General features: G+C 55.3%; 109 protein-coding genes and 2 tRNA genes (1 of these 111 running past the window's edge). 50 read left to right on the top strand and 61 right to left on the bottom strand.

The annotated features are described in order from the left end of the window. The 12 genes from mtr to IM271_RS12155 form a co-directional block, all read right to left on the bottom strand. A protein-coding gene (gene mtr / locus IM271_RS12210; protein ID WP_193052649.1) for a tryptophan permease crosses the window boundary here: on the bottom strand, positions 1-94 show its beginning. 1,151 nt of this gene lie to the left of the window's left edge; only the first 94 of its 1,245 coding nucleotides appear in the window; its start codon is at positions 92-94; the stop codon falls past the left edge of the window. A gap of 142 nt (positions 95-236) precedes the next feature. Beyond that, positions 237-2,132, bottom strand: a complete 1,896-nt coding sequence (locus IM271_RS12205) for a DEAD/DEAH family ATP-dependent RNA helicase (protein WP_041907893.1) — start codon at positions 2,130-2,132, stop codon at positions 237-239. Then, positions 2,125-2,205, bottom strand: a complete 81-nt coding sequence (yrbN, locus tag IM271_RS20340; RefSeq protein ID WP_100122156.1) for a protein YrbN — start codon at positions 2,203-2,205, stop codon at positions 2,125-2,127. The genes IM271_RS12205 and yrbN overlap by 8 nt, the downstream gene beginning before the upstream one ends. Positions 2,206-2,312: 107 nt before the next feature. Further along, entirely contained in the window at positions 2,313-3,197 is an 885-nt protein-coding gene (nlpI, locus tag IM271_RS12195; RefSeq protein ID WP_028014546.1) for a lipoprotein NlpI, read from the bottom strand. A 108-nt stretch (positions 3,198-3,305) separates the two neighbouring features. Beyond that, positions 3,306-5,444, bottom strand: coding sequence for a polyribonucleotide nucleotidyltransferase (pnp, locus tag IM271_RS12190; RefSeq protein ID WP_028014547.1), 2,139 nt, complete (start codon positions 5,442-5,444; stop codon positions 3,306-3,308). A gap of 242 nt (positions 5,445-5,686) precedes the next feature. Beyond that, the gene (gene rpsO / locus IM271_RS12185; protein WP_003861789.1) at positions 5,687-5,956 is read right to left on the bottom strand and encodes a 30S ribosomal protein S15; all 270 of its coding nucleotides are present in this window, start codon (positions 5,954-5,956) and stop codon (positions 5,687-5,689) included. A gap of 154 nt (positions 5,957-6,110) precedes the next feature. Further along, positions 6,111-7,061, bottom strand: a complete 951-nt coding sequence (truB, locus tag IM271_RS12180; RefSeq protein WP_193052648.1) for a tRNA pseudouridine(55) synthase TruB — start codon at positions 7,059-7,061, stop codon at positions 6,111-6,113. Next, positions 7,061-7,465 (bottom strand): 30S ribosome-binding factor RbfA, encoded by a 405-nt coding sequence (gene rbfA / locus IM271_RS12175; RefSeq protein WP_041907887.1) that lies wholly within the window; start codon positions 7,463-7,465, stop codon positions 7,061-7,063. The genes truB and rbfA overlap by 1 nt, the downstream gene beginning before the upstream one ends. Before the next feature lie 101 nt (positions 7,466-7,566). Continuing rightward, the gene (gene infB, locus IM271_RS12170) at positions 7,567-10,254 is read right to left on the bottom strand and encodes a translation initiation factor IF-2 (protein ID WP_041907885.1); all 2,688 of its coding nucleotides are present in this window, start codon (positions 10,252-10,254) and stop codon (positions 7,567-7,569) included. 24 nt (positions 10,255-10,278) lie between these two features. Then, entirely contained in the window at positions 10,279-11,781 is a 1,503-nt protein-coding gene (gene nusA / locus IM271_RS12165; protein ID WP_014885374.1) for a transcription termination factor NusA, read from the bottom strand. A gap of 28 nt (positions 11,782-11,809) precedes the next feature. After that, a complete protein-coding gene (rimP, locus tag IM271_RS12160) occupies positions 11,810-12,262 on the bottom strand; it encodes a ribosome maturation factor RimP (RefSeq protein WP_014833432.1) in 453 nt (150 codons plus the stop codon). Between the two features lie 207 nt (positions 12,263-12,469). Continuing rightward, positions 12,470-12,546, bottom strand: a tRNA-Met gene (locus tag IM271_RS12155). Between the two features lie 287 nt (positions 12,547-12,833). Between IM271_RS12155 and argG the strand changes: the two genes are divergently transcribed. Next, entirely contained in the window at positions 12,834-14,180 is a 1,347-nt protein-coding gene (argG, locus tag IM271_RS12150; protein WP_193052647.1) for an argininosuccinate synthase, read from the top strand. 179 nt (positions 14,181-14,359) lie between these two features. Here argG and IM271_RS12145 read toward each other — a convergent pair. The 6 genes from IM271_RS12145 to rlmE all read right to left on the bottom strand — a co-directional run bounded on the left by IM271_RS12145 (position 14,360) and on the right by rlmE (position 19,953). Further along, positions 14,360-14,446 (bottom strand) — tRNA-Leu (locus IM271_RS12145). Positions 14,447-14,455: 9 nt separating this feature from the next. Continuing rightward, positions 14,456-14,788, bottom strand: a complete 333-nt coding sequence (gene secG, locus IM271_RS12140; RefSeq protein ID WP_003861803.1) for a preprotein translocase subunit SecG — start codon at positions 14,786-14,788, stop codon at positions 14,456-14,458. Between the two features lie 223 nt (positions 14,789-15,011). Then, positions 15,012-16,349, bottom strand: a complete 1,338-nt coding sequence (gene glmM, locus IM271_RS12135; protein WP_028014552.1) for a phosphoglucosamine mutase — start codon at positions 16,347-16,349, stop codon at positions 15,012-15,014. Further along, positions 16,342-17,190 carry a dihydropteroate synthase gene (gene folP / locus IM271_RS12130; protein ID WP_193052646.1) on the bottom strand — a complete coding sequence of 283 codons (849 nt, stop codon included), beginning with the start codon at positions 17,188-17,190 and terminating at the stop codon, positions 16,342-16,344. The genes glmM and folP overlap by 8 nt, the downstream gene beginning before the upstream one ends. 99 nt (positions 17,191-17,289) lie before the next feature. Further along, entirely contained in the window at positions 17,290-19,224 is a 1,935-nt protein-coding gene (gene ftsH, locus IM271_RS12125) for an ATP-dependent zinc metalloprotease FtsH (protein WP_013098921.1), read from the bottom strand. A gap of 102 nt (positions 19,225-19,326) precedes the next feature. Then, on the bottom strand, positions 19,327-19,953 hold the full coding sequence (gene rlmE, locus IM271_RS12120; RefSeq protein WP_003861812.1) for a 23S rRNA (uridine(2552)-2'-O)-methyltransferase RlmE: 627 nt from the start codon (positions 19,951-19,953) through the stop codon (positions 19,327-19,329). 127 nt (positions 19,954-20,080) lie between these two features. Between rlmE and yhbY the strand changes: the two genes are divergently transcribed. After that, positions 20,081-20,374 carry a ribosome assembly RNA-binding protein YhbY gene (yhbY, locus tag IM271_RS12115; RefSeq protein ID WP_003861814.1) on the top strand — a complete coding sequence of 98 codons (294 nt, stop codon included), beginning with the start codon at positions 20,081-20,083 and terminating at the stop codon, positions 20,372-20,374. 152 nt (positions 20,375-20,526) lie between these two features. On the opposite strand, the gene greA is transcribed toward yhbY, so the two are convergent. Then, complete coding sequence (gene greA / locus IM271_RS12110; protein WP_006812122.1) at positions 20,527-21,003, bottom strand: transcription elongation factor GreA; 477 nt, start codon at positions 21,001-21,003, stop codon at positions 20,527-20,529. A 228-nt stretch (positions 21,004-21,231) separates the two neighbouring features. On the opposite strand from greA, the gene dacB reads away from it, so the two are divergent. From dacB to pmrB, 3 genes are read left to right on the top strand one after another with little or no spacing between them, the layout of a single operon-like run. Further along, positions 21,232-22,665 (top strand): serine-type D-Ala-D-Ala carboxypeptidase, encoded by a 1,434-nt coding sequence (gene dacB, locus IM271_RS12105; RefSeq protein ID WP_028014554.1) that lies wholly within the window; start codon positions 21,232-21,234, stop codon positions 22,663-22,665. Positions 22,666-22,667: 2 nt separating this feature from the next. Next, positions 22,668-23,330: a two-component system response regulator PmrA gene (gene pmrA, locus IM271_RS12100; RefSeq protein WP_028014555.1), complete on the top strand. Its 663-nt coding sequence runs from the start codon at positions 22,668-22,670 to the stop codon at positions 23,328-23,330. Beyond that, positions 23,327-24,370, top strand: a complete 1,044-nt coding sequence (gene pmrB / locus IM271_RS12095) for a two-component system sensor histidine kinase PmrB (RefSeq protein WP_041907874.1) — start codon at positions 23,327-23,329, stop codon at positions 24,368-24,370. Before pmrA ends, pmrB begins: the two co-directional genes overlap by 4 nt. Before the next feature lie 33 nt (positions 24,371-24,403). Here pmrB and cgtA read toward each other — a convergent pair whose 3' ends face one another. The 4 genes from cgtA to rplU form a co-directional block, all read right to left on the bottom strand. After that, positions 24,404-25,576, bottom strand: a complete 1,173-nt coding sequence (gene cgtA, locus IM271_RS12090; RefSeq protein WP_014885381.1) for an Obg family GTPase CgtA — start codon at positions 25,574-25,576, stop codon at positions 24,404-24,406. Positions 25,577-25,591: 15 nt separating this feature from the next. Then, on the bottom strand, positions 25,592-26,557 hold the full coding sequence (locus tag IM271_RS12085) for a DMT family transporter (protein WP_028014557.1): 966 nt from the start codon (positions 26,555-26,557) through the stop codon (positions 25,592-25,594). Positions 26,558-26,652: 95 nt separating this feature from the next. Next, positions 26,653-26,910, bottom strand: a complete 258-nt coding sequence (rpmA, locus tag IM271_RS12080) for a 50S ribosomal protein L27 (RefSeq protein WP_004385076.1) — start codon at positions 26,908-26,910, stop codon at positions 26,653-26,655. 19 nt (positions 26,911-26,929) lie between these two features. Further along, on the bottom strand, positions 26,930-27,241 hold the full coding sequence (rplU, locus tag IM271_RS12075) for a 50S ribosomal protein L21 (protein WP_003025032.1): 312 nt from the start codon (positions 27,239-27,241) through the stop codon (positions 26,930-26,932). 257 nt (positions 27,242-27,498) lie between these two features. Here rplU and ispB point away from each other — a divergent pair, with 257 nt between their 5' ends. After that, positions 27,499-28,470, top strand: coding sequence for an octaprenyl diphosphate synthase (gene ispB / locus IM271_RS12070; protein ID WP_193052645.1), 972 nt, complete (start codon positions 27,499-27,501; stop codon positions 28,468-28,470). A 230-nt stretch (positions 28,471-28,700) separates the two neighbouring features. Then, the gene (gene sfsB / locus IM271_RS12065; protein WP_028014559.1) at positions 28,701-28,988 is read left to right on the top strand and encodes a DNA-binding transcriptional regulator SfsB; all 288 of its coding nucleotides are present in this window, start codon (positions 28,701-28,703) and stop codon (positions 28,986-28,988) included. Between the two features lie 60 nt (positions 28,989-29,048). On the opposite strand, the gene murA is transcribed toward sfsB, so the two are convergent. From murA to mlaF, 7 genes are all read right to left on the bottom strand, one after another. Continuing rightward, the gene (murA, locus tag IM271_RS12060) at positions 29,049-30,308 is read right to left on the bottom strand and encodes a UDP-N-acetylglucosamine 1-carboxyvinyltransferase (protein WP_028014560.1); all 1,260 of its coding nucleotides are present in this window, start codon (positions 30,306-30,308) and stop codon (positions 29,049-29,051) included. Positions 30,309-30,358: 50 nt separating this feature from the next. Next, complete coding sequence (gene ibaG / locus IM271_RS12055) at positions 30,359-30,613, bottom strand: BolA family iron metabolism protein IbaG (RefSeq protein WP_008501458.1); 255 nt, start codon at positions 30,611-30,613, stop codon at positions 30,359-30,361. A 126-nt stretch (positions 30,614-30,739) separates the two neighbouring features. Beyond that, complete coding sequence (gene mlaB, locus IM271_RS12050) at positions 30,740-31,033, bottom strand: lipid asymmetry maintenance protein MlaB (protein WP_028014561.1); 294 nt, start codon at positions 31,031-31,033, stop codon at positions 30,740-30,742. Further along, entirely contained in the window at positions 31,033-31,668 is a 636-nt protein-coding gene (mlaC, locus tag IM271_RS12045; protein WP_028014562.1) for a phospholipid-binding protein MlaC, read from the bottom strand. Before mlaC ends, mlaB begins: the two co-directional genes overlap by 1 nt. 17 nt (positions 31,669-31,685) lie before the next feature. Beyond that, positions 31,686-32,234: an outer membrane lipid asymmetry maintenance protein MlaD gene (gene mlaD / locus IM271_RS12040; RefSeq protein WP_041911946.1), complete on the bottom strand. Its 549-nt coding sequence runs from the start codon at positions 32,232-32,234 to the stop codon at positions 31,686-31,688. A 4-nt stretch (positions 32,235-32,238) separates the two neighbouring features. Beyond that, positions 32,239-33,021 carry a lipid asymmetry maintenance ABC transporter permease subunit MlaE gene (gene mlaE, locus IM271_RS12035; RefSeq protein WP_028014564.1) on the bottom strand — a complete coding sequence of 261 codons (783 nt, stop codon included), beginning with the start codon at positions 33,019-33,021 and terminating at the stop codon, positions 32,239-32,241. Between the two features lie 7 nt (positions 33,022-33,028). Further along, entirely contained in the window at positions 33,029-33,841 is an 813-nt protein-coding gene (gene mlaF, locus IM271_RS12030; RefSeq protein WP_028014565.1) for a phospholipid ABC transporter ATP-binding protein MlaF, read from the bottom strand. A gap of 227 nt (positions 33,842-34,068) precedes the next feature. Between mlaF and IM271_RS12025 the strand changes: the two genes are divergently transcribed. The 11 genes from IM271_RS12025 (at position 34,069) to npr (ending at position 41,988) form a co-directional block, all read left to right on the top strand. Next, positions 34,069-35,046: a calcium/sodium antiporter gene (locus IM271_RS12025; RefSeq protein WP_028014566.1), complete on the top strand. Its 978-nt coding sequence runs from the start codon at positions 34,069-34,071 to the stop codon at positions 35,044-35,046. A gap of 13 nt (positions 35,047-35,059) precedes the next feature. Further along, positions 35,060-36,046 carry an arabinose-5-phosphate isomerase KdsD gene (gene kdsD / locus IM271_RS12020; protein ID WP_028014567.1) on the top strand — a complete coding sequence of 329 codons (987 nt, stop codon included), beginning with the start codon at positions 35,060-35,062 and terminating at the stop codon, positions 36,044-36,046. Positions 36,047-36,060: 14 nt separating this feature from the next. Then, the gene (gene kdsC / locus IM271_RS12015) at positions 36,061-36,627 is read left to right on the top strand and encodes a 3-deoxy-manno-octulosonate-8-phosphatase KdsC (RefSeq protein ID WP_025756695.1); all 567 of its coding nucleotides are present in this window, start codon (positions 36,061-36,063) and stop codon (positions 36,625-36,627) included. After that, a complete protein-coding gene (gene lptC / locus IM271_RS12010; RefSeq protein ID WP_028014568.1) occupies positions 36,624-37,199 on the top strand; it encodes an LPS export ABC transporter periplasmic protein LptC in 576 nt (191 codons plus the stop codon). Before kdsC ends, lptC begins: the two co-directional genes overlap by 4 nt. Continuing rightward, positions 37,168-37,722, top strand: coding sequence for a lipopolysaccharide ABC transporter substrate-binding protein LptA (lptA, locus tag IM271_RS12005; protein ID WP_028014569.1), 555 nt, complete (start codon positions 37,168-37,170; stop codon positions 37,720-37,722). Before lptC ends, lptA begins: the two co-directional genes overlap by 32 nt. Before the next feature lie 6 nt (positions 37,723-37,728). Beyond that, positions 37,729-38,454, top strand: a complete 726-nt coding sequence (gene lptB / locus IM271_RS12000) for an LPS export ABC transporter ATP-binding protein (protein ID WP_028014570.1) — start codon at positions 37,729-37,731, stop codon at positions 38,452-38,454. A 47-nt stretch (positions 38,455-38,501) separates the two neighbouring features. After that, entirely contained in the window at positions 38,502-39,935 is a 1,434-nt protein-coding gene (gene rpoN, locus IM271_RS11995; RefSeq protein WP_028014571.1) for an RNA polymerase factor sigma-54, read from the top strand. Positions 39,936-39,957: 22 nt separating this feature from the next. Then, positions 39,958-40,245: a ribosome hibernation promoting factor gene (gene hpf, locus IM271_RS11990; RefSeq protein WP_014171818.1), complete on the top strand. Its 288-nt coding sequence runs from the start codon at positions 39,958-39,960 to the stop codon at positions 40,243-40,245. A gap of 82 nt (positions 40,246-40,327) precedes the next feature. Continuing rightward, positions 40,328-40,819, top strand: coding sequence for a PTS IIA-like nitrogen regulatory protein PtsN (gene ptsN / locus IM271_RS11985; RefSeq protein WP_008501443.1), 492 nt, complete (start codon positions 40,328-40,330; stop codon positions 40,817-40,819). Between the two features lie 45 nt (positions 40,820-40,864). Beyond that, positions 40,865-41,719, top strand: a complete 855-nt coding sequence (gene rapZ, locus IM271_RS11980) for an RNase adapter RapZ (protein ID WP_014885397.1) — start codon at positions 40,865-40,867, stop codon at positions 41,717-41,719. Beyond that, on the top strand, positions 41,716-41,988 hold the full coding sequence (npr, locus tag IM271_RS11975) for a PTS phosphocarrier protein NPr (RefSeq protein ID WP_025756690.1): 273 nt from the start codon (positions 41,716-41,718) through the stop codon (positions 41,986-41,988). Before rapZ ends, npr begins: the two co-directional genes overlap by 4 nt. A 38-nt stretch (positions 41,989-42,026) precedes the next feature. Here the strand turns inward: npr and mtgA are convergent, their stop codons facing one another. The 6 genes from mtgA to IM271_RS20335 all read right to left on the bottom strand — a co-directional run bounded on the left by mtgA (position 42,027) and on the right by IM271_RS20335 (position 48,409). Continuing rightward, complete coding sequence (gene mtgA, locus IM271_RS11970; RefSeq protein WP_193052644.1) at positions 42,027-42,752, bottom strand: monofunctional biosynthetic peptidoglycan transglycosylase; 726 nt, start codon at positions 42,750-42,752, stop codon at positions 42,027-42,029. Further along, positions 42,749-43,402, bottom strand: coding sequence for an isoprenoid biosynthesis glyoxalase ElbB (elbB, locus tag IM271_RS11965; RefSeq protein ID WP_048960849.1), 654 nt, complete (start codon positions 43,400-43,402; stop codon positions 42,749-42,751). Before elbB ends, mtgA begins: the two co-directional genes overlap by 4 nt. Positions 43,403-43,634: 232 nt before the next feature. After that, on the bottom strand, positions 43,635-45,968 hold the full coding sequence (gene arcB, locus IM271_RS11960) for an aerobic respiration two-component sensor histidine kinase ArcB (RefSeq protein WP_028014574.1): 2,334 nt from the start codon (positions 45,966-45,968) through the stop codon (positions 43,635-43,637). A gap of 135 nt (positions 45,969-46,103) precedes the next feature. Continuing rightward, complete coding sequence (gene lptG / locus IM271_RS11955) at positions 46,104-47,186, bottom strand: LPS export ABC transporter permease LptG (protein WP_028014575.1); 1,083 nt, start codon at positions 47,184-47,186, stop codon at positions 46,104-46,106. Next, positions 47,186-48,286 (bottom strand): LPS export ABC transporter permease LptF, encoded by a 1,101-nt coding sequence (gene lptF, locus IM271_RS11950; protein ID WP_193031346.1) that lies wholly within the window; start codon positions 48,284-48,286, stop codon positions 47,186-47,188. The genes lptG and lptF overlap by 1 nt, the downstream gene beginning before the upstream one ends. 63 nt (positions 48,287-48,349) lie before the next feature. Beyond that, positions 48,350-48,409 (bottom strand): hypothetical protein, encoded by a 60-nt coding sequence (locus tag IM271_RS20335; RefSeq protein ID WP_213743486.1) that lies wholly within the window; start codon positions 48,407-48,409, stop codon positions 48,350-48,352. A gap of 143 nt (positions 48,410-48,552) precedes the next feature. On the opposite strand from IM271_RS20335, the gene pepA reads away from it, so the two are divergent. The 5 genes from pepA to IM271_RS11925 all read left to right on the top strand — a co-directional run bounded on the left by pepA (position 48,553) and on the right by IM271_RS11925 (position 55,210). After that, the gene (pepA, locus tag IM271_RS11945; protein WP_193052643.1) at positions 48,553-50,064 is read left to right on the top strand and encodes a leucyl aminopeptidase; all 1,512 of its coding nucleotides are present in this window, start codon (positions 48,553-48,555) and stop codon (positions 50,062-50,064) included. 117 nt (positions 50,065-50,181) lie between these two features. After that, entirely contained in the window at positions 50,182-50,625 is a 444-nt protein-coding gene (gene holC / locus IM271_RS11940; protein ID WP_045630734.1) for a DNA polymerase III subunit chi, read from the top strand. After that, positions 50,625-53,480: a valine--tRNA ligase gene (locus IM271_RS11935; protein WP_192971983.1), complete on the top strand. Its 2,856-nt coding sequence runs from the start codon at positions 50,625-50,627 to the stop codon at positions 53,478-53,480. Before holC ends, IM271_RS11935 begins: the two co-directional genes overlap by 1 nt. A gap of 123 nt (positions 53,481-53,603) precedes the next feature. Beyond that, positions 53,604-54,107 (top strand): GNAT family N-acetyltransferase, encoded by a 504-nt coding sequence (locus tag IM271_RS11930; RefSeq protein ID WP_192971982.1) that lies wholly within the window; start codon positions 53,604-53,606, stop codon positions 54,105-54,107. A gap of 83 nt (positions 54,108-54,190) precedes the next feature. Further along, positions 54,191-55,210: an NAD(P)-dependent alcohol dehydrogenase gene (locus tag IM271_RS11925; RefSeq protein ID WP_028014580.1), complete on the top strand. Its 1,020-nt coding sequence runs from the start codon at positions 54,191-54,193 to the stop codon at positions 55,208-55,210. Positions 55,211-55,256: 46 nt separating this feature from the next. Here the strand turns inward: IM271_RS11925 and IM271_RS11920 are convergent, their stop codons facing one another. After that, the gene (locus IM271_RS11920; RefSeq protein WP_193052642.1) at positions 55,257-56,894 is read right to left on the bottom strand and encodes a dihydroxyacetone kinase subunit DhaK; all 1,638 of its coding nucleotides are present in this window, start codon (positions 56,892-56,894) and stop codon (positions 55,257-55,259) included. Between the two features lie 137 nt (positions 56,895-57,031). Between IM271_RS11920 and IM271_RS11915 the strand changes: the two genes are divergently transcribed. Beyond that, a complete protein-coding gene (locus IM271_RS11915; RefSeq protein ID WP_193052641.1) occupies positions 57,032-58,534 on the top strand; it encodes a helicase HerA-like C-terminal domain-containing protein in 1,503 nt (500 codons plus the stop codon). Here the strand turns inward: IM271_RS11915 and IM271_RS11910 are convergent. Next, positions 58,514-59,455 carry a TIGR01212 family radical SAM protein gene (locus IM271_RS11910; RefSeq protein WP_193052662.1) on the bottom strand — a complete coding sequence of 314 codons (942 nt, stop codon included), beginning with the start codon at positions 59,453-59,455 and terminating at the stop codon, positions 58,514-58,516. The genes IM271_RS11915 and IM271_RS11910 overlap by 21 nt on opposite strands. 687 nt (positions 59,456-60,142) lie before the next feature. On the opposite strand from IM271_RS11910, the gene gltB reads away from it, so the two are divergent. The 4 genes from gltB (at position 60,143) to IM271_RS11890 (ending at position 68,740) form a co-directional block, all read left to right on the top strand. Next, positions 60,143-64,603: a glutamate synthase large subunit gene (gene gltB / locus IM271_RS11905; protein ID WP_059357189.1), complete on the top strand. Its 4,461-nt coding sequence runs from the start codon at positions 60,143-60,145 to the stop codon at positions 64,601-64,603. Positions 64,604-64,612: 9 nt separating this feature from the next. Then, a complete protein-coding gene (gltD, locus tag IM271_RS11900) occupies positions 64,613-66,031 on the top strand; it encodes a glutamate synthase subunit GltD (RefSeq protein ID WP_041907852.1) in 1,419 nt (472 codons plus the stop codon). A gap of 188 nt (positions 66,032-66,219) precedes the next feature. Continuing rightward, on the top strand, positions 66,220-67,470 hold the full coding sequence (codB, locus tag IM271_RS11895; protein ID WP_193052640.1) for a cytosine permease: 1,251 nt from the start codon (positions 66,220-66,222) through the stop codon (positions 67,468-67,470). Continuing rightward, positions 67,460-68,740, top strand: coding sequence for a cytosine deaminase (locus IM271_RS11890; protein ID WP_193052639.1), 1,281 nt, complete (start codon positions 67,460-67,462; stop codon positions 68,738-68,740). The genes codB and IM271_RS11890 overlap by 11 nt, the downstream gene beginning before the upstream one ends. 90 nt (positions 68,741-68,830) lie before the next feature. Here the strand turns inward: IM271_RS11890 and IM271_RS11885 are convergent, their stop codons facing one another. From IM271_RS11885 to zapE, 8 genes are all read right to left on the bottom strand, one after another. Next, complete coding sequence (locus IM271_RS11885; RefSeq protein ID WP_193052638.1) at positions 68,831-70,321, bottom strand: MFS transporter; 1,491 nt, start codon at positions 70,319-70,321, stop codon at positions 68,831-68,833. A gap of 65 nt (positions 70,322-70,386) precedes the next feature. Further along, on the bottom strand, positions 70,387-71,280 hold the full coding sequence (gene nanA, locus IM271_RS11880) for an N-acetylneuraminate lyase (RefSeq protein WP_193052637.1): 894 nt from the start codon (positions 71,278-71,280) through the stop codon (positions 70,387-70,389). A gap of 122 nt (positions 71,281-71,402) precedes the next feature. Then, positions 71,403-72,185: a transcriptional regulator NanR gene (gene nanR / locus IM271_RS11875; RefSeq protein ID WP_045260455.1), complete on the bottom strand. Its 783-nt coding sequence runs from the start codon at positions 72,183-72,185 to the stop codon at positions 71,403-71,405. Between the two features lie 102 nt (positions 72,186-72,287). Beyond that, on the bottom strand, positions 72,288-72,788 hold the full coding sequence (gene sspB / locus IM271_RS11870; protein ID WP_028014588.1) for a ClpXP protease specificity-enhancing factor: 501 nt from the start codon (positions 72,786-72,788) through the stop codon (positions 72,288-72,290). Positions 72,789-72,793: 5 nt separating this feature from the next. Then, on the bottom strand, positions 72,794-73,432 hold the full coding sequence (sspA, locus tag IM271_RS11865) for a stringent starvation protein SspA (protein ID WP_028014589.1): 639 nt from the start codon (positions 73,430-73,432) through the stop codon (positions 72,794-72,796). Between the two features lie 307 nt (positions 73,433-73,739). Continuing rightward, complete coding sequence (rpsI, locus tag IM271_RS11860) at positions 73,740-74,132, bottom strand: 30S ribosomal protein S9 (protein WP_003860436.1); 393 nt, start codon at positions 74,130-74,132, stop codon at positions 73,740-73,742. A 15-nt stretch (positions 74,133-74,147) separates the two neighbouring features. Further along, positions 74,148-74,576 carry a 50S ribosomal protein L13 gene (rplM, locus tag IM271_RS11855; RefSeq protein ID WP_006178824.1) on the bottom strand — a complete coding sequence of 143 codons (429 nt, stop codon included), beginning with the start codon at positions 74,574-74,576 and terminating at the stop codon, positions 74,148-74,150. Between the two features lie 292 nt (positions 74,577-74,868). Further along, positions 74,869-75,993, bottom strand: coding sequence for a cell division protein ZapE (gene zapE / locus IM271_RS11850; RefSeq protein WP_041907841.1), 1,125 nt, complete (start codon positions 75,991-75,993; stop codon positions 74,869-74,871). 189 nt (positions 75,994-76,182) lie between these two features. Between zapE and zapG the strand changes: the two genes are divergently transcribed. The 3 genes from zapG to degS all read left to right on the top strand — a co-directional run bounded on the left by zapG (position 76,183) and on the right by degS (position 79,279). After that, complete coding sequence (zapG, locus tag IM271_RS11845; protein WP_010436126.1) at positions 76,183-76,581, top strand: Z-ring associated protein ZapG; 399 nt, start codon at positions 76,183-76,185, stop codon at positions 76,579-76,581. Between the two features lie 170 nt (positions 76,582-76,751). Continuing rightward, the gene (gene degQ / locus IM271_RS11840; protein WP_041907839.1) at positions 76,752-78,119 is read left to right on the top strand and encodes a serine endoprotease DegQ; all 1,368 of its coding nucleotides are present in this window, start codon (positions 76,752-76,754) and stop codon (positions 78,117-78,119) included. 92 nt (positions 78,120-78,211) lie between these two features. Then, positions 78,212-79,279: an outer membrane-stress sensor serine endopeptidase DegS gene (degS, locus tag IM271_RS11835; protein WP_028014593.1), complete on the top strand. Its 1,068-nt coding sequence runs from the start codon at positions 78,212-78,214 to the stop codon at positions 79,277-79,279. An 88-nt stretch (positions 79,280-79,367) separates the two neighbouring features. Here degS and mdh read toward each other — a convergent pair whose 3' ends face one another. Further along, the gene (gene mdh, locus IM271_RS11830; RefSeq protein WP_028014594.1) at positions 79,368-80,306 is read right to left on the bottom strand and encodes a malate dehydrogenase; all 939 of its coding nucleotides are present in this window, start codon (positions 80,304-80,306) and stop codon (positions 79,368-79,370) included. A 397-nt stretch (positions 80,307-80,703) separates the two neighbouring features. Here mdh and argR point away from each other — a divergent pair, with 397 nt between their 5' ends. The 3 genes from argR to yhcN (IM271_RS11815) all read left to right on the top strand — a co-directional run bounded on the left by argR (position 80,704) and on the right by yhcN (IM271_RS11815) (position 82,190). Then, positions 80,704-81,174 (top strand): transcriptional regulator ArgR, encoded by a 471-nt coding sequence (argR, locus tag IM271_RS11825; protein WP_008502836.1) that lies wholly within the window; start codon positions 80,704-80,706, stop codon positions 81,172-81,174. A 375-nt stretch (positions 81,175-81,549) separates the two neighbouring features. Further along, positions 81,550-81,813, top strand: coding sequence for a peroxide/acid stress response protein YhcN (gene yhcN, locus IM271_RS11820; protein ID WP_014885423.1), 264 nt, complete (start codon positions 81,550-81,552; stop codon positions 81,811-81,813). A 110-nt stretch (positions 81,814-81,923) separates the two neighbouring features. Beyond that, positions 81,924-82,190, top strand: coding sequence for a peroxide/acid stress response protein YhcN (yhcN, locus tag IM271_RS11815; RefSeq protein ID WP_028014595.1), 267 nt, complete (start codon positions 81,924-81,926; stop codon positions 82,188-82,190). A 61-nt stretch (positions 82,191-82,251) separates the two neighbouring features. Here the strand turns inward: yhcN (IM271_RS11815) and IM271_RS11810 are convergent, their stop codons facing one another. From IM271_RS11810 to aaeX, 5 genes are all read right to left on the bottom strand, one after another. Continuing rightward, the gene (locus IM271_RS11810; RefSeq protein ID WP_028014596.1) at positions 82,252-82,524 is read right to left on the bottom strand and encodes a barstar family protein; all 273 of its coding nucleotides are present in this window, start codon (positions 82,522-82,524) and stop codon (positions 82,252-82,254) included. Between the two features lie 45 nt (positions 82,525-82,569). Then, the gene (locus tag IM271_RS11805; RefSeq protein WP_193052636.1) at positions 82,570-84,024 is read right to left on the bottom strand and encodes an NAD-dependent succinate-semialdehyde dehydrogenase; all 1,455 of its coding nucleotides are present in this window, start codon (positions 84,022-84,024) and stop codon (positions 82,570-82,572) included. An 89-nt stretch (positions 84,025-84,113) separates the two neighbouring features. Continuing rightward, positions 84,114-86,081 (bottom strand): p-hydroxybenzoic acid efflux pump subunit AaeB, encoded by a 1,968-nt coding sequence (gene aaeB, locus IM271_RS11800; RefSeq protein WP_041907837.1) that lies wholly within the window; start codon positions 86,079-86,081, stop codon positions 84,114-84,116. Between the two features lie 5 nt (positions 86,082-86,086). Beyond that, entirely contained in the window at positions 86,087-87,019 is a 933-nt protein-coding gene (gene aaeA / locus IM271_RS11795; protein WP_028014599.1) for a p-hydroxybenzoic acid efflux pump subunit AaeA, read from the bottom strand. Between the two features lie 7 nt (positions 87,020-87,026). Further along, positions 87,027-87,230 carry a p-hydroxybenzoic acid efflux pump operon protein AaeX gene (aaeX, locus tag IM271_RS11790; RefSeq protein WP_003860416.1) on the bottom strand — a complete coding sequence of 68 codons (204 nt, stop codon included), beginning with the start codon at positions 87,228-87,230 and terminating at the stop codon, positions 87,027-87,029. Positions 87,231-87,409: 179 nt separating this feature from the next. On the opposite strand from aaeX, the gene aaeR reads away from it, so the two are divergent. Together aaeR and IM271_RS11780 are read left to right on the top strand one after the other, a co-directional pair. Next, a complete protein-coding gene (gene aaeR / locus IM271_RS11785; protein ID WP_028014600.1) occupies positions 87,410-88,336 on the top strand; it encodes an HTH-type transcriptional activator AaeR in 927 nt (308 codons plus the stop codon). Positions 88,337-88,553: 217 nt separating this feature from the next. Then, the gene (locus IM271_RS11780) at positions 88,554-89,168 is read left to right on the top strand and encodes a YagU family protein (protein ID WP_032644925.1); all 615 of its coding nucleotides are present in this window, start codon (positions 88,554-88,556) and stop codon (positions 89,166-89,168) included. Between the two features lie 46 nt (positions 89,169-89,214). Here the strand turns inward: IM271_RS11780 and tldD are convergent, their stop codons facing one another. From tldD to csrD, 8 genes are all read right to left on the bottom strand, one after another. Next, complete coding sequence (tldD, locus tag IM271_RS11775; protein WP_028014602.1) at positions 89,215-90,660, bottom strand: metalloprotease TldD; 1,446 nt, start codon at positions 90,658-90,660, stop codon at positions 89,215-89,217. An 84-nt stretch (positions 90,661-90,744) separates the two neighbouring features. Then, positions 90,745-94,542, bottom strand: coding sequence for an AsmA2 domain-containing protein YhdP (gene yhdP, locus IM271_RS11770; RefSeq protein ID WP_193052635.1), 3,798 nt, complete (start codon positions 94,540-94,542; stop codon positions 90,745-90,747). 42 nt (positions 94,543-94,584) lie between these two features. Then, the gene (rng, locus tag IM271_RS11765) at positions 94,585-96,054 is read right to left on the bottom strand and encodes a ribonuclease G (protein WP_008502847.1); all 1,470 of its coding nucleotides are present in this window, start codon (positions 96,052-96,054) and stop codon (positions 94,585-94,587) included. Continuing rightward, positions 96,044-96,637 carry a nucleoside triphosphate pyrophosphatase gene (locus tag IM271_RS11760; protein ID WP_028014604.1) on the bottom strand — a complete coding sequence of 198 codons (594 nt, stop codon included), beginning with the start codon at positions 96,635-96,637 and terminating at the stop codon, positions 96,044-96,046. The genes rng and IM271_RS11760 overlap by 11 nt, the downstream gene beginning before the upstream one ends. Before the next feature lie 9 nt (positions 96,638-96,646). Further along, entirely contained in the window at positions 96,647-97,135 is a 489-nt protein-coding gene (gene mreD, locus IM271_RS11755) for a rod shape-determining protein MreD (RefSeq protein WP_008502849.1), read from the bottom strand. Then, a complete protein-coding gene (gene mreC, locus IM271_RS11750; RefSeq protein WP_028014605.1) occupies positions 97,135-98,151 on the bottom strand; it encodes a rod shape-determining protein MreC in 1,017 nt (338 codons plus the stop codon). The genes mreD and mreC overlap by 1 nt, the downstream gene beginning before the upstream one ends. 61 nt (positions 98,152-98,212) lie before the next feature. Next, positions 98,213-99,256: a rod shape-determining protein MreB gene (gene mreB / locus IM271_RS11745; RefSeq protein WP_000913396.1), complete on the bottom strand. Its 1,044-nt coding sequence runs from the start codon at positions 99,254-99,256 to the stop codon at positions 98,213-98,215. Between the two features lie 282 nt (positions 99,257-99,538). After that, positions 99,539-101,479 (bottom strand): RNase E specificity factor CsrD, encoded by a 1,941-nt coding sequence (csrD, locus tag IM271_RS11740; RefSeq protein WP_193052634.1) that lies wholly within the window; start codon positions 101,477-101,479, stop codon positions 99,539-99,541. Positions 101,480-101,661: 182 nt separating this feature from the next. Between csrD and IM271_RS11735 the strand changes: the two genes are divergently transcribed. The 14 genes from IM271_RS11735 (at position 101,662) to IM271_RS11670 (ending at position 114,592) form a co-directional block, all read left to right on the top strand. Then, complete coding sequence (locus IM271_RS11735; RefSeq protein ID WP_193052633.1) at positions 101,662-102,636, top strand: MDR family oxidoreductase; 975 nt, start codon at positions 101,662-101,664, stop codon at positions 102,634-102,636. A gap of 77 nt (positions 102,637-102,713) precedes the next feature. Continuing rightward, positions 102,714-103,715, top strand: a complete 1,002-nt coding sequence (gene msrP / locus IM271_RS11730; RefSeq protein ID WP_193052632.1) for a protein-methionine-sulfoxide reductase catalytic subunit MsrP — start codon at positions 102,714-102,716, stop codon at positions 103,713-103,715. Then, the gene (msrQ, locus tag IM271_RS11725; RefSeq protein WP_028014609.1) at positions 103,716-104,315 is read left to right on the top strand and encodes a protein-methionine-sulfoxide reductase heme-binding subunit MsrQ; all 600 of its coding nucleotides are present in this window, start codon (positions 103,716-103,718) and stop codon (positions 104,313-104,315) included. A gap of 234 nt (positions 104,316-104,549) precedes the next feature. After that, positions 104,550-105,002, top strand: coding sequence for a type II 3-dehydroquinate dehydratase (gene aroQ, locus IM271_RS11720; protein ID WP_028014610.1), 453 nt, complete (start codon positions 104,550-104,552; stop codon positions 105,000-105,002). 21 nt (positions 105,003-105,023) lie between these two features. Continuing rightward, positions 105,024-105,488: an acetyl-CoA carboxylase biotin carboxyl carrier protein gene (accB, locus tag IM271_RS11715; protein ID WP_008502856.1), complete on the top strand. Its 465-nt coding sequence runs from the start codon at positions 105,024-105,026 to the stop codon at positions 105,486-105,488. 10 nt (positions 105,489-105,498) lie between these two features. Further along, complete coding sequence (gene accC / locus IM271_RS11710) at positions 105,499-106,848, top strand: acetyl-CoA carboxylase biotin carboxylase subunit (protein ID WP_193052631.1); 1,350 nt, start codon at positions 105,499-105,501, stop codon at positions 106,846-106,848. Between the two features lie 109 nt (positions 106,849-106,957). After that, on the top strand, positions 106,958-107,200 hold the full coding sequence (locus IM271_RS11705) for a YhdT family protein (RefSeq protein ID WP_028014611.1): 243 nt from the start codon (positions 106,958-106,960) through the stop codon (positions 107,198-107,200). After that, complete coding sequence (panF, locus tag IM271_RS11700) at positions 107,190-108,641, top strand: sodium/pantothenate symporter (protein ID WP_193052661.1); 1,452 nt, start codon at positions 107,190-107,192, stop codon at positions 108,639-108,641. The genes IM271_RS11705 and panF overlap by 11 nt, the downstream gene beginning before the upstream one ends. Positions 108,642-108,652: 11 nt before the next feature. After that, the gene (prmA, locus tag IM271_RS11695; protein WP_028014613.1) at positions 108,653-109,534 is read left to right on the top strand and encodes a 50S ribosomal protein L11 methyltransferase; all 882 of its coding nucleotides are present in this window, start codon (positions 108,653-108,655) and stop codon (positions 109,532-109,534) included. A 137-nt stretch (positions 109,535-109,671) separates the two neighbouring features. After that, a complete protein-coding gene (locus IM271_RS11690; RefSeq protein ID WP_047367030.1) occupies positions 109,672-110,412 on the top strand; it encodes a carbonic anhydrase in 741 nt (246 codons plus the stop codon). A 330-nt stretch (positions 110,413-110,742) separates the two neighbouring features. Continuing rightward, the gene (gene dusB / locus IM271_RS11685; RefSeq protein WP_193052630.1) at positions 110,743-111,708 is read left to right on the top strand and encodes a tRNA dihydrouridine synthase DusB; all 966 of its coding nucleotides are present in this window, start codon (positions 110,743-110,745) and stop codon (positions 111,706-111,708) included. Between the two features lie 23 nt (positions 111,709-111,731). After that, a complete protein-coding gene (gene fis / locus IM271_RS11680; RefSeq protein WP_000462905.1) occupies positions 111,732-112,028 on the top strand; it encodes a DNA-binding transcriptional regulator Fis in 297 nt (98 codons plus the stop codon). 179 nt (positions 112,029-112,207) lie between these two features. Then, positions 112,208-112,372 carry a DUF2556 family protein gene (locus tag IM271_RS11675; protein WP_014885446.1) on the top strand — a complete coding sequence of 55 codons (165 nt, stop codon included), beginning with the start codon at positions 112,208-112,210 and terminating at the stop codon, positions 112,370-112,372. A gap of 138 nt (positions 112,373-112,510) precedes the next feature. Beyond that, on the top strand, positions 112,511-114,592 hold the full coding sequence (locus IM271_RS11670; protein WP_193052629.1) for a bifunctional diguanylate cyclase/phosphodiesterase: 2,082 nt from the start codon (positions 112,511-112,513) through the stop codon (positions 114,590-114,592). On the opposite strand, the gene envR is transcribed toward IM271_RS11670, so the two are convergent. Then, a complete protein-coding gene (envR, locus tag IM271_RS11665; RefSeq protein ID WP_047367028.1) occupies positions 114,508-115,224 on the bottom strand; it encodes an acrEF/envCD operon transcriptional regulator in 717 nt (238 codons plus the stop codon). The genes IM271_RS11670 and envR overlap by 85 nt on opposite strands. Between the last annotated feature and the right edge of the window lie 119 nt (positions 115,225-115,343).

Here is a 115,343-nt window from a genome sequence, read left to right as displayed (position 1 = left end):
GGGAAAACATCCCGGCACCTATAATGGTTCCGCCGATGATCACCACGCCGCCAAGCAGCGAAGGTGACGTTTGGGTGGTGGTTAGTGTCGCCATACAGCCTTTTCTCCAGTTAATCATGCGGTTCTGCATTTTAGTGTGATGCACTGTACCAGTACAAGAGTACAAAGGGAATAAAAAAAGCCCCGATAGCGTGTATCGGGGCTGTATATTTTACTTTACGTCAGAAGCGAAAGGCTTACGCGTCACCGAAACGACGACGGCTGGTGCCTTCTTCACGACGTGGGCCACGGCTTTCGCGGCGCTCGCCGGAGAAACGACGACCTTCACCACCGCGACCTTCACTGCGACCGCCTTCACGACGCTCGCCGCCGAAACCGCGACCACCGCCACGACGTTCGCCACCGCGGTCAGGACGTGGCTGTGCATCGCCCAGCAGCTGCATGTTCATCGGCTTGTTCAGGATGCGGGTGCGAGTAAAGTGCTGAAGTACTTCGCCCGGCATGCCTTTTGGCAGTTCGATAGTAGAGTGGGATGCAAACAGCTTGATGTTACCAATGTAACGGCTGCTGATGTCGCCTTCGTTAGCAATCGCGCCAACGATGTGACGAACTTCAACACCATCATCACGGCCCACTTCAATGCGATACAGTTCCATATCGCCTGCGTCACGACGTTCACGACGTGGACGGTCTTCACCACCACGCTCTGGACGGTCGCCGCGTGGACCACGGTCGTTACGGTCGCCACGACGTTCGAAACGATCGTCACGGTCACGGAACTCACGCTTAGGACGCATCGGTGCATCTGGTGGCACGATCAGGCTACGTTCGCCCTGAGCCATTTTCAGCAGTGCTGCAGCCAGAGTTTCCATGTCCAGCTCTTCGCCTTCAGCGACAGGCTGGATCTGCGACAGCAGCGCGCGGTACTGATCCAGATCGCTGCTTTCCAGCTGCTGCTGTACTTTCGCGGCGAATTTTTCCAGACGGCGTTTGCCCAGCAGGTCTGCGTTTGGCAGGTCGGCTTCTGGAATGGTCAGCTTCATGGTGCGTTCAATGTTGCGCAGCAGACGACGCTCGCGGTTCTCAACGAACAGCAGCGCACGGCCAGCACGACCCGCACGACCGGTACGACCGATACGGTGAACGTAAGACTCGGAGTCCATCGGGATGTCGTAGTTGACAACCAGGCTGATACGCTCAACGTCCAGACCACGTGCTGCCACGTCGGTTGCAATCAGGATATCCAGACGACCGTCTTTCAGACGCTCCAGCGTCTGCTCACGCAGGGCCTGGTTCATGTCGCCGTTCAGCGCTGCGCTGTTATAGCCGTTACGCTCCAGCGCTTCAGCCACTTCCAGGGTCGCATTTTTGGTACGCACGAAGATAATCGCCGCATCAAAATCTTCCGCTTCCAGGAAACGGACCAGTGCTTCGTTTTTGCGCATGCCGTACACGGACCAGTAGCTCTGGCTGATGTCCGGGCGAGTGGTCACGCTGGACTGAATACGCACTTCCTGCGGCTCTTTCATGAAGCGGCGGGTAATGCGACGGATCGCTTCTGGCATGGTTGCAGAGAACAGAGCGGTCTGGTGACCTTCCGGGATCTGCGCCATGATGGTTTCTACGTCTTCGATGAAGCCCATACGCAGCATTTCATCTGCTTCATCCAGTACCAGGCCGCTCAGTTTAGAGAGGTCCAGAGTACCGCGCTTCAGGTGATCCAGCAGACGGCCCGGCGTACCGACGACAATCTGTGGGCCCTGGCGCAGGGCGCGTAACTGCACGTCATAACGCTGGCCGCCGTACAGGGCTACCACGTTTACGCCGCGCATATGTTTAGAGAATTCCGTCATTGCTTCAGCAACCTGAACAGCCAGTTCACGGGTTGGAGCCAGGACGAGGATCTGCGGTGCACGCAGGTCCGGATCGATGTTGTTCAGCAGCGGCAGCGAGAACGCTGCAGTTTTACCGCTACCAGTCTGGGCCATGCCCAGCACGTCACGACCAGAAAGCAGATGCGGGATACATTCTGCCTGGATCGGAGATGGTTTTTCGTAACCCAGATCGTTAAGGGCTTCAAGGATAGGAGCCTTCAGGCCCAGATCTGCAAAAGTGGTTTCGAATTCAGCCATGTAGTACGAGTGCCTCAATGTCAATGGCGGCCAGTCTACTTAGCTCATCGTGAAAATGATTAGCAATTTTCATTGAAAAGTGTGAACCGGCTCAAAGTAGGTGTATTGACGAACAACAACGCCCTCACCAGTGAAGGTGATGGCAATCAAAAGATTACGGGCTGATGTTTATGTCGTCAGCTATTGCTGGTCCGATTCTGCCAGGTCGTCTTGCTCCTGGCCCAAGAGCGATAATTCCAACAATGCATAACGGTGCTCAACGAAGTTATGTACGTTGTTAGCAACCGCTAATTTGAACAGTGCCGTAGCGCTGTCCATATCCCCCAGACTTAGGTAGTACTTACCTAAATAGAAGTTGGTTTCACTGAGATGCTCAGCGAGCGAGGTGTTATCCGTTGCGTCCGCCTTGAGGCGTTCCATCAGCGTTGCTTCGCTAATGTTGCCCAGGTAGAACTCGACAATGTTCCATCCCCACTGTTCCTTATCCGATTTCTCGAAGCGCTGTTGTAGTGCTTCTTTTGCCTGCTTCTCATCGAGCTTCCGCTCAACGATGTAAAGCCACAGGCTACGGAAAGGATCATTAGGATCGTCTTGATAAAACGCCAGCAGATCATCTTGCGCTAACTTATCACGACCGCCGTAATACAATGCGATACCGCGATTCAAGTGCGCGTAGTTGTAAGTTGGATCAAGCTCAAGTACAGAATCAAACGCTTCATAGGCAGCATCAAAATTGCCTGCCTGCGTTAAATAAATGCCTAAGTAATTGAATACTTCAGGCATATCAGGTCGGATAGCCAGCGCTTGTGAAAAATCATTTCGCGCTAATGCCCTCAGACCGAGACTATCATACAACACTCCGCGCTCATATAAAAGCTGTGCGCGTTCGTCATCGGTTAAAGCCCGACTGGCAAGTATTTGTTCCATGCGTGCCAGAATCACTTCCTGCTGCAAAGTCGGTTGCAATGGCACTGCGAGGACTTCGCTCTTACGCCAGGCAGAGTTGCTGCATCCTGCCAGCGTTAAAGCTGTCGCAACGAAACACCAGCGCAAAAAAGGCTTCATTTCCCACTCCCGAAGACAACTATTGGATGAACGTCCTGTCCCCCGGCGGCTTAACAAGGCGTCCTGCCTGATAACAGGCCCTCCGCAAAGCGGAGGGCAAATGGCAACTTACTCGCCTTGCTGTTCAGCAGCCGGAGCTTCCGGTGCCGCAGCAGGTTGAGACTGCTCGGTTGCTTCTTTAATGCTCAGACGGATACGGCCCTGACGGTCAACTTCCAGAACCTTAACCGGCACTTCCTGACCCATCTGCAGGTAATCGGTCACTTTCTCAACGCGCTTGTCAGCGATCTGAGAGATGTGAACCAGACCTTCTTTACCGCCACCGATGGCAACGAACGCACCAAAGTCAACGATACGGGTCACTTTACCCGCGTAGACGCGGCCCACTTCGATTTCAGCAGTGATTTCTTCGATGCGACGGATAGCGAATTTCGCTTTCTCGCCGTCGGTTGCTGCGATCTTCACAGTACCGTCATCTTCGATTTCGATGGTGGTGCCGGTCTCTTCGGTCAGCGCGCGGATAACAGAACCGCCCTTACCGATAACATCTTTGATCTTGTCTGGATTGATCTTGATGGTGTGAATACGCGGAGCGAATTCAGAGATATCACCGCGTGGCGCGTTGATAGCCTGTTCCATCACGCCCAGGATGTGCAGACGCGCACCTTTAGCCTGGTTCAGAGCAACCTGCATGATCTCCTTGGTGATACCTTCAATTTTGATATCCATCTGCAGGGCAGAGATACCGTCGCGGGAACCCGCTACTTTGAAGTCCATATCACCCAGGTGGTCTTCGTCACCCAGAATGTCAGACAGAACAACGAAGTTGTCGCCTTCTTTAACCAGACCCATTGCGATACCCGCAACGGCGGCTTTGATCGGCACGCCCGCATCCATCAGCGCCAGAGAGGCACCACATACGGAAGCCATGGAAGAAGAACCGTTGGACTCGGTGATTTCAGAAACCACGCGAACGGTGTACGGGAATTTGTCAGCTTCCGGCATCACTGCCAGCACGCCGCGCTTCGCCAGACGACCGTGACCAATTTCACGACGCTTCGGTGAGCCAACCATACCGGTTTCGCCCACAGAGTACGGAGGGAAGTTGTAGTGGAACAGGAAGTTGTCAGTACGCTCGCCCATCAGTTCATCGATGATCTGCGCGTCACGTGCGGTACCCAGGGTTGCGGTAACCAGCGCCTGCGTTTCACCACGGGTGAACAGCGCAGAACCGTGAGTACGCGGCAGTACGCCAGTGCGTACGTCCAGACCACGAATCATGTCTTTTTCACGGCCATCGATACGCGGCTCGCCTGCCAGTACGCGGCTACGAACAACGTTTTTCTCGATAGCGTGCAGAATTTCGCCAATTTCGTTAGCGTCCAGCGTTTCGTCTTCGGCAACCAGGGTCGCGGTTACTTCAGATTTGATCGCGTCAACCTGAGCGTAACGCTCCTGTTTGTCGGTGATGCGGTAAGCGTCGCTCAGACGAGATTCTGCCAGTGCCGCAACGCGTGCGTTCAGCGCATCGTTTGCTGCTTCTGGCTGCCAGTCCCAACGTGGCTTACCGGCTTCTTTCACCAGGTCGTTGATGTTCTGGATAACAATCTGCTGCTGCTCATGACCGAACACCACAGCGCCCAGCATCTGGTCTTCGCTCAGCAGTTCAGCTTCGGATTCAACCATCAGCACAGCCGCTTCAGTACCGGCAACAACCAGGTCCAGCTTACTTTCTTTCAGCTCTTCCTGAGTTGGGTTCAGCACGTACTGGTCATTGATGTAACCGACGCGCGCGGCACCGATTGGGCCATTGAATGGAATACCAGACAGTGACAGGGCAGCGGAGGCACCGATCATCGCAACGATGTCCGGGTTAACCTGTGGGTTAACGGAAACAACGGTCGCAATAACCTGCACTTCGTTAACGAAGCCTTCCGGGAACAGCGGACGAACCGGGCGGTCAATCAGACGCGCGATCAGGGTTTCGCCTTCGCTTGGACGGCCTTCACGACGGAAGAAACCACCCGGGATTTTGCCGGCAGCGTAGGTACGCTCCTGGTAGTTAACGGTCAGCGGGAAGAAGTCCTGACCTGGTTTAGCTTTTTTCTGGCCCACAACGGTCACGAATACCGCGGTGTCATCCATGCTTACCATAACGGCAGCAGTCGCCTGGCGTGCCATCATGCCGGTTTCCAGCGTGACGGTATGTTGACCATACTGGAATTTACGAACGATCGGATTCAGCAAAATTCTATCCTTTCTTAAATGTATGACAGCACACCGCCGGCGTGCTGTCGATTTAACCCGACCTTCTTCGCATCCTCGCGACTAATGACAACCGACACCCCCATGGGTGAAGCCTCTCATTAGCCGCGCGAACCTCTGCAATGAAGATCATTTATAGCAACAATACAATAGTTTCCATTGAATTGCTGCCGTCTGGTTGAAAAAAGGGGCCATCAGGCCCCCTTTTCTGAAACTCGCAAGACTTAGCGACGCAGACCCAGACGCTCGATCAGCGCGGTGTAGCGTGCAACATCTTTACGCTTCAGGTAGTCGAGCAGTTTACGACGCTGAGAAACCATGCGCAGCAGACCACGACGGCTGTGGTGATCTTTTTTGTGCTCTGCAAAGTGACCCTGCAGGTGGTTAATCTGTGCAGTCAGCAGTGCAACCTGAACTTCGGTAGAACCGCTGTCGTTAGTACCACGACCAAACTCAGAAACGATTTTAGCTTTAGCTTCAACGCTTAGAGACATTTTCAAACTCCAAAGTATAAAAAATGTAAGGGTGCCGATCTCTAATTCAGCGACCCCATGTACGCCCCGCAGATTGTTAAACAATTTACCGGGCGTTAAGCGGCGATATTCTACTCGTCTCCCCTGCTTATCGCAAGGTGAGGCGTAATCACCGTCACGCGCCGACCGGATATTCGACGACCAGACGACGCGGCGCAACGCGCCCTTCACCGTCCATTTCGCCCATACCGATGAATTTCCCTTCGTCACCTTCCGTCACGCGTACCAGTCCATCCAGCGGCGCATCCGCCGTACGAACCGGGTTTCCGTTCTTAAAGTAAACGGACGATGTTAAAGGAAGATTAATGATCGGGAAGTCCGCTGCCGGACTGTCCATTGGCATCAGCAGTGGATCCAGCAAATCTGCTGGTTCCACTCCCTGCGCTTGTGCCTGTTCAGCCAGCGCGCGCAGCTGCTCAAGCGTCACCATGCGTTCCACCGGATATTTACTGACCGCCAGACGACGCAGATAAATCACATGCGCACCGCAGCCCAGCTTTTCACCCAGGTCGTCGATGATGGTGCGAATATAGGTCCCTTTCGAACAGTGGACTTCCAGCTCCAGCTCGTCACCTTCGTGGCGAATGAACAGCAGCTCATACACGGTTATCGGACGCGCTTCGCGCGGGACGTCAATTCCCTGGCGCGCATATTCGTAGAGCTTCTTGCCCTGATATTTCAGCGCCGAATACATCGATGGCACCTGCATCGTGTCTCCGCGGAAGCTCTCCAGGGCCGCATCAAGCTGTTCGGCGCTGAAGGTCACCGGGCGCTCTTCCACCACCTGACCATCCGCGTCGGAAGTATCCGTACGCTGGCCCAGCTTAGCGATAACGCGGTAGCGTTTATCGGAATCGAGCAGGTACTGGGAAAACTTTGTCGCTTCACCCAGGCAAATCGGCAGCATGCCGGTCGCCAGCGGATCCAGTGCGCCGGTGTGGCCCGCACGGTTAGCGTTATAAATACGCTTCACTTTTTGCAGCACGTCGTTGCTGGATGCACCCTGTGGTTTATCCAGCAGCAGCACGCCATGCACGTCGCGACCGCGACGACGAGGACGACTCATCAGTCCTCCTTGCTGTCGTCCGTCGGGTTAACACGACGTTCGTCGTCATGTTTCACCACGCTGGTCACCAGGTTGGACATGCGCATACCTTCGACCAGCGAGTTGTCGTAGAAGAAGGTCAGCTCGGGAACAATACGCAGGCGCATCGCTTTGCCGAGCAGAGAGCGGATGAAACCAGAGGCTTCCTGCAGTGCTTTAATGCCGTTTTTAACCGCCGCTTCGTCCTGATCGTTCAGGAAGGTCACGAACACTTTGGCATAGGCCAGGTCACGAGACATTTCCACGCCAGAGACGGTGGTCATCATACCGATACGCGGGTCTTTGATTTCGCGTTGCAGGATGAGTGCGATCTCTTTCTGCATCTCCTGCGCCACGCGCTGTGGGCGACCAAATTCTTTCGCCATAATAAATTCTCCAGACAAAAAAGGGGCTAAAAGCCCCTTTTAAAATTATTGCCGGGTGGCACGAGGCGATCCCGGCCTACATATGGACTTATCCCTAAGGATTAGTCGATGCTGCGTTGGATCTCGATGATTTCGAACACTTCGATCATATCGCCAACGCGAACGTCGTTGTAGTTCTTAACGCCGATACCACATTCCATGCCGTTACGGACTTCGTTAACGTCATCTTTGAAGCGGCGCAGGGATTCCAGCTCGCCTTCGTAGATAACCACGTTGTCACGCAGTACGCGGATTGGGTTGTGACGCTTGATGGTACCTTCGGTAACCATACAGCCCGCGATCGCACCGAATTTCGGTGATTTGAACACGTCACGCACTTCAGCCAGACCGATGATCTGCTGTTTCAGCTCAGGAGACAGCATACCGCTCATCGCGGCTTTCACTTCGTCGATCAGGTTATAGATGACGGAGTAGTAGCGCAGATCCAGGCTTTCCGCTTCGATCACGCGGCGAGCAGATGCATCAGCACGCACGTTGAAGCCAACCAGGATAGCGTTGGACGCCGCAGCCAGGGTTGCGTCGGTTTCGGTGATACCACCTACGCCAGAACCGATGATCTTCACTTTCACTTCGTCGGTAGACAGTTTCAGCAAGGAGTCGGAGATCGCTTCCACAGAACCCTGAACGTCTGCTTTCAGAACGACGTTCACTTCGTGAACTTCGCCTTCAGCCATGTTCGCAAACATGTTCTCAAGTTTAGATTTCTGCTGACGCGCCAGCTTAACTTCACGGAATTTGCCCTGACGATACAGTGCCACTTCACGCGCTTTCTTCTCGTCACGCACAACGGTCACTTCATCACCGGCAGCCGGAACACCGGACAGACCCAGGATTTCCACTGGAATGGACGGACCTGCTTCCAGCACTTCCTGACCCAGTTCGTTACGCATCGCACGAACACGACCGTATTCGAAGCCACACAGAACGATGTCGCCCTTGTTCAGCGTACCTTCGCGAACCAGAACCGTTGCAACCGGACCACGACCTTTATCCAGGAAGGATTCGATTACCGCACCGCTCGCCATACCTTTACGAACGGCTTTCAGCTCCAGAACTTCGGCCTGAAGCAGGATAGCGTTCAGCAGGTCGTCGATACCAGTACCCGCTTTTGCAGATACAGGGATGAACTGCGCTTCGCCGCCCCACTCTTCCGGCATAACACCGTACTGAGACAGTTCGTTCTTCACGCGGTCCAGATCGGCTTCTGGCTTATCGATTTTGTTGACCGCAACAACCAGAGGCACCTGCGCCGCTTTCGCGTGCTGGATAGCTTCAATGGTCTGTGGCATAACGCCATCGTCTGCTGCAACAACCAGTACAACGATATCCGTAGCCTGAGCACCACGAGCACGCATTGAGGTGAACGCTGCGTGGCCTGGGGTATCCAGGAAGGTGATCATGCCGTTTTCGGTTTCTACGTGGTAAGCACCGATGTGCTGGGTAATGCCACCCGCTTCGCCGGAGGCAACTTTCGTAGAACGAATGTAGTCGAGCAGAGAGGTTTTACCGTGGTCAACGTGACCCATGATGGTCACAACCGGTGCACGCGGTTCAGCCGCAGCGCCAGTGTCACGGTCGCTCATTACTGCTTCTTCCAGCTCGTTTTCACGACGCAGGATAACTTTGTGGCCCATCTCTTCGGCAACCAGCTGTGCGGTTTCCTGGTCGATAACCTGGTTGATGGTCGCCATTGCGCCCAGCTTCATCATCGCTTTGATGACCTGAGAACCTTTAACCGCCATCTTGTTCGCCAGATCGCCAACGGTGATGGTTTCGCCAATCACGACGTCACGGTTAACCGCCTGAGCTGGCTTCTGGAAGCCCTGCTGCAGAGAGGAACCTTTACGCTTACCGCCTTTACCACCGCGAACCGCTGCACGAGCTTCTTCGCGGTCAGCTTTAGATTCAGCGTGTTTGTTACCTTTCTTAGCCGGACGCGCGGCTTTTGCATTACGACCACGGCCACGGCCGCCTTCTACTTCACGGTCGTTATCATCTTCAGCCTGACGCGCATGCTGAGAAGTGGTCACGTGATAGTCGCTGGTGTCTTCAGTCGGTTCAGCGGTATTCACGCCATTCTTCTCGTTTTCTTCTGCCATACGACGCGCTTCTTCAGCGACGCGGCGAGCTTCTTCTTCCAGCTTACGGCGGGCTTCTTCTTCCGCTTTACGCTTCAGCTCGGCAGCTTCATTTTCACGGCGGGCTTTTTCAGCCTGGGCGGTTTTGGTCATTTCGTCTGTCTGTTGATTGCTCACTTTGTCTTTTTCCGCAGCGTCACGCTTCACTTTATCACTGGCGTCGCGTTTCGCTTTTTCTGCGGCCTCACGTTCAGCTTTTAATTCTGCTTCACGTTTGGCGGCTGCTTCCGCCTCACGCTGAGCTTGTTCTTCCGCTTCACGCTGTGCCTGCTCTTCCGCGGCAAGGCGTTCTGCCTCTTGCGGATCACGTTTTACAAAGGTGCGCGTCTTGCGGACTTCAATTTGTACCGATTTGCTTTTGCCACCGGTACCAGGAATGTTTAACGTGCTGCGCGTTTTGCGCTGCAGCGTTAACTTGTCAGGCGTAGAACCGTGTTCGCGGTTCAGGTGCGTTAACAAGGTTTGTTTTTCTTGCGCGGTCACCGAGTCATCAGCGGACTTCGGGATCCCTGCATCAGCAAATTGCTGTACCAGGCGGTCCACGGAGGTCTGAATCTCAGCAGCCAGCGATTTTACAGTTACATCAGTCATGCTGTTCCTTCCTGCTACAGTTTATTACGCTTCGTCGCCGAACCAGCAAATATTACGTGCGGCCATGATGAGTTCGCCGGCTTTCTCGTCGGTTAAACCTTCGATATCGGCCAGGTCATCAACGCCTTGCTCAGCGAGATCTTCCAGCGTACAAACACCACGGGCAGCCAGCTTGAACGCAATCGCACGATCAAGACCTTCCAGATTCAGCAGGTCATCAGCCGGCTTCTTATCGCCAAGGCTTTCTTCCTGAGCCAGTGCCAGGGTGGTCAGTGCGTTTTTAGCGCGTTCACGCAGGGCTTCAACGGTTGGCTCATCCAGACCGTCAATTTCCAGCAGCTCTTTCATTGGCACATAGGCCAGTTCTTCCAGCGTAGAGAAACCTTCTTCTACCAGAACAGTGGCGAAGTCTTCGTCAATGTCGAGGTATTTGGTGAAGGTATCGATCGCCGCATGGGCTTCAGCCTGATGCTTAGCCTGCAGGTCATCAACGGTCATGACGTTGAGTTCCCAGCCGCTCAGCTGTGACGCCAGGCGTACGTTCTGACCGTTACGGCCAATCGCCTGCGCCAGGTTGCCCGCTTCAACAGCGATATCCATGGTGTGTTTGTCTTCGTCAACAACGATAGACGCGACATCAGCCGGAGCCATTGCGTTGATCACGAACTGCGCCGGGTTGTCGTCCCACAGAACGATATCAATACGCTCGCCGCCCAGTTCGGTAGAAACCGCCTGAACGCGCGCGCCGCGCATACCGACGCAAGCACCGACCGGATCGATACGCTTGTCGTTGGTTTTCACCGCAATTTTCGCACGAGAGCCTGGATCGCGAGCTGCTGCTTTGATCTCAATAACTTCTTCGCCGATTTCCGGCACTTCGATGCGGAACAGTTCAACCAGCATTTCTGGTTTAGAACGGGTCACGAACAGCTGTGCACCACGCGCTTCAGGGCGCACGGCGTACAGAACACCACGAATACGGTCGCCCGGGCGGAAGTTTTCACGCGGCAGCATGTCTTCACGCAGGATCACGGCTTCAGCGTTGCCCGGCATCCCTTCGGATTTAATTTCCAGAGAGATGTTGTCACGGTTCACTTTCTTCACCACGCCAGTGATGATTTCGCCTTCCTGATCGCGGAACTGATCGACAACCAGCGCGCGCTCGGCTTCGCGCACTTTCTGCACGATAACCTGCTTAGCGGTCTGGGTGGTGATACGGTCGAAGGTCACAGATTCAATCTGATCTTCAACGTAGTCACCCACGTTCAGACTTTCGTCTTCAAAACGTGCCGCTTCCAGGGTGATCTCTTTGGTCGGCTGGGTCACTTCTTCAACGATTACCCAACGACGGAATGTATCGAAGTCACCGCTTTTACGATCGATTTCTACGCGAACATCGATCTCTTGTTCGTATTTTTTCTTGGTTGCTGTAGCCAGTGCACTTTCCAGCGCTTCGAAAATTTTCTCACGCGGCAGTGATTTCTCGTTGGAGACGGCTTCAACAACAGCCAAAATTTCTTTGTTCATCGCGGGCTTTTCACCTCAATCCAGACTGTTAAAAGTGGGGAACCAGGTTCGCCTTCTGGATATTACTCAGCGCGAACACTTCATCTTTGCCTTCGACTGTTACCGTGATCATTTCACCATCAACGGCTTTGATAATTCCCTGCCATTTACGGCGGTTCTGTACGGCCATACGCAGAACGAGAGCCACTTCTTCACCGGTAAAGCGCACATAGTGCTCGGCCGTGAACATCGGGCGATCCAGGCCAGGTGAGGAAACTTCCAGGTTGTACGCAACGGTAATCGGGTCTTCAACATCAAGAACCGCACTCACCTGGTGGCTGACATCAGCACAATCATCAACATTGATGCCATCTTCACTATCAATATAGATGCGCAGCGTCGATGTACGGCCGCGAACGAATTCGATGCCGACCAGTTCGTAGCCCAGTGCTTCGACCGGTGCAGTAATCATCTCTGTTAATTTTTGCTCTAATGTGGACAAGCCCACCCCCAAGACATAAAAAAAGGGCGTAAAGCCCAGTTATTCTGTAGTCAGATAACAAAAAACCCCGATAAATCGGGGCTTTAGATAACTGAACCCTATAGCCACAACTGTGGCCTGGAGCACTCTCCGAAAGAATTTTTTCAAATCCAGCTACGAAGGCTCTAAGTCTTCACAGTATATTTGAAAAAGAACTTTATGGGAAAGTGGTTGCGGGGGCCGGATTTGAACCGACGACCTTCGGGTTATGAGCCCGACGAGCTACCAGGCTGCTCCACCCCGCGCCTGAAACGTGGCAAATTCTACGCGTTTTGGACAGAATTTGCAAATAATGCTGGGATTTGGTACCGAAGACGGGACGTAAAATCGGCGTTTAGTATATTGATAGTTGACCCCACCTGTCAACCCAGCTTCCGCCAGAGAGAACAGACCAAATTTTTTACAAAAAACGCATGAGTCTCTTCCGGTATTCGATAAAAGATGATTAAATGAATACTCACTTATTTTGCATAAAAATGCACAAGAGAACGAAAGCGGTCTCTAATCAGTCAATCAAGCAGGGTTTTATTCTATGACGACGATTCTCAAGCATCTTCCGGTAGGACAACGTATTGGCATCGCTTTCTCAGGCGGCCTGGATACCAGCGCTGCACTGCTGTGGATGCGCCAGAAGGGAGCGGTTCCGTATGCATATACTGCGAACCTGGGTCAGCCGGATGAGGACGATTACGATGCTATTCCTCGTCGCGCTAAAGAGTATGGCGCAGAAAACGCGCGACTGATTGACTGCCGTAAGCAACTGGTTGCTGAAGGTATCGCCGCTATTCAGTGCGGTGCGTTCCATAACACCACGGGCGGCCTGACCTATTTCAACACCACCCCGCTGGGTCGTGCCGTCACCGGCACCATGCTGGTTGCCGCCATGAAAGAAGATGGCGTAAACATCTGGGGTGACGGCAGCACCTATAAAGGCAACGATATCGAACGTTTCTATCGTTATGGCCTGCTGACCAACGCGGAGCTGCAGATCTACAAGCCGTGGCTGGACACCGACTTCATCGACGAGCTGGGTGGTCGTCATGAGATGTCTGAGTTTATGATTGCCTGCGGCTTTGACTACAAAATGTCCGTTGAGAAAGCCTACTCTACCGACTCCAACATGCTGGGCGCGACGCACGAAGCGAAGGACCTGGAGTTCCTGAACTCCAGCGTGAAGATCGTTAACCCGATCATGGGCGTGAAGTTCTGGGACGAGAGCGTGAAGATCCCGGCAGAAGAAGTGACCGTGCGTTTCGAACGTGGTCATCCGGTTGCCCTGAACGGCAAGACCTTCTCTGAGGACGTTGAACTGATGCTGGAAGCAAACCGCATCGGCGGTCGTCACGGTCTGGGCATGAGCGATCAGATTGAAAACCGTATCATCGAAGCGAAAAGCCGCGGCATCTATGAAGCTCCGGGGATGGCGCTGCTGCACATCGCTTACGAGCGTCTGCTGACCGGTATTCACAACGAAGACACCATCGAGCAGTATCATTCTCATGGTCGTCAACTGGGCAAATTGCTGTATCAGGGTCGCTGGTTCGATCCGCAGGCGCTGATGCTGCGTGACGCGCTGCAGCGTTGGGTAGCGAGCGCGATCACCGGTGAAGTGACGCTGGAACTGCGTCGTGGTAACGACTACTCCATTCTTAACACCGTGTCGGACAACCTGACCTATAAAGCCGAGCGTCTGACCATGGAAAAAGGTGAGTCTGTGTTTTCTCCGGACGACCGTATTGGTCAGTTGACCATGCGTAACCTGGACATCACCGATACCCGTGAGAAGCTGTTCAACTACGTTGAGAATGGTCTGCTCTCAGCGAATTCCGGTAACGGCCTGCCGCAGGTTGAAAACCTGGAGAATAGCGATAAGAAGTAATCGCTGATGTAACATGCAAAAGGCGCCCAATGGGCGCCTTTTTGTTTGGCTTTTGTAGGGCGGGTAAGCGCAGCGCCACCCGCCATTTTGCCCGGTGGCGCTGCGCTTACCGGGCCTACGAAAGGCAAAAGCTACAGACGAAAAAAAAGACGCCTTTCGACGTCTTTCTTCTGGAATATTGGTACCGAGGATGGGACTCGAACCCACAAGCCCGTTAGGGCACTACCACCTCAAGGTAGCGTGTCTACCAATTCCACCACCTCGGTACGGAATACTTACTGCGGGATATCGCTGGTTGGCTTAGCCGGTGCAGCTGGCTGAGTCTGCTCAGTTTTTGCTGGCGCGCTCAGGTTTTCCCACTCGCTTCCTTTGCTGGTCTTGTTGCTGTTGATATTGCCCAGCACCAGACTGATGATGAAGAACAGCGTAGCCAGAATCGCCGTCGTGCGGGTCATGAAGTTCGCAGAACCACTTGAACCGAACAGCGTACCGGAAGCGCCTGCTCCGAAGGAGGCTCCCATATCAGCGCCTTTACCTTGCTGCAGCATAATCAGCGCTACGAGAGCGATGGCTACAATAAGGAAAATAACTAAAAGAGCTTCGTACATAATCAACCTGTTCCTTGCGGATTTGCCGCATACCAATGCTTCGACCAATTAGCAGGATTTTTGTTTCCCACTGAAGCGGGTGTGAATACTAACCAAAGCGAATGGCCTTCGCAAGGGCATTTTCGACGCATTGTATCAACTGCGGAAAAAAACAGCAAAAAGCCATTAATTGCTTAAAACAAAGGCGGCAAACGCCGCCTTTTTAAACATTTAGCATGCAAGATTATGCAGCTTTTACGGCATCCGCAATACGGTGCGCAAATTCGGTGACCTGCGCTTCGTCTTCGCCTTCCACCATCACGCGGATCAGTGGTTCGGTACCGGACTTACGCAGCAGCACGCGTCCACGGCTGCCCAGCGCCGCTTCAACGTCAGCCATTACCGCTTTCACGTTGTCATTTTCCAGCGGATCGCCTTTACCCGCAGTGAAACGCACGTTCACCAGGATCTGCGGGAACATTTTCATCCCGCTGCACAGATCGTGCAGGCTCATATGGTTGCGCGCCATCGCGGCAACCACCTGAAGCGCAGCTACGATACCGTCGCCAGTCGTGGTTTTGTCGAGCAGGATCACGTGGCCGGAGTTCTCAGCACCAATGCGCCAGCCCTTCTCCTGCAGCTTTTCAAGCACGTAGCGGTCGCCCACTTTCGCGCGGACGAACGGAATACCGAGCTGTTTCAGCGCCAGCTCCAGACCCATGTTGCTCATCAGCGTCCCAACCGCGCCGCCGCGCAGCTGACCCTGGCGCAGGCCTTCACGGGCAATGATGTAGAGGATCTGATCGCCGTCGACTTTATTACCTTCGTGGTCAACCATGATCACGCGGTCACCGTCGCCGTCCAGGGCAATACCCAGATCGGCTTTTTCCGCCAGCACGCGCGCCTGCAGGGCGCGCACGTCCGTCGCCCCGACTTCTTCGTTAATGTTCAGACCATCCGGCTCGCAGCCGATGGCGATCACTTTCGCACCCAGCTCGCGGAAGACATTCGGCGCAATGTGATAGGTCGCACCGTTCGCACAGTCCACCACAATTTTAAGATGCGCCAGGCTCAGCTCGTTCGGGAAGGTGCCTTTGCAGAATTCGATATAACGACCCGCCGCATCGACGATACGGTTCGCTTTACCCAGCTCGGCGGAATCAACACAGGTGATCTCTTTTTCCATTTCGGCTTCAATGGCCTCTTCCACTTCGTCCGGCAGCTTGGTGCCGTCAATGGAGAAGAACTTGATGCCGTTGTCGTAGAACGGATTATGGGACGCCGAGATCACAATTCCCGCTTCCGCGCGGAAGGTGCGCGTAAGGTAGGCAACAGCAGGCGTTGGCATTGGGCCAGTAAACGAGGCTGAAAGCCCTGCAGCCGCCAGACCCGCTTCCAACGCAGATTCCAGCATATAGCCCGAAATACGGGTATCTTTACCAATAATGATCTTACGTGAGCCATGACGCGCCAGTACCTTGCCGGCAGCCCAGCCGAGCTTCAGAACAAAATCAGGGGTAATTGGAGCATCGCCTACGCGCCCACGGATACCATCGGTACCAAAATATTTACGGTTACTCATAGCGTTTGTTTTCCTTCGCTGCCAGTGTGGCTTCCACCACACGCATGGCTTCTACTGTTTCTTTGACGTCATGGACACGGATAATGTGCGCGCCTTGCATCGCCGCAATTACCGCGCAGGCCAGGCTGCCACTCAGGCGCTCGCTCGGTCCTACATTCAGCAATTGGCCAATCATCGACTTTCTCGACATACCCACCAGCAGCGGCAGACCAAAGTGATGAAATTCCGATAAGCGCGCAAGCAACGCATAATTGTGTGAGAGATTTTTACCGAAACCGAACCCCGGGTCGAGCAGCAATTTCTCTTTTGGGATGCCTGCACGCTCACAGCGTTCGATATGCTCAATAAAGAAGCGATTCACGTCGGCAAAGACATCATCATACTTCGGCGCTTCCTGCATGGTTTTCGGTTGCCCCTGCATGTGCATCAGGCATACCGGCAAGCCGGTTTCTGCAGCGGCCTCGATCGCACCCGGTTCGGTCAGCGAGCGGATATCATTGATAATGTGAGCGCCCACTCTCGCCACTTCACGGATCACTTCTGGTTTGGACGTGTCGACGGAGATCCACACCTCGAAACGTTGCGCGATTGCCTCAACCACCGGCACCACGCGCGCCAGCTCTTCTTCCACCGAAACATCTGTCGCGCCGGGACGCGTCGATTCACCGCCCACGTCAATGATAGTGGCACCCGCGTTGATCATTAGATTTGCGTGCTTAACCGCGTCGATAAGCGTGTTATGCGTGCCGCCGTCAGAGAAGGAGTCAGGGGTAACATTCAGGATCCCCATCACGTGCGGATGTGAAAGATCGAGATGCGTGTCCTGGGCGAAGAGTTTCATGGTTAAATCCCTGGTTTTAATATGGTTAAACAGATAAGAAAAAACCCCGGAGCAAGCTCCAGGGTTTGGGGTACAGACAAACGCTTCAACAGCAGTGACTTACTTGTCGCCCAACTGCTCTGACATGGTGTTGCCCGGGTTTGGCGTACGCGGTTCATCGACCGGACGCGGCGCGCGCGGGGTACCATTGTTGTCAGAATTGTTGGAAGCGCCTGGGTCTTCCCAGCCTGCTGGCGGGCGCACTTCGCGGCGAGCCATCAGGTCGTCAATCTGCGGTGCATCGATGGTCTCATATTTCATGAGCGCATCTTTCATCGAATGCAGAATGTCCATATTGTCGTTCAGGATCTGACGCGCGCGACCGTAGTTACGTTCAATCAGCGCTTTCACTTCCTGGTCGATGATACGTGCCGTCTCATCAGACATATGTTTTGCTTTCGCCACGGAGCGGCCCAGGAATACTTCACCCTCTTCCTCTGCATACAACAGCGGACCGAGTTTGTCGGAGAAGCCCCACTGAGTGACCATGTTACGCGCCAGGTTTGTCGCCACTTTAATGTCGTTCGACGCACCGGTAGAAACGTGTTCTGGACCGTAGATGATCTCTTCTGCCAGACGACCGCCGTACAGGGTCGAAATCTGGCTTTCCAGCTTCTGACGGCTGGCGCTGATCGCGTCGCCCTCAGGCAGGAAGAAGGTCACACCCAGCGCACGGCCGCGCGGAATAATCGTTACCTTGTGTACCGGATCGTGTTCCGGCACCAGGCGACCGATAATCGCGTGACCCGCTTCGTGGTAAGCCGTGGACTCTTTCTGCGCTTCCGTCATCACCATGGAGCGACGTTCCGCACCCATCATGATTTTGTCTTTCGCTTTCTCGAACTCCACCATGGAGACCACGCGCTTGTTACCGCGAGCGGCAAACAGTGCAGCTTCGTTGACCAGGTTAGCCAGGTCCGCACCGGAGAAGCCCGGGGTACCGCGCGCAATGATGGCCGCGTCGATATCTGGCGCCAGCGGTACGCGACGCATGTGCACTTTCAGAATCTGTTCACGGCCACGAACATCCGGCAGACCGACAACAACCTGACGGTCGAAACGGCCTGGACGCAGCAGCGCAGGGTCAAGTACGTCCGGACGGTTAGTCGCCGCGATAACGATAATACCTTCGTTACCTTCGAAGCCGTCCATCTCAACCAGCATCTGGTTCAGGGTCTGCTCACGCTCATCGTGACCACCGCCCAGGCCCGCGCCACGCTGGCGGCCTACGGCGTCGATTTCATCGATAAAGATGATGCACGGTGCTGCCTTCTTGGCCTGCTCGAACATGTCACGCACACGAGATGCACCGACACCCACGAACATTTCAACGAAGTCAGAACCTGAAATAGTAAAGAACGGCACCTTCGCTTCACCCGCGATGGCTTTCGCCAGCAGGGTTTTACCCGTACCCGGAGGGCCTACCATCAGGACGCCTTTCGGGATCTTACCGCCCAGTTTCTGGAAACGGCTCGGCTCGCGCAGGTATTCAACCAGTTCACCCACTTCTTCTTTTGCTTCGTCACAACCGGCGACGTCAGCAAACGTGGTCTTGATCTGGTCTTCCGTCAGCATACGCGCCTTGCTCTTACCGAACGACATGGCACCTTTGCCACCGCCGCCCTGCATCTGGCGCATAAAGAAGATCCAGACGCCGATAAGAAGCAGCATCGGGAACCAGGAAATGAAGATAGAAGCCAGCAGGCTTGGTTCTTCTGGCGGCTCGCCTACCACTTTGACGTTTTTGGTCAGAAGGTTATCAAGCAGCTTAGGATCGTTCACCGGGATGTAAGTCGTGTAACGGTTACTATCTTTCTTGGTAACGTTGATCTCACGTCCGTTGATACGCGCTTCGCGAACCTGGTCCTGATTGACCTCTTGCAGGAAGGTAGAATAATCCACCTTGCGGCCATTCGACTCGCTGGGCCCAAAGCTCTGGAATACTGACATCAGCACAACGGCAATGACCAGCCAGAGTATTAGGTTTTTCGCCATGTCACTCAAGGGATTAACCTCATATTACAACTGTGTTAAAAACAGCGTCAGGATACTCTATATCCAGTTTCATTCAAACTTTCGTCTGAAATCTCCCGGTTATCATTTTCGCCCGGTCGCTACAATATACACTTCACGGGAACGGGCCCGGGAAGAGTCCGGCTTACGAACTTTGACCTTCGCAAACAGGGAGCGAATTTCCTTAAGATACTCCTCGAAACCTTCGCCCTGAAACACCTTCACAACAAAACTACCACCAGGCGCTAGTACATCACGACACATTTCTAACGCTAGCTCCACCAGATACATGGCGCGGGGGATATCCACCGCCGGTGTTCCGCACATATTTGGTGCCATATCCGACATGACAACCTGGACCTTACTGTCACCAACACGATCAAGTAACGCTTTCAGCACTAATTCATCACGAAAGTCGCCCTGAAGGAAGTCGACACCAACGATGGGATCCATTGGTAAAAGATCGCACGCGATGATTCGGCCCGTTCCGCCGATCTGCGTTACCGCATACTGGGACCATCCGCCAGGTGCCGCACCGAGGTCGACAACCGTCATCCCCGGCTTAAAAAGTTTGTCACTTTGCTGTATTTCATCAAGTTTAAACCAGGCACGGGAACGTAACCCCTTTTTCTGTGCCTGTTGAACATATTTATCGCTAAAGTGTTCCTGAAGCCAGCGGCTGGAACTGGCAGAACGCTTTTTACCTGTCATTTAACATTTCCGTCCTGGTTCATCGTTGCTTGCCTGTGACGTAAATTTCTACGCAGCTATTTGGCGATATAAGGGAGATGGCGGTAGAATGAACCGTTTTCAATCCCAACGTAAGCAAAAATATACGATGAATCTGAGTACTAAACAAAAACAGCACCTTAAAGGTCTGGCACATCCGCTCAAGCCTGTAGTCATGCTTGGCAACAATGGTTTGACCGAAGGGGTGCTTGCCGAGATTGAACAAGCGCTGGAACACCACGAGCTGATCAAGGTGAAAATCGCCTCTGAAGACAGAGACACTAAAAACCTGATCGTGGAAGCCATCGTGCGCGAAACCGGCGCCTGTAATGTACAGGTCATCGGTAAAACGCTGGTGCTCTATCGCCCATCTAAAGAGCGTAAAATCTCGCTGCCACGCTAAGGATATCCTGAATCAATCACATTTTCTGTGTGAAACGAGGGATTTCTTTCAGCAGGCTCAGCAAAATGCCATGCTCCTTGAGTTGATAAAAGGCCGCTATGCGGCCTTTTTCTTTTCTTTACAATGTATCAACATCTTAGTAGAGAAGCGAATTACAGGTATTCAACCTTGATAATTTCGTATTCCACTTCACCGCCAGGGGTGCGGATGGTGACAACATCGTCCTGCTCTTTGCCAATCAGGCCGCGAGCAATGGGTGAGTTCACCGAAATCAGGTTCTGTTTGAAGTCTGCTTCATCATCGCCCACGATGCGATAGGTTTGCTCTTCATCGTTGTCGAGGTTCAGAACGCTGACGGTAGAACCAAAGATCACGCGACCGTTGTTAGGCATTTTGGTGATATCAATAACCTGTGCATTAGACAGTTTCGCTTCGATATCTTTAATGCGCCCTTCACAGAAACCCTGCTGCTCGCGCGCCGCATGGTATTCAGCATTCTCTTTCAAGTCGCCATGCTCACGGGCTTCCGCGATAGCGGCGATGATTTCAGGGCGACGCACGGATTTCAGGAAATCCAGCTCTTCGCGCAGTTTTTCGGCACCACGTAAGGTCATCGGAATAGCTTGCATTTGTTATACCTCTTAAACATTCCTGTTGGGAGCAGTGTTCCCTGCTCCTGCCCCCCGAAGCGGGCAAGAAGCAAAAAGAAAACCGACCCGGGAGCGACGCCCCAGGTCAGCAGCAATTTTTCAATTTGATACGCATTTTACCGCGAAGTTCACTATGGGTCATCGTTTACTTTGCAGTGCCATGCACCGTAGTATGACGGTTTGTTTTCGGGTTGTTAGCGCGAGATTATGCGATTTTCCAGTTTTATCATCGGATTGACTACCAGTATAACGTTCACCGCCCAGGCCGCGAATGTTGATGAGTACATTAATCAGCTCCCCGCAGGCGCGAACCTCGCCCTGATGGTGCAGAAGGTTGGCGCACAGGCTCCCGAGATTGACTATCACAGTCAACAGATGGCGCTGCCTGCCAGTACCCAGAAGGTGATCACTGCCCTCGCCGCCCTGCTCCAGCTCGGGCCTGACTTCCGTTTTACCACCACGCTTGAAACCAAAGGTAACGTCGACGGTGGCGAACTGAAAGGCGATCTTATCGCCCGTTTCGGTGGCGATCCCACCTTTAAGCGCCAGGATATCCGCAACATGGTAGCGGTGTTGAAAAAATCGGGCGTGACAAAAATCGATGGCAACGTGCTGATCGATACCTCCATTTTTGCCAGCCACGATAAAGCACCAGGCTGGCCGTGGAACGACATGACGCAGTGCTTTAGCGCCCCGCCAGCCGCCGCGATTGTTGACCGCAACTGCTTCTCGATTTCCCTTTACAGCGCGCCCAAGCCAGATGATTTAGCCTTCATTCGCGTGGCATCTTACTATCCGGTGACCATGTTTAGCCAGGTGCGAACGCTGGCTAAAGGCTCCCCTGATGCCCAGTACTGCGAACTGGACGTGGTGCCTGGCGATCTTAACCGCTACACCCTCACCGGCTGCCTGACGCAGCGCGCCGATCCCCTTCCGCTGGCCTTCGCGATTCAGGATGGCGCAAGCTATGCGGGTGCGATTCTCAAGGATGAGCTGAAGCAGGCGGGAATAACCTACTCCGGCACGCTGCTACGCCAGACGCAGGTCAACCAGCCCGGAACGGTCATTGCCAGCAAACAGTCGCCACCGCTGCACGATTTGCTGCGAATTATGCTGAAAAAGTCTGACAACATGATTGCCGACACCGTGTTCCGCATGATTGGCCACGCGCGTTTCGGCGTGCCGGGAACCTGGCGCGCGGGCTCAGACGCTGTTCGTCAGATCCTGCGCCAGCAGGCGGGAATCGATCTGGGTAACACTATCGCCGTTGATGGTTCAGGATTATCGCGTCATAACCTGATTGCCCCGGCCACCATGATGCAGGTGCTTCAGTACATTGCACAACATGACACTGAGCTAAACTTTATCTCAATGCTGCCGCTTGCCGGACACGACGGTTCGCTGCAGTACCGCGCCGGGCTTCATGCAGCGGGTGTGGATGGCAAAGTCTCCGCGAAAACAGGTTCACTGCAGGGGGTGTATAACCTGGCAGGGTTCATCACGACCGCCAGCGGACAGCGCATGGCATTCGTGCAGTATCTTTCCGGCTATGCCGTCGAACCGACCGACCAGCGCAACCGCCGTATTCCACTGGTTCGCTTCGAAAGCAGGCTTTATAAAGACATCTACCAGAATAACTAGCGATGAAACTACTTATAGTTGAAGACGATCTGTTATTACAGGAAGGACTGGCTCTGGGACTCGCCAATGAAGGCTATGCCCTGGACTGTGCCGGCACCGCGGCAGAAGCAGATGCCCTGATCCAGAGCGGCGAATACAGCCTGGTGATCCTTGACCTGGGCTTGCCAGACAAAGACGGCGCGACGCTGCTTACCCAGTGGCGTCGCCGGGGCATCGCCAATCCGGTGTTAATCCTGACGGCACGCGACGCCATTGAAGATCGTATTACCGGCCTTGATGCTGGCGCCGATGATTACCTGGTGAAGCCCTTTGCGCTTGCAGAACTTCAGGCTCGGGTGCGAGCGTTAATACGCCGTTATCAGGGCCATAGTGATAACTTACTAACCGACGGGGACATTACCCTGAATCTGCAAACCCAGCAGGTATTGCGCCAGTCCCAGCCCGTTGAAGTTACACCAAAAGAGTTCGCCTTGCTGACGCGTCTGATCATGCGAAGCGGACAAACGGTACACAGAGAAACCCTTCAGCAGGATATCTATTCCTGGCAGGACGATCCGGGGTCAAATACCCTGGAAGTCCACATCCACAACCTGCGTCGTAAGCTCGGCAAAGACCGGATTAAAACCGTCCGCGGCGTTGGCTACCGCCTGGAGAGCCAGAAATGAACAGCATGCGTCGGCGATTAATGGTGTTGCTGGCGGTCATTCTGTTATTTTTCCAGCTGATAAGCGTCATTTGGTTGTGGCACGAAAGCCGCGAGCAGATTGGCTTTCTGGTGAACGAAACGCTGTCGGCAAAATCGCGTAACAACCACGTCGAGAAAGAGATCCGCGAAGCGATTGCCTCGCTGCTGGTTCCTTCTCTGGTGATGGTTGGGTTTACGTTGTTTTTCTCGTTCTGGGCGGTTACCTGGATAACCCGACCGCTGAACAAACTGCGCGTGAGCCTGGCTAACCGTTCGGCGGATAACCTAACCCCACTTCCTATGTATTCCGACATGGAAGAAATCGGCGCCGTTACCACCTCGCTCAATCAGCTACTCGCCAGGCTGGACAGTACCATTCAGCAGGAGCGTCTCTTCACGGCTGACGCCGCCCATGAACTGCGAACGCCTCTTGCCGGAATCAGGCTCCATCTGGAGCTCATGGCCCAGTCAGGCTCTACGCAGGCCACGACGCTCATCAGCCGTATTGACCAGCTAATGCACACCGTTGAGCAACTGCTGATGCTGGCCCGTGCAGGACAGGCAATGGCGAGCGGCCACTATGAAACCATCAACTGGACGGACACCATTATCACGCCTCTTGGTCTTGAGCATGAAGCCAAAGAGCATACGGTGATTTGGCCTGCTAAAAGCGCGCTCACGGTTCAGGGAGACGCGGTACTGCTGCGGCTGATGCTGCGCAACCTGCTGGAGAATGCCGGGCGCTACAGCCCGACAGGCACCACGATTACCGTGACGCTTACCGAGGTCGAAGGCGGTACTCAGCTCAGCGTTATCGATCAGGGGCCTGGTATTGACGAAGCGCATCGACAGTCGATCACGGAGCCGTTCCGTCGCCTCGATCAGCGTTACGGCGGCAGCGGCCTGGGCCTGAGTATCGTACAGCGCATCCTGCAGCTTCATCACGGTAAGCTGATGCTGGAGAATGGTGCTGAAGGCGGCCTGATAGCAAGCTGCTGGCTGCCCTCAACGCTGGAATGAAAAAAGCCCCCTGATGGGGGCTTTGGACAGATATTAGTGCTTGTAGATGAACTCGACGCCTTCTTCGTCGTCTTCATCCCAGTCATCGTCCCAGTCGTCTTCCTCTTCCGCTTCCAGCTCTTCGAGCTGCTGGCGGTGGTAGTCATCCCACATGAATTCGACTTTTTCTGGCTGTTTCGCTTCTTCAGCCTGAACGACAGGGTTCTCGATGATGAAGGTCATCACATCCCAGCAGAGATCTTTCACGCCAACCTGGCTTGCCGCGGAGATAAGGTAGTATTTATCTTCCCAGCCCATTGCTTCGGCAATCGCTTTGGCTTTCGCTTCGGCTTCCGCTTTATCCATCAGGTCGATCTTGTTGAAGACCAGCCAGCGTGGCTTACTCGCCAGTTTTTCGCTGTATTTTTCCAGCTCACCGATAATGATACGGGCGTTTTCAACCGGATCGGAACCGTCGATCGGATCGATGTCGATGAGGTGCAACAGTACGCGGCAACGCTCAAGGTGCTTCAGGAAGCGAATACCCAGACCAGCGCCTTCCGCAGCGCCTTCAATCAGGCCCGGAATATCGGCGACCACAAAGCTCTTCTCGTTATCCATACGGACAACGCCGAGGCTTGGTACCAGCGTGGTAAACGGATAGTCCGCTACTTTTGGCTTGGCCGCAGAGACGGCGCGAATAAAGGTCGATTTACCTGCGTTTGGCATACCCAGCATGCCCACGTCAGCCAGCAGCATCAGTTCAAGTTGCAGGTCGCGCTTATCACCCGGGGTACCCATCGTTTTCTGGCGCGGGGTACGGTTAACGGAAGATTTGAAACGGCTGTTACCCAGACCGTGCCAGCCGCCTTTCGCCACCATCAGGCGCTGACCGTGTTTAGTCATATCGCCCATGGTTTCACCGGTGCCCTGATCGATAACGCGCGTACCGACCGGAACCTTAATGGTCACGTCTTTACCGCGTTTACCGGTACAGTCACGGCTCTGGCCGTTCTGTCCGCGTTCTGCGCGGAAGGATTTTTCAAAGCGGTAGTCGATCAGCGTGTTGAGGTTTTCATCCGCCTCCAGCCACACGTCACCACCATCGCCACCGTCACCGCCGTCAGGGCCGCCACGAGGAATATATTTTTCACGGCGGAAGCTTACACAACCGTTACCGCCATCACCTGCCACGACCAGAATCGTCGCTTCATCAACAAACTTCATTTTACTCTCCGTAACTCATTCGCCTGAGCGGGGGACTACTACGACCGCTTCATTTTTGCGCCAACGTCCCCAAAGACGATGACCAATGGCGGAATACATCGCGCCCGCAACCACGACAAACGCACCGAGATAGCCCAACAGGTTGAGCATCGGTCTGACGAAGACATCGGGCCAGGCCATTGATAACAAATCTGAAAATAACAGCGTAAACAGCGGGGTAAGCGTGATCAATGCGCTCACCTGTGCTGCCTGCCAGCGCGCCATCGCTTCCGCCAGCGCGCCATAACCGACCAGCGTGTTAAGCCCACAAAAAATGAGGCACGCCAGTTGCCAGTCGCTCAGCTGGGTAATGACGCCCGGCTTCGCTAACGGCAATAATGCCACTGTACACAAAGTGTACAGCAAAAAAAGGATCTGCTGTGAGGCCAGGCGACGCAATAACACCTTTTGCGCGACGCCATAGCTCACCCAGACCGTTGCTGCACCCACGCCGAAGATCACGCCCCAGGTGTAGTCCGTAAGCCGGGTAAAAATCTCGATCAGGCTGGTGTTGAAGAACATCACCAGGCCGCATAGCAGCATGCTTGCCCCGATAATCTGCGTCCCGCGCATCTTCTCTTTGAGGATGAACACGCTCGCGACCATCATGCCCACAGGCGAAAGCTGACCAATCACCTGAGACGCCGTAGGGCTCAAATACTGCAGGGAAGAGCTGAACAGGATAAAGTTACCGAACAGACCGCCCGTCGCAATGGCCAGTAACACCAGCCATCGAGGTTTGCGGAAGAGCCGTAGCGGTGGAAGCTTGCCTTTAACTGCAAGGATGGTCCCGAGACCAATGCTTGCCATCAGGAAGCGATAAAAGACCACCGTAGGCGGCTCCATCACTTCCAGTACCTGCTTCATTGCAATCGGCAGCGCACCCCAGCACATTGCGGTCGTGAGCGCCAAAAGAATACCAATGCCGGCCTGCTGCTTCATGCCCGTTTTCCCTACAGAAAATTTTCCGGGTTTCCAATGTAAAAAGCCCCGCAACACGTTGCGGGGCTTTAATCCGTTACCGGACCGAGAAAACCTTACTCAGCAACGATGCTGATGTATTTACGGTTGTTCGGGCCTTTAACTTCAAATTTCACTTTACCGTCTGCTTTAGCAAACAGAGTGTGGTCACGACCGCAACCTACGTTGTTGCCAGCGTGGAATTTGGTACCACGTTGACGAACGATGATGCTACCCGCCAGAACGGATTCGCCACCGAAACGCTTAACGCCCAGGCGTTTAGCTTCTGAATCGCGACCGTTACGTGTGGAGCCGCCAGCCTTTTTATGTGCCATTTAAATCTCTCCTCAGGTCTTAGGCGCTGATGCCAGTAATTTTCACATCAGTGAACCACTGACGGTGGCCCTGCTGCTTACGGTAGTGTTTACGACGACGAAACTTAACGATTTTAACTTTCTCGCCACGACCGTGTGCAACAACTTCAGCTTTAATAACGCCGCCATCAACGAAAGGAACGCCGATTTTGACTTCTTCACCGTTTGCGATCATCAGAACTTCTGCGAACTCAACAGATTCGCCAGTTGCGATGTCCAGCTTTTCCAGGCGAACGGTCTGACCTTCGCTTACTCGGTGTTGTTTACCACCACTTTGGAAAACCGCGTACATATAAACTCCGCTTCCGCGCACGTCCTCGTATGAATCAGAGTGCGCTATAAATATTCACAATAGGGCGCGAATATTACGCAAAACGCGAGCCTTTGACAAGTGCTACCGTCAATACATGAAGAAAAAAAACACAACACGTACGGTAACGTTTATCTGAGCCGTTTTTTCAGTACAATCAGCACTACTATTGATAAACCGAAACCCTTCGTTACCCCATTTAAGATGGGATCAACAGGATAAAAAGCCCGGCTTTTGCGATGAATTTAGAAAAAATCAACGAGTTAACCGCGCAAGATATGGCGGGTGTAAATGCAGCAATCCTGGAGCAACTCAACTCTGACGTTCAACTGATCAATCAGTTGGGCTATTACATTGTCAGCGGCGGCGGTAAACGCATTCGCCCGATGATTGCCATTCTGGCTGCCAGAGCCGTTGGCTATCAGGGAAATGCCCACGTGACGATCGCCGCGCTGATCGAATTTATTCACACCGCGACGCTTCTGCATGACGATGTTGTGGATGAATCCGATATGCGTCGTGGCAAGGCCACGGCAAACGCTGCCTTCGGGAACGCCGCCAGCGTTCTGGTCGGGGACTTTATCTATACCCGCGCCTTCCAGATGATGACCAGCCTGGGTTCTCTGAAAGTGCTCGAGGTGATGTCCGAAGCCGTCAACGTCATCGCTGAAGGCGAAGTGCTGCAGCTGATGAACGTCAATGACCCTGATATCACCGAAGAAAACTACATGCGCGTTATCTACAGCAAAACAGCGCGCCTGTTTGAAGCGGCAGCCCAGTGTTCCGGCATCCTGGCTGGCTGTTCCGAGGCGCAGGAAAAAGGACTGCAGGATTATGGGCGCTACCTGGGTACTGCCTTCCAGCTGATTGATGATTTGCTGGACTATAGCGCGGACGGCGAAACGCTCGGCAAAAACGTTGGCGATGACCTGAACGAAGGCAAACCGACCCTGCCGCTGCTTCACGCGATGCGTCACGGAACGGCCGACCAGGCGAAAATGATCCGTGAGGCGATCGAACAGGGAAATGGTCGCCATCTTCTGGTACCTGTACTGGAAACGATGGCCATCTGCGGCTCGCTGGAATGGACGCGTCAGCGTGCTGAAGAAGAGGCTGACAAAGCCATCGAAGCTCTCCAGGTTATTCCAGACAGCCCATGGCGCGATGCTCTGATTGGTCTTGCCCACATCGCTGTTCAACGCGACCGTTAATCTTGCCCCCACCTCCCCGTATCCATCGCGGGGAGGTTCAAAAACGCACCAGTAAATTCCGCATTCATGTAAATGAATCGGGTTAGAGCCCGCATGAATAAAGCCATGTCTTATTCTGAATATCCCTTCAAGTAACGCGAACTTTTTAGAACAAGAAGTCGAAATGGGTATAGTAAGCCAGTCGTTTCAGAAGAAACGGCGTAGGTGAATCCGAACTTAAGGACAGCGTTATGGATACGAAATTTATCGACTGGCATACGGCAGATATCATTGCGGCACTGCGCAAAAGAGGTACGTCACTTGCAGCAGAGTCCCGCCGCCATGGTCTGAGTTCTTCCACCCTGGCCAACGCCCTGACCCGCCCCTGGCCAAAGGGAGAATTGATTATCGCGACGGCGCTGGAAACGCACCCGTGGGTGATCTGGCCTTCACGTTATCACGATCCTGTTACTCATGAATTTATCGACAGAACGCGCATGATGCGCCAGAGAAAAGCAAAAACAGAACCGCAGGGATAACGGTTTTTTGACAGGAATAGCAACCCCCCGGTCATTTCTGGCAGGGGGCTGCCGGAACGATTACTCGCCCTTCACACGCTCGATATTGGCACCCAGCGCGCGCAGTTTGTCTTCAATACGTTCATAGCCACGATCGATGTGATAAATACGATCCACCACCGTTGTGCCTTCCGCGATACAGCCCGCCAGCACCAGGCTTGCAGACGCACGCAGATCCGTTGCCATTACCTGAGCACCGGACAGTTTCTCAACGCCATGGCAAATCACGGTATTACTTTCGATCTCAGCATGTGCACCCATACGGATCAGTTCCGGTACGTGCATAAAACGGTTTTCGAAAATCGTCTCGGTAATCACACCGGTTCCTTCGGCAACCAGGTTCAGCAGAGTGAACTGTGCCTGCATATCGGTCGGGAATGCCGGATGCGGAGCCGTACGCACGGTCACCGCTTTAGGACGCTTGCCGTGCATGTCGAGGCTGATCCAGTCTTCACCGGTTTCAACATCGGCACCCGCTTCACGCAGCTTCGCCAGAACGGCATCCAGAGTGTCTGGCTGTGCATTACGGCAGACAATCTTACCGCCAGAGATCGCCGCAGCCACAAGGAAGGTGCCGGTTTCGATACGGTCCGGCAGAACGCGATACACACCACCGCCCAGACGCTCAACGCCTTCAATGGTGATGCGGTCAGTACCCTGGCCGGAAATCTTCGCGCCCAGCGCCACGAGGAAATTGGCGGTATCCACGATCTCCGGTTCGCGCGCGGCGTTTTCGATGATGGTGGTACCTTCTGCCAGCGTTGCCGCAGACATGATGGTGACGGTAGCGCCTACGCTCACTTTGTCCATGACAATGTGCGCGCCTTTCAGACGACCATTGACGGACGCTTTCACGTAGCCTTCTTCCAGCTTGATCTCTGCGCCCAGTTTCTCCAGGCCAAAGATATGCAGGTCAACCGGACGCGCGCCGATGGCGCAACCACCCGGCAGCGAAACCTGACCCTGACCGAAACGTGCCACCAGCGGGCCAAGCGCCCAGATAGATGCACGCATGGTTTTCACCAGATCGTAAGGCGCAGAGAAGTTGTTCACGTTGCTGGCGTCGATCCAGACGGAACCGTTGCGCTCAACTTTAGTGCCCAACTGGGTGAGCAACTTCATGGTCGTGTCGATATCTTTCAGCTTCGGTACGTTCTGAATTTCTACCGGCTCTTCCGCAAGCAGCGCAGCAAAGAGGATTGGCAGCGCGGCGTTCTTCGCGCCAGAAATTGTGACTTCGCCCTGGAGACGCGTTGGCCCCTGTACACGAAATTTATCCATTGTGTGCTCTCTTATAAATTCAACCGTGCTGCGGGCCTGTCGCCCTCAGCTCAAAAACCGTTTAGTTTGCGATCGCGTGCCCACTCTTGCGGGGTGAACGCTTTAATCGACAGGGCGTGGATGCGGTTATCCGCAATATATTCCATCAGCGGCGCGTACACAGCCTGCTGCTTCTTCACACGGCTCATACCGTCGAACATCTCACCCACAGCAATAACCTGGAAGTGACTGCCATCGCCAGTGACGTGGGCTTCCTGAAGGGAGAGTGCATTCATCAGCACTGTCTGGATTTCATGATTTTCCATGGGCTCTTAATCATCTGATAGTGAAAACAAGCCCAACATCTTAGAGCAAAGTGGCGTCGTCTTAAACAAGCAAAAAGCCCCGACGATGAAACTGTCAGGGCTTTCGGAAGTAACGCACTGAAAATATTAACGAGGCAGTACGTCCTGAGGCAGATTGTAGAGTTGCGCAAGGGTAACGACATTGTCACTCGCGCCATGAAGCATGACGCTTGTTCCCTGCTTTTTGCCCACGGCAACCAGATGGGCGAGCAGCGCAACGCCTGCCGTATCCACCCGTGTGACGTCGGTTAAGTCGATAAGCGTCACGCCCTGCATCGCTTCCTGGCGTTTATCCCACAGTGGGTTCAGCAGATCCTGGTCCAGCTCACCGGACAGCCTTAACGTCTCACCTTCACGCGACCAGCGGAGTTGCTGCGACATTACTTCTTCTCGTCCAGGGTAATTTTCTGACGAGCAATGGACTGCAGTTGCGCGGTCAGGCCATCAATGCCCTTGGTGCGCAGCAGGTCGCTCCACTCGTTCTGCTTGGTGGTGATCATGCTTACGCCTTCGGCGATCATGTCATACGCCTGCCAGTGGCCGGTCTGGCTGTTTTTACGCCACTGGAAATCCAGGCGCACCGGCGGACGGCCGTTAGGATCGATGATCGTTACGCGAATAGGCACGATGGTCGCATCACCCAGCGGCTGCTCCGGGGCGATCTGATAGGTCTGACCGTGGTACATCGCCAGCGCCTGACCATACGCCTGCTTCAGGTATTCACGGAATGCGGCAAAATAGGCCTCACGCTGCGCCGGGGTGGCGTCTTTGTAATAGCGGCCCAGCACCAACGCTCCCGCATATTTGATCTGCACATACGGCAGCAGTTCCTGGTCAACCACGTCACGCAGATAGTCAGGATTCGCGCGAATTTTTGGCTGTTCGTTTTTGAGACGGTCGAAGGTTTTCTTCGCAGCTTCGTCCATCAGTTTGTACGGGTTGCTCTGATCCGCAGCATGTGCCGCAGTGAGAGGGGCAATGACCAGCATGGCAACCATTAACAGTCGTTTAAACATGAATGACTTCTCCTGAATTAATTCGCAGCACCAGGGGTCGGCGCAACGTTGGTATGGTCTTCACTCTGCGCAGGGGCATCGTCAGACTTTTTATCATCCCCTTTACTGTTGTAAAGGAACTGACCAATCATGTCCTCCAGCACCATCGCGGACTTCGTATCCTGGATAACGCTACCGTCTTTAAGGATAGTTGTTCCCAGCTCAGGATCTTCAAAGCCGACGTTAAGTGCCAGATATTGTTCACCCAGCAGGCCGGAAGTACGGATAGAAAGGGAGCTGGTGTCCGGAATGTGGTTGTAACGTTCTTCGATATCCATCGCGACGCGCGGCAGATACGTTTTCTCATCGAGCGTAATGTCAGATACGCGGCCGATCACCACACCGCCAATGCGGACCGGTGAACGCGCCTTCAGCCCGCCGATGTTATCGAACGTGGCATAGATGCGATACGTCGGCTCGGTGCGTACTGAGGTGATATCCGCCGCTCTCAGGCAGATAAACAGCGCCGCCAGCAGCGCCAGCAGCAGGAAAACGCCGACCCAAATTTCATTTTTTCTCGTTTGCATGAACTCAATTCCCAAACATCAGTGCGGTGAGCACAAAATCCAGGCCCAGTACGGCCAGCGACGAATGTACGACAGTACGTGTAGTTGCACGGCTAATGCCCGCCGACGTCGGGATAGCATCGTAACCATTGAACAATGCAATCCAGGTGACCGTAATGGCAAACACCACGCTTTTAATCAGGCAGTTAACCAGATCCATTCGCAGGTCGATGGCGTCCTGCATCGCGGACCAGAAGAAGCCGGCATCGATGCCTTTCCAGTGGACCCCAACCAGCGAACCGCCCCAGATCCCCACGGCGACAAACAGAATAGTCAGTAGCGGGAGCGAGATCACCCCCGCCCAGAAACGCGGCGAGATCACGCGACGCAGCGGATCGACCGCCATCATTTCCATGCTGGATAGCTGCTCGGTCGCACGCATCAGGCCAATCTCAGCCGTTAATGCCGACCCAGCGCGCCCGGCAAACAGCAGTGCCGCCACAACCGGACCCAATTCGCGCAGCAGCGAAAGCGCCACCAGCATTCCGAGGCTGGTTTCCGCACTGTAGGTTGTCAGAACGAGGTAGCCCTGCAGCCCCAGCACCATACCGATAAACAGACCGGAAACAATAATGATGAGCATCGACAGCACGCCGACATTATAAAGCTGACGCACCAGCAGAGGGGCGTGCTTGCTAAACTCCGGCTTGCCGACCAGCGCGTTGAATAACATCAATCCGGCACGCCCGAACGTCCTGATGGTTTTTATGCCACGGTGTCCGAGAGCGGCCAACGCATTTAACAGCATGAGTGGCTTAACTCCCTATTCCCAGTAAATCGTCACGATAATCGCCCGCCGGGTAGCGGAACGGTACGGGTCCGTCAGCAATACCGTCGAGGAACTGCCGCACGCGTGGATCGCAATTTTCCTGCAGCGCCTGGGCGCTGCCGTGTGCAACGATCTTTTTGTCCGCCACGATATAGGCGTAATCGGCAATGCTCAACACTTCCGGTACATCGTGAGACACCACGATACAGGTGACGCCGAGCGCGCTGTTCAGTTCAGAGATGAGCTTTACCAGCACGCCCATCGTGATGGGATCCTGCCCGACGAACGGTTCGTCGAACATGATTAAATCGGGCTCTAATGCAATGGCTCGCGCCAGCGCGGCGCGGCGCGCCATCCCGCCGGACAGCTCCGAAGGCATTAGCTTCGCGGCTCCCCGCAACCCCACAGCTTCAAGCTTCATCATCACCGTGCTTTTCAGCAGCTCAGGCGGCAGGCTGGTATGCTCGCGCAGCGGATAGGCCACGTTATCAAAGACGTTCATGTCGGTGAACAACGCCCCCGACTGAAAGAGCATACTCATACGTTTGCGGACAGTATACAGGCGCGAGCGCGACATCTCCGGGACGTTTTCGCCATCGAAGAGGATTTCACCGCTATCCGGTGGGATCTGACCACCAATAAGGCGCAGGAGGGTCGTTTTACCGATCCCGGACGGCCCCATGATGGCGGTGATTTTGCCACGCGGTACGGTCAACGAAATATCATCGAATATCAGTCGATTGCCGCGAGAAAAACTCACACCGCGGACATCGACGATATTCGCCATCGTTTGGCTCATTTATAGTTCCTTTCTTACCCTGCTCACGTTAAGACGTGCAGCCTGAATCAGCCCTTAACCCCGCATTTTTACAGAATATTAGCCGTTGAGGTTAGCGAAAGCTGGCATTTGTTTTACTTTTCCGGCGCATAAAGTCAAAATTAGGAATTCGTTACGCCTCAGACCGTATGCAGTCCAGCCATTCCCGCGCGATGGACCGACAAGTATACCTGAAGAAAGGACTTTTGATGCTTTTAGCAACAGCACTGTTAATCATTGGTTTACTGTTAGTGGTCTACAGTGCTGACCGTTTAGTCTTTGCTGCATCTATCCTGTGTCGCCTGACGGGTGTACCGCCTGTAGTCATCGGGATGACCGTGGTCAGCGTTGGCACGTCACTTCCTGAAATCATCGTCTCCGTCTCGGCGTCGCTGCATGGTCAGTTAGACCTGGCAATTGGCACCGCGATTGGCTCTAACATCGTCAATATATTACTGATTTTAGGCCTTGCGGCACTGCTCCATCCATTTCGCGTGCATTCTGATGTTCTGCGCCGTGAATTGCCGCTAATGTTAGTCGTAAGCCTGCTGGCAGGGTGCGTATTTTATGATGGCGTATTGAGCTATAGCGACGGCATTTTCCTGCTGGCGTTGGCCGTCATCTGGTTACTGTATAGTGTTAAAATTGCCCGCCAGGCGGAAAAACAGGGTCAGGATAGCCTGACGCGTGAACAGGTTGCCGAACTCCCGCGGGAAGGCACGCTGCCGGTCGCCCTCCTCTGGCTTGGCGTTGCGCTGATCATCATGCCGATGGCAACGCGCATGGTCGTGGATAACGCGACGGTACTGGCGAACTATTTCGCCATGAGCGAACTGACGATTGGCCTGACGGTTATTGCTATCGGCACCAGCCTGCCGGAGCTGGCCACCGCCATTGCGGGGGCACGTAAAGGGGAAGATGACATCGCCATTGGTAATATCATCGGCTCCAACATATTTAATATCGCGATTGTCATGGGCCTGCCGGCTCTGATTACGCCGGGGCCGTTTAATCCTCTGGCGTTTTCACGCGATTACGGGGTGATGTTGCTGGTCAGCGTGATATTTGCCCTGCTCTGCTGGCGGCGGCAACGCCAGATCGGCAAAGGCGCAGGCGCGCTGCTGACGGGTGGATTTATCGTATGGATGGCGATGCTGTACTGGCTCTCGCCTCTTCTCTCTGGGTAAACGGAAACGCATTATGTCGCAAATAGAATTGCAGCCGGGTTTTGACTTTCAGAAAGCAGGCAAAGAGGTTCTGGAGATTGAACGTGAAGGTCTGGCGCAGTTAGATCAGTACATTAATCAGGATTTTAGTCTGGCATGTGAGAAGATATTCTACTGTGCCGGGAAAGTCGTGGTGATGGGGATGGGCAAGTCCGGCCACATTGGGCGCAAAATGGCGGCAACGTTTGCCAGCACCGGAACCTCGTCCTTCTTTGTACACCCGGGGGAAGCCGCGCACGGCGACCTGGGAATGGTCACGCCGCAGGATGTCGTTATCGCGCTGTCCAACTCCGGTGAGTCCAATGAAATTCTGGCATTGATCCCCGTACTGAAGCGTCTGCAGGTGCCGCTGATTTGCATGACCAGCCGTCCGGAAAGTAGCATGGCGCGTGCAGCCGATATTCATCTGTGCGTTAAAGTACCGAAAGAGGCCTGCCCGCTCGGCCTGGCACCAACGTCCAGCACCACCGCCGCGCTGGTCATGGGCGATGCGCTTGCCGTCGCGCTGCTTGAAGCCCGCGGTTTTACGCCGGAAGATTTCGCGCTCTCCCATCCGGGCGGCGCGCTGGGGCGCAAGCTGCTGCTGCGGGTAAACGATATTATGCACACCGGGGATGAGATCCCTCACGTCAGCAAAGAAGCCTCCCTGCGTGATGCGCTGCTGGAAATCACCCGTAAGAATTTGGGTATGACGGTCGTGTGCGACGATCTGATGAAAATTCAGGGGATCTTCACCGATGGCGACCTGCGTCGCGTGTTCGACATGGGTGTAGATGTCCGCACGCTCGGCATTGCCGATGTGATGACGCCCGGCGGCATTCGCGTGCGTCCGGGAACGCTGGCCGTGGATGTGCTGAACCTGATGCAGTCCCGCCATATCACCTCCGTTATGGTTGCCGATGGCGACCAGTTGCTGGGTGTGGTACATATGCATGATCTGCTGCGCGCTGGCGTAGTGTAATAAAGGATAAGACAATGAGTAATGCGGGTGCATCCCTTGCAACCTGTTATGGTCCGGTCAGTACCCAGATGATGGCAAAGGCGGAAAATATTCGTCTGCTCATTCTGGATGTGGATGGCGTACTTTCCGATGGCCTGATTTACATGGGCAATAATGGTGAAGAGCTGAAAGCGTTTAACGTTCGCGACGGCTACGGTATCCGCTGTGCGCTCACCTCGGGTATTGAGGTTGCTATCATCACCGGACGAAAAGCTAAACTGGTAGAAGACCGCTGTGAAACCTTAGGCATTACCCATCTTTACCAGGGTCAATCCGATAAGATGGCAGCGTTCAATGATTTACTGGGTAAACTGGCTATCGCACCGGAAAACGTGGCCTACGTTGGAGACGACCTGATTGACTGGCCGGTGATGGCTGAAGTCGGTCTCAGCATCGCGGTTGCTGATGCTCATCCGCTGTTAATCCCGCGCGCTGACTACGTTACCCACATCAACGGTGGCCGGGGTGCCGTCCGTGAAGTCTGCGATCTGCTTCTGCTGGCGCAGGGCAAGCTTGATGAAGCCAAAGGGCAATCGATATGAGTAAAACCAGACGTTGGGTTATCATTCTGCTTTCGCTTGTCGCACTGGTATTGATTGGCGTGAACCTTGCCGATCGCGACGATACGCAAACGGAAGTCGTCAACAATAACGATCCAACCTATAAAAGCGATCACAGCGACACCGTGGTCTATAGCCCGGAAGGAGCGCTGAATTATCGCCTGATTGCCCAGCACGTTGAATACTTTTCCGATGACGGCGTTTCGTGGTTTACCCAACCTGTCATGACCACTTTCGATAAAGACAAAGTGCCGACGTGGTCAATTAAGTCAGATCGGGCCAAACTGACAAATGACCGTATGCTTTATCTGTATGGCCACGTTGAAGTCAACGCCCTGACCGCTGACTCGCAACTGCGAAAAATTACGACGGATAATGCCCAGATCAACCTGGTAACCCAGGACGTGACGTCGCAGGATCTGGTCACACTCTATGGCACAACATTTAATTCCAGCGGTTTAAGAATGCGCGGGAACTTACGCAGCAAGAACGCCGAGCTGATTGAAAAGGTTAGAACCTCCTATGAAATTCAAAACAAACAAACTCAGCCTTAAAGTAATTATCGCCAGCGCGATGCTGGCGGCCAGTCTCCCCGCGCTTGCTGTAACGGGCGATACCGACCAGCCGATCCATATCGAGTCCGACACCCAGTCTCTCGATATGCAGGGTAACGTCGTCACCTTCACGGGTAACGTCGTCATGACTCAGGGGACCATCAAAATTAACGCCGATAAAGTGGTCGTTACCCGTCCGGGCGGCGAGCAGGGCAAAGAGATCATTGATGGTTACGGCAACCCGGCCACCTTCTACCAGATGCAGGACAACGGCAAGCCGGTGAAGGGCCACGCCTCGCATATGCACTATGAGCTGGCGAAGGACCTGGTCATCCTGACCGGAAACGCGTATCTGGAACAGCTGGACAGCAATATTACCGGTGACCAGATTACCTATCTGGTGAAAGAGCAAAAAATGCAGGCCTCCAGCGAGAAAGGCAAACGCGTAACCACCGTGCTGGTTCCGTCGCAGCTGCAGGACAAAGGCAAGGGCCAGGCCCCGGCACAGAAGAAGAGTAACTAATTCGCTATGGCAACATTAACTGCAAAAAATCTCGCGAAGGCCTATAAGGGCCGCCGTGTCGTAGAAGATGTCAGTCTGACCGTCAACTCCGGCGAAATTGTGGGCCTGCTTGGCCCGAACGGTGCGGGTAAAACCACCACCTTCTACATGGTGGTTGGCATTGTGCCGCGCGATGCCGGCAACATTATTATTGACGATGAAGATATCAGCCTGCTGCCGCTGCACGCGCGCGCGCGCCGTGGCATCGGCTATCTGCCGCAGGAAGCCTCTATTTTCCGTCGTCTGAGCGTCTTTGATAACCTGATGGCAGTCCTGCAAATTCGCGACGACCTGACCAACGAACAGCGTCAGGATCGTGCCAACGAGCTGATGGAAGAGTTTCATATCGAACACCTGCGCGACAGCCTGGGCCAGGCCTTGTCCGGGGGGGAACGCCGTCGTGTTGAGATTGCGCGCGCGCTGGCCGCCAATCCGAAGTTTATCCTTCTGGATGAACCGTTTGCGGGCGTTGACCCGATCTCCGTTATCGACATTAAACGCATTATCGAGCATCTGCGTGACAGCGGACTTGGCGTGCTGATCACAGACCACAACGTTCGTGAAACGCTGGCGGTATGTGAACGCGCGTATATCGTGAGCCAGGGCAATCTGATCGCTCACGGTACGCCGCAGCAGATCCTCGAAGACGATCATGTTAAGCGCGTCTATCTTGGGGAAGACTTCAGACTCTGATAGGGTAGAGGTAACGTAACGCCGAACCGGAGAAAAATGCTCTGAACATGAAGCAAGGTTTGCAATTAAGGCTCAGCCAACAGCTGGCGATGACGCCGCAGTTACAGCAGGCAATTCGTCTGTTGCAACTGTCCACCTTAGAACTCCAGCAGGAGCTCCAGCAGGCGCTGGACAGCAATCCCCTGCTGGAGCAAGCCGATCTTCATGACGAGGTAGATACCCAGCAGTCACAGGACACAGAAGCGCTCGACACCGCGGATGCACTCGAACAAAAAGAGATGCCGGACGAGCTTCCGCTGGATGCCAGCTGGGATGAAATCTATACCGCCGGGACCCCTTCCGGCACGCGTGCAGACTACCAGGACGACGAGCTACCGGTCTACCAGGGCGAAACCACCCAGTCGCTGCAGGATTACCTGATGTGGCAGGTAGAGCTTACCCCCTTCTCCGATACCGACCGCGCTATTGCCACGTCGATTGTCGACGCCGTTGATGACACCGGTTATTTGACCGTCACGCTGGACGACATTCTGGAAAGCATGGGCGATGAAGAGATTGAGATTGAGGAGATTGAAGCGGTACTGAAACGCATTCAGCGCTTCGATCCGGTCGGGGTGGCCGCGAAGGACCTGCGCGACTGTCTGCTGATCCAGCTTTCTCAGTTCAGCAAAGAGACGCCGTGGCTCGACGAGGCACGCTTAATCATCAGCGATCATCTGGATCTTCTGGCTAACCACGATTTCCGCACCCTGATGCGCGTCACGCGCCTGAAGGAAGAGGTGCTGAAAGAGGCGGTAAATCTGATTCAGTCCCTCGATCCGCGTCCCGGTCAGTCGATCCAGACCAGCGAACCCGAGTACGTTATCCCGGACGTGCTGGTCAGAAAACACAATGACCGCTGGGTCGTTGAACTGAACTCTGACAGCATCCCTCGCCTGCAAATCAACCAGCAGTACGCCTCCATGTGTACCAGCGCGCGCAACGACTCTGACAATCAATATATTCGCAGCAATCTTCAGGAAGCGCGATGGTTGATCAAGAGCCTGGAGAGCCGGAATGATACCCTGCTTCGCGTGAGCCGCTGCATCGTCGAACAGCAGCAGGCCTTCTTTGAGCAGGGCGAAGAGTATATGAAGCCGATGGTGCTGGCGGATATCGCCCAGGCCGTCGAGATGCATGAATCCACTATTTCCCGCGTTACTACGCAGAAGTATCTGCACAGTCCGCGCGGTATTTTTGAGCTTAAGTATTTCTTCTCCAGCCACGTGAACACCGAGGGTGGCGGCGAAGCCTCCTCAACGGCGATTCGCGCCCTGGTGAAGAAGTTGATCGCCGCGGAGAACCCCGCGAAGCCACTAAGTGACAGTAAGTTGACCACCATGCTGTCCGATCAGGGTATCATGGTGGCACGTCGTACTGTTGCGAAGTATCGAGAGTCTTTATCCATTCCGCCGTCTAACCAGCGTAAACAGCTGGTCTGACACAACCGATAAGGAAGACACTATGCAGCTCAATATCACAGGACATAACGTCGAGATTACTGAGGCTTTACGTGACTTCGTGAACGCTAAGTTCGCGAAACTCGAGCAGTATTTCGAAAGGATCAATCAGGTCTACGTTGTGTTAAAAGTGGAGAAAGTGACTCATATCTCGGATGCAACCCTGCATGTTAACGGGGGTGAACTCCATGCCAGTGCGGAAGGGCAAGACATGTACGCGGCTATCGACGGCTTGATTGACAAGCTTGCGCGACAGCTCAATAAACATAAAGATAAACTGAAACAACACTAATTGTCCGGGCAGTTAACGGGTGCAGGACGGCCTGTTGTGAAACACAACGGGCCATTTGTACAGTTAGCGCTTAGGTGAAATTATGATGAACAACGATTCCGCTCTTCAACTGAGCAATGTCCTTAACCAGGAATGTACCCGCAGTGCCGTTCACTGCCAGAGCAAAAAACGTGCGCTGGAGATCATCAGTGAATTAGCTGCAAAACAGCTGGGCCTGCCGCCGCAGGTGGTGTTCGAAGCCATTCTGACCCGTGAAAAGATGGGCAGTACCGGTATCGGCAACGGCATCGCGATCCCGCACGGCAAGCTGGAAGAGGACACCCTGCGTGCCGTCGGTGTGTTTGTGCAACTGGAAACCCCAATCGCTTTTGACGCCATTGATAACCAGCCCGTCGATCTCCTCTTCGCGCTGTTGGTGCCTGCCGACCAGACCAAGACCCACCTGCATACGCTTTCGCTGGTTGCTAAACGTCTGGCGGATAAAACCATCTGCCGTCGACTGCGCTCAGCCCAAAGTGATGAAGAGCTTTATCAAATTATCACTGAAGCAGAAGGCAATCAGGATGACGCATAACCAGGTGATGGCCTTCACATCTGTTGTCCTGAGGAGAAACGGAACATGGTGCTGATGATTGTCAGCGGTCGTTCAGGGTCGGGGAAATCCGTTGCCCTGCGCGCGCTGGAAGACATGGGTTTTTACTGCGTCGATAACCTGCCGGTCGTGTTATTGCCCGATCTGGCACGCACGTTAGCGGAGAGACAAACCTCCGCCGCCGTCAGTATCGACGTTCGTAACATGCCGGAATCGCCAGAGATCTTCGAACAGGCAATGAGTAACCTGCCTGACGCGTTCTCGCCTCAGCTGCTGTTCCTTGATGCCGACCGCAATACCCTGATCCGCCGCTACAGCGACACCCGTCGTCTGCACCCGCTTTCCAGCAAGAATCTCTCGCTGGAGAGCGCCATCGACGAAGAGAGCGATCTGCTTGAGCCGCTGCGCTCTCGTGCCGATCTGATTGTCGACACCTCAGAGATGTCCGTTCACGAGCTGGCGGAAATGCTGCGAACCCGGCTGCTGGGTAAACGCGAGCGCGAGCTGACGATGGTGTTCGAATCCTTCGGCTTTAAGCACGGTATTCCGATTGATGCGGACTATGTTTTCGACGTGCGCTTCCTGCCGAACCCGCACTGGGATCCCAAACTGCGTCCAATGACCGGTCTGGATAAGCCCGTAGCGGCGTTCCTCGACCGACACACAGAAGTTCACAATTTTATCTACCAGACGCGAAGCTACCTTGAGCTATGGTTACCTATGCTGGAGACAAACAATCGTAGCTACCTGACGGTGGCGATTGGCTGTACCGGCGGTAAACATCGTTCGGTCTACATCGCCGAACAGCTGGCCGACTATTTCCGCTCGCGCGGTAAGAACGTTCAGTCCCGTCATCGCACGCTGGAAAAACGTAAAACATGACCGTAAAACAAACCGTTGAGATCACCAATAAGCTGGGCATGCACGCACGCCCGGCGATGAAGCTGTTTGAGCTGATGCAGGGTTTCGATGCAGAAGTGCTGCTGCGTAATGACGAAGGCACCGAAGCGGAAGCCAACAGCGTGATTGCGCTGCTGATGCTGGACTCCGCCAAAGGGCGTCAGATTGAGGTTGAAGCCACGGGTCCTCAGGAAGAGGAAGCTCTGGCAGCGGTAGTTGCGCTGTTTAACGCCGGGTTCGACGAAGATTAGGCCTGCTATTCTGGCGGGTGGCGCTGCGCTTACCCGCCCTACATTAACGCATTTCTCTCCATAAACCCTTCACCACCCAGCTGGCGCATCTGGCGCATGATCCACGCCTGACGGCTTCGCACGTACCCTGACGGGGCGCTGGCCTTGAAGCGGACAGGATTAGGCAGAACAGCCGCGAGCAGCGCCGCCTCCGACATGCTCAGCCTGCTGGCAGGTTTATTAAAATAGCGTTGTGATGCAGCTTCGACACCAAATACCCCGTCGCCGAACTCGGCGATATTAAGGTAAACGGTCAGAATACGCTTTTTGCTCCAGACCGTTTCCATTCCCAGGGTCAGGCCCGCTTCCAGCCCTTTTCGCACCCAGCTTCGGCCATCCCACAGGAACAGGTTTTTAGCCGTCTGCTGCGACAGCGTTGACGCACCGCGCACGCGGTTTTCGTGACGTTCGTTATGGGCCAGCGCCTTTTCAATCGCAGCCACATCGAACCCCCAGTGCTCCGGGAATTTTTGATCTTCCGCCGCGATAACCGCCAGCCCCATGAACGGAGAAATTTCATCCATGTTCACCCAGTCAGAATGGGCAACATAGCCGAAATCACCGGAGAACCACGCGCTAAGCTGGCGCTCAACCATGACCGCTGAAAACGGTACCGGCAAAATGCTGAACACGGCCAGCCCGCCTCCCCAGAACACCGCCAGGACGAGAACGATGCGGAAAAGAAGGCGTTTCACCCATGCGCCTGCGGAAAACTGACGCTTCATTCCGTCAGCACCAGCACCCGGGCGACCAGCTTTTCAATGCCCACGGCGGCTTCCGCAATATTCTTCGCCAGCATATACGCGGGCGTGGTGACAACTTTGTTGTCTTCATCCACCACAATGTCATCGACCGGGCACGGAACGTGTTCGCCCCCCATATCCTCGACGACCTCTGCGGTATCAATATCGGTTCCGATCGTCAGCCGTAACGGAAAATCGAAAATATTTGGCAGCATGGCCGGTGCAATACAGATAAAGCCCAGCGGCTTGCCCGCGGCATGCATCGCCAGCGTCAGCGCTTTGAGATCAGGGTCCACCGTGCATGCGGCACCTTCGGCAGCAAAGGTGCTGAGATTTTTCGCGGCGCCGAAGCCGCCCGGCACAATGAGCGCATCCAGTTCAGCGGCATCTGCCTGCGCCAGCGGATGAATCTCTCCCCGGGCAATACGCGCGGCTTCAATCAGCACGTTACGCGTTTCGGCCATCGGCTCGCCGGTCAGATGGTTAATCACATCCGACTGATTTTTGTCGGGCGCAAAACAGATAACCTCTGCTCCCTGTTTTGTCAGGGCCAGCAGCGTGATTACGGCTTCATGTATTTCTGAACCATCAAAAACACCGCATCCGCTCAGGACAACACCAATTTTTTTCATCTTGACGATCCTTCTTTGCAACTCGCTGAAGCACATTAATAATTTTGATTAAAACGCTATGCTTCACACATTTCACTGATTCATGTAACAAACCATTTAAGATTTGCTATCTTATCTGCGTGCGGCCTAAATTTTTACGGCGGCGCCCATTAGAAAATTACTTTAAAAAACAGGCGCAGCCACGATTTCCCTGGTGTTGGCGCAGTATTCGCGCACCCCGGTCTAGCCGGGGTCATTTTTTTCTGGCATCCACCCAGGCTTTAAGCACCGCAACATCGTTCTGCCACTCTTGTTTCATCTCTTCAACCCAATCACCAACGTTATCTTCCCAGGCTGGTAAATCAGGCGACTGAATCTGTTGACCCAGCTGCTGCAGGTGGCGTAACCCGACCGAGCCGGCTGCGCCTTTGATTTTATGCCCTTCTTCCACGATGCCCTTCTGGTCACGCGCCGTCAGGTTTGACTCCAGCACGCTCAGATAACCCGGCATCATTTTTTCAAACACCGCCAGGCCGTCGGTAATCAGTTTCGGGCCGACCAGATCGATATACTGCTCCAGCATCGCGGTATCGAGTATCGTTTGGGCTTTTGCGCTATCAACAGACGTCATGGTGCTCTCCTCTTCATCGTGGGTATCCCAGAACTTCTTGATCATGGCGGTCAGAGCAGGCACCGCCAGAGGCTTGCTGAGTACATCGTCCATACCGGCGTCGAGGTACTCTTTTTTATCTTTCAGGACGTTCGCCGTCAGTGCCACCAGCGGCGGCAGTTCATCAGCCGCGTACTGACGCGTCAGTTCACGCGAGATATCCAGCCCGGTCATATCCGGCAACTGGATATCCAGCAGAACGAGGTCATATTCACCCGGTGTAAACATCTCCAGCGCGGCTTTACCGGTCATCGCGACATCCACGCTGTTGCCCAGTTTTTCCAGCACCGAGCGCGCTACAATCACGTTAAGCTCAATATCCTCCACCAGCAGGACGTGCAGCGCAGGCAGCGGCATATCGTCGTTTTCAAAGGTATCCTCTACCTCTTCCGCCACCGCCGGCGCATGCACCGTCAGCGTGAAGGTTGACCCTTTGCCCGCCTGGCTGGCAACGGTGATGTCACCACCCATGCTCTTCGCCAGCCGCTTAGACACCGCCAGGCCGATTCCGGTACCAGTGGCCGGTTTTCCACCGTTGCTGTCCTTCACCTGGTAGTACATCGCGAAAATCTTGTCCTGCTCCTCCTGCGGAATACCAATCCCGGAGTCCTCCACCTCGAAGTGCAGCATGTCGCCGTCGTCATAGCGAATACGCACCGCCACCTGCCCCTTCTGGGTAAATTTCACCGCGTTGCTGATGAGGTTCCACAGGATCTGACGCAGCCGCGTGCCGTCGGTAATCACTTTATGCGGCAGCGGCAGGGTGGGCTCCATGACAAAATTCAGCCCCTTCTGCTGGGCCTGCAGACCAGACAAGTTTTCCAGATCGGCAAGGAAGCTGGTGAAATCAACCGGCTGGTTATCAAGCTGAACCTTTCGGCGCTCCATCTTATCCATGTCAATAATATCGTTGAAGATATTACCCAGCGTGACCGCCGAGACGTGAATCGTTTTGAGGTATTTTTCCTGCTCTGCGGTCAGGTCGGTATCCAGCAGAATGCGGCTCAGCCCCACAATGCCGTTAAGCGGCGTACGAAGCTCATGGCTGATGGTGGAGATGAAGGTGGTCTTGTCGCGGCTGGCGCGCTCCAGCGCATCCTGATAGCGCTTACGCTCGGTAATATCACGGCCGAAGCCCATCAGGCCGTGGCGCTTCCCGACGCGGTCATAGTACGGCACCTTACGGATCTCAAAGCAGGCTTTGCGCCCGTCCGGGTAATCCAGCCACTGTTCGTAGGTCAGCGAGACGTTATGGCGGAACACTTTTTCATCCGTCTCCATGACCTTGGCGGCCGCCTCTTCGGAGTAAACGTCCTGCGGCTTGAGGTGAATCAGCTGCTTCTCGCTTTTCCCGGTCAGGAGCTCCATCGCGCGGTTACAGCCTGAAAATTCTTTATCTTCGTTACGGTAGAATACCAGATCCGGCGAAGCGTCCAGGAATGAACGCAGGAAGGAGGATTGCTGCTCAAGCTGGATCTGCGTCACCTCGCGCTCTTTCATTTCGATTTTCAGCTGTTCCAGCGTGGCCTGACGCTCTGCCTCCGCCTTCTCACGATCTGAAATTTCCTGATTCAACTGAGCAATGTTGTCTTTAAGCTGAACGTTGAGCTTCAGGTCGCGCTCGCGCATCTCCTCCAGCTTATCGACCAGTTTTGATAAGCGCTGACGGGACTCCTCAAGCTGTTCGACCACCACGGAAAGGAAATAGACCGCCCACGGGGTAATGAGCAGGCCGAAGAAGATAGAGCGGATAACGTCGATACTCTCGACCTGACCATGCAGAACCATCGTAACGGCCATCTGCACGACAATCGCCAGAACGACCAGCGCCAGCGCCAGCAGCATGGAGAAACGCACCAGCCCAAGCTTCATCATCAGGTCGACGTAGTACTGGGCTAGCATTCGAATTTGCTTCATAGAGGATCCCTTCACGACTTTATCGCTCAATAATACTCAAATTCGAGGCGGGACGTTGAAGGTTGTGAGAAAAAGTGCGGGGTGAAACAGGAGATTAGCCTCGCCTCCGGTTCACCGGAAGCGAGGAGAGGTCAATCAGGAGCGTTTCAGCAGCAGCCAGAGACTGATCAGGAAGAAGCTGGCGCTCGGCAGCAGCGCACCGATAATCGGCGGGATGCCATAAACCAGCGTCAGCGGACCGAAGATCTGATCGAGTACATAGAAGACAAAGCCGAAGCTAATACCGGTCACGACGCGCACGCCCATCGGCACGCTACGCAGCGGGCCGAAGATAAACGACAGCGCCATCAGCATCATCACCGCCACGGACATCGGCTGGAAGATTTTGCTCCACATGTTGAGCTGATAGCGTCCGGCATCCTGCCCGCTCGACTTCAGGTACTTCACATAGTTGTGCAAGCCGCTGATAGAGAGCGCGTCAGGATCCAGCGCAACAACCCCGAGCTTATCCGGCGTGAGGTTGGTCTTCCAGGTGCCGGTCACCGTCTGTGACCCGGTAATCTGTTTTGGATCGGTCAGGTCAGACTCATCAACCTGCGACAAACGCCACTGCTTATGTTCAGCGTCAAACTTCGCGGAAGAGGCGTGTCGGACAGACTCCAGACGACGCTGGTCGTTGAACGCGTAGATGCTCACCCCGCCCAGTTCATCATTACCCTTTACCCGTTCGATGTAGACAAAGTTTTTCCCGTCTTTCGCCCATAAACCTTGCTGAGTCGAGAGCAGTGAACCACCGTACATTGCCTGAGCACGATAGTTACGCGCCATCTGCTCGCCCTGCGGTGCCACCCACTCGCCAATCGCCATGGTCAACAGCACCAGCGGGATTGCGGTTTTCATTACCGACAGCGCAACCTGCATACGGGTAAAGCCTGAGGCCTGCATCACCACCAGCTCGCTGCGCTGAGCCAGCATCCCCAGCCCCAGCAGCGCGCCCAGCAGGGCCGCCATCGGGAAGAAGATCTGCACATCTTTTGGCACGCTGAGCAGGGTGTACATCCCCGCACCCATCGCGTCATAGCTGCCCTGCCCGGCTTTTTTCAGCTGATCGACAAATTTGATAATGCCGGAGAGCGACACCAGCATGAACAACGTCATCATGATGGTGGTGAAAATGGTTTTACCGATATAGCGATCAAGAACGCCAAACGCCTGCATTAGATGGCTCCTTTACGCGAGAATCGGGCACGTATGCGGCGCACAGGCACCGTATCCCACAGGTTTAATGCCAGCGCCAGTAAGATGTACAGGCTGTTAACGAACCACGTCCAGACCATCGGATCCAGCTTACCCTTCGCGCCGTTAGAGCGAATCGAGGTTTGCAGCAGGAAGTAGATCAGGTAAAGCAGCATCGCTGGCAGCATAGAGAGCACGCGGCCCTGGCGCGGGTTCACCACGCTCAGCGGCACGACAATCAGTGCCATCATAAACACGGTGAATACGAGCGTAATACGCCAGTGGAACTCAGCCCGCGCTCTGTCGGTATCGGTATTCCACAGCGTGCGCATATCCATTTGCTCGGTATCCGTCGGATCGAGCGCCACCGCCTGATGACCAATAATGGCCTGATAGTTCTGGAAATCCGTAATACGGAAGTCACGCAGCATCGCGGTGCCTTCGAAACGGGTGCCTTTATTCAGCGTGACGACCTGAGAACCGTCTTTGCGCTGAGAAAGCTGGCCAGAATCGGCAACCACCACAGACGGACGCGCGTTCCCTTTAGGACGCAGCTGCGCCAGAAATACATCGTTGAATTTACTGCCGTCAACGCTCTCAATAAACAGCACGGAGTTTCCGTCAGTCGCCTGCTGGAACTGCCCCTGCGCGAGCGCCGCCATGCCGGGGTTTGCTTTCGCCTCGGCCAGCACTTCGTCCTGATGACGGGAAGACATAGGGCCCGCCCACATCACATTCACCGCCGCAACAATGCCCGTGAACAGCGCCAGTATCATCGCCGCTTTCACCAGTACGGCTTTACTCAGGCCGCAGGCATGCATCACCGTAATTTCACTCTCGGTGTACAGCTTACCGAGGGTCATCAGCAGGCCGAGGAATAGACTCAGCGGCAGAATAAGCTGCGCCATTTCCGGGATCCCCAGCCCAAGCAGGGAAAGCACCAGATTCGTTGGAATTTCGCCGTCAACGGCCGCACCGAGGATCTTAACCAGCTTCTGACAGAAAAAAATCAGCAGCAGGATGAAGAGGATCGCCAGTTGGCTTTTGAGCGTCTCCCGCACCAGATATCTTATGATTATCACTTTAAATACGCCCGTAAAAACCCGTCTCTTTGCTGGAAAATCGCTTGTTTCATGGCTTAAACGTCATTTATTCTCTTGAGTCGTCGAAATCGTCGCTAAGATTAAAACATCCGGCGGATTCACGCTTCAGGACTTTTTCTGACGTGTCGAAACCGTAGTAACGTAAGATTAACACGAAGTCACCACAACAGCGGACATGAGTTACGAAAGGTTTCAATTCTATCCGTAGCAGCCGCCGTTGTCTTTAAGATTCAGGAGCGTAGTGCATGGAGTTCAGTGTAAAAAGCGGTAGCCCGGAGAAACAGCGGAGTGCCTGCATCGTTGTGGGCGTCTTTGAACCGCGCCGACTCTCCCCGATCGCCGAGCAACTCGATAAAATCAGTGAGGGCTATATCAGCGCCCTGCTGCGCCGTGGCGAACTGGAAGGCAAACCTGGGCAGACGCTGTTACTGCACCATGTTCCGAACGTCCTGTCAGAGCGTATTCTGCTGATTGGCTGCGGCAAAGAGCGCGAGCTGGATGAACGTCAGTATAAGCAGGTTATTCAGAAAACCATTAATACGCTGAATGACACCGGTTCAATGGAAGCCGTCTGCTTCCTGACCGAGCTGCACGTCAAAGGCCGTAACACCTACTGGAAAGTGCGTCAGGCCGTCGAAACGGCAAAAGAGAGCCTTTACAGCTTCGATCAGCTTAAGACCAACAAAAGCGAGCCGCGTCGCCCGCTGCGCAAAATGGTCTTTAACGTGCCAACCCGTCGCGAACTGACCAGCGGCGAGCGCGCCATCCAGCATGGTCTGGCGATTGCCGCCGGTATCAAAGCGGCAAAAGATCTCGGCAACATGCCGCCAAACATCTGTAACGCCGCCTACCTCGCCTCTCAGGCGCGCCAGCTGGCTGACTCCTACAGCAAAAACGTCATCACCCGCGTCATCGGCGAACAGCAGATGAAAGAGCTGGGGATGCACTCCTATCTGGCGGTGGGTAACGGCTCGCAGAACGAATCCCTGATGTCGGTCATCGAATACAAAGGCAATCCGTCTGAAGACGCGCGTCCGATCGTGCTCGTCGGTAAAGGGCTGACCTTTGACTCCGGCGGTATCTCCATCAAGCCTTCAGAAGGCATGGACGAGATGAAGTACGACATGTGCGGCGCGGCGGCGGTTTACGGCGTCATGCGCATGGTTGCGGAGCTTCAGCTGCCCATCAACGTAATCGGCGTGCTGGCAGGCTGCGAAAACATGCCTGGCGGTCGCGCGTATCGTCCGGGCGACGTCCTGACCACCATGTCCGGCCAGACCGTTGAAGTGCTGAATACCGACGCCGAAGGCCGTCTTGTACTCTGTGACGTGTTGACCTACGTTGAGCGCTTCGAGCCAGAAGCGGTTATCGACGTGGCCACCCTGACCGGTGCCTGCGTGATTGCCCTGGGCCATCACATCACCGGCCTGATGTCGAACCACAACCCGCTGGCGCACGAGCTTATCGGCGCGTCCGAGCAGGCCGGTGACCGCGCATGGCGTCTGCCGCTGGGTGACGAGTATCAGGAACAGCTGGAGTCTAACTTTGCGGACATGGCAAACATCGGCGGTCGTCCTGGCGGCGCAATTACCGCAGGCTGCTTCCTGGCGCGCTTCACCCGTAAATATAACTGGGCGCACCTGGATATCGCGGGGACCGCATGGCGCTCCGGTAAAGCCAAAGGCGCTACCGGACGTCCGGTGGCCCTGCTGTCGCAGTTCCTGCTTAATCGTGCGGGTTTTAACGGCGACGAGTGATGTAATGTGCCGGGTGGCGGCTTCGCCTTACCCGGCCTACACGCCACTCAACCGTAGGCCGGGTAAGCGAAGCGCCACCCGGCTTTGCATTTAAATCCACGACAAGAAGCCCCATATATGAAGAATGCAACGTTCTACCTTCTGGACAACGACACCCATCAGGATGGCCTCAGCGCCGTTGAACAGCTGGTGTGTGAAATTGCCGCAGAACGTTGGCGCGCAGGTAAACGCGTACTGATTGCCTGTGAAGATGAGTTGCAGGCGATTCGCCTGGATGAAGCGCTATGGGCGCGCCCGCCGGAAAGTTTTGTTCCGCATAACCTGTCGGGCGAAGGTCCACGCGGCGGGGCACCGGTCGAAATTGCCTGGCCGCAAAAGCGCAACAGCAGCGCGCGCGATATTCTCATTAGCCTGCGGACAGACTTTGCAGATTTTGCCACCGCTTTCACAGAAGTGGTAGACTTTGTCCCTTACGAAGAATCCTTGAAACAACTGGCGCGCGAACGCTATAAAGCGTACCGCCTGGCCGGTTTTAACCTGAATACGGCAACCTGGAAATAATGGAAAAGACATATAACCCACGCGATATCGAACAGCCGCTTTACGAGCACTGGGAACAGCAGGGCTATTTCAAGCCTAACGGCGACGAAAGCAAAGAGTCCTTCTGCATCATGATCCCGCCGCCGAACGTCACCGGCAGTTTGCATATGGGGCATGCTTTCCAGCAAACCATCATGGACACCATGATCCGCTACCAGCGCATGCAGGGCAAAAACACCCTGTGGCAGGCGGGGACTGACCACGCGGGTATCGCGACCCAGATGGTGGTTGAGCGTAAAATTGCCGCTGAAGAAGGTAAAACTCGTCACGACTACGGTCGCGATGCGTTCATCGACAAAATCTGGCAGTGGAAGGCAGAATCCGGCGGCACCATTACCCGTCAGATGCGCCGTCTCGGCAACTCTGTGGACTGGGAGCGCGAGCGCTTCACCATGGACGAAGGCCTGTCCAACGCCGTAAAAGAAGTGTTCGTCCGTCTGTACAAAGAAGACCTGATTTACCGCGGCAAACGCCTGGTAAACTGGGACCCGAAACTGCGCACCGCAATTTCTGACCTGGAAGTGGAAAACCGCGAGTCCAAAGGCTCCATGTGGCACATCCGCTATCCGCTGGCCGATGGCGCAAAAACCGCAGACGGTAAAGATTACCTGGTGGTGGCGACCACCCGTCCGGAAACCCTGCTGGGCGATACCGGCGTGGCCGTTAACCCGGAAGATCCGCGCTATAAAGATCTGATCGGCAAATTTGTGGTGCTGCCGCTGGTGAACCGCCGCATTCCGATTGTGGGCGACGAACACGCCGACATGGAAAAAGGCACCGGCTGCGTGAAAATCACCCCGGCGCACGACTTCAACGATTATGAAGTGGGTCGTCGTCACGCCCTGCCGATGATCAACATTCTGACCTTCGACGGCGATATCCGCGAAAGCGCAGAGGTGTACGACACCAAAGGCAACGAATCCGACGTTTACTCCAGCGAGATCCCGGCGGAGTTCCAGAAGCTGGAGCGCTTTGCCGCACGTAAAGCCATCGTAGCCGCCGTTGATGCCCTCGGCCTGCTGGAAGAGATTAAGCCTCACGATCTGACCGTGCCGTACGGCGACCGTGGCGGCGTGGTTATTGAGCCAATGCTGACCGACCAGTGGTACGTCCGTGCCGACGTGCTGGCAAAACCGGCTGTGGAAGCGGTTGAGAACGGCAGTATTCAGTTCGTGCCGAAGCAGTACGAAAACATGTACTTCTCCTGGATGCGCGACATTCAGGACTGGTGTATCTCCCGTCAGCTGTGGTGGGGTCACCGCATCCCGGCATGGTACGACAACGAAGGCAACGTCTACGTTGGCCGTAGCGAAGACGAAGTGCGTCAAGAAAATAACCTGAGCGCTGACGTGGCCCTGCGCCAGGATGAAGACGTTCTGGATACCTGGTTCTCCTCCGCGCTGTGGACCTTCTCTACCCTCGGCTGGCCGGAAAACACCGACGCGCTGCGTCAGTTCCACCCTACCAGCGTAATGGTGTCCGGCTTCGACATCATCTTCTTCTGGATTGCCCGCATGATCATGATGACCATGCACTTCATCAAAGACGAAGACGGCAAGCCGCAGGTTCCGTTCCATACCGTCTACATGACCGGCCTTATCCGCGACGACGAAGGGCAGAAGATGTCCAAGTCCAAGGGCAACGTGATTGACCCGCTGGACATGGTTGACGGGATCTCCCTGGAAGACCTGCTGGAAAAACGTACCGGCAACATGATGCAGCCGCAGTTGGCTGAGAAAATCCGCAAGCGTACCGAGAAGCAGTTCCCGAACGGGATCGAATCTCACGGTACCGACGCCCTGCGCTTCACCCTGGCGGCGCTGGCCTCGACCGGCCGCGACATCAACTGGGACATGAAACGTCTTGAAGGTTACCGTAACTTCTGTAACAAGCTGTGGAACGCCAGCCGCTTCGTGCTGATGAACACCGAAGATCAGGATTGCGGCTTCAACGGCGGCGAGATGACCCTGTCTCTGGCGGACCGCTGGATCCTGGCGGAATTTAACCAGACGGTGAAAGCCTTCCGCGAGGCGCTGGACAGCTACCGCTTCGATATCGCAGCGGGCATTCTGTATGAATTCACCTGGAACCAGTTCTGTGACTGGTATCTGGAGCTGGCGAAGCCGGTCATGAACGGCGGTTCTGAAGCAGAGCTGCGCGGCACGCGCAACACGCTGATTACCGTCCTGGAAGGCCTGCTGCGCCTTGCGCATCCGGTTATTCCATTCATCACCGAGACCATCTGGCAGCGCGTGAAGGTCATTGCGGGCATCAACGCCGATACCATCATGCTGCAGCCGTTCCCGGAATTCGATGCGGCTAAGGTTGATGAAGCCGCGTCTGCGGATACCGAGTGGCTGAAGCAGGCGATCGTTGCGGTACGTAACATCCGTGCCGAAATGAACATCGCCCCGGGTAAACCACTGGAGCTGCTGCTGCGCGGCTGCAGCGACGCTGCCGTTCGTCGCGTCACCGAGAACAACACCTTCCTGAAAACCATGGCGCGTCTGGAAAGCATCACCGTGCTGCCTGCCGATGACAAGGGTCCGGTTTCCGTGACTAAAATCATCGACGGTGCGGAGCTGCTGATCCCGATGGCGGGCCTGGTCGACAAAGAGGCAGAGCTGGCGCGTCTGGCGAAAGAAGTGGCGAAAGTCGATGTGGAAATTGGCAAAATCGAAAGCAAGCTGGCGAACGAAGGCTTTGTGGCCCGCGCGCCGGAAGCGGTCATTGCCAAAGAGCGTGAGCGTCTGGTTGCCTTCGCCGATGCGAAGACCAAACTGATCGAGCAGCAGGCCGTTATCGCAGCCCTGTAATGCTTTTACCCCTTACGCTTCAGGGCGTAAGGGGTAACCTTCCTGAAAACTCCTCGCTTGCACTCCCTTTTCTGCGGTGCTATTAACAGCAACTGTGTGTCAATTTTTGTAATGAGTAATGCTATGAGCGTGATTACCCCCGTCGCGACGACGATGCGTCGGATCACTGAGCAGGACAATCCGGCTATCGCCGCCGTTATCCGCACCGTTTCTGCAGAGTTTGGGCTGACGGCGGATAAAGGTTACACCGTTGCCGACCCGAATCTTGACGAACTGTTTAAGCTGTACAGCCAGCCGGGCCACGCCTACTGGGTCATTGAGCAGAACGGCCAGGTTGTGGGCGGCGGCGGTGTTGCACCGCTGAGCTGCAGCGAGCCGGATATCTGTGAGCTGCAGAAAATGTATTTCCTGCCGTCGGTTCGTGGACAGGGCCTGGCGAAGAAGCTGGCGCTGGTCGCCCTGGAGCACGCGCGCAATCAGGGTTTTAAACGCTGTTACCTCGAAACCACCGCCTTCCTCAAAGAGGCCATCGGCCTGTATGAACATCTGGGCTTTGAGCATATCGATGCGCCGCTGGGCTGCACGGGCCACGTTGACTGCGAAGTCAGAATGCTGAAAAGTCTGTAAGTTTCGTTCCTGCCCCCTTCTGTTAAGCGGCTGTAAACTGAATGCTCTACACTCTCAGTTCACACCACAACGGGGGAAATACGATGTCGAAGATAAAAAGCTACGCCGCACCGCAGGCGGGTGCAGAACTTGAGCTGTACGAGTACGATGCGGGCGAACTAAAAGCAGAAGACGTCGAAGTACAGGTTGATTACTGCGGGGTCTGCCACTCAGATCTCTCGATGATCGACAACGAATGGGGCTTCTCCAGCTATCCGCTGGTTGCCGGGCACGAAGTGATTGGCCGCGTCGTCGCGCTCGGCAGCGCCGCGCAGGACAAAGGGCTGAAGGTTGGCCAGCGCGTGGGCATTGGCTGGACAGCACGCAGCTGCGGCCACTGCGACGCCTGTATCAGCGGCAACCAGATCAACTGCCTTGAAGGCGCAGTGCCCACCATCCTGAACAAGGGCGGTTTTGCCGATAAGCTGCGCGCCGACTGGCAATGGGTCATCCCGCTGCCGGACAGCATTGATATTGAATCTGCTGGTCCACTGCTGTGCGGCGGGATCACCGTCTTTAAACCGCTGCTGATGCACCACGTCACCGCCACCAGCCGCGTGGGCGTGATCGGTATCGGCGGTCTGGGCCATATCGCCATCAAGCTGCTGCACGCGATGGGCTGTGAAGTGACGGCGTTTAGCTCGAACCCGGCGAAGGAGAAAGAAGTGCTGGCAATGGGCGCGGACAAAGTCGTGAACAGCCGCGATCCGGACGCGCTGAACGCGCTGGCTGGGCAGTTTGACCTGATCATCAACACCGTGAACGTCGATCTCAACTGGCAGCCGTACTTTGAAGCGCTGGCCTACGGCGGTAACTTCCACACCGTGGGTGCGGTGATGAAGCCGCTGCCGGTTCCGGCCTTTACCCTGATCGGCGGGGATCGCAGCGTGTCAGGCTCCGCGACCGGTACGCCATACGAGCTGCGCAAGCTGATGAAGTTTGCCGGCCGCACCAAAGTGACGCCGACCACCGAGCTGTATCCGATGTCGAAAATTAACGAAGCCATCCAGCACGTGCGCGACGGCAAAGCCCGTTATCGCGTGGTGTTGAAAGCGGATTTCTGATGTGAGTTTGCCGGGTGGCGGCTTCGCCTGACCCGGCCTACTTTTGCTACTGCGCCAATATATTAAACACTTCCGCCACCGCGACCGCCCCCGGGTCCATTACCCCATCCAGATTCTCTTTATTCACATACGATGAGCGCCCTGCTCCGGCTTTCGCCATTTTCGCCGTTGCCTCCGCTCCCTGCTGCGCAGCGTGCGCTGCCGCCTGAAGATCTTTTTTCTTCAAGGCTTCCAGCGCCGGTTGCAGCGCATCGATCAGCGTACGATCGCCGAGATCTGCCCCGCCATACTGCTTCATCTGCGCCAGTCCGCTCAGCAATGCTTCAGGTAGCGGCTGTCCATCGTGAAGCTTTTGCCCCGCCGCCGTGAAGAAGATCGACATGAGTACACCGCTCGATCCGCCCATCACCGTGGCCAGTCGTTCCCCCACCAGCAACAGCAGCTTAGGCACGTCATTCAGCGGGAGAGTGTTTTCTTCCAGGCGCTGCGCAATATCCCGTGCACCTTGCGCAAACGTAGAGCCGGTATCGCCATCGCCCACTTTGGCATCCAGCGCATTCAGGCGGTTTTCAAGCTGTATGAGCGTCTTCGTCACCTGTGAAACAGACTCCTTCACCTGCGGATTGTCGGACGCGGCATATTCCACGCTATCGTGAATAGCGCTTTGCGGAACGGTACGCAGAGGGGCAAACGCCACAGGCTTCTGCCAGCCCAGCGTCTCGACCTCGGCGTGAATCGCCTTTTCAAAGTAATCGTTGAGCTTTAGCAGCGTCAGAGAAAAGCCCTTCATATCCAGCGCGCTCACCAGCGGCGCAGGGCCAATCAGGTACGCAATATTCTCTTTCAGCGCTGAATGTGCCAGCTCTTTGGTGAGAAGAGCCATCTCCAGCGCGGACACGCCGCCGAGGTTGTTGATCAGTACCGCGAAACGCCCCTCGCCCGCCTGCGCTTTGAGCGGCGTCACCAGCGTGTCGATAATCGCTTTACTGTTTTGCGTATCAACCACCGAGGCACCCGGCTCCCCGTGGATCCCCAGCCCCAGCTCGACATGGCCCTGCTTGATGCGCCCCTCTTCATCGTCGCTGCCCGGCAGGTTGCAGGTTTGCATCGCAACGCCCAGGCTCCAGAGGTTATCGCAGGCCTGCTGCGCAATATCCCGCACCTCGCTCAGCGATTTTCCTTGCTCCGCTGCATAGCCCGCAATCTTGTGCACCAGCGCCGTGCCGGCAATGCCGCGCGGCTGCTTGTTGCCGGGCAGCGCGATATCGTCCGCCACAATCACCATCTCGACCTTCAGGCCGTAGCGTTTGGCCTTTTCTGCCGCCAGGCCAAAGTTAAGCCGGTCACCGGTATAGTTTTTGACGATCAGCAGGCAGCCGCGATCGCCCGTCACCGCCACAATAGCGTTCAGCACCGCATCCACGCTCGGGGAGGCGAACAGATCGCCACACACTGCCGCCGTCAGCATGCCTTTACCGACAAATCCGGCGTGCGCCGGTTCGTGCCCGGAGCCACCGCCGGAGATCACCGCCACGCGGCTTTTATCCCAGTCGCCGCGGGCGACAACCCTGATAGCTGGATCGATATCAAGTTTGACGAGATTCGCATGTGGCGCAGAAAGCAGTATGCCTTCAATGGCGTCATTGACCAGCTGTTTGCGATCGTTAAAGAAGAATCTGGACATTGTTTTCCACTATTTTATGAACCGTATGCAAAAGCATAGTCCGCGCTGGACAATGCGCCGCAAAGTCAGCAATTTACTCAACCATTTTGCCGTCAGGTTGCCTATACTCCACCCAGGACTAAGAGAGGAAGCGCATCATGAGTACACCATTGTTAATTGCCCGGACGCTGGAAAAAGAGCTGTATCTACTGCCCGCGATGGCGAACCGCCACGGTCTGATTACCGGCGCCACCGGCACAGGGAAAACAGTCACTCTCCAGAAGCTGGCGGAGTCACTTTCAGAGATTGGCGTGCCGGTCTTTATGGCTGACGTAAAAGGCGATTTAACCGGTGTGGCTCAGCAGGGTACCGCTTCTGAAAAACTGCTCGAACGACTGAAGAATATTGGCATTACGGACTGGACGCCGCACGGCAACCCGGTGGTGGTCTGGGACATCTTCGGTGAGAAAGGCCACCCGGTACGCGCCACCGTTTCCGATCTCGGCCCGCTGCTGCTGGCCCGCCTGCTCAACCTCAACGACGTGCAGTCCGGGGTGCTGAATATTATCTTCCGTATCGCCGACGATCAGGGGCTGCTGCTGCTCGATTTCAAAGATCTGCGCGCCATTACCCAGTACATCGGCGATAACGCCAAATCCTTCCAGAACCAGTACGGCAATATCAGCAGCGCCTCTGTCGGTGCCATTCAGCGTGGGCTACTGACGCTGGAGCAGCAGGGCGCCGAACACTTCTTCGGCGAGCCGATGCTGGATATCAAAGACTGGATGCGCACCGACAGCAGCGGCAAAGGCATCATCAACATTCTGAGTTCAGAGAAGCTCTACCAGATGCCAAAGCTTTACGCCGCCAGCCTGCTGTGGATGCTCTCCGAACTGTACGAGCAGTTACCTGAAGCGGGCGATCTGGAAAAACCCAAACTGGTCTTCTTCTTTGACGAAGCACACCTGCTGTTTAACGACGCGCCGCAGGTGCTGCTGGATAAAATTGAACAGGTTATCCGCCTGATCCGCTCCAAAGGGGTCGGCGTCTGGTTTGTGTCGCAAAACCCGTCGGATATTCCTGACAATGTGCTGGGCCAGCTTGGTAACCGCGTGCAGCACGCCCTGCGCGCCTTTACGCCGAAGGATCAGAAAGCGGTGAAAGCCGCCGCGCAAACCATGCGTGCCAATCCGGCCTTTGATACCGAAGCCGCGATTCAGGCGCTGGGCACCGGTGAAGCGCTGATCTCGTTCCTGGATGCCAAGGGCAGCCCGTCCGTGGTGGAACGCGCAATGGTGATCGCGCCCTGCTCGCGCATGGGGCCGGTTACCGACGATGAACGTAACAGCCTGATTAATCACTCCCCGGTGTACGGCAAGTATGAAGACGAGGTGGATCGGGAGTCTGCGTTCGAGATGCTGCAAAAAGGGGTACAGGCAACCACCGAATCGCAGGATGCTCCACCCGCTAAGGGCCTGTCAGTCGCAGTGGATGACGGCATTCTCGGCGGGCTAAAAGACATTTTGTTTGGCACAACCGGGCCGCGCGGCGGCAAGCGCGACGGCGTGGTACAGACCATGGCGAAAAGCGCCGCGCGGCAGGTCACCAGTCAGATTGTGCGCGGTATGCTGGGGAGTCTGCTAGGCGGCCGCCGTCGGTAGACGGGGAACCCACGGACGGCCCAGCGCCGAACCCTGTACGCCGTTTTCCTGAAGATAGCGGTCGATTTCCACCATCCCCGTCCACCGGTTCTCGCACCAGAGCGGTGCCAGAAGCGTTGGACGGCGGGCGCTGGCGGAGATGCGGTGGTAGACAATCTCCGGCGGCGTGTGGCGAATCATCTCTCCCGCCGTCACCGTATAGTCGTCGAGTTCGATACTGCTTAACCGACCGGCTTCCCAGGCTTTCGCCATTATGCTTCCCTTCACGATATGCAGCGGGTGCAGCTTAATGCCGTCTACGCCGGTTTCCACGACTTTTTCCAGCGTCTCCAGGCTGTGTTGCTGCCCTTCTCCGGTCAAGCCGACAATCAGATGCGAACAGACTTTCAGGCCACGCTCGCGGGCGAGACGCGTGGTGCGCTGGTAGCAGGCGAAATCATGCCCACGATTGATACGGTGCAGGGTTTTATCGTGCGCGGTCTGCAGGCCCAGCTCCAGCCAGATCTCATAGCCCTTCTCTCTGTACTCGCTAAGTAAATCCAGCACCGCCTCCGGTACGCAGTCCGGGCGCGTACCCACGCACAGCCCGACAATGTTAGCCTGAGCGACCGCCTGCTGATACATCGAGCGTAATACCTGAACCTCCGCCCACGTGCTGGTGTAGGCCTGGAAATAGGCCAGATACTGCTTCGCGCGGTTCACCAGGCTGGCCTGATGGGCGAGCTGTTCCGCGATAGATTTATGCTGCTGAGCTTCGTCAGCAAACGACGCAACGTTACAGAAGGTGCAGCCGCCGCGCCCGATGGTGCCGTCGCGATTCGGGCAGCTAAAGCCGCCGTGCAGCGTCAGCTTATGCACCTTTTGACCGTACCGCTGCAAAAGATCCCCACCAAACATATTGACTAATTTCTGTAACTGCATAATCTGATAGACCGTCCCGAAGAAAGGGGACAAGCCTGCCATTTTTAGCCTCTGTCGGCGATGACCTAGATCAATCGCCCTGGACGGCCTTTATCCATTTGAATAAATAATCACGATTACCGAGATTTCATTCACCCGCCACGTAATTACTTTTCCTTATGTTCTGATGGTTTTTTTCATTTATAGCGCCAGGACTGAAAAACAGTGATTTTATGCGGGTTCGAAGACTGCGCCAGATTATTATTCTGCCATAAATCCGCATTTCAGCACGCTGCATCAATAATACCGCTTTCATATAGTGAGTCAGATCACACTCCCCTGCACCTTCCTGGCGCTTTCAGTGGTTGTAAAATTAGTAAAATAACCAATAAAAACAAAATGATAATTACGCTTTAGCACATTTTTGTATAAATAAGATTGCCATTTGACCTGTGTACCAATTCCCGATAAGTTGGAAATCCGCTGGAAGCTTTCTGGATGAGCGGCCTGCTCATCATATTTATGCAGTAATTGAGATTCCCTCTGAAGCAAGTCCTCAAACTTGTTTACCTGCGCGAAAGGATGAAAAAGAGGGCGAATGCGAGGTCCGCGTATGAAACGCTAACCCCGTCGCCATGCTCTTTCTGCGCCTGTGCGCCACGGTAAAGTTCAGTGGGAAGCCCGACGAGCCTGGGGAGGTTCACTGATATGTTGTACGATAAATCCCTTGAGAAGGATAACTGTGGTTTCGGCCTGATCGCCCACATAGAAGGCGAACCTAGCCACAAGGTAGTGCGTACCGCTATTCACGCACTGGCCCGTATGCAGCACCGTGGCGCCATCCTGGCCGATGGTAAAACCGGCGACGGTTGCGGCCTGCTGCTGCAAAAACCGGATCGTTTCTTCCGCATCGTGGCGGAAGAGCGCGGCTGGCGTTTAGCCAAAAACTACGCTGTCGGCATGCTGTTCCTGAATCAGGATCCTGAAAAGGCTGCCGCCTCACGCCGCATCGTTGAAGAAGAACTTCAGCGCGAAACCCTGTCGATTGTCGGCTGGCGCGATGTGCCAACCAACGAAGGGGTACTCGGTGAAATCGCCCTCTCCTCGCTGCCTCGTATTGAGCAGATTTTCGTTAACGCGCCTGCGGGCTGGCGTCCGCGCGATATGGAACGCCGTCTGTTTATCGCCCGTCGCCGCATTGAAAAACGTCTCCAGGACGATAAAGAGTTCTACGTCTGTAGCCTCTCTAACCTGGTGAACATCTATAAAGGTCTGTGTATGCCGGCTGACCTGCCGCGCTTCTACCTGGACCTGGCGGACCTGCGTCTGGAATCGGCCATTTGCCTGTTCCACCAGCGCTTCTCCACCAACACCGTACCACGCTGGCCGCTGGCTCAGCCGTTCCGCTACCTGGCGCACAACGGCGAGATCAACACCATCACCGGCAACCGCCAGTGGGCGCGTGCTCGTACCTATAAGTTCCAGACCCCTCTGATCCCTGACCTGCACGATGCCGCGCCGTTCGTGAACGAAACCGGCTCTGACTCCAGCTCCATGGACAACATGCTGGAACTGCTGCTGGCGGGCGGGATGGATATCGTGCGCGCCATGCGTCTGCTCGTGCCGCCGGCCTGGCAAAACAACCCGGATATGGATCCGGAGCTGCGCGCGTTCTTCGACTTTAACTCCATGCACATGGAGCCGTGGGACGGTCCGGCAGGTATCGTGATGTCCGACGGTCGCTTCGCTGCCTGTAACCTGGACCGTAACGGTCTGCGTCCGGCGCGCTACGTCATCACCAAAGACAAGCTCATCACCTGCGCCTCTGAAGTGGGGATCTGGGATTACCAGCCTGACGAAGTGGTCGAGAAAGGCCGCGTCGGTCCGGGCGAGCTGATGGTGATCGATACCCGCGGCGGCCGTATTCTGCACTCTGCGGAAACCGATAACGATCTGAAAAGCCGCCATCCGTATAAAGAGTGGATGGCGAAAAACGTCCGTCGCCTGGTGCCGTTCGAAGATCTGTCTGACGACGAAGTGGGCAGCCGCGAGATGGACGACGATACCCTCGCGAGCTTCCAAAAGCAGTTTAACTACAGCGCGGAAGAGCTGGACTCGGTTATTCGCGTGCTCGGCGAAAACGGCCAGGAAGCGGTCGGCTCGATGGGTGACGATACCCCGTTCGCCGTGCTCTCCAGCCAGCCGCGCATTATTTACGACTATTTCCGTCAGCAGTTTGCGCAGGTGACCAACCCGCCAATCGATCCGCTGCGTGAAGCCCACGTGATGTCGCTGGCCACCAGCATCGGCCGTGAGATGAACGTCTTCTGCGAAGCCGAAGGCCAGGCGCACCGTCTGACCTTTAAATCGCCGATCCTGCTGTTCTCTGATTTTAAACAGCTCACCACCATGACCGAGGAGCACTACCGCGCCGACACGCTCGATATCACCTTCGACGTGACCGAAACGAGCCTCGAAGAGACGGTGAATGCGCTGTGTGACAAAGCCGAGCAGATGGTGCGTAACGGCACCGTTCTGCTGGTGCTGTCTGACCGTAACATTGCGAAAAACCGTCTGCCGGTGCCTGCGCCAATGGCGGTGGGGGCTATCCAGACGCGTCTGGTCGACAAGAGCCTGCGCTGCGACGCCAACATCATTGTGGAAACCGCCAGCGCCCGCGATCCGCACCACTTTGCCGTGCTGTTAGGCTTTGGTGCGACGGCGATCTACCCGTACCTGGCCTACGAAACGCTGGCCCGCCTGGTAGACACCCGCGCCATCGACAAAGATTACCGCACGGTGATGCTGAACTACCGTAACGGCATCAACAAAGGCCTGTACAAGATCATGTCCAAAATGGGCATCTCGACCATTGCCTCTTACCGCTGCTCGAAGCTGTTTGAAGCGGTCGGCCTGCACGACGACGTCGCCAACCTCTGCTTCCAGGGCGTGGTCAGCCGCATCGGCGGGGCCGGTTTTGCTGACTTCCAGCAGGATCTGGTGAACCTGTCGAAGCGCGCCTGGCTGGCACGTAAGCCGCTGGAACAGGGCGGCCTGCTGAAATACGTTCACGGCGGCGAATATCACGCCTACAACCCGGACGTGGTGCGCACGCTGCAACAGGCGGTACAGAGCGGCGAATACAGCGATTATCAGCAGTATGCCGAGTTGGTGAACAACCGTCCGGCAGCGACGCTGCGCGACCTTATTGCCCTCAATCCGGGCGATGAAGCGGTCAGCGTTGACGAAGTTGAGCCTGCATCCGAGCTGTTCAAACGCTTCGATACCGCGGCGATGTCCATCGGCGCGCTGAGCCCGGAAGCGCACGAAGCGCTGGCGGAAGCCATGAACAGCATCGGCGGCAACTCCAACTCCGGCGAGGGCGGTGAAGATCCGGCCCGTTACGGCACCAACAAAGTGTCGCGCATCAAGCAGGTGGCGTCCGGCCGCTTTGGCGTAACCCCTGCCTACCTGGTTAACGCCGACGTGATCCAGATTAAGGTCGCTCAGGGTGCAAAACCGGGCGAAGGCGGTCAGCTGCCGGGTGATAAAGTCACCCCGTACATCGCCAAACTGCGCTACTCGGTGCCGGGCGTGACGCTGATTTCCCCGCCGCCGCACCACGATATCTACTCTATCGAGGACTTAGCGCAGCTCATTTTCGACCTGAAACAGGTCAACCCGAAAGCGATGATCTCCGTGAAGCTGGTTTCCGAGCCGGGCGTCGGCACCATCGCCACCGGCGTGGCGAAAGCCTATGCGGATCTGATCACCATTGCCGGCTATGACGGCGGTACCGGCGCAAGCCCGCTCTCCTCCGTGAAATACGCGGGCTGCCCGTGGGAGCTTGGCCTGGTGGAAACCCAGCAGGCGCTGGTGGCTAACGGTCTGCGTCACAAGATCCGTTTGCAGGTGGACGGCGGTCTGAAAACCGGCCTCGACATCATCAAAGCGGCGATTCTGGGTGCGGAAAGCTTCGGCTTCGGTACCGGCCCGATGGTTGCGCTCGGCTGTAAATACCTGCGTATTTGCCACCTGAACAACTGCGCAACCGGCGTTGCAACCCAGGACGAGAAGCTGCGTAAGAATCACTATCACGGCCTGCCGTTCAAGGTGACTAACTACTTTGACTTCATCGCCCGTGAAACCCGCGAGCTGATGGCGCAGCTGGGCGTGAAGCGTCTGGTGGATCTGATTGGCCGTACCGACCTGCTGAAAGAGCTGGAAGGCTTCACCGCCAAGCAGCAGAAGCTGGAGCTCTCTAAGCTGCTGGAAACGGCTGAGCCGCATCCTGGCAAAGCGGTTTACTGCACCGAGAACAACCCGCCGTTCGACAACGGCGTGCTGAACGCGCAGCTGCTGCAACAGGCGAAGCCGTATGTGGACGAGAAACAGAGCAAAACGTTCTGGTTTGATATCCGCAACACCGACCGTTCTGTCGGCGCGTCCCTCTCCGGTTACATCGCGCAAACGCACGGTGACCAGGGGCTGGCATCGGATCCGATTACCGCGCACTTCAGCGGTACCGCGGGCCAGAGCTTCGGCGTGTGGAACGCCGGCGGCGTTGAGTTATACCTGACCGGCGATGCCAACGACTACGTCGGCAAAGGCATGGCGGGCGGTCTGCTGGCGGTGCGTCCTCCGGTCGGTTCAGCCTTCCGCAGCCATGAAGCCAGCATCATCGGCAACACCTGTCTGTACGGTGCGACCGGCGGTCGTCTGTTTGCCGCGGGCCGTGCGGGCGAACGTTTTGCGGTGCGTAACTCCGGTGCCATTACCGTGGTGGAAGGCATCGGCGATAACGGCTGCGAATACATGACGGGCGGAATTGTGTGCGTCCTGGGTAAAACCGGCGTGAACTTTGGCGCCGGCATGACGGGCGGTTTTGCCTACGTGCTGGATGAAGACGGTGAGTTCCGCAAGCGCGTGAACCCGGAACTGGTGGAAGTGCTGGACGTTGATTCGCTGGCCATTCATGAAGAACACCTGCGCGGTTTGATTACCGAACACGTGCAGCATACCGGTTCTTCGCGCGGCGAAGAGATCCTGGCGAACTGGCCAGCGTTCTCTGCGAAATTCGCGCTGGTTAAGCCGAAGTCCAGCGATGTTAAAGCCCTGTTGGGCCACCGTAGTCGTAGCGCAGCAGAGCTGCGCGTGCAGGCGCAGTAAGGAATTCAGATGAGCCAGAACGTATACCAGTTTATCGACCTTCAGCGTGTTGATCCGCCAAAGAAACCGCTGAAGATCCGTAAAATTGAATTTGTTGAAATCTATGAGCCGTTTTCAGAAGGCCAGGCCAAAGCACAGGCAGACCGCTGCCTGTCCTGCGGTAACCCTTACTGCGAATGGAAATGTCCGGTCCATAACTACATTCCGAACTGGCTGAAGCTGGCCAACGAAGGGCGTATTTTTGAAGCCGCCGAGCTCTCTCACCAGACCAACACCCTGCCGGAAGTGTGCGGCCGCGTGTGTCCTCAGGATCGCCTGTGCGAAGGCTCCTGTACGCTGAACGACGAGTTTGGCGCGGTGACCATCGGCAACATCGAACGCTATATCAACGATAAAGCGTTCGAGATGGGCTGGCGTCCAGATATGACCGGCGTGAAGCAAACCGACAAGCGCGTGGCGATCGTCGGCGCGGGTCCAGCAGGCCTGGCCTGTGCGGACGTGCTGACACGCAACGGCGTGAAGGCGGTGGTTTTTGACCGTCACCCGGAAATCGGCGGTCTGCTGACCTTCGGTATCCCGGCATTCAAGCTGGAAAAAGAGGTAATGACCCGCCGCCGTGAAATCTTCACCGGCATGGGCATTGAGTTCAAACTCAACACCGAAGTGGGCCGCGACGTGCAGCTCGACGATCTGCTGAAGGATTACGACGCCGTGTTCCTGGGCGTGGGTACCTATCAGTCCATGCGCGGTGGTCTTGAGAACGAAGATGCGCCAGGCGTGTACGACGCGCTGCCGTTCCTGATTGCTAACACCAAACAACTGATGGGCTACGGCGAAACTGCCGACGAGCCGTTTGTCAGCATGGAAGGTAAACGCGTTGTCGTGCTGGGCGGCGGTGATACCGCGATGGACTGCGTGCGTACGTCCATTCGTCAGAACGCGGCGCACGTCATCTGTGCTTACCGTCGTGACGAAGAGAACATGCCGGGCTCTAAGCGCGAAGTGAAAAACGCGCGTGAAGAGGGCGTAGAGTTCCAGTTCAACATCCAGCCTCTGGGCATTGAAGTGAACGCCAACGGTAAGGTGAGCGGCGTGAAGATGGCGCGCACGGAGATGGGTGCGCCGGATGCGAAAGGCCGTCGTCGCGCGGAGATCGTGGCTGGCTCTGAGCACGTGATCCCGGCCGACGCCGTGGTGATGGCGTTTGGTTTCCGCCCTCACAGCATGGAGTGGCTGGCGAAGCACAGCGTAGAGCTGGACTCACAGGGCCGCGTGATTGCGCCGGAAGGCAGCGACAACGCCTTCCAGACCAGCAACCCGAAAATCTTCGCCGGTGGCGATATCGTTCGCGGTTCAGACCTGGTGGTTACCGCGATTGCCGAAGGACGTAAAGCGGCTGACGGGATCATGAACTTCCTGGAAGTGTAAGCCCCTCTGACTCCCCGGCAGAAGCATAAAGCGGAACGCCGGGGAGCCTGTTTTCAGTAACCTCCCCTTCAGTTAACGATACCCATTTCCCCACAAATGCAGCGTAAACCCCGGACGTAAACGTTTGTATTGTCGAAAAAAATGGATATTATGCGGCGGATTTTTTGGCCAAAATTCAAGGAGGCGTTGTGTCGCAAGATAACAATTATAGCCAGGGCCCCGTCCCTCTGACGGCGCGGAAAGGCGTGGTTCCACTCACTTTTGTGATGTTAGGGTTAACGTTTTTTTCCGCCAGTATGTGGACCGGAGGCACGCTCGGTACCGGTCTTTCCTATAATGATTTCTTCCTCGCAGTTCTCTTCGGCAATCTCCTCCTCGGTATTTACACTGCTTTTCTTGGCTACATTGGCGCAAAAACCGGCCTCTCAACCCATCTTCTTGCGCGTTACTCGTTCGGTATAAAAGGTTCCTGGCTTCTTTCCATGCTTTTAGGCGGTACGCAGGTAGGATGGTTTGGCGTCGGCGTAGCGATGTTTGCCATCCCGGTGAGTAAAGCCACGGGCATCGACGTGAACATCCTGATTGCGGTTTCCGGCCTGCTGATGACGTTGACCATTTTTTTTGGCATCTCGGCACTGACGATTTTATCCATCATCGCCGTACCCGCTATCGTCATCCTGGGTAGCTATTCCGTCTGGCTGGCGGTGGACGGCGTGGGAGGGTTGGATCACCTCAAATCCATTGTGCCGCAGACGCCGCTCAACTTTTCCAGCGCGCTGGCGCTGGTTGTAGGTTCGTTTATCAGCGCAGGCACGCTGACCGCCGACTTCGTCCGCTTTGGCCGCAATGCTAAAGGTGCCGTTCTGGTAGCGATGGTGGCATTTTTCCTTGGCAACTCGCTGATGTTTATCTTCGGTGCGGCAGGCGCTGCTGCCGTAGGACAGGCCGATATTTCTGACGTGATGATCGCCCAGGGACTGCTGCTGCCGGCGATTGTCGTTCTCGGCCTGAATATCTGGACCACCAATGACAACGCGCTGTACGCCTCTGGTCTGGGTTTCGCCAATATTACTGGCCTTTCCAGCCGTACGCTGTCGGTGGTGAATGGCATTATCGGTACGCTGTGCGCGCTGTGGTTATACAACAACTTCGTTGGCTGGCTGACCTTTCTGTCGGCAGCGATTCCGCCGATTGGCGGGGTGATTATCGCCGACTACCTGATTAATCGCCGCCGCTATGCCAGCTTCGACCACGCAAAATTTGTGTCCGTTAACTGGATTGCCATTTTCTCGGTCGCCCTGGGCGTTGCTGCCGGGCACTACATTCCGGGAATTGTCCCCGTTAACGCAGTATTGGGTGGCGTCTTCAGCTATTTGGTGTTAAACCCATTCGCCAAACGTACCCTTGCTAATCCTTCGGAGGCTTCCCATGCAGAATAATTCCCTCACTATCCGTCAGGCCCGTTTGCAGGGGCAGGAGGGTTTATGGCAGATCACGATTGAGGACGGACGCTTCAGCCGAATCGATCCTCAGGAAACCGCCCCTGCGCCAGTCGGTCATGTGCTGGACGCCGAATGCGGGCTGGTTATCCCTCCTTTCATCGAACCGCATATCCATCTGGATACAACGCAAACGGCGGGTGAACCGAGCTGGAACCAGTCAGGCACCCTTTTCGAAGGCATCGAGCGCTGGGCCGAACGTAAGGCGATGCTCACCCACGAAGACGTTAAAGCTCGCGCGATGCAAACCCTGAAGTGGCAGATCGCCAACGGCATTCAGTACGTACGTACTCACGTTGACGTCTCGGACCCTACCCTTACGGCACTGAAAGCCATGCTGGAGGTGAAGCAGGAAGTCGCCCCGTGGGTCGATATGCAAATTGTGGCATTCCCGCAGGAAGGCATTCTTTCTTATCCGAACGGTGAAGCACTGCTTGAGGAAGCCGTGCGTTTAGGGGCGGATGTCATCGGCGCAATCCCGCACTTTGAATTTACGCGTGAATATGGCGTGGAGTCGCTGCATAAAACGTTTTCCCTGGCCAGAAAGTACGACCGCCTGATCGATGTCCACTGTGACGAAATTGATGATGAACAATCGCGCTTCGTTGAAACCGTTGCAGCCCTGGCACATCGTGACGGAATGGGTTCGCGCGTGACCGCCAGCCATACCACGGCGATGCACTCCTATAATGGCGCGTATACGTCCCGGCTGTTCCGCCTGTTAAAAATGTCAGACATTAACTTCGTGGCAAACCCGCTGGTTAACACGCATTTGCAGGGCCGTTTCGATACCTATCCCAAACGCCGCGGCATTACACGCGTCAAAGAAATGCTGGAAGCGGAGATCAACGTCTGCTTCGGTCATGACGACGTTTTCGATCCGTGGTATCCGCTGGGAACCGCGAATATGCTTCAGGTTCTGCATATGGGACTGCACGTTTGCCAACTGATGGGTTACGGGCAAATAAACGATGGGCTTAACCTGATCACTACCCACAGCGCGAAAACGCTTAATTTGCAGGACTATGGCGTGCGCGTTGGGAATTCAGCAAACCTGGTGATCCTCCCGGCAGAGAATGGGTTTGATGCCGTTCGTCGCCAGACGCCGGCACGATACTCTGTTCGCCACGGCAAGGTGATTGCCGAGACGGTGCCCAGCCAGACAACCTTGCATCTGACGCAGCCGGAAGCGGTGACGTTTAAGCGCTAATTCAGGGTTGGTAACCGCGTGGCACACGTCATCGCGTACATAAAGATATCCTCACGGCGGAGCTAACGCCCTGCCGCTTTTTCCAGCGGATTAACTTTTGCTTTTGGCTAAAGCGTTTTTATCGCCGCCAAACGGGACGGCTCCGCTGAGAGGTTTACCGTCGATGGCGTCGTGGGTTCGAATCGCCTCCGGCCGCAGCCAGCGCTGAACTCGGGACGGCATATCCAGTCCAATCAGCAGGATCACCACAAAGGTCATGCCGAAGGAGAGCGATCCCAGGGCTGTGCCCAGCGCCATATTCTGCGACAGCAGCGCACCAATCACCGGGGCGATCGCCCCGCCCAGCGCGCCGACGTTATAGGTAAAGCCCAGACCCGCCGCACGCTGGTCGGTGTCGAAATAACCACCGATGAGTTTCGGTAAGATCCCCGAGATCCCCTGCCCCAGCATCTGCTGGAAAAAGAGCAGCAGGCCCAGCACCCAGACATTTGCGCCACCGATCGCAAAGACGGGAACGATCAGCAGCTGTGAGGCCAGCAGGCTACAGACGTAGGCCTTCCGGGTGCCCAACCAGTCGCCGAGAAAACCACCCACGCAGCAGCCTACAGCCGCGCCGAAGCCGCTAAAGAACAGCACCTTCGCCACCGTTGACGGATCATAGGCCAGATCGGTTTTCAGATACGTAGGTAACAGCGCCTGAATCGGCCAGGAGTAGAGGAACGCGAAGAGCACGACAACCATCAGCGTGACGCCCGTAGGCCAGCGTTTACCGCTGCTTTGCACCATAAAGCTGATAAACACAATGGCGCACAGCAGGCCGAGAATAACCACCAGCCCGGCGTTGTTGAGTTCGCCGGCAAAGCAGAACCACAGCGCCGTGCCGGCAAACAGCGTCATCGCCATATTGATCAGGCGGTATTTGCCGCGATAAAGAATATCAACCATTGTACGTACCGGCGCCTGACCTTCGTGCTTCGCTTTCCAGTCTTCAGCCTCCGGAATATTTTTCCGCAGCCACAAGGCAAAGACGATGGGCAGGATGCCGATAAAGAACAGCGCTCGCCAGCCCCAGACGGGCACGACAAGGCTGTAGACCTGGGCCGCAACCACGGCACCGATGGAGAAGCCAGAAATCAGAAAACCACTCGCCTTATTGCGCAGGTGTTTCGGCCAGCTTTCGATGACGTAGGTTGCGCTGGAGCCGTATTCCCCCGCCATCCCCATACCAATCACCATGCGGGCGATAAACAGGGTGACGTAACCCGGCGCAAAACCGCAGGCCAGCGTACCGCAGGAGAAGAGTACGATGCTGGTTATCATTGCCAGCTTGCGGCCATAGCGGTCGCCCATGGCGCCCAGCAGCAGGCCGCCGAACCAGCGCGAAATAAAGGCCGCCGAAATGAGGCTCGCCGCTTCCACGGTCGTGAGGCCAAATTCACTTTTAATTTCTGTCAGGACTAAGGCAATCAGGACAAAATCGAAGCCATCAAGCAGATATCCCAGCCAGGCGGCAGAGAAGGCGCGCCACTGAGGGCGGCTTAGATGACGGTACCACGGGATGCTTTGGGTAGACTTACTCATTTCACTCTCCCGACGATTTCTCTGTCGTTTTACCGGATGGCGGCTGCGCCTTATCCGGCAGTGCGTTAGCATTTTTCCGCCATTAACTGCTCCGCAAGCGCCTTCAGCGCCGGCACGAATTTCTCGTCTACAGGGGCAAACGGTTTACGGCACAGCGGCACGGACACCACGTCCATGTAGTGCAGAACCGTTTTCAGACCACGGAAGACCCCGGCTTTAATCAGCAGGTCGATAACCTTGTTGCATTCGCTTTGCAGGCGCTGTGCGGTGGCGTTATCCCCCTCACGAACCGCGTTGGCGATAGCCCGGTAGCGCCAGCCCATAATGTTGTAGGTGCTGCCGATCCCCCCGTCCGCGCCGGCCAGCAGGCCGGAGGCAAAAATTTCGTCATAGCCGTTGTAGAGCACCAGATCCGGATGCTCACGACGGATCTGCTCCATCTGGAACAGATCGCCGGAGGTTTGCTTCAACGCGCCGACGCCGGGCAGCGTCACCAGAGTGTTGATCTGATCCAGGCTTAGCTTCACGCCGCTTAACGCCGGGATGTTGTAGACCACCATCGGCAGACCATCCGCCGAATCAATAATTGCACGGTAGTGATCGCAATGTTCTTCAAAGCTAAAGGGGTAATAAAACGGCGTGACGGCGGACACGGCGTCAAAGCCCAGGCGGGCTGCGGCGGTGGCCAGCTGCTGGCTTTCCGCAGTGCTCACGCAGCCAACGTGGGCAATGAGCGTGATTTTTCCTTTCGCCTCCTCCGCCACGATCTCCATCACCTGCTCGCGTTCAGAAAGGCTTTGGACAAAGGCTTCCCCCGTTGAACCGCCGACATAAAGCCCGTCGATGCCCTGCGCAATATTGAATTGCACCAGACGGCGCAGGCTCTCCTTATCCAGCGCCTGCTGTAGGGTAAACGGAGTCAGAAGTGCGGCCATTACGCCGCGGAGTTGAGTTGCCATAGATACCTCAATCATTCGTGTGTTTTTTATAACGACATACCTTTATACCTGTTATACCAGATCAATTAAGCAGCAGTGGAATACAGAACGCTTATATTGCGATCTGCTTCACTAAAGGATCGTTACTTTTTAGCTTTTGAATGCTGGCCGAAGGCGTGCCAGGTAGCGGAAACGCTGTTGAGGTGAGTTTGCAACGCCCGATCGGCTTCATCGGGATCGCGGCGGCGGATCGCGTCAACGATCGCAATATGCTGGCGATAGCTGGCTGCGTTATGTTGATAAAGCTCTGCATCCGGCACTTTAGGACGCGCCGCGATTAGCCAGTCGAGCAGCGCAACGTGGATCGCGTTGAAGATTGGGTTGCCGGGGATCTCCGCCAGCACGCGGTGAAAATCGACGTCGGATCGAATGAACAGCGCGTTGTCATCCAGGGACTGGCTGTTGATCTCCAGCGCTTTCGTCAGCCGCGCAATCTGATCGTCCGTGGCGTACTCTGCGGCATAACGCACGAGGCTGGATTCAAAGAACAGACGGAGCTGCTCAAAATGGGCAATACCACCGGGCTGGGTCAGAAAATCTTTCGCCATCCCCGACAGCTCGCTGATGATGGTATCGGCAGACGGCAGGGTGACGCGGGCGCGTTCACCGTTGTTAATCTGTACCAGACCTTTACGCTTCAGCGCCGCCAGCGCTTCGCGCACCGAGGGGCGGCCCACGTTGAAGAACGCCATCAGCTCGCGCTCGGAGGGCAGTTGCTCTCCCTGGGCAAATTCCTTCCGGCGGATCATCTGCTCTAGCTCTTCTTCCACCATATCCGACAGCTTTTTGCGCGTCAGCGGTCGGCGACGCAGGCTGCGGCCAAGGGTTTCATCTGAGTTTTCAGCGTTACGATCAGTCGGTTTCATTGCAGTCCGGTGCCATTGAAGGAAAACGCTGCATCATAACACAGGAAATTAGAGGGGGCGAAAAGGGGCAGAAAGCAAAACAGGCCCGTCGGGCCTGTTTGTTTATTTCACAACGCGCAGTGCGGGACGACCACCGCGCGGTGGCGGTTCATCATCGGGACCCTCGTCGTCGTCCTGACGATCGGGCTTGTCGCCATCAATCACAGACATTACCGGGTCGCTTTCGCGTTCATCGGATGCCTCATCGTCATTCAGGCTGGCAACCTCTTCATCATACGCCGCTTCCGGCTCGAACATGGTGCCTGCACCGTTTTCACGGGCGTAGATAGCCAGAACCGCAGCCAGCGGAACGGAAACCTGACGCGGCACGCCGCCGAAACGCGCATTAAAGCGCACTTCGTCGTTTGCCAGCTCCAGGTTACCCACTGCACGTGGCGCAATATTCAGTACAATCTGTCCGTCGCGTGCGTATTCCATTGGAACCTGCACGCCCGGCAACGTCACATCCACAACCAGGTGCGGCGTGAGCTGGTTATCCAGCAGCCATTCATAGAAGGCGCGCAGCAGATACGGACGGCGTGGGGTAAGTTGTGACATTTCCACAGTCATTAGCCTCGGCCGAGACGCATTTCACGTTCCGGTTCAGTTAAAGATGCCAGGAAAGAGTCGCGCTCAAATACGCGAGTCATATAGCCTTTCAGCTCTTTTGCGCCAGGGCCGCTGAACTCAACGCCCAGAATTGGCAGACGCCACAGCAGCGGGGCCAGATAGCAATCCACCAGGCTGAACTCGTCGCTCAGGAAGAACGGTTTCTGACCAAACACAGGGGCAATTGCCAGCAGCTCTTCACGCAGTTGCTTACGCGCAGCGTCGGCTTCAGAAGCGGAGCCGCTGGTAATGACGTTCATCAGCGAGTACCAGTCTTTTTCGATACGCTGCATGTACAGGCGGCTTTCACCACGTGCAACAGGGTAAACAGGCATCAGCGGCGGATGCGGGAAACGCTCATCCAGATATTCCATAATGATACGGGATTCCCACAGGGTCAGCTCGCGATCCACCAGCGTCGGTACGCTTTGGCTCGGGTTGAGATCGATCAGATCCTGAGGCGGGTTATCCTTTTCCACATGCTCGATCTCAAAACTGACACCCTTCTCGGCCAGCACGATACGAACCTGATGGCTATAAATGTCAGTAGGACCAGAAAACAGCGTCATTACCGAACGTTTGTTGGCAGCGACAGCCATGAAAACCTCCAGGTATATTCAGAATTTTTACTGCTACCAGCCCAACGGGGCCAGCCAGATGAAGTATCGCCCATCCCAGAGAAGACACATTGTTCAAGAATCGAACAAAAATCGAGTATTCACCGATATTTGGGCAGAAAATTGGATGATAGTTTACCAGATTTTGATGGCTTTGTGGTGAGGGGATGCCGGAAATGTGGAAAAAGAGAAGATATATGAAATGTTACTGTGGATAACCTGCGCATTATCCATAAAAAAACCCGCCGAAGCGGGTTTTTCGCCAATCGTTCTGCGTAAGCAGAATGGATTAACGTTTGGAGAACTGTGGACGACGACGTGCTTTACGCAGACCCACTTTCTTACGTTCAACCTGACGCGCGTCACGAGTAACGAAGCCAGCTTTACGCAGTTCAGAACGCAGGGATTCGTCGTACTCCATCAGAGCGCGGGTGATACCGTGACGGATCGCACCTGCCTGACCGGAGATACCACCACCTTTAACGGTGATGTACAGATCCAGTTTTTCTACCATATCAACCAGTTCCAGCGGCTGGCGAACTACCATGCGGGCAGTTTCGCGACCGAAGTATTGTTCCAGAGAACGCTGGTTGATTACGATTTTACCACTGCCCGGTTTGATGAAAACGCGAGCTGCGGAACTTTTGCGGCGACCAGTGCCGTAGTATTGATTTTCAGCCATTGCCTATAATCCCGATTAGATGTCAAGAACTTGCGGTTGCTGTGCCGCGTGGTTGTGCTCGTTGCCTGCGTAAACTTTCAGTTTACGGAACATAGCACGACCCAGCGGGCCTTTTGGCAGCATGCCTTTAACCGCGATTTCAATCACACGCTCAGGACGGCGGGCAATCATCTCTTCAAAGGTCGCTTCTTTGATACCACCGATGTGGCCGGTGTGGTGGTAGTACACTTTGTCAGTACGCTTGTTGCCGGTAACAGCAACTTTGTCAGCGTTCAGAACGATGATGTAATCACCAGTATCAACGTGCGGAGTATATTCCGCTTTATGCTTACCGCGCAGGCGACGAGCCAGTTCAGTAGCCAGACGGCCCAGAGTTTTACCGGTCGCGTCAACAACATACCAGTCGCGCTGTACGGTTTCTGGTTTAGCTGTAAAAGTTTTCATTAAAAGCTTACCCAAATAATAAGTTACACGTTGGTGAACACCCAAACGTTTAGTCAGTTGAGGTTCACACGACAAAGTCCGGCAAACCTACCCCTTCGAATAGCACATGCCGACACATAGAAAGTTTCGGGAAAAAAACCTTCTCGTAACGTGGGGTCGCAAGATTATAGAGAAGTTGAGGTCAAAGATCGACCCTTAAATGTGATTTGGAATGGGTTTTTCGGGGGGCGCGTTTGTGCGGTCTGGTGCCCTCACCCTCAGCCCCTCTCCCCGCGGGAGAGGGGAGCATTGATTAGGGCATATGCTCACGCTTGAGATACTCTTCGCTCTGCATCTCTTGCAGGCGCGAGAGGCAGCGCTGGAACTCAAACTTCAGCCGCTCGCCCTGGTAGATCTCATATAAAGGCACCTCGGCGCTGACGACAAGCTTGACGTGGCGCTCGTAAAACTCGTCCACCAGCGCAATGAAGCGCCGCGCTTCGCTCTCCATCAGCCGCGTCATCACCGGCACATCAAGCATCATCACGGTGTGGAACAGGCGCGAAAGCGCAATATAGTCATGCTGGCTGCGGGCATCCACGCAGAGCGTCGCAAAAGAGACTGCCAGCGTCTGGTTTTCTACGCCAAGGGTAGGTAACGGGCGATGGTTAATCTCCAGCGTCGGTGCGTTTTCGCGTTTTGCGCCCGCCAGCGCCAGCCAGAGTTTATCCATCTCGCGAGCGGTATCGGCGTTTAACGGCGAAAGCCACAGGTGCGCCTGCGTTAACGTGCGCAGACGATAATCGACACCGGCATCGACATTCATGATGTCGCAATGCTGTTTGATAGCATCAATAGCCGGCAGGAAACGCGCCCGCTGCAGGCCGTTGCGATAGAGTTCATCCGGCGGGATATTCGACGTGGCAACGAGCGTGATCCCGCGGGCAAACAGCGCTTTCATCAGCCCGCCTAACAGCATGGCGTCGGTAATGTCAGAAACAAAAAACTCATCGAAGCAGAGCACGTCCGTTTCCGCCTTGAACCTGTCAGCCACAATCTCCAGCGGATCGCTTTTGCCCTGCAGCGCTGTAAGCTCTTCATGCACCCGCAGCATAAAGCGATGGAAGTGGAGGCGCTGTTTACGCTCCCCCGGCAGGCTGAGATAAAACAGATCCATCAGCCAGGTTTTTCCGCGACCGACGCCGCCCCACATATATAAACCGCGCACCGGAGCCTGAGCCTGCGGCGCTTTTTTGCCGAGCAGTCGGCCAAACGCCGCTTTGAGCCCACCACTCTGTTCTACTTCAGCAGGTTTTGCCGTGAGCGCCTGATAAATCATCTCCAGACGGTTTACCGCCTCACGTTGAACGTCATCAGGCTGATGAGTACCCTCATTCAGGGCCAGTTGATATCGCGATGCAGGGGACAGGATTTGCATAATCTTATTGTTATTCCTTCAATTAATGCTCATCAGCAGGCTTGACTGATGAAAAAAAGGCCGTTCTACACTACTCGATGATACGTCAGGATTCCACTTCTGCGGAAATAGCGGTTATAGTGGCATTATCAGGCACAGGCAGGAGCCGAGCCAACACCCTACGGAACAACAAGACAACGGGAGAAGTTCATGACCTGGGAATATGCGCTAATCGGTTTAGTCGTCGGCATCGTGATCGGTGCTGTGGCCATGCGTTTCGGCAACCGCAAATTGCGTCAGCAGCAGTCACTGCAGTACGAACTGGAAAAGAATAAAGCAGAGCTGGAAGAGTATCGCGAAGAGCTGGTCAGCCACTTTGCCCGTAGCGCCGAGCTGCTGGACAACATGGCGACCGACTACCGTCAGCTGTATCAGCATATGGCGAAAAGCTCCAGCAGCCTGCTGCCGGAAATGACCGCGGAGACTAACCCGTTCCGCAACCGTCTGGCCGACTCAGAAGCGGGTAACGATCAGGCTCCGGTTCAGATGCCACGCGACTACTCTGACGGAGCGTCCGGCCTGCTGCGCGGTGGCGCAAAACGCGATTAATCGCACAACATAAATATATTTTACGGGCGCATCTCTTGCGCCCGTCCTTTCTTCCCGTCCCCAGCTATTATTTAGTCAAACACCTCATTGTTCAGCGGTATAAAATTCAATAACATCATCATGATTTTGGGCCGTTCTTCTTTCATTCCAGGATACGAGAGTCAGCATCAATGAAGAAAAAAAACCAGCTGTTGAGCGCTATAGCGTTAAGTGTCGGGTTATCTCTCTCGGCGTCCTTCCCTGCCGGTGCGGCGCTGCCTTCGCAGGTGCCGGGACAGGCAGCCACTCCCAGCCTCGCGCCAATGCTGGAAAAAGTGTTGCCCGCGGTCGTGAGCGTTCAGGTAGAAGGCACGGCGGTTCAAAGCCAGCGCGTACCGGAAGAACTGAAAAAATATTTTGGCGATGAGTCCCCCAACCAGCAGGCTCAGCCTTTTGAAGGCCTGGGCTCTGGTGTCATCATTGATGCGGCTAAAGGCTATATCCTGACCAACAATCATGTCATCAGCCAGGCCGATAAAATCAGCGTCCAGCTGAACGATGGTCGTGAATTTGATGCCAAACTCATTGGCGGCGACGATCAGAGCGACATCGCGCTATTGCAGGTGCAGAACCCGAGCAACCTGACCCAGATTGCCATTGCGGATTCCGACAAGCTGCGCGTCGGTGATTTTGCCGTCGCCGTGGGCAATCCCTTTGGTTTAGGTCAAACCGCCACCTCCGGCATAGTCTCGGCGCTGGGACGCAGTGGTCTGAATCTGGAAGGTCTGGAAAACTTCATCCAGACCGATGCCTCAATCAACCGGGGCAACTCCGGCGGGGCATTACTCAACCTTAACGGCGAGCTGATTGGCATTAACACGGCAATTCTGGCTCCGGGCGGCGGCAGCATTGGGATTGGCTTTGCGATCCCGAGCAATATGGCTAAAACGCTGGCGCAGCAGCTAATCCAGTTCGGCGAAGTCAAACGTGGACTGCTGGGTATTAAAGGCATGGAGATGAGCGCGGATATCGCGAAAGCGTTCAATATCAACGTGCAGCGCGGTGCGTTTGTCAGTGAAGTGCTGCCAAACTCCGGTTCGGCAAAAGCAGGCATTAAATCGGGTGATGTGATCGTCAGCCTTAACGACAAGCCGCTGAGCAGCTTTGCTGAACTGCGTTCGCGTATCGCCACCACCGAACCGGGGGCCAAAGTGAAGCTGGGCCTGATCCGTGACGGTAAGCCGCTGAACGTCGAAGTGACGCTGGATAAAAGCACCTCGTCCTCTGCCAGCGCGGAGCTTATCGCCCCGGCGCTGCAAGGGGCAACGCTAAGCGATGGGCAGTTGAAAGACGGTACGAAAGGCATTCGCCTGGACACCGTCGAGAAGAGCAGCCCTGCCGCGCAGGCCGGATTGCATCAGGAAGATGTCATCATTGGCGTGAACCGCAATCGCGTGCAGTCCATTGCCGAACTGCGCAAGGTGCTGGAGAGCAAACCGGCGGTCATTGCCCTGCAGGTCATGCGTGGTAATGAGTCTATCTACATTCTGTTGCGCTAAGCATTTGCGATCCCGGACATCACCGCTGCGTGTGATGTCCGGATAACTCATGTTATGCTGCAAATCGTTCCTTTTTTCACGACACGCGCATCATGCTTTTAAAGCTCTTACGTTCCATTGTCATCGGTTTGATTGTCGCTGGCCTGCTGCTGCTGGCGATGCCGTCTTTGCGTCAGTTTAATAAGCTGTCTGCCCCCCAGTTCGACAGCACGGATGAAACGCCGGCGACCTATAACCAGGCCGTTCGCCGTGCCGCCCCTGCCGTGGTTAACGTTTATAACCGCGGCCTCAACAGCTCAGCACATAACCAGCTTGAGATCCGCACCCTTGGCTCCGGGGTGATTATGGACGAGCGCGGCTACATTATTACGAACAAACACGTGATCAACGATGCCGACCAGATCATCGTCGCCCTGCAGGATGGCCGCGTGTTTGAGGCGTTGCTTGTGGGTTCAGACAGCCTGACCGATCTGGCCGTGCTGAAGATTAACGCCACGGGCGGATTGCCGGTCATTCCGATCAACCGTAAACGTACGCCGCACATCGGCGATGTGGTGCTGGCGATCGGCAACCCGTACAACCTGGGCCAGACCATCACGCAGGGAATTATCAGCGCGACCGGTCGAATTGGCCTCAACCCGTCAGGACGGCAGAACTTCCTGCAGACGGATGCATCAATCAACCACGGCAACTCCGGCGGCGCGCTGGTCAACTCGCTGGGCGAACTGATGGGCATCAACACCCTCTCGTTCGATAAAAGCAACGACGGCGAGACGCCGGAAGGGATCGGCTTTGCTATTCCGTTCCAGCTGGCGACCAAGATTATGGATAAGCTGATCCGCGACGGACGCGTGATCCGCGGCTATATTGGTATCGGCGGGCGCGAAATTGCGCCAATGCATACTCAGGGCGGCGGTATCGATCAGATTCAGGGCATCGTCGTCAACGAGGTGGCACCGGGTGGCCCGGCGGCTAACGCGGGGATTCAGGTTAATGATGTCATCGTGTCGGTCAACGGCACGCCGGCAGTCTCTGCCCTGGAGACGATGGACCAGGTGGCCGAAATTCGCCCTGGCTCGATCATCCCTGTGGAAATCATGCGCAACGATAAGAAAATGACGCTGCACGTGACGATTCAGGAATATCCGGCAACAAACTAGCCCCATAAAAAAACCGAAGCACTTACTGGCTTCGGTTTTTTTGCCGGGTGGCGCTAACGCTTACCCGGCCTACGGGAGACACTTCGTTTTACTTGTTAACGAACTCTTCACCCAGAGTGATATCTTTCTTCAGCGTGTCCAGCATGCCTTCCATCGCGTTTTGCTCAAACGCGCTCAGCGTACCGATAGGCTTACGCTCTTCAATACCGTTTTTGCCCAGCAGCAGCGGCTGAGAGAAGAAGCGGGCATGTTCGCCGTCGCCTTCAACGTAAGCACATTCAACAACGCCTTTCTCGCCCTGCAGAGCGCGAACCAGTGACAGACCGAAACGTGCAGCCGCCTGGCCCATAGACAGGGTTGCAGAACCGCCACCCGCCTTCGCTTCCACCACTTCGGTACCCGCGTTCTGGATTCGTTTGGTCAGGTCAGCCACTTCCTGCTCGGTGAAGCTCACGCCCGGGATCTGCGACAGCAGAGGCAGAATAGTCACGCCAGAGTGGCCGCCGATAACCGGCACTTCCACTTCTGTTGGCTGTTTGCCTTTCAGCTCAGCAACGAAGGTGTTGGAACGGATGATATCCAGCGTGGTCACGCCGAACAGTTTGTTTTTGTCGTACACACCCGCTTTCTTCAGCACTTCGGCTGCGATAGCAACGGTGGTGTTCACCGGGTTAGTGATGATACCGATGCATGCTTTCGGGCACACTTCAGCGATCTGCTGCACCAGGTTTTTCACGATGCCCGCGTTGACGTTGAACAGGTCTGAACGATCCATGCCTGGCTTACGCGCCACGCCTGCAGAAATCAGGACCACGTCAGCACCCTGCAGCGCAGGACGCGCATCTTCACCGGAGAAGCCTTTGATTTTTACAGCGGTCGGGATGTGGCTCAGGTCAACCGCCACGCCTGGGGTTACCGGAGCAATATCGTACAGGGAGAGTTCTGAGCCTGAAGGCAGTTGGGTTTTCAGTAGTAGGGCAAGCGCCTGGCCGATACCACCAGCAGCGCCGAGGACTGCGACTTTCATCCTAAACTCCTTATTATGGTTAACTTAAGTATCTGTAAATCCGTTGCCGCGACCTTAAATCAGCATGTCTTTAATTACAATTTTCGAAGCTAAAGAATTTGAGGTCACACGACTTTATCTCTCACCAGAAAGCTATCTGACGACAGATGGCAACGAATTAAGAGGTGGTTACAATACACCCTGCCACGCCACCAAAACAACATCATTTTGATAACATTTAATTTACTTTTAAGCTTATTTGCGCGGCGTGACCCAGGCATGTTTTCTGATAACGAAATCTGATAAAATCACTCTCTTTCATAACATTATTTCAGCCTGCCGTTGAGCAGATAATTTGCATAAAAATTCATCCACATGCATAATAATGTTGTTTCTTTCGTCATATTCCGGGTGACTTATGCGAAGCTCGTCTAAGCAAGAAGAATTGGTAAAAGCGTTTAAGGCGCTACTTAAAGAAGAGAAATTCAGTTCTCAGGGAGAAATTGTTCAGGCGCTGCAGGAACAAGGCTTCGATAACATCAACCAGTCGAAAGTCTCCCGCATGTTAACCAAGTTTGGCGCGGTGCGTACCCGCAACGCCAAGATGGAGATGGTCTATTGCCTGCCGGCTGAACTTGGCGTGCCGACCACCTCCAGCCCGCTCAAGAATTTGGTTCTGGATATCGACTATAACGACGCCGTTGTGGTCATCCACACAAGCCCGGGTGCCGCGCAGCTGATTGCCCGCATGCTGGACTCGTTAGGTAAAACAGAAGGTATCCTCGGCACCATTGCCGGTGATGACACTATCTTTACCACCCCGGCTAGCGGTTTCTCCGTGAAGGATCTCCACGAAGCGATTCTGGTTCTGTTCGAACAGGAACTGTAATGCGCCCTCCCCCGTAGCGCCGCTGCGGGGATCATTCTGCTCTCGCATCATTTCCCCCTTTATTTCACTGCCCTTGCTTTGACGATTAGTGCTTTTTACCACTCATTAACATTCATCCAGTGAATAACAACCCCGCAAATCGCACAAAAAATCAAAAAGCATTATCCCTATGATTTTCTTATAAATACCAACACAAATTGCTCATAAAACACCCAACATTATGCAATTAGGTTATAAAAAAAAGCGTGTTTAACACGTAATAACAAGAGAAACCATTAGTCTGGTATTAATTTTTTACGTTATTAGTGTATACTTGATTTTGTGATGAGGGTCACGAAACAAGACCCCACTAAAAAATTCGACGAGGTAAGAATCATGAAAATCAAAACTACTGTAGCGGCGCTGAGCGTCCTGTCTGTCCTGTCCTTCGGTGCTTTCGCGGCTGACGCTATTAATGCTGACCAGGCGCAATCCCGTGAGGCAATCGGTACGGTTTCTGTCGGCGCTGTTGGCACGTCTCCAATGGACATGCATGAGATGCTGAACAAAAAAGCGGAAGAAAAAGGTGCGTCATCCTATCGCATTATCGAAGCGCGTTCCGGTGACCACTGGCACGCCACCGCCGAGCTGTACAAATAAGTTTAAGTAATCACTGAAGACATAACTCTCCACTCAACGGCACCAGGCATAAAAATAGCAGTTCAACCCTTCTCGCCGTTAAGCAAAAAACCTGTTCAGGAGTAAAGACTATGAAAACCAAATTGATCATCGCAACCCTGGGTCTGGCATCCGCTCTCTCTTTCGGCGCAAGCGCAGCCGTACAGCAAGTGAATGCCGATCAGGCACAAAATCTGCAGCCAATGGGCAGCGTCTCCGTGACGTCAGTCACCGGCTCCCCGATGGACATTCGTCAGGAACTTGCCGCCAAAGCTGAAAAAGCAGGCGCCAGCAGCTATCGCGTCACCGAACTGAATCAGGGTGACCACTGGCACGCCACGGCTGAACTGTATAAATAAACCCTCGTCGTATCTCATCATACGACTTGCCCCTGGCCTTGTGGTCAGGGGCTTTTTTCATTTAATGCCGCGCGTTAAAGCGAAGCTGTCCTTCAAGCTCTTCCTCCGCTTCATCGAAGAGTAATATCAGCGCGCCGAAACGTCTGCGCAGCTTATCGGGCAGATGGATAAACTCAATCTCCAGCGGTAGCGGCAGCATGCTGCCGGTGACCACGTCCCACAGCGTATCCAGATTGGTCACGCTTTCCCGTTCAAGATCAAACGCCCGGATAAATTCCCGATAAAAGTCTTCCTGACTGTCGATTTCGTCAAAATCAAAAGTATAGGTTTTCATTGCCAGCCACCCAGTCCAGGCGGGCGGCAGATGCCGCCCAGTCTATTATAATCCCCCGATATGCAGGGTTTTAACTTCCAGATACTCTTCCAGCCCCAGCACGGATCCCTCACGTCCAAGACCGGACTCTTTTACGCCGCCGAAAGGCCCCAGCTCGGTGGAAACGGCGCACTCGTTAATGCCAATCATCCCGCTCTCAATGGCCTGTGAAACGCGGAAAACCCGGGAAAGGTTCTGGGTGTAGAAGTAAGCTGCCAGCCCGTAAGGCGTGTTATTCGCACGCTGGATGACTTCATCTTCCGAGGTGAAGCGGAAACACGCCGCAACCGGACCAAACGTCTCTTCTTCTGCCAGCTTCATGCCTTCGTGACAGTCGCCCAGCACGGTTGGCATCCAGAAATTACCGCCCAGCGGATGGGGTTTGCCGCCCGCCAGCACGGTCGCCCCTCGTGTGACAGCATCTTCAACATGCTCACGGACCTTGTCGACCGCGGCGGATTCAATCAGCGGCCCGACGACGACGCCGTCCTCAAGGCCATTCCCCACCTTAAGGGCATTAACCGCATCTGCGAGTTTATTCACAAACTTGTCGTAGACGGTTTCCTGAATGTAGAAGCGGTTCACGCTGACGCAGACCTGCCCGGCATTGCGGAATTTATTGGCGATCGCGCCTTTTACCGCAGCCTCGATGTCGGCATCCTCAAAGACGATATACGGAGCATTTCCCCCCAGCTCCATCGAGACTTTTTTCATGGTTTCTGCGGCGTTGCGCACCAGCGTTTTGCCGACGGCGGTCGAACCGGTAAAGGAGATTTTACGCACGTCGTGGCTGGCCATGATCGCATCGCTGATTTCATGGGTATTTCCGGCCACCGCGTTGAGCACACCGTCGGGCACGCCCGCCTGTTTTGCCAGCGTCAGCAGCGCAAAGGCGCTGAGCGGCGTGTTATTGGCCGGTTTGATGACACCGGTACACCCGGCTGCCAGCGCCGGGCCTAGCTTGCGGGTGAGCATCGCCATCGGGAAGTTCCACGGCGTGATGGCCGCGACCACGCCGATGGGCTCACGAATCGCCAGAATGCGCGAGCCGGGCTTGATTGGCGGAATAATTTCACCGTTCGCGCGCTTGGCCTCTTCGGCAAACCACTGGATAAAGCTGGCGGCATACTCCACTTCCCCTTCCGCCTCTTTCAGGGGCTTGCCCTGCTCGGTGGTCATTAACCGCCCGAGCCAGCTTTTATTTTCAATAATCAGTTCGTACCAGCGGTACAGAATCGCCGAACGCTCTTTCGCGGTTTTGGCACGCCATGCCGGGAAGGCTTTGGTGGCCGCTGCGATCGCTTCTTCGGTTTGCGCTTTACCCGCTTTCGCAACTTTAGCGATGACCTCACCGGTCGCGGGGTTCAGCACATCAAACGTTGTGTCCAGCGTTTTCCAGATGCCGTCGACCAGATAGCCGGTCTGAAAAAGGGTGTTGTCCTGAAGCGCCTGAGTCGTCATGTGTCCTCCCTTCCTGAATGTAAGTACGTGCTGGAATAAGTATAGCCACAAAAAAACCGGCGCTTTTGGCGTCGGTTTTTTTACTTCAGTCAGTTATCCGTGAGGGCATTCTGGTAGCGATGCAGCATAAACACCAGCCGCCCTACCGGCTCGGTCACCTGTGGCGGCGCTTGCCAGTGCTTGAGCTTTTCCTGATAAATATCCAGTTCTTCAAGCAGTTGGGTAAAGTAACGACGGCGTTTGTCGTCACTGCTGGCGGAAAGCACATGGTCGGCGGTACGACGCAGCTGACGGTGGAAGGCCGAGAGATCGTCGTTGATCGGCACCGGCGCGTTGCGCAGACGCTGGTGCGCGATGATCATGGTTAACGCCAGGCGGAACTTCGCTATGTCGCCCGGGAACTTGTTAAGCAGTAAAAACAGCTGCTGGTAGAGCGCGGGCAGGTGGTTCTCTTTACGACGCGCGGTATTGGTAGTCATCGACGACACGGCAGCCGATACAAACTGGTTCAGCAATACGCGCCCCGTCCGCGCCTGCGAGTTATCCCGAACCAGCAGAATCACCATCATCGCAAGGAAGCAGCCCACCAGCTGACCCAGCGCGCTGTCGAGGAACTGGCTGAAGTGGAAGGTCATCGGGTTATCCAGCACGATGATGTTAATCGTACTCGCCAGCGCCCCCAGCGATCCCAGGCGGCGCTTTTGCACTTCAATGCCGATAAAGAACGCCATCACCGCCAGGCTAATACAGAGCAGCAGCATGCTCTGCTGCGTCGACGGGATGATGACCAGGAAATAGAGCGCGCCTATCGGCAGCGCGGCGATGGTGCCGTAGAGGAAATCAATGGCGACCATGCGCGGGTTAGGCAGACGCATCGCCAGTGCGGTCACGACGGCAATCATCACCATCGCGCCGCTGCCGGACGTCCAGCCCGTCCACAGCCAGAACAGCGTGCCGAGCATACAGGCAAGCGTGGTACGCCAGAAGTTGACCATCGCGTGATGGCGCTCGGCAGATTCCGCCTTGATCACCACTTCGCCCTGGAGCACCTCTTCTTCCGCCGCGCTGATTTTGGTGTTACCGATCACGCCGCGCTTAAGCAGCAGATAGCGCGTTGCGGCCCCAACCCAGGTGTAGATCGTCACCGGCGTCTCGCGCTCCCCGGTCCAGGCAATCACCCGGCGCATGCGCTTAAGCTGCTTATGCACGTCCTGTACGGTTTCCACCGGCTCGGCAAACAGCTCACGGAACGTATCGGTGACCACTTCCGGGCGGGTGTTCTGGATAAGATAGGTTTCGCACGCCTGGGTAATCAGCGTTAAGGAGACGGTATTCAGGGCTTTAAGGCGACGATTCGCCCGCGCCCAGCGAGACGACTCCATATTGAGGTTGCTGCGCATCCCTTCCAGCGCCTGCGTACGACGAACCAGCCCGCTCCAGGCTTTATCCACCTCTTCGCTGTCGCCGTGTTTAATGCACAGCTGCATCAGCTGGTACTGGGCAACGATCAGCGCGTCCAGCTCGCGATCCACCTCTTGCTTGATCGAGCGCGGGGAGAAAAGCAGGTCAGCCACGATCGCGCAGACAATACCAATCACAATCTCGCTGCAGCGCTCCACGGCAAACTGCGGCGCGAGCAGCGGTTCGCTTTGGATGGTGATGACAATGATCAGCGCGGTATAGCCCGCCAGCCCCCAGGCGTAGGAGTTCTCCACTTTTACCAGAGACGAGACCCAGGTGCAGAAGCCTGCCCAGATGCAACACACCATTAGCATCAGCAGCGGCGTGCGGATCATCAGAATAATAATGGTCAGCGCCGCGAAACAGCCGATAAACGTCCCGATGATACGTAGCATCCCGCGATAGCGGATCGCACCAGAGTAGGGTTCTCCACCCGCGGCGAAGGCAGGGCCCGCCGCGACAATCGCGGCGGTCAGCACCGCCCAGCGAGGGGTTTCAAGCTGGAAGTGGAAGCCAACGAACAGCGCCAGCACGATGGCGCACGCCAGCTTCACGGCGAAGCGAATGTGCTGGCTGGCGATGGAAAAGATACCCATGGCGATTAACCAAACTCGCGCAGGCGATGGGCAATTTTACGGAAGAGGGAGTCCTGGCTGGCATCCCGATCTTTTTCTCCGGTGATCACCACCGTCGCCGTGGTACCCGCTGGCCACAGGTTGCCCTGCTGCTCATCCAGATGAATACGTACCGGCACGCGCTGCGCCAGACGCACCCACTCCAGGTTAGAATCCACCGTCGCCATCCCTTTGGCATCGTTAGAGCTGCTGGAGTTGGTTACCCCTGCGGCGACGCTGTCGACGGTACCTTTAAAGACGCGGTTGCTGCCAAGCGGCGTGACTTCTGCGCGATATCCCGGACGAACGCCCTCCAGCTTGGTCTCTTCCATATAGGCGAGCACGTAGAAGGAGTTCTGTTTAACCAGCGCCACGGCGGTTGAGCCACGGGTGATAAACTCCCCGGCATAGACGTTCAGGTTGGTCACCCAGCCATCGGCCGGCGCGCGGATCACGGTCCGCTCCAGGTCGAGCTTCGCCAGATCGCGCGTTGCCTGCGCTTTCGCTAACTGGTGCAGCACGGTTTGCAGCACGTTGTTGGACTGGTCAATCTCTTCGCGAGACATGGCCTGAACGCCCAGCTGGTTACGACGGCCTGCCTCACGGCGTTTCTCTGCGGCCAGCGCCTGGTAATAGGCCACGTCTGCTTCTGCTTCCTCCAGCGCCTTCTGATAACGAGGCTGGTCGATGGTGAACAGGACCTGATCTTTCTTCACCAGCTGGTTATCGTGAACGTTAACCGCCGTGATAAGGCCGGCCACGTCGGGGGCAATTGCCACCACATCGGCGCTAAAGCGCGCGTCACGCGTCCACGGTGATTCGGTGTAATAAACCCAGGCGCGAAAAATAGCGATGAACGCGAGGATAACCAGCGCCATGGTAATGGCGGTGCGGGAGATTTTTCTTGTTAGCGTTTTCACATCAACCTCAGACAAACATGCGCGATATCAGGTAAAACAGGCAGCAATACAGCGCGGTATTGAACAATGCAGGGTGCCAGACGAAATCGTAGATCCCGGTCGGGACCAGCACCTTGCGCACCAGCCAGAAGATCGCCAGTGATAAAAGAAGCTCGAAAAATATCGGTGGGAACGACAGACCGAACACCACGATAACGGGAAACAGACTCATGTTGACCTTGATAAGAGAGAGTGCAGGCTTCAGAATTTTTTAGCGCACGCCATCGCAGGAGAGCTAGAAACGCAGGGCGAGAATGGCGCAGCCGTTATGTAATTAATAATATATTAACGTAACTGTTATGCTGTTATCTATCATATGTGATCTAAATCACTTTTAAGCCAGAGTGAACAATGGAACGTTTAAAACGCATGTCCGTCTTCGCCAAAGTGGTTGAACTCGGCTCATTTACCGCCGCTGCGCGCCAGCTTCAGATGAGCGTCTCATCCATCAGCCAGACGGTGTCCAAACTGGAAGATGAGCTTCAGGTTAAGCTGCTCAACCGCAGCACCCGCAGCATCGGGTTGACGGAAGCCGGTAAAATTTACTATCAGGGCTGTCGCCGCATGCTGCATGAAGTGCAGGATGTTCACGAACAACTCTATGCCTTTAACAACACGCCCATCGGCACGCTGCGCATAGGGTGTTCTTCAACTATGGCACAAAATGTGCTCGCTGCCATGACGGCGGACATGCTGAAAGAGTACCCTGGGCTTACCGTCAATCTGGTGACGGGCATCCCTGCTCCAGACCTGATCGCCGATGGATTAGACGTGGTGATCCGCGTTGGCGCGTTGCAGGACTCCAGCCTGTTCTCGCGTCGCCTCGGGAGCATGCCGATGGTGGTCTGTGCCTCGAAGAGCTATCTGGCGCAGTACGGTGTGCCGGAGAAACCTGCCGATCTCGCTAACCACTCCTGGCTGGAGTACAGCGTCCGCCCCGATAATGAATTTGAACTGATTGCTCCGGAAGGGATCTCCACCAGGCTGCTGCCGGAAGGCCGGTTCGTCACCAACGATCCAATGACCATTTCGCGCTGGCTGGTGGCCGGCGCCGGGATCGCCTACGTGCCGCTGATGTGGGTGATCAATGAGATCAACAGCGGCGTGCTGGAGATCCTCTTCCCGCGCTATCAGTCCGATCCACGCCCGGTCTACGCCCTGTATACCGAGAAGGACAAGCTGCCGCTGAAGGTGCAGGTTTGTATTAACTATCTGACGGACTATTTTGTCGACGTAGCAGAGCTGTTTCAGGGTATGCGCGGTAGAAGAAAGGAATAAGAAATTAATTTCTGAAATATCCGCGCCATTAATATTTCAGGATGAAGCCGGCCTTCATCCAGGAATATTCTTTAGCTTCTATCAGGAATAGCGAATTGACACTGCCGCCGCCTGCCCTTTACCTTATAAAAAGTCTGGCATTCAGACTGTTATTATTTTGTTGCTGATTTGAATAATAAAATGTATTCCGCAGGATGACGTTAAACAAGGAAACGAAATGAATCTATTTGAACAAACACCGCCGTCACGCAGGCGCTACGGACTCGCCGCGTTCATTGGCTTAATTGCAGGAATTGTCTCCGCGTTTGTCAAATGGGGAGCCGAGGTACCACTCCCGCCACGCAGTCCCACCGATTTATTTACCGGCGCATGCGGCCCTGAGCAATTAATAAGAGCCGCAGGCCAGATAGATTGCTCCCGCAATTTTTTAAATCCACCCTATGTTTTTTTACGCGACTGGCTGGGCGTAGTTGATCCTAACGCAGCAGTTTATACCTTTGCCGGACATATATTTAACTGGGTCGGCGTAACGCATATTATTTTCTCAATCGTCTTCGCGGTTGGGTATTGTGTCGTTGCTGAAGTCTTCCCGAAAATTAAACTCTGGCAGGGTTTGCTGGCGGGTGCATTGGCACAGCTTTTTGTTCACATGCTCTCCTTCCCGCTGATGGGGCTGACGCCACCGCTGTTTGATCTGCCCTGGTATGAACACGTGTCAGAGATCGTGGGTCATCTGGTCTGGTTCTGGTCGATCGAAATCATTCGACGTGACTTGCGTAACCGCATTACTCACGAGCCGGATCCGGAGATCCCGCTGGGTAACTTACGTTAAAAAAATGGCGCTACATCTGTAGCGCCATTTTTTATGTTTGCTCAGGTCAGGCCGTGCCGCCCACCGTCAGATTATCCACTTTCAGCGTTGGCTGACCCACGCCAACCGGCAGGCTCTGGCCTTCTTTACCGCAAACACCCACGCCGTTATCCAGCTTCAGATCGTTACCGACCATGGAAATCTGCTGCATCGCTTCAATGCCGGAGCCAATCAGCGTCGCGCCCTTCACCGCTTTAGTCACTTTGCCCTTCTCAATCAGGTACGCTTCTGAAGTCGAGAAGACAAACTTACCGGAGGTGATATCCACCTGGCCGCCGCCAAAGTTTGGCGCAAAGATACCGTAATCCACGGATTCGATAATCTCCTGCGGCGTGGATTTGCCCGGCAGCATATAAGTGTTGGTCATGCGCGGCATCGGCAGGTGCGCGTAAGATTCACGGCGGCCGTTACCCGTTGGCGCTACGCCCATCAGGCGCGCGTTGAGTTTGTCCTGCATGTAGCCTTTCAGCACGCCGTTTTCGATCAGCACGTTGTACTGGCCTGGCGTACCTTCATCGTCGATAGAAATCGAGCCGCGGCGGTCAAGCATGGTGCCATCATCCACTACGGTGCAAAGCTCAGAGGAGACGAGCTGTCCGATCTGGCCGCTGAACACGGACGTCCCGCGACGGTTAAAATCGCCTTCCAGACCGTGGCCCACCGCTTCGTGCAGCAGCACGCCCGGCCAGCCTGCGCCCAGCACCACCGGGAATGTCCCGGCCGGCGCCGCAACAGCATTAAGATTCACCAGCGCCATGCGCACGGCTTCTTTAGCCCACGCGTCAGCGCGCGCTTCGCCGTCAACATCGCCCAGGAACCAGTCATAGCCGAAACGACCGCCGCCGCCGCTTGAGCCGCGCTCGCGTTTGCCGTTGTCATCGACCTGCACGCTGATGGAGAGACGCACCAGCGGACGCACATCGGCCGCCAGCGTACCGTCCGTTGCCGCCACCAGAATCAGCTCATACACACCGCTCAGGCTGGCGGAGACTTCCTGAACACGTTTGTCGGCGGCGCGCGCCACTTTGTCCACGCGACGCAGGATGTCCAGCTTCTCTTCGCGACTCATGCTTTGCAGCGGGTCGATGCTGGTATAAAGCGCGGAGTGCTGCACTTCACCCAGGGTTTTCACGCGACCGTCGCCGGCATCGCGCACAATGGTACGCGCGGCCTGCGCGCTCTGCTCCAGCGCGGCCAGGCTTATCTGGTCGGCATAGGCAAAACCGGTTTTTTCGCCGCTGATGGCGCGCACGCCGACGCCCTGGTCAATGTTATATGAGCCATCTTTGATGATGCTGTCTTCTAAAACCCAGGATTCGTGATAGCTCGACTGGAAATAGAGATCGCCGTAGTCGAGACGGCGTTCGGTCAGTTGACCAAGAATGGAGAACAGGTCCTGATGGCTCAGGCCGTTCGCTGCGAGCAAATGTTCACTTACCAGGTTCAGACTCATCGTATTGCTACTCGTTCGTTGCCGCCCGTGGCGGTATAAAGATCGTATTTATTGAGAGTGAGGCAATTACCAGCCCACGTCAAATCATTGCTGTGCATCTTTGCGCGGCTGGCGCAGCACCTCGTTAATCTGCGGTTTATCCACCGGACCGGTAATGCGGTAGCGCAGAATGGAGACCTTGCTCCACAGCGGCCCCAGCACTTTACTGGCGGCAAACACCGCCGCACCGACAATCGGGTTAACCACAAAGGCCGCCGCCACGCCCACGCTGGCGGAAATTTCCGGCGCCACCACGGCTTCCATATCCAGCTCGCGACGCACGAGGTTGACCGAGCCTTTCATGGCGATGTCCGCTTCCAGCCCATCCACCAGCGTGTCGTCCGTGTGCAGAACGCCGTCCTTGATCCACGCCGTACTGCGGATGGAATCGTAATAGAAACCTTCGCTGAAGGTGTCGCTGAAATCGAAGCGCAGCTTACGCAGCAGCGCATCAAAACTCAGCAGGCGCAGGATCTGCCCGGCACGCCCCGTGCTCACATCGGCGATTTCACCTTTGCCAAAGTGTGTTTTCAGAATACCGTTCAGTGACGCTTCGTCCGGTGTCCACGGCGCGGCACGCCAGTGAAGATCGTAATTAACGTTAAACGAGGAGCCGCGCAGCGGCGTGCTGATGCCAAAGAAGTTGGCTGCCGCATCCAGCTTGTTGCCTTTAATGTCGCCCTTCAGGGACGTGCGCTGCTCGCCCGGGTTATTCACCCACTCTCCACCCGCTGTCATGCGGCCAAAGCCGGTGTCGATCAATCCGCCGGAGAGCTTGAGCGTATTCCCCTGGATGGCAAAATCACCGTCGATACGGCCATATTTTTGCCCCCACAGCCAGCACTCCGCGCAGCGCAGCTGCAGATCGGGCCAGCCGCTAAAATCGACGCGGGTAGTATTACTCAGCGGCGATGTATTCGCCGGTTTATCTTTACTCGCGGCAGCCGGATTGTAGTAGAGATAGCGGATCGCTGCCTGCCACGGCGCGTTATTGCGCATGGTCAGCGTGCCGTTGATTTCCCGGCCCTGCGCCTCCACTTTTGAGCCGTTAGCGGTTGGCTGGGAGACAATGCTCAGATTGTTCCACTGCTGTCCGCCCAGCATCAGCGACGGCGTGCGTACGGTAATGGTCTGCGGGAACTGGGCGGCCTCATCAACGTTTTGCCCAACGCCTTTCTGGAACAGCGCCAGCCACTCCGCACCGTCCATCGGCGGGAGATTCAGCTCAACGCCCGCATGCTCAGGCAACGGCGGCGTGGTTTTGCTGTCCGTCGTCCAGATGGCTCTGTCGAGGGTAAGCTTGCGGTTAAGCAGCCAGCGGCTGTTAAAGTGGTTTGTTCCGCCCGCACTTCCGGTCAGCGCGAAGCTGTCCAGATTGCCATCCACGTTAAGCTTCACCGGCAGCGGCTGTCCGGCCTGTTTATCCAGCGGCGCAGGCAGCTGGCTTTGAAGATTCTTCAGGTCACCCGTAATGTCGACCTTATAGTGTGCACCCGCGTGATAAGGCAGGTCGATTGCCACTTTGCCCTGCCAGGCGACCGCGCCCGCTACTGACGCCTCAATCGGCTTCGGCAGGACGTCCATACGCGACGGCTGCCAGTTGCCGTCCAGATTAACGGCCACCTGATAAGCCTTTTGCCCCTCGGCTGTTGAGAAGTCGATATTCACCGGCTGATTAAACCAGCTGGCGGTCAGCGGCTCGCTTTTCAAATTACCGTTCACAAAGCTGAACTGTCCGCTGAGGTCTTTCAGGGTGCTATCAAGCGGTTTAATGTACAGGCTGTTGTTCTTCAGACGGACGTCACCTTTGGCGGTGGTCATTTCACCGTCCAGCGGGATATCAAGATGTAAGCGAGCATTCACATCGCCATCGAGCTGGAGCTGCTGAAGGGTCGCCGCCAGCGACTCTTTGAGTGGCGTCTCCTCAAAGTACGGCCCCACCGCTTTCCCCGGGCCGTTGATGTCGGCATCAATCAGCAGCTTCTCTTTTGAGTAGTCCGGGATGTTGGCCGTCAGGTTGCTGGCCGTTACGCCTCCCAGCGCAACGCTGCCCGCCTTCATCCATAATCCGTCGTTGAGGAAGTTAAGCTCGATATCCAGGTTTTTCAGCGCGGGCCAGCCCGGCTGGAACGCGAATGTGGCGTCGTGCAGCGGCACCAGCACCTGGAACTGCCCCTCATTATGTTTGTACGGGAAAAGATGCGGGTTACCGCCGTAGACCAGCGTGGCGTTTTCCGCCTGACCGCCCTGAATTGCGCCGCTCAGATAGTCGACCAGCGCTTTACCCATCAGATTTTCCGGGAAATAGCGCCAGGCCTGAGAACCGTCATCGGTACTGATCCCGGCCAGAATGCCCAGCCACGGTTCGTCACCCTGCGGCTGTAAATAGCGGAAGTCACCCCGCGCGTGTACCGCTTTGGCTTTGACGTCGATATGGCGACCATCAAGCTGGAAGCCCTTATCGTTACGGAGCCAGTTAAGCACCGCGCTGCCCTGCTCAATTTCCAGCGGCGCGCGGAAGACCGTCTCGTAAGGCATTTTTGCGTTGTGCATATCGGCCGTGAGCCTGCCGTTCTCCACGCTGCCTTCCAGCTTGCCGCTGAAATGCTCCGCGCCCGGCAGCATCTTCCACTGCTTCCAGGCAAGATCTTTCCATGTTGCCTGGAAACGGGTTTTTTCCGTCGCCTGAAGCGGGATATCCAGCGCCAGAGAATCAATTTTTCCGCTCGGCTGCGTTGCCAGCCAGATCTCGCCCAGGTCCGGAGAGAGCTTTGCCGCCATGGAGCGCAGGCCTTCAATGGCCGCCAGATCCAGGTTACTGGCGCGGATGCGCAGCTCATCGCTGCGTTTACTCGCCGCGCCGCCCACGTCCTGCTCCGGCATCCAGGCCAGCGTCAGCGCACCGCGCGGCCACGGCTTGCCGTCCATCGTGATGCGCGTATCCGGGATGGCGAACTGCCAGCCCTCTTTTTCCTGCGTCACGTGCGCGGTGAGGTTATCGACGGAAAGTTGATGCTGCTGTCTTTCACCCTTCCAGCTCGCGCCCCCTTGCTTCAGCCAGATATCGCCGCTGGCAAATTTCCCTTTCGTCAGGGTCATCCAGCCCTCAAGGCTGAAACGGGCGGTTTCCAGCTGCATGTTTTGCTGCAGCCAGTCGCCGAGCCAGGGCTTTACATCCACATCGTCGGCCTGCAGCCAGACTTTGCCGTTGTTTAACAGGCCGTCATCGTCACGCAAGTCCATACGCACCTGCATGACGCCGTGCTGGCCGTTCAGGCTGGAAAGATTGACCTGCCCCTCGGCGCGGTGTCGATCCTTGCCGTTAAGCCAGGTCAGCTGCGGGATCGCCAGTTCGGCGCGCTGGCCAGAAAGGGTAATAAAGCTCACTTCGCTGTCGCGCAGATCGAAATGATCGAACTGGCGGAGGAAGAGATCGCTGAAGCGGTTGGCTTCCAGGCCCTGATTGTTATCACCGCCCGTCAGCGGCGTATTGGTCAGAAACTGGAGTTGATAAAAGGTGAGATCGCGAAACTGCCAGCGCAGATGCAACAGGCTTTGCCAGACGTCCAGCGCCAGGGTTACGCGTTTGATTTTGAGATGACCGCCATCTTTCAGGCTGGCGTTGATGTCACGGACATCCAGCGTCGGGCCAAAATTCTGCCAGCTGGCGCTAACCTGGCTTACGTCGACCGGCACGCCGGTGGTGGATTCGATTTTCGCCAGCAGCTGCGGACGCCAGCTGTCCAGATGCGGTAAAACGAGGCGTAGCCCGCTCACGAGCAACGCGACAATCACGACCAGCGTTGCCCCTGTAAGCACTAAAATCCCCGGCAATCGCCTCACGCATCTCTCCTTGTCAGCTTTCGTCACGCAGCGTACTGCGTTTTACATCATTACGACGTCAAACTGCTCCTGGTTATAGAGCGGTTCAATTTGTACTTTTACCTGTTTGCCGACAAAGATTTCCACTTCCGCCAGCGCGTGCGACTCTTCGCCTTTCAGGGCTTCAGCCACCGCAGGGGAAGCATAGACCAGAAAACGATCGGAGTCGTAGGCATGATGAACACGGACGATTTCACGCATAATTTCATAGCAGACGGTCTCAACCGTCTTTACCGTTCCGCGTCCATGGCAGGTTGGACACTCATTACACAGGACATGTTCCACGCTTTCGCGGGTCCGTTTCCGGGTCATTTCCACCAGGCCGAGCTGCGAGAAGCCATTGATGCTGGTCTTCACGCGATCTTTACTCAGCGCCTGCTCCAGCGAGTGCAGCACACGACGACGATGGTCTTCATTGCTCATATCGATAAAGTCGATGATGATAATGCCGCCGAGGTTGCGCAAACGAAGCTGACGCGCAATCGCCTGCGTGGCTTCGATGTTGGTATTGAAGATGGTGTCGTCCAGATTGCGATGACCGACAAACGCGCCGGTGTTGATATCGACGGTGGTCATCGCTTCGGTCTGATCGATGATCAGATAGCCGCCGGACTTCAGTTCGACCTTGCGTTCTAGCGCTCGCTGGATCTCGTTTTCGACATCATAGAGATCGAAGATCGGCTGACGCCCGGTGTAATGCTCCAGCAGGCCCGGCATTTCCGGGATGTATTCAGCGGTAAACTCCAGCAGCGCTTCATACGTCAGGCGAGAGTCCACGCGAATGCGGTCGAGCTGCGCGTCGGCAAAATCACGCAGCACGCGCTGCGCAAGCGCCAGCTCACCGTACAGCTGGTAGCGAGTCTGGTTGCGTTTTTTACGCTCCATCACTTTGGTCCAGACGCGCTTCAGGTAAGCCGCATCCGACGCCAGGTCTTCTTCGCTGATCCCTTCTGCAGCGGTACGGATAATAAACCCGCCCTGTTCATCGCAGTAGGCGCTGACCACTTTCTTCAGCCGCTCGCGCTCGCTTTCGCTCTCAATACGCTGCGAAACACCCACGTGCGACGCGCCGGGCATAAAGACCAGATAGCGGGAAGGTAAGGTAATGTCGGTGGTCAGACGGGCACCTTTGGTGCCAAGGGGATCTTTCACCACCTGCACCATTAAGTCCTGGCCCTGACGCACCAGCTCGGAAATGTCGCGTACGGCAAACTGCTTTTGCTCTTCGCCCGCGACGCACTCGGTGTGCGGCATGATGTCGGAGGCATGTAAAAATGCCGCCTTATCCAGTCCAATATCTACAAAAGCCGCCTGCATACCCGGCAGTACACGACTGACACGACCTTTGTAGATATTGCCTACTATTCCGCGCCGCGCTTCACGCTCAATATGAATTTCCTGAAGAATGCCACCGTCAATATAGGCCACACGGGTTTCCGATGGCGTTACGTTTACCAACAATTCAGCCGTCATAATTATCCCTTCCCTCACGCAGTGAGTTAAAATTGCTCAGCAACTCATACGTTTCCACCAGCGGTAAGCCGACTACGGCGTGATAGCTGCCATTAATCTTCCTGACAAAACAGCCACCCAACCCTTGAATACCGTATGCACCTGCTTTATCCATCGGTTCACCGCTGGCAATATAAGCGGCGATCTCGTCGTCGGTAATCACTCTGAACGTGACATCCGTAACCACCAGGCAATCCAGCACGTGCTGGCTGTCCGCCAGCGCGACGGCCGTCATCACCTGGTGCGTTTGCCCGGACATCTTGCGCAGCATGCGCGCCGCATGGTCGGCGTCATGCGGTTTCTCGAGGACTTCACCGTTAAGGATAACGATGGTATCTGCTCCCAGCACGGGCAGATCGCGCGGCACACAGGCCACGCCCGCCTGCGCTTTCTCGCGTGCCAGGCGAGACACGTACTGCTGAGCACTTTCGCCCTCAGCACGTTTTTCTTCAATGCCGGTCACGATGCGTTCAAAAGAGACCCCTAACTGCGTCAGGAGTTCCTGACGGCGCGGGGAGCCGGAAGCAAGATACAGAGACGTCATAGAAACCTTTTATTGCACAGCAAACTGCTGGCGAACCTTACGCATCAGCAGGAATAGCCACGGCCAGAGCACACCGTTTACTACACTACTCCAGAACACTTCCGGTCGGAAAGAGACGTTGATCACTAAAAACTCTGCCCAGAAAACAACGATATCCGCAGCAAGCGACAACAGCATCACGACCAGGGCCTGTTGCCAGAGCGCGAGGTTACGGAAGAGCTGGAATTTCAGTGCGACGAGGTACGCAATAATGCTCATGGACAGGGCGCGCACGCCCAGCGTAGAGCCACTAATGAGATCCAGTATGGCACCCATCACAAAACCCGTGCCGACATTTACGCGATGCGGCAGGGCAAGGATCCAGTAAAGTAAAATGAGCAAGACCCAGTTTGGCCGGAAAACGAGAATGTTATCCGGCCAGGGCATAATCTGCAGCAACAGTGCAATGAGGAACGAGAGCCAGATGACCCAGCGTCCCTGGCTACGATAGCTTGCCACTACTGCCCTCCCGAAGAGAGTTTAGGCGGTGGCGGCGCATCAGGCTGCGGCTGCGTTAACCCGGTTGCCGGCGCAGGCACGGGCGCAGGCGGCCCCATAGAGTCCGCTGGCGGAAGAACCTGCGGCATCATCTGCATCAGGCGTTCATTCGCCACGCGATGCACCTCTTCAGGCGTCATCGGGTTAGCACCGTTACGATCGGCACCCCAGAGCAGCAGCAGGTAGCGCAGACGCTGTAAACCGGCGGTTGGACGGGCCTGAATCACAGTGTATGCACGCTGCGTATCCAGCTTAACCGAAGAGACCACCGCAACCGGGTAACCTTCAGGGAAGCGTCCACCGAGACCGGACGTCACCAGCACGTCGCCGACACGGATGTCCGTGTTAGCAGGCAGATGTTCCAGCTGCAGATCGTCAGTGCAGCCGTTACCGGCCGCAATCACGCGGATATCGTTACGCAGAACCTGGATCGGCAGCGCGTGGGTGGCGTCGCAAATCAGCAGCACACGGCTGGTCAGTTTGGCGACGGCAACGACCTGGCCTACTACGCCCTTATCACTGATGACGGGCTGACCTTCATACACCCCGTTCACGCTCCCTTTGTCGATCACAACCTGATCGCTGTAAGGGTCGTTCACGGTGGAGATCACCTGGGTAACCATCTTCTGCTCGTCCTGACGCAGCGGCGAGCCGAGCAGTTCACGCAGACGCGCGTTTTCCTGCTTGTATTGCCCCAGCATCAGCAGTTCGCTGTTTTTCAGCAGCAGTTCCTGGCGTAATGCCCGGTTTTCAAGTTCGAGCTGGTCTCGTGAAGACAGCGTTTGAGAAACGGAGTCGAGCAGTTCACGGGGACCATTTGATATAAAGTAGAAAGGACTGACGGCGGTATCCATGTACGTTCGGATCTGGCTGAACGTACCGAGGCGGCTATCGGCAATAATGACGCCAAGCGCAACCAGAACCGCCAGAATGAGGCGAAACTGTAGCGATGGGCCACGGCTAAAAATTGGCTTCATAGGCTATGCGTATTCTCGTGTCAGAGAGAAAGGGTAGCGATTCGCTACCCTTTCACCATGACTACTCTTCGCTGAACAAGTCGCCGCCGTGCATGTCGATCATTTCCAGCGCCTTGCCACCACCGCGGGCGACGCAAGTCAGTGGATCTTCTGCAACTACGACAGGAATACCTGTCTCTTCCATCAACAGGCGGTCGAGGTTACGCAGCAGCGCACCACCACCGGTCAGAACCATACCGCGCTCGGAGATGTCGGACGCCAGCTCTGGTGGGCACTGTTCCAGCGCAACCATTACCGCGCTCACGATGCCCGTCAGTGGTTCCTGCAGTGCTTCCAGAATTTCGTTGGAGTTCAGGGTAAAGCCGCGTGGAACACCTTCCGCCAGGTTACGGCCACGCACTTCGATCTCACGCACTTCATCGCCCGGATATGCAGAACCGATTTCGTGTTTGATACGCTCTGCGGTGGCTTCACCGATCAGAGAGCCGTAGTTACGGCGCACGTAATTGATGATGGCTTCATCGAAGCGGTCACCACCGATACGTACGGAGGAGGAGTACACCACGCCGTTCAGTGAGATAACGGCCACTTCAGTGGTACCACCACCGATATCCACCACCATAGAACCGGTGGCTTCAGAAACTGGCAGACCTGCACCGATTGCCGCAGCCATTGGCTCTTCAATCAGGAACACTTCACGTGCGCCTGCACCCTGGGCAGATTCACGGATTGCGCGACGTTCTACCTGGGTTGCGCCAACCGGCACACACACCAGAACACGCGGGCTTGGGCGCATGAAGCTGTTGCTGTGAACCTGCTTGATGAAGTGCTGAAGCATTTTTTCAGTCACGAAGAAATCAGCGATAACGCCGTCTTTCATTGGGCGAATAGCGGCGATGTTGCCAGGGGTACGACCCAGCATCTGCTTCGCGTCATGACCCACTGCGGCCACGCTTTTCGGCGAGCCTGCACGATCCTGACGAATGGCCACAACAGAAGGCTCATTCAATACGATGCCTTGTCCTTTTACATAAATAAGGGTATTCGCGGTACCCAGGTCAATGGACAGGTCATTGGAAAACATGCCACGAAATTTTTTCAACATACTAAGGGATAATCCTGAAAGCTGGGGCGGAAAACAAAATCCGCTTACTTTACCAACCACACGCAGCAGCGACAAGGCGCAAAAATCATCTGCAACGGTGAAAATTTGTGCAGTACGTTTCCTGTTGTTACAAATTCATCCCCTGACTCCCTCAGGGCTGAGTAAACAGTCGTGTTCCTCACTGATATTTGTAACCCATTAAAGGTCGTTCACTGGCTTTTTGCTCGACATACTCAAAGCTACAGGCGCGATATTCTACGTGAAAACAACGTAAACGGCAGGTCAAACAGAGTATCTTTGCAAATATTTTTTCACGTTGGTGTCAAGCGGCTGAGAGGCGGCAAAAAAATCGCCCTGACCGCCCGTCACTCCGCGCTCTGTTAACATCTGCCATTCGCCTCTGGAGCGCACGCCTGCGGCAAATACCTGTGTTCGCGTTCCCTTACACGCTTCAACCAGACTCTGAACCAGCAGCTGGTTTTCCGTGCGCTTCTCAATATTCCTTACCAGCCCCGGATGTAGCTTTAATAGCTCCACATCCAGCTCCTTGATCCAGCTGGTACTGACCAGCGTTAAACCCGCCTGCGTTACCGCGACACGGGCACCGAGCGCGTTGATCAAACGGACCACCGGACGCAACCGGCTGATGTGTTGACCCACATCCGCCTCAGCAAGTTCAAAAATAATGCGTTTGCGTTGCGATTTTTCGCATTGCATTAAAGTATCACGCAGCCAGCGCTGAAAACGCGGGCGTATTAATGACTCAACGGTAACCTGTAACGCCAGATTTTCTTCAGGCCAGAATGATAAAAATGGAATCAAGCGTGTAATTTGCTGGCGGTCATACTCTTCGGAGAGCCCAAATTGCAGAACCATCGGCAGATATTCCGCAGAAATAACCTCTTCCGTCCCGTCGAAAATACGGCACATCAATTCCCGGTGGTGGACAAAACCGTTCTTCATGACCGCCGGTTTTTGATAAATACGCGGCCCGCCGCGACTCAGCATTTGCTCAATCAAAGTACGCCAGCGCACGTTTCCACGCCCTTTTTCAGGCAGCGAATCATCATAGATCGCCCATCCGTTCGCCCCTTGCAATACCGCGTTGCGGGTGGCCGCTTCCGCATGCTCCATCACCTGCTCTGTCGACTGTCCGCCGCGCCAGGCGCAAATCCCCATATGGACCATATCGTCTCTGTCGAGCATTTTGCTCTGCGGCAGCGCGTCGACGGCCTTAAGTAGCTGGCTGGCAATGCTTTCTGATTCCTTCAACGTGCGATGCGGCAGCAATACGGCAAAGTCGCTGCGGTGGTAGCGGGCCAGCAGCGCCCCCGGATAGCGCATAATAAAGGTGGAGAGCAGGTTGATCAGCGTAAAGAGATTTTCTTCCGCCGCCCGCTGCCCCCATGTGTCGCGCAGCAGATCGAAATCGGGCAGGCGAATCATCATCACCACCCCGTGCGTGCCCACTTTTTCCGGATCGTCGAGCAGCGTGGCGAGTTGATTGTCAAAGAAAAGGCGGTTGTTAAGGCCGGTTTTATTATCCTGCGCGGCATAAGAGCGGATCAGCGTATCCATTCGGCTGCGCTGGTCGCTGGCAAACTGGATCTCTGAGAGCAGCGTATCCAGCGCGCTGCTGGCGCGTGAGGGCCATTCATGGACCGAGCCGCGAACCTGCGGGCCGCGTTCACCGTTCAGGATACGCACGGAGCGGATCTCCAGCAGTTCCTGGCCTGAAAGCTGGCGGCGCAGCCAGCGTACCGCGAGAAAAATCAGCAAAATAATGAAGGCGACGGCAACAGTAAGCGGCGCGGTGGTCATCATAGAACGGAAATAGCTGGCCATCGGATCGAGGTAGACCATGTGTATGGTCATCCCCGGATTTTTGAGGGAGTGCACCGTTACTTCCCGATACTGGCTCACCACGCCCGCAGGTCGATAGCTGTCCTGTCGTTCATGGCTTAAAACCGGATGCTTTCCCTGCTGGATGTCGACCTGAATAATATCAACCGGCACCATCAACTCATCCAGCTCCCGGGATAGCTCAGGAAGTGGAGTGGTCAGCAGACGCGTATCAATGACCGACGCAACGGACTGCACCCGGTTGACCAGTTTGTCCTGAATGGCGTTATAAAAGCTCAGAGAGCAACCAAGAAGCGTGACAAAGATGGTAAGCCCCGTCAGCAGGGTGATAAAAGCCGAGAACTTCGTCGTTAATCGCATCCTTGAGATTACTCCGTGGGTTGATGGGGTAGCGAGTAAGCGCTAACTTGCATTTCAAATGCGGCATACTACCAAACCTGGCGTATCTGGCAATTTATTGCGTTAAATCGGCATTGCTTTACCCTGAGCGAGTATAGTCTTCAGGAACTCTTTTCCAATCATCTGAGCCGTGAGGACCCCGTATGCAGGCTTTAATCTTAGAACAGCAGGACGGCAAAACGCTTGCCTCAGTACAGGCCGTAGAAGAGACTCGCCTGCCGGAAGGCGACGTCACCGTCGACATCAACTGGTCCAGTTTAAATTATAAAGATGCGCTGGCGATCACCGGCAAGGGTAAAATCATCCGAAATTTCCCTATGGTGCCGGGTATTGATTTTGCTGGCCGGGTTCATAGCAGCGAAGATCCCCGTTTTCATGCGGGCCAGCATGTGCTGCTCACCGGCTGGGGCGTGGGCGAAAATCACTGGGGCGGGCTGGCAACGCAGGCGCGCGTGAAGGGCGACTGGCTGGTGCCTATGCCGAAAGGCATAGATGGCCGCAAAGCGATGATCGTTGGTACCGCAGGCTTTACCGCCATGCTGTGCGTGATGGCGCTGGAAGAGGCGGGTGTTCGCCCCGAGTCGGGTGAAATTGTTGTGACCGGGGCCAGCGGTGGCGTGGGCAGCACGGCGGTCACGCTGCTGCACAAGCTGGGTTATCAGGTTGCGGCGGTTTCCGGCCGTGAAAGCACGCACGATTATCTGCGCCAGCTCGGCGCCAGCCGCATTCTTGGCCGCGATGAGTTTGCCGAGACCCGCCCGCTGGAAAAACAGGTCTGGGCAGGTGCGGTGGATACCGTCGGTGATAAGGTGCTGGCAAAAGTCCTGGCGCAGATGAACTACGGCGGCTGCGTGGCAGCCTGCGGCCTGGCGGGCGGATTTGCCCTGCCAACGACCGTCATGCCATTTATTCTGCGTAACGTCCGCCTGCAGGGCGTGGATTCCGTGATGACGCCTGCGGCTCGCCGTGCAGAGGCATGGGAGCGTCTGGTGCGCGATTTGCCGGAATCGTTCTATACCCAGAGCGCTACCGAAATTACGCTCAGCCAGGCACCTGAATATGCCAGTAAAATCATGGATAACCAGTTCCACGGCCGCGCGCTGGTGAAAATCGCCTAATCTTCAAATTTTCGTGACATATTCGCGCTAACGCTTCTCCTCCGTCATGCTTAGAAAAACGCATGACGGAGGATGCCATGAAAAACCGAAAACTGACGGAAGCCGACGTAACGTCTGAGTCTGTCTTTATGTTACAGCGCCGCCAGATCCTGAAAATGCTTGGCATCAGCGCCACGGCACTGACGCTCTCTCCAGCGGCACACGCCGACCTGCTCGACTGGTTTAAAGGCAACGATCGCCCTAAGGCGCCTTCCGGTGCCCCGCTTACCTTTACCAAACCCGCCGAATGGCAAAACACGCTGGCGCTCACGCCGGAAGATAAAGTCACCGGCTACAACAACTTCTACGAATTTGGTCTGGATAAAGCCGATCCTGCCGCCAATGCCGGCAGCATGAAAACCGATCCGTGGACGCTGAAAATCGACGGTGAAGTGGCAAAACCTCTGACGCTGGACCATCACGATCTGACCACCCGCTTCCCGCTTGAGGAGCGTATCTATCGCATGCGCTGCGTAGAGGCCTGGTCGATGGTGGTGCCCTGGGTAGGCTTCCCGCTGCATAAGCTGCTGACGATGGTTGAACCCACCAGCAACGCAAAATACGTCGCCTTCCAGACGCGCTACGCCCCGGACGAGATGCCGGGCCAGAAAGACCGGTTCATCGGCGGCGGGCTGGAGTATCCATACGTTGAAGGGTTACGTCTTGACGAAGCCATGCATCCCCTTACCCTCCTGACCGTCGGCGTTTACGGCAAGGCGCTTCCGCCGCAGAACGGTGCCCCCATCCGTTTAACCGTGCCGTGGAAATACGGTTTCAAAGGGATTAAATCGATCGTCAGCATTAAGTTGACCCGCGAACGTCCGCCGACGACATGGAACCTGGCGGCGCCGGGTGAATACGGCTTCTTCGCCAACGTGAACCCGCATGTGGATCATCCCCGCTGGTCGCAGGCGACGGAACGCTTTATTGGCTCCGGCGGCGCGCTGGACGTGAAGCGCCAGCCCACGCTGCTGTTTAACGGGTATGCGGATGAAGTGGCGTCCCTTTACCGTGGCCTCAATTTACGGGAGAACTTCTGAGTGCGTTTAACGGCAAAGCAGATTACCTGGCTGAAAGTGCTGCTGCATTTAGCCGGGATACTTCCTTTTATCTGGCTGTTCTGGGCGGCCAGCCAGGGCCTCTTTAGCGCCGATCCGGCAAAGGATATCCAGCATTTTACCGGTCGGATGGCTCTGAAATTTTTACTGGCCACCTTGCTCGTCTCGCCGCTGGCGCGCTACGCTAAACAGCCATTATTGATACGCACCCGTCGGCTTTTGGGGCTATGGTGTTTTGCCTGGGCGACCCTGCACCTCACCAGTTACGCCCTGCTGGAACTGGGAATTAACAATCTGACACTGCTTGGCCGCGAGCTGGTAACACGCCCTTACCTGATGCTGGGCATTGTTAGCTGGCTGATCCTGCTGGCGTTAGCGCTGACATCCACGCAATATGCGCAGCGAAAGCTGGGCCGTCGCTGGCAGTTGCTGCACAACTTCGTCTATCTTGTCGCGATCCTCGCCCCCATTCATTATCTGTGGTCGGTGAAGATCCTCTCTCCGCAGCCGGTCCTTTACGCGCTGGCAGCCGTGGCGCTTTTAGCATGGCGTTACAAGAAGTTCCGCCAGTGGTTGCGATAGTTCGCGAAACTGTGCGTTTTCCCGCAGATTACCTCTCAACCGCAAATCTTTTTTGGATTGCGGTTGATAATCTTCCCTGATAAGACCAGTATTTAGCTGCCAAATGCTACGAAATCGTTATAATGTGCGACCTTGGTTCGCCTGACAGCGGTTTTGGGCCTCTGAAAAGGTGACATTTGCGCTTCGACGGTATATTTTGTTTTTTACCCGAAAATCGCAGGAGATAGCGGCATAATGACTGATAAGTTCCACATCTTAGTTTTAAACGGACCGAACCTGAACATGCTCGGCACCCGTGAGCCAGAGAAGTACGGCACGCTGACATTGAGCGAAATTGTTAACCGTCTGAGCACGGAAGCAGCCTCGCTGAATGTGGATTTGGATCATTTTCAGTCAAACGCGGAGTACGCAATCATCGACCGTATTCATCAGGCTAAAGACACTGTGGACTATATCCTGATCAATCCGGCCGCGTTTACGCACACCAGTGTTGCTATCCGCGACGCACTGCTCGCGGTGAGTATCCCGTTTATCGAGATCCACCTGAGTAACGTGCACGCCCGAGAGCCGTTCCGCCACCATTCGTATCTGTCGGATATCGCTGCTGGCGTTATCTGCGGACTGGGCGCAGACGGCTATTCATACGCTTTACAGACAGCGGTAAAACGCTTGTCACAATCACACTAAACAAGAGTACGGAACCCACTCATGGATATTCGTAAGATTAAAAAACTGATCGAGCTGGTTGAAGAATCAGGCATCTCCGAACTGGAAATTTCTGAAGGCGAAGAGTCTGTACGCATCAGCCGTGCAGCCCCAGCCGCTAGCTTCCCGGTAATGCAGCAAGCTTACGCTGCGCCAGTGCAGCAGCCTGCGCTTTCCGCAGCCGTTGCGCCAGCAGCAGCTGAAGCCGCACCTGCCGCTGCAGCAGAAATCAGTGGTCACATCGTACGTTCCCCAATGGTTGGTACTTTCTACCGCACCCCGAGCCCGGACGCGAAGGCGTTCATCGAAGTGGGTCAGAAAGTCAACGTAGGCGATACCCTGTGCATCGTTGAAGCGATGAAAATGATGAACCAGATCGAAGCTGACAAGTCAGGTACTGTGAAAGCGATTCTGGTCGAAAGTGGTCAGCCGGTTGAATTTGACGAGCCGCTGGTCGTCATCGAGTAACGAGGCGAACATGCTGGATAAAATTGTTATCGCCAACCGTGGCGAGATTGCACTGCGTATTCTTCGTGCCTGTAAAGAACTGGGCATCAAGACCGTGGCCGTGCACTCAAGCGCGGATCGCGATTTAAAACACGTATTGCTGGCGGATGAGACGGTCTGTATTGGCCCGGCTCCGTCCGTAAAAAGCTATCTGAACATCCCGGCTATCATCAGCGCCGCTGAAATCACCGGCGCGGTGGCAATTCATCCGGGTTACGGCTTCCTCTCTGAGAACGCCAACTTTGCTGAGCAGGTTGAACGCTCTGGCTTTATCTTCATCGGTCCGAAAGCCGACACCATTCGCCTGATGGGCGACAAAGTGTCTGCAATCACCGCAATGAAAAAAGCCGGTGTTCCAACCGTGCCAGGCTCTGACGGCCCTCTGACCGACGACATGGATGCTAACCGTGCTCATGCTAAACGCATTGGCTACCCGGTTATCATCAAAGCGTCCGGCGGCGGCGGCGGTCGCGGTATGCGCGTTGTGCGCAGCGATGCTGAACTGGCGCAGTCCATCTCCATGACCAAAGCGGAAGCGAAAGCGGCTTTCAGCAATGACATGGTGTACATGGAAAAATACCTGGAAAACCCACGCCACATCGAAATTCAGGTGCTGGCTGACGGTCAGGGTAACGCGATCTATCTGGCAGAACGTGACTGCTCCATGCAGCGTCGTCACCAGAAAGTGGTCGAAGAAGCGCCAGCGCCGGGCATTACCCCGGAACTGCGTCGCTACATCGGCGAGCGTTGCGCCAAAGCGTGCGTCGATATCGGCTATCGCGGGGCGGGTACCTTTGAGTTCCTGTTCGAAAACGGCGAGTTCTACTTCATTGAAATGAACACCCGTATTCAGGTTGAACACCCGGTTACCGAAATGATCACCGGCGTTGACCTGATCAAAGAGCAGCTGCGTATCGCAGCCGGTCAGCCTCTGTCCATCAAGCAGGAAGAAGTAGTGGTGAAAGGCCATGCGGTAGAGTGCCGTATCAACGCCGAAGACCCGAACACCTTCCTGCCAAGCCCGGGTAAAATCACGCGTTTCCACGCGCCGGGTGGTTTTGGCGTGCGCTGGGAGTCTCATATCTACGCCGGTTACACCGTACCGCCGTACTATGACTCAATGATCGGTAAGCTCATCTGCTACGGCGAAAACCGTGACGTGGCGATTGCCCGCATGAAGAACGCCCTGCAGGAGCTGATCATCGACGGTATTAAAACCAACGTTGATCTGCAGATGCGTATCATGAGCGACGAGCACTTCCAGAATGGTGGAACCAATATCCACTACCTGGAGAAAAAACTCGGCCCGAACGAGAAGTAAGAGAGCTGTGTTGCTAAAAGGCCGGATTATCCGGCCTTTTTTTATTTCTGGGGATCGCAAAGCCCCATCATGTACAATCCCCGCTTTCTGCATCCACAAGGGACAAAAAATGGACAAACGTTTTGTTCAGGCCCATAAAGAAGCGCGCTGGGCGCTGTGGCTGACCCTTCTCTATCTTGCTGCATGGTTAGTAACTGCTTACTTACCTGACTCCGTTATTGGCATCACCGGCCTGCCGCACTGGTTCGAAATGGCCTGCCTGCTGGTACCGCTGGTGTTTATCCTGCTGTGCTGGGCAATGGTGAAATTTATCTACCGGGATATTCCGCTGGAGGACGATGATGCAGCTTGAAGTCATTCTGCCGCTTGTCGCATACCTGCTGGTCGTGTTTGGTTTATCCATTTACGCCATGCGCAAAAGAACGACCGGTGCTTTTCTTAACGAGTATTTCCTCGGCAGCCGTTCGATGGGCGGCGTTGTGCTGGCAATGACGCTGACCGCGACCTATATCAGCGCCAGCTCGTTTATTGGCGGCCCCGGTGCGGCCTACAAGTATGGGTTAGGCTGGGTTTTGCTGGCGATGATCCAGCTGCCTGCCGTCTGGCTCTCCCTCGGTATTCTTGGTAAGAAATTTGCCATTCTGGCGCGCCGCTATAATGCCGTCACGCTCAACGACATGCTGTTTGCCCGTTACCAGAGCCGCTTACTGGTGTGGCTGGCGAGCTTAAGCTTGCTGGTGGCCTTTATTGGCGCGATGACGGTACAGTTTATCGGCGGGGCACGCCTGCTGGAAACGGCGGCCGGGATCCCTTACGAGACAGGCCTGCTTATCTTCGGGGTAAGCATCGCGCTCTATACCGCGTTTGGCGGGTTCCGCGCCAGCGTGCTGAACGATACGCTGCAGGGAATGGTCATGCTCATCGGTACGATTGTTCTGCTGGTGGGGATTGTTCATGCCGCGGGTGGACTCACTCATGCGGTGGAAACCCTGGAAGCGATTGACCCGAAACTGATTTCACCGCAGGGCGCGGATGATATCCTCTCGCCGACCTTTATGACCTCGTTCTGGGTGTTAGTTTGCTTCGGGGTGATTGGTCTGCCGCATACCGCCGTGCGCTGTATCTCCTATAAAGACAGTAAAGCTGTTCACAAGGGCATCATCATCGGGACGATTGTGGTCGCGGTCCTGATGTTTGGTATGCACCTGGCAGGTGCGTTAGGGCGCGCGGTGATCCCCGACCTTACCGTGCCGGATCTGGTGATCCCGACGCTGATGGTTAAAGTGCTGCCGCCCTTCGCCGCCGGAATTTTCCTCGCAGCGCCAATGGCCGCCATTATGTCGACCATTAACGCCCAGTTACTGCAAAGTTCCGCTACGATCATTAAAGATCTCTATCTGAACCTGCGCCCTGAGCAGGTTGAAAATGAACGTCGCCTGAAGCGGATGTCTGCCGTCATTACGCTGGTGTTAGGAGCTTTGCTGATGTTAGCTGCATGGCGTCCGCCGGAGATGATTATCTGGCTGAACCTGCTTGCGTTTGGCGGTCTTGAAGCCGTTTTCCTGTGGCCGCTGGTATTAGGTCTTTACTGGGAACGCGCGAACGCTGCAGGCGCGCTGAGCGGGATGATTGTTGGCGGTGTGCTGTATGCCATCCTTGCGACATTTAAGATTCAGTACCTGGGCTTCCATCCGATTGTGCCTTCGTTACTGCTAAGTTTACTGGCGTTTGTGGTGGGGAACCGTTTCGGTCAGCCCGCCCCACAACCCGCTATGATTTCTACTGATAAATAAAGAGTTTTGCCATGCCGTGGATCCAACTAAAACTGAACACAACCGGCGCGAACGCCGAAGAGCTAAGCGATGCGCTGATGGAAGCCGGCTCTGTCTCCATCACCTTTCAGGACACGCACGACACGCCGGTCTTTGAACCGCTGCCGGGCGAAACGCGCCTGTGGGGTGATACCGACGTGATCGGCCTGTTCGATGCCGAAACCGACATGAAAGAGGTGGTGGCGATTCTGGAAAACCATCCGCTGCTGGGCGCAGGCTTCGCGCATAAAATCGAACAGCTGGAAGACAAAGACTGGGAACGCGAGTGGATGGACAATTTCCATCCGATGCAGTTCGGCAAACGTCTGTGGATCTGCCCAAGCTGGCGCGAGGTTCCCGATGAAAACGCGGTGAACGTGATGCTTGATCCAGGCCTGGCGTTTGGCACCGGCACCCATCCAACCACGTCTCTGTGCCTGCAGTGGCTGGATGGTCTGGATCTTGAAGGTAAGACGGTGATCGACTTCGGCTGCGGTTCCGGGATCCTCGCGATTGCCGCCCTGAAACTGGGCGCGGCGAAAGCCATCGGGATCGATATCGATCCGCAGGCCATTCAGGCCAGCCGCGATAATGCCGAGCGTAACGGCGTGTCCGATCGTCTGGAGCTCTACCTGCCGGAAGCGCAACCAGAAGCCATGAAAGCCGATGTGGTGGTCGCAAACATTCTCGCGGGCCCACTGCGTGAACTGGCGCCATTAATCAGCGTGCTGCCGGTTGAGGGTGGCCTGCTGGGACTTTCCGGCATTCTGGCAAGCCAGGCGGAGAGCGTTTGCGAAGCCTACGCCGATCTCTTTGCGCTCGACCCGGTTGTAGAGAAAGAAGAGTGGTGCCGCATTACCGGTCGTAAAAAATAAGCATTTGGCGTGGTCCTCTGACCACGCCTTTTCTCCTCAATATTCCTCCCGCCCCTGGCCTGCCTCCAGTAAAATAACCACACAAATCATAATGATAAATTTTGATTTGGATAATAAAAATTCACGGGAAAAATATTATGAAACACGTTTATAGCAAGGCAGCGCTGTTAGCGCTGAGCATGATCTCGGCTTCAGCATGCGCATCACACTGGAGCTACAAAGGAGAAAGTTCACCGGAGCACTGGGGTGAACTGGATGAAGCGTACAAGACCTGTAACAGTGGAATGAACCAGTCTCCCATTGATATTGATTCAACCGCTAACGCCCATCTCTCCCCGCTGCAAACGCACTACGTTGACGGCCCTGTGACGCTGACAAACAATGGCCATACTATTCAGGCAAGCGAGCAGGCCGACACTCGCGACACTATCACGCTGGATAAGCAAACCTGGACATTACAGCAGTTCCACTTCCACGCGCCGAGCGAAAACACCGTGCACGGCAAGCATTACGCGATGGAAATGCACCTTGTGCATAAAAATGCGAAGGGGGAACTGGCGGTGGTCGCGGTCATGTTCGACAAAGGGGCAGAGAACCGTGAACTTGATAAACTGTGGGACGTTATGCCTCAGCAGGCTGAGCTGAACGTCTCCATCAAGCAGGAGCTCAACCTGAATAAGCTGCTGCCGGAAGATAAAACGTACTGGCGCTTTAGCGGCTCGCTGACAACGCCACCGTGTTCAGAAGGCGTCACCTGGATCGTGCTTAAGCATCCTCTGACGGTCTCCGCCGGGCAGCTCGAGAAATTCACCCACACAATGCATCACGATAATAACCGGCCGGTACAGTCCCTCCACGGTCGTATTATCCTCGAATAACGTCTATTTTTTGCCCAGAGATCATGTTCTAAAATGCGACGCAGATCGCAAAGAAGTGGGGAAATCTGCTGTTAAAAACAGCAGATTATCCCGCTCATCTGTCGCATTTATTCAGAAATGATGAGAAGTTACGGGAAATTGTAAGCGCACATAAAATAGCCATCAGCGCATAACTCAATGATTTCAATAATGAATAATTTTAAACGAAAAGATTGCGCGGCGATTCCTTGATCTACAACAGTGGATTGTTCAAAGTTTGGCCTTTCATCTCGTGCAAAAAATGCGTAATATACGCCGCCTTGCAGTCACAGTATGGTCATTTCTTAACTCATGCGCATCGGACACCACCAGCTTAGAAATCGCCTGATCGCAGCCCCAATGGCAGGTATTACCGACCGGCCGTTCAGGACGCTGTGCTATGAGATGGGAGCCGGTTTAACCGTATCCGAGATGATGTCGTCTAACCCGCAGGTTTGGGAAAGCGATAAATCCCGCCTTCGGATGGTGCACATTGATGAACCAGGTATTCGCACCGTGCAAATTGCCGGAAGCGTGCCTGAAGAGATGGCAGATGCCGCGCGTATTAACGTGGAAAGTGGTGCCCAGATGATTGATATCAATATGGGTTGCCCGGCCAAAAAGGTGAATCGCAAGCTTGCAGGTTCAGCCCTTCTGCAATACCCCGACCAGGTGAAAGCTATCCTGACGGCGGTTGTCAGCGCAGTGGACGTTCCTGTTACGTTGAAGATTCGCACGGGTTGGTCGCCGGAACACCGTAACTGTGTAGAGATTGCCCAACTGGCCGAAGATTGTGGTATTCAGGCCCTGACCATCCACGGACGCACTCGCGCCTGTTTGTTCAATGGTGAAGCTGAATACGACAGCATTCGGGCAGTTAAGCAGAAGGTTTCCATTCCGATTATCGCGAATGGCGACATAACTGACCCGCTTAAAGCCAGGGCTGTACTCGACTATACGGGAGCTGATGCTCTGATGATAGGACGTGCAGCTCAGGGAAGACCCTGGATCTTCCGGGAAATCCAGCATTATCTGGACACTGGGGAGCTGCTTGCCCCACTGCCTCTGGCAGAGGTAAAGCGCTTGCTTTGTTCGCATGTTCGGGAACTGCATGACCACTACGGTCAGGCAAAAGGGTACCGAATTGCGCGTAAACACGTCTCCTGGTATCTCCAGGAGCACGCTCCAGATGACCAGTTTCGGCGCACATTCAACGCCATTGAGGATGCCAGCGAACAGCTGGAGGCGTTGGAGGCATACTTCGAAAATCTTGCGTAATGAAATAAAGAGCTGACAGAACTATGTTCGAACAACGCGTAAATTCTGACGTACTGACCGTTTCTACCGTTAACTCTCAGGATCAGGTAACTCAAAAGCCCCTGCGTGACTCGGTTAAACAGGCACTGAAGAACTATTTTGCTCAACTGAATGGTCAGGATGTTAATGACCTGTATGAGCTGGTACTGGCTGAAGTTGAACAGCCACTGTTGGACATGGTGATGCAATACACCCGCGGTAACCAGACCCGCGCTGCGCTGATGATGGGTATCAACCGTGGTACTCTGCGTAAGAAACTGAAAAAATATGGCATGAACTGATACTAATCAGTCAAATGCTTGTTTAAAAAGGCGCTACCTGGCATGGGGATGCGCCTTTTTTATTGTCTTATTCTTTCACCGTCAACGCTTTGTAAACCTTTGCTTATCCCGCTTTTAAACCGCTTCTTTTCGTGTATATTTCCACCACTTCAGTGGCTCTCTTCTCGCGGAATGACACAATGATTCGTAAATACTGGTGGCTGGTCGTCTTTGCAATCTCCGTTTTCCTTTTCGATGCCCTCCTGATGCAGTGGATTGAACTGATGAGCACCGAAACCGACAAGTGCCGCAATATGAACTCCGTCAATCCGCTGAAATTAGTGAACTGTTCAGAACTCGATTAACACCCTGCCGTCACCAACCTCCCCGTATTACCCACTAAAAACGGGGATTTAAATCCCTTTGAGCCGTTACCTGACGGTGATAATGTCTCGCCCTTCTCAACCTCTCCTGCGTAACGTCATACTCGAGTAGAACCGACCATGCTGGTTAGCCAATATAACCCTATCCTAGTAGCCCTCTCCTTTGCTGTTGCTATCCTTGCTGCTTACACCGCGCTGAATATGGCTGCACGCGTCGCCGGGAGTCAGGGTGTCGCAGCGCGCGTCTGGCTGGCGGGAGGCGGTGTTGCGATGGGCATTGGCGTATGGGCAATGCACTTTATCGGCATGCTGGCGATGGATCTCTCCATGAGCATGAGCTACAACGCGACCCTGACGATTTTATCTATGGTCATCGCCGTGGGGTCGTCACTGTTTGCGCTATGGCTCGTCAGCTGTGAACAGCTGCGCATGCGCCGCCTGCTCCCCGGCGCTCTGGTGATGGGAATCGGTATTGTTGCCATGCATTACACCGGTATGGCGGCGCTGGAGGTGAGGCCGGGGATCGTTTGGGACACGCTGTGGGTGGCCATTTCGGTCGTGATTGCGCTTGCCGCTTCGCTTGCAGCATTGTGGCTGACCTTCCGCCTGCGTCACGAAGCCGCTCAGGTGGTGCTGATGCGCCTGGGTGCCGCCATCACGATGGGAATTGCTATCGCCGGTATGCACTACGCCGGGATGAAGGCCGCGCAGTTTCCATTGTCCACCATGGTTCACCATCAGGGTATTAACGGCAGCTGGCTGGCCGTGCTGGTCAGCGTCGTCGCGCTCTCTATTCTTGGGATCACCCTGCTGGTGTCGATGCTGGATGCCCGCCTGCAGGCACGAACCGCCCTTCTGGCCTCGTCGCTGGCAGAAGCGAACCGGGAACTTGCGCAGCTGGCGCTGCACGATACGCTGACGCGTCTGCCCAACCGTATCCTGCTGGAGGACCGGCTCGATCAGGCCATCAGCAAAGCTGACCGTGAAGGTACCCATTTCGCCCTGATGTTCATGGATCTCGACGGTTTTAAAGCCATCAATGACGCCTACGGCCATGATGTCGGTGACAGGCTGCTGGTCGCCGTTACGCAGCGTCTGCTGCATCTCCTGAAGGGCCAGTTTACCCTTGCACGCATTGGCGGCGATGAGTTTGTTCTGCTGGCTGAGGGAGAAGGTCCGGACGATGCGGCCTCGCTGGCAAATTCGCTGGTGCGGGCGATCGATAGCCCGTTCACTCTCGACCCCTACGAACTGGTGGTAACGCTTAGCATTGGTATCGCCCTGTACCCTCACGACGGCAAAACCGAACGTGAGCTGATGTTTAACGCCGACGCGGCGATGTATCACACCAAGCATATGGGCCGAAACGGCTATCACTTTTTCCAGCCCTCCATGAACACTCTGGCGCAGACCCATCTTCAGTTAATGAACGATCTGTGGATGGCCGTCGATCGTAATGAACTGCGCCTGCTTTATCAGCCAAAGTTTCACGCGCCCGCGGGCCCTCTCCTCGGGTTTGAAGCGCTGCTGCGCTGGCAGCATCCGAAGCAGGGTTTACTGACGCCGGATCTTTTCCTGCCGCTGGCGGAAAAAACCGGGCTTATCATCCCTATTGGTAACTGGGTGCTCAACGAAGCCTGTCGCCAGCTGAGAGAATGGCATCTGCAGGGGCATCGAAACTGGTCAATGGCAGTAAACCTGTCGACGCTACAGTTCGAACAGCCCTCGCTGGTTAAAACAGTGCTCGACTGCCTGGAGCGTCATCACGTCCCGCCGGAAATGTTGATCCTGGAAGTCACGGAAACTACGGCGATGAGCAACCCCGATGAGAGCGTGCGGGTGCTGACAGAGCTGACGGATGCTGGGGTGAAAGCCTCGATTGATGATTTTGGGACCGGATATTCGAGCCTGCTGTATCTCAAGCGTTTACCGGCCTGTGAACTGAAGATAGACAGAGCGTTTGTGAAAGAGTTAAGCGGTGAAAGCGAGGATGCCACCATTGTCTCTGCGATTGTGGCCCTCGCGAAAACGCTCAACCTGAAAGTCGTGGCCGAAGGTGTGGAAACCGAAGCGCAGCAAGCCTTTTTGACGGAGCTGGGCTGTAATACCTTACAGGGTTATCTGTTAGGTAAACCCGCCAGCGCGCAGACCATCGAGGCGCTTTGTGCACGGGGTGAAATGTTGCCAGACGCTGAGCCGTAATCATTATGAGGCGACACGCGCAAGAGAGGGAGTGTCGCCAGAATACTGTCGACCAGGGCTGGCGCCTGCTGATAAAGATTAAAACTGTCGGTATTCATTAACCAGTTTTTAATGATGCCGCTAAAAAAACCGTGGAATACGATCATGGTCAGCTCAACGTTCACCTGCGACGAAATGATGTTTCGAGAAATACATTTTTCCAGCGTAACGCGCAAAGAATCATAATTGAACCCAATACGTTTCCGAATTTCATCCTCTGAAATCATATCGCTAGTAAATTCACATTTATGATACAAAATTTGTAATAGCGCACATTGACGGGGTTCGCGTGCGATATACTGAAGCGCAGTAATGAATTGCTCACGAAGTATTAACAACGGATCATCATTTTCGGAGAGAGAAAGCCTGTCGCGAATGATTTCACGTAGCGGTAATTGCTGTTCCCAGATGGCATTAAATATCTCTGCTTTACTGGTAAAGTGCCAGTAGATAGCACCACGCGTAACCTTTGCGGCATCGGCGATATCCGTCAGCGTCGTGCTGGCCACACCTCGCGTCGCAAACTGCCCGATAGCCGCCTCAATCAACTGCTGTCGGGTTTGTTGAGCCTCTTCTTTCTTTTTACGCGCCATTGACAGCTACTCTTTACTCGCAGGGTATATACATAACATCAGGTTCGGATGGCTGGAAGTATTCACTAAAAGCCGTTTTAATTTTGCACAAAAAAAGTCAATTCACTTAATCTATAAAC

The organism is Enterobacter cloacae complex sp. I3, assembly GCF_014896175.1.
GTDB classification, from domain to species: domain Bacteria; phylum Pseudomonadota; class Gammaproteobacteria; order Enterobacterales; family Enterobacteriaceae; genus Enterobacter; species Enterobacter bugandensis.
Note: the sequence above shows the minus strand (reverse complement) of the source record. Positions and strands in the feature narration are given on the sequence as shown.

Excerpts from the sequence above, each read along its gene's own strand:
- IM271_RS12205 (WP_041907893.1), bottom strand. The coding sequence starts at position 2,132 with ATGGCTGAATTCGAAACCACTTTTGCAGATCTGGGCCTGAAGGCTCCT.
- yrbN (WP_100122156.1), bottom strand. The coding sequence starts at position 2,205 with ATGAAAATTGCTAATCATTTTCACGATGAGCTAAGTAGACTGGCCGCC.
- nlpI (WP_028014546.1), bottom strand. The coding sequence starts at position 3,197 with ATGAAGCCTTTTTTGCGCTGGTGTTTCGTTGCGACAGCTTTAACGCTG.
- rpsO (WP_003861789.1), bottom strand. The coding sequence starts at position 5,956 with ATGTCTCTAAGCGTTGAAGCTAAAGCTAAAATCGTTTCTGAGTTTGGT.
- truB (WP_193052648.1), bottom strand. The coding sequence starts at position 7,061 with ATGAGTCGTCCTCGTCGTCGCGGTCGCGACGTGCATGGCGTGCTGCTG.
- rbfA (WP_041907887.1), bottom strand. The coding sequence starts at position 7,465 with ATGGCGAAAGAATTTGGTCGCCCACAGCGCGTGGCGCAGGAGATGCAG.
- infB (WP_041907885.1), bottom strand. The coding sequence starts at position 10,254 with ATGACTGATGTAACTGTAAAATCGCTGGCTGCTGAGATTCAGACCTCC.
- nusA (WP_014885374.1), bottom strand. The coding sequence starts at position 11,781 with ATGAACAAAGAAATTTTGGCTGTTGTTGAAGCCGTCTCCAACGAGAAA.
- argG (WP_193052647.1), top strand. The coding sequence starts at position 12,834 with ATGACGACGATTCTCAAGCATCTTCCGGTAGGACAACGTATTGGCATC.
- secG (WP_003861803.1), bottom strand. The coding sequence starts at position 14,788 with ATGTACGAAGCTCTTTTAGTTATTTTCCTTATTGTAGCCATCGCTCTC.
- glmM (WP_028014552.1), bottom strand. The coding sequence starts at position 16,349 with ATGAGTAACCGTAAATATTTTGGTACCGATGGTATCCGTGGGCGCGTA.
- folP (WP_193052646.1), bottom strand. The coding sequence starts at position 17,190 with ATGAAACTCTTCGCCCAGGACACGCATCTCGATCTTTCACATCCGCAC.
- ftsH (WP_013098921.1), bottom strand. The coding sequence starts at position 19,224 with ATGGCGAAAAACCTAATACTCTGGCTGGTCATTGCCGTTGTGCTGATG.
- rlmE (WP_003861812.1), bottom strand. The coding sequence starts at position 19,953 with ATGACAGGTAAAAAGCGTTCTGCCAGTTCCAGCCGCTGGCTTCAGGAA.
- yhbY (WP_003861814.1), top strand. The coding sequence starts at position 20,081 with ATGAATCTGAGTACTAAACAAAAACAGCACCTTAAAGGTCTGGCACAT.
- greA (WP_006812122.1), bottom strand. The coding sequence starts at position 21,003 with ATGCAAGCTATTCCGATGACCTTACGTGGTGCCGAAAAACTGCGCGAA.
- dacB (WP_028014554.1), top strand. The coding sequence starts at position 21,232 with ATGCGATTTTCCAGTTTTATCATCGGATTGACTACCAGTATAACGTTC.
- pmrA (WP_028014555.1), top strand. The coding sequence starts at position 22,668 with ATGAAACTACTTATAGTTGAAGACGATCTGTTATTACAGGAAGGACTG.
- pmrB (WP_041907874.1), top strand. The coding sequence starts at position 23,327 with ATGAACAGCATGCGTCGGCGATTAATGGTGTTGCTGGCGGTCATTCTG.
- cgtA (WP_014885381.1), bottom strand. The coding sequence starts at position 25,576 with ATGAAGTTTGTTGATGAAGCGACGATTCTGGTCGTGGCAGGTGATGGC.
- IM271_RS12085 (WP_028014557.1), bottom strand. The coding sequence starts at position 26,557 with ATGAAGCAGCAGGCCGGCATTGGTATTCTTTTGGCGCTCACGACCGCA.
- rpmA (WP_004385076.1), bottom strand. The coding sequence starts at position 26,910 with ATGGCACATAAAAAGGCTGGCGGCTCCACACGTAACGGTCGCGATTCA.
- rplU (WP_003025032.1), bottom strand. The coding sequence starts at position 27,241 with ATGTACGCGGTTTTCCAAAGTGGTGGTAAACAACACCGAGTAAGCGAA.
- ispB (WP_193052645.1), top strand. The coding sequence starts at position 27,499 with ATGAATTTAGAAAAAATCAACGAGTTAACCGCGCAAGATATGGCGGGT.
- sfsB (WP_028014559.1), top strand. The coding sequence starts at position 28,701 with ATGGATACGAAATTTATCGACTGGCATACGGCAGATATCATTGCGGCA.
- murA (WP_028014560.1), bottom strand. The coding sequence starts at position 30,308 with ATGGATAAATTTCGTGTACAGGGGCCAACGCGTCTCCAGGGCGAAGTC.
- ibaG (WP_008501458.1), bottom strand. The coding sequence starts at position 30,613 with ATGGAAAATCATGAAATCCAGACAGTGCTGATGAATGCACTCTCCCTT.
- mlaB (WP_028014561.1), bottom strand. The coding sequence starts at position 31,033 with ATGTCGCAGCAACTCCGCTGGTCGCGTGAAGGTGAGACGTTAAGGCTG.
- mlaC (WP_028014562.1), bottom strand. The coding sequence starts at position 31,668 with ATGTTTAAACGACTGTTAATGGTTGCCATGCTGGTCATTGCCCCTCTC.
- mlaD (WP_041911946.1), bottom strand. The coding sequence starts at position 32,234 with ATGCAAACGAGAAAAAATGAAATTTGGGTCGGCGTTTTCCTGCTGCTG.
- mlaE (WP_028014564.1), bottom strand. The coding sequence starts at position 33,021 with ATGCTGTTAAATGCGTTGGCCGCTCTCGGACACCGTGGCATAAAAACC.
- mlaF (WP_028014565.1), bottom strand. The coding sequence starts at position 33,841 with ATGAGCCAAACGATGGCGAATATCGTCGATGTCCGCGGTGTGAGTTTT.
- IM271_RS12025 (WP_028014566.1), top strand. The coding sequence starts at position 34,069 with ATGCTTTTAGCAACAGCACTGTTAATCATTGGTTTACTGTTAGTGGTC.
- kdsD (WP_028014567.1), top strand. The coding sequence starts at position 35,060 with ATGTCGCAAATAGAATTGCAGCCGGGTTTTGACTTTCAGAAAGCAGGC.
- kdsC (WP_025756695.1), top strand. The coding sequence starts at position 36,061 with ATGAGTAATGCGGGTGCATCCCTTGCAACCTGTTATGGTCCGGTCAGT.
- lptC (WP_028014568.1), top strand. The coding sequence starts at position 36,624 with ATGAGTAAAACCAGACGTTGGGTTATCATTCTGCTTTCGCTTGTCGCA.
- lptA (WP_028014569.1), top strand. The coding sequence starts at position 37,168 with ATGAAATTCAAAACAAACAAACTCAGCCTTAAAGTAATTATCGCCAGC.
- lptB (WP_028014570.1), top strand. The coding sequence starts at position 37,729 with ATGGCAACATTAACTGCAAAAAATCTCGCGAAGGCCTATAAGGGCCGC.
- rpoN (WP_028014571.1), top strand. The coding sequence starts at position 38,502 with ATGAAGCAAGGTTTGCAATTAAGGCTCAGCCAACAGCTGGCGATGACG.
- hpf (WP_014171818.1), top strand. The coding sequence starts at position 39,958 with ATGCAGCTCAATATCACAGGACATAACGTCGAGATTACTGAGGCTTTA.
- ptsN (WP_008501443.1), top strand. The coding sequence starts at position 40,328 with ATGATGAACAACGATTCCGCTCTTCAACTGAGCAATGTCCTTAACCAG.
- rapZ (WP_014885397.1), top strand. The coding sequence starts at position 40,865 with ATGGTGCTGATGATTGTCAGCGGTCGTTCAGGGTCGGGGAAATCCGTT.
- npr (WP_025756690.1), top strand. The coding sequence starts at position 41,716 with ATGACCGTAAAACAAACCGTTGAGATCACCAATAAGCTGGGCATGCAC.
- mtgA (WP_193052644.1), bottom strand. The coding sequence starts at position 42,752 with ATGAAGCGTCAGTTTTCCGCAGGCGCATGGGTGAAACGCCTTCTTTTC.
- elbB (WP_048960849.1), bottom strand. The coding sequence starts at position 43,402 with ATGAAAAAAATTGGTGTTGTCCTGAGCGGATGCGGTGTTTTTGATGGT.
- arcB (WP_028014574.1), bottom strand. The coding sequence starts at position 45,968 with ATGAAGCAAATTCGAATGCTAGCCCAGTACTACGTCGACCTGATGATG.
- lptG (WP_028014575.1), bottom strand. The coding sequence starts at position 47,186 with ATGCAGGCGTTTGGCGTTCTTGATCGCTATATCGGTAAAACCATTTTC.
- pepA (WP_193052643.1), top strand. The coding sequence starts at position 48,553 with ATGGAGTTCAGTGTAAAAAGCGGTAGCCCGGAGAAACAGCGGAGTGCC.
- holC (WP_045630734.1), top strand. The coding sequence starts at position 50,182 with ATGAAGAATGCAACGTTCTACCTTCTGGACAACGACACCCATCAGGAT.
- IM271_RS11935 (WP_192971983.1), top strand. The coding sequence starts at position 50,625 with ATGGAAAAGACATATAACCCACGCGATATCGAACAGCCGCTTTACGAG.
- IM271_RS11930 (WP_192971982.1), top strand. The coding sequence starts at position 53,604 with ATGAGCGTGATTACCCCCGTCGCGACGACGATGCGTCGGATCACTGAG.
- IM271_RS11925 (WP_028014580.1), top strand. The coding sequence starts at position 54,191 with ATGTCGAAGATAAAAAGCTACGCCGCACCGCAGGCGGGTGCAGAACTT.
- IM271_RS11920 (WP_193052642.1), bottom strand. The coding sequence starts at position 56,894 with ATGTCCAGATTCTTCTTTAACGATCGCAAACAGCTGGTCAATGACGCC.
- IM271_RS11915 (WP_193052641.1), top strand. The coding sequence starts at position 57,032 with ATGAGTACACCATTGTTAATTGCCCGGACGCTGGAAAAAGAGCTGTAT.
- IM271_RS11910 (WP_193052662.1), bottom strand. The coding sequence starts at position 59,455 with ATGCAGTTACAGAAATTAGTCAATATGTTTGGTGGGGATCTTTTGCAG.
- gltB (WP_059357189.1), top strand. The coding sequence starts at position 60,143 with ATGTTGTACGATAAATCCCTTGAGAAGGATAACTGTGGTTTCGGCCTG.
- gltD (WP_041907852.1), top strand. The coding sequence starts at position 64,613 with ATGAGCCAGAACGTATACCAGTTTATCGACCTTCAGCGTGTTGATCCG.
- IM271_RS11890 (WP_193052639.1), top strand. The coding sequence starts at position 67,460 with ATGCAGAATAATTCCCTCACTATCCGTCAGGCCCGTTTGCAGGGGCAG.
- IM271_RS11885 (WP_193052638.1), bottom strand. The coding sequence starts at position 70,321 with ATGAGTAAGTCTACCCAAAGCATCCCGTGGTACCGTCATCTAAGCCGC.
- nanA (WP_193052637.1), bottom strand. The coding sequence starts at position 71,280 with ATGGCAACTCAACTCCGCGGCGTAATGGCCGCACTTCTGACTCCGTTT.
- nanR (WP_045260455.1), bottom strand. The coding sequence starts at position 72,185 with ATGAAACCGACTGATCGTAACGCTGAAAACTCAGATGAAACCCTTGGC.
- sspA (WP_028014589.1), bottom strand. The coding sequence starts at position 73,432 with ATGGCTGTCGCTGCCAACAAACGTTCGGTAATGACGCTGTTTTCTGGT.
- rpsI (WP_003860436.1), bottom strand. The coding sequence starts at position 74,132 with ATGGCTGAAAATCAATACTACGGCACTGGTCGCCGCAAAAGTTCCGCA.
- rplM (WP_006178824.1), bottom strand. The coding sequence starts at position 74,576 with ATGAAAACTTTTACAGCTAAACCAGAAACCGTACAGCGCGACTGGTAT.
- zapE (WP_041907841.1), bottom strand. The coding sequence starts at position 75,993 with ATGCAAATCCTGTCCCCTGCATCGCGATATCAACTGGCCCTGAATGAG.
- zapG (WP_010436126.1), top strand. The coding sequence starts at position 76,183 with ATGACCTGGGAATATGCGCTAATCGGTTTAGTCGTCGGCATCGTGATC.
- degQ (WP_041907839.1), top strand. The coding sequence starts at position 76,752 with ATGAAGAAAAAAAACCAGCTGTTGAGCGCTATAGCGTTAAGTGTCGGG.
- degS (WP_028014593.1), top strand. The coding sequence starts at position 78,212 with ATGCTTTTAAAGCTCTTACGTTCCATTGTCATCGGTTTGATTGTCGCT.
- mdh (WP_028014594.1), bottom strand. The coding sequence starts at position 80,306 with ATGAAAGTCGCAGTCCTCGGCGCTGCTGGTGGTATCGGCCAGGCGCTT.
- argR (WP_008502836.1), top strand. The coding sequence starts at position 80,704 with ATGCGAAGCTCGTCTAAGCAAGAAGAATTGGTAAAAGCGTTTAAGGCG.
- yhcN (WP_014885423.1), top strand. The coding sequence starts at position 81,550 with ATGAAAATCAAAACTACTGTAGCGGCGCTGAGCGTCCTGTCTGTCCTG.
- yhcN (WP_028014595.1), top strand. The coding sequence starts at position 81,924 with ATGAAAACCAAATTGATCATCGCAACCCTGGGTCTGGCATCCGCTCTC.
- IM271_RS11810 (WP_028014596.1), bottom strand. The coding sequence starts at position 82,524 with ATGAAAACCTATACTTTTGATTTTGACGAAATCGACAGTCAGGAAGAC.
- IM271_RS11805 (WP_193052636.1), bottom strand. The coding sequence starts at position 84,024 with ATGACGACTCAGGCGCTTCAGGACAACACCCTTTTTCAGACCGGCTAT.
- aaeB (WP_041907837.1), bottom strand. The coding sequence starts at position 86,081 with ATGGGTATCTTTTCCATCGCCAGCCAGCACATTCGCTTCGCCGTGAAG.
- aaeX (WP_003860416.1), bottom strand. The coding sequence starts at position 87,230 with ATGAGTCTGTTTCCCGTTATCGTGGTGTTCGGTCTGTCGTTCCCACCG.
- aaeR (WP_028014600.1), top strand. The coding sequence starts at position 87,410 with ATGGAACGTTTAAAACGCATGTCCGTCTTCGCCAAAGTGGTTGAACTC.
- IM271_RS11780 (WP_032644925.1), top strand. The coding sequence starts at position 88,554 with ATGAATCTATTTGAACAAACACCGCCGTCACGCAGGCGCTACGGACTC.
- tldD (WP_028014602.1), bottom strand. The coding sequence starts at position 90,660 with ATGAGTCTGAACCTGGTAAGTGAACATTTGCTCGCAGCGAACGGCCTG.
- rng (WP_008502847.1), bottom strand. The coding sequence starts at position 96,054 with ATGACGGCTGAATTGTTGGTAAACGTAACGCCATCGGAAACCCGTGTG.
- IM271_RS11760 (WP_028014604.1), bottom strand. The coding sequence starts at position 96,637 with ATGACGTCTCTGTATCTTGCTTCCGGCTCCCCGCGCCGTCAGGAACTC.
- mreC (WP_028014605.1), bottom strand. The coding sequence starts at position 98,151 with ATGAAGCCAATTTTTAGCCGTGGCCCATCGCTACAGTTTCGCCTCATT.
- mreB (WP_000913396.1), bottom strand. The coding sequence starts at position 99,256 with ATGTTGAAAAAATTTCGTGGCATGTTTTCCAATGACCTGTCCATTGAC.
- csrD (WP_193052634.1), bottom strand. The coding sequence starts at position 101,479 with ATGCGATTAACGACGAAGTTCTCGGCTTTTATCACCCTGCTGACGGGG.
- IM271_RS11735 (WP_193052633.1), top strand. The coding sequence starts at position 101,662 with ATGCAGGCTTTAATCTTAGAACAGCAGGACGGCAAAACGCTTGCCTCA.
- msrP (WP_193052632.1), top strand. The coding sequence starts at position 102,714 with ATGAAAAACCGAAAACTGACGGAAGCCGACGTAACGTCTGAGTCTGTC.
- aroQ (WP_028014610.1), top strand. The coding sequence starts at position 104,550 with ATGACTGATAAGTTCCACATCTTAGTTTTAAACGGACCGAACCTGAAC.
- accB (WP_008502856.1), top strand. The coding sequence starts at position 105,024 with ATGGATATTCGTAAGATTAAAAAACTGATCGAGCTGGTTGAAGAATCA.
- accC (WP_193052631.1), top strand. The coding sequence starts at position 105,499 with ATGCTGGATAAAATTGTTATCGCCAACCGTGGCGAGATTGCACTGCGT.
- IM271_RS11705 (WP_028014611.1), top strand. The coding sequence starts at position 106,958 with ATGGACAAACGTTTTGTTCAGGCCCATAAAGAAGCGCGCTGGGCGCTG.
- panF (WP_193052661.1), top strand. The coding sequence starts at position 107,190 with ATGCAGCTTGAAGTCATTCTGCCGCTTGTCGCATACCTGCTGGTCGTG.
- prmA (WP_028014613.1), top strand. The coding sequence starts at position 108,653 with ATGCCGTGGATCCAACTAAAACTGAACACAACCGGCGCGAACGCCGAA.
- IM271_RS11690 (WP_047367030.1), top strand. The coding sequence starts at position 109,672 with ATGAAACACGTTTATAGCAAGGCAGCGCTGTTAGCGCTGAGCATGATC.
- dusB (WP_193052630.1), top strand. The coding sequence starts at position 110,743 with ATGCGCATCGGACACCACCAGCTTAGAAATCGCCTGATCGCAGCCCCA.
- fis (WP_000462905.1), top strand. The coding sequence starts at position 111,732 with ATGTTCGAACAACGCGTAAATTCTGACGTACTGACCGTTTCTACCGTT.
- IM271_RS11675 (WP_014885446.1), top strand. The coding sequence starts at position 112,208 with ATGATTCGTAAATACTGGTGGCTGGTCGTCTTTGCAATCTCCGTTTTC.
- IM271_RS11670 (WP_193052629.1), top strand. The coding sequence starts at position 112,511 with ATGCTGGTTAGCCAATATAACCCTATCCTAGTAGCCCTCTCCTTTGCT.
- envR (WP_047367028.1), bottom strand. The coding sequence starts at position 115,224 with ATGGCGCGTAAAAAGAAAGAAGAGGCTCAACAAACCCGACAGCAGTTG.